Here is a 110,939-nt window from a genome sequence, read left to right on the forward strand (position 1 = left end):
CGCGCAGCCCGCGCCACCGCCTGCGCCACTTCGTGCTCCACGCGCCACCTCGGGTGGCGCAACGACACCGAACTGGCGCAGACGCGCGCTCCCGGGCGAGCTCGACTCCTACTCGGTACCAGCTCCACCGCCGGGACCGCGCCCTTCGCCGACCGCCTCGAAGGCGAGCACGTCAACCGCCAGGGTGATGGCATCAGGGAGAGCCTGAACGTCCGCTGCACGCTCGGTGCTCCGATGATGGGCCGACGGGCCCATCCCGATGATCGCGGCCGCGAGCGCGTCGTCAGCTGCGGCATCCTGGTCGAGGGCGAAGCGTGCGTCGACGAACCGCTCGGTGCGGAGCCCGAAGTCCGGCTCGAGCTCCTCGACGAGGGCGGCCGCCTTCCCCTCGGGGATCTGCAGCACGCGACCATCGGCGCGGAGCTCAAGCAGGTGCTCAGGTCGAGGCACGACGACGAGCAGCATCCCACCCGGCCGCAGGATGCGACGGAACTCGCTCGCGTTGCGCGGCGCGAAGACGTCGAGCACGACGTCGATCGAGCCGTCGCGGATGGGCAGCGGCTGCCAAGTGTCGGCGACGAGGCCGTTGACGGCGGCCGGCCGGCGGCGGACGGTCCGCAGCACCGCCGCGGGGGAGAGGTCCATCGCGAGCACCCGCGCCGAGCGGACTTCGGTGTCCGATGCCTCGAACACCTCGAGGGCGAGCTCGGTGTAGTGCCCCGTGCCGCAGCCGGCGTCGAGCACCCGCGGAGCAGCGCGCAGTGGCGCCTCGCGCAGCACTGCCGCGAGTTCGCGTTTGAGGGGATCGAAGAATCCCGCCTCGTGCACGAGCGCGCGGGCATCGAGCATCGCGGCATCATCACCGCGTAGGCCGGATGAGGCGGGCCCCAGCGCAGTCAGGTAGCCGCGTTTGTTCGCGTCGAAGGCGTGGCCGTTCGGGCAGCTCAGCTGGAGCGGCGGGCGGGCCTCGAGCGGGGACGCGAAACAGCTCGGGCACCGCAGCCACTCAGACAGGGTCTGAATGGTCATACGGTGCCCGAGCTGATGCTGAGCGGGTCGGCTCAGTGGTGCTCGCCGTGACCGGCCTCGAGCTCGCCCTTCGTGACCGGAGCGATCCGGTCCTCGAAGAACCAGCGCGACATGCCGGCACGCAGACGCTGACCGAAGGTGATCTTGCCGCGCGAGTTCGGGCGCAGCATGAGCGGCTCGTAGGTCTCGAAGCTGACGAGGCGCCACCGCTCGTACTCGTCGAGCGGCTCGTGCACCTCGATGAACTCGCCACCGGGGAGCTTGACGATGCGACCCGACTCGAAGCCGTGCAGCACGATCTCGCGGTCCTTCTTCTGCAGGGCGATGCAGACGCGCTTCGTGATGAAGTACGCCACGAACGGCCCGAGGATGACCACGGCCTGGAGCGCGTGGATCACGCCCTCCATGGTCAGCGAGAAGTGCGTCGCGAGGAGGTCGGAGCTCGCCGCGGCCCAGAGGCCCGCGTAGAAGGTGACGCCGGCAGCGCCGATCGCGGTGCGGGTGGGGGCGTTGCGCGGACGGTCCGCGATGTGGTGCTCGCGCTTGTCGCCCTTCACCCAGGCCTCGATGAACGGGTACATCAGGGCGAGGACGATGAACACGCCGATCGCGATGATGGGCACCAGGATGTTGAAGGACCAGGTGCGGTCGAGCCAGACGAACTCCCAGCCCGGCGGGATGAGTCGCAGGGCGCCGTCGGCGAAGCCGATGTACCAGTCGGGCTGGGTACCGGCCGACACGGGCGACGGGTCGTACGGGCCGTAGTTCCAGATCGGGTTGATCGTGAACAGCGACGCGATGAGCGCGAGCACACCGAAGACGATGAAGAAGAAGCCGCCGGCCTTGGCCGCGTACACCGGGAGGATGGGCGGGCCGACCGCGTTGCCCGGGGTCTTGCCCGGTCCGGCGTACTGCGTGTGCTTGTGCACGACCACGAAGACGAGGTGGAGCGCCACGAAGGCGACCACGAGCGCGGGCAGCAGCAGGATGTGCAGCGTGTAGAGGCGGCCGACGATGTCGGTGCCGGGGAACTCGCCGCCGAACAGCAGGAACGACATCCACGTGCCGACCAACGGGAAGCCCTTGATCATGCCGTTGATGATCGCGAGGCCGTTGCCCGAGAGCAGGTCGTCGGGGAGCGAGTAGCCCGTGAAGCCCTCGGCCATCGCGAGGATGAAGAGCACGAAGCCGATCACCCAGTTCAGCTCGCGCGGCTTGCGGAACGCACCGGTGAAGAAGATGCGGAGCATGTGCAGGCCGATGGCGGCGACGAAGAGCAGCGCGGCCCAGTGGTGCATCTGCCGGACGAAGAGGCCACCGCGGATGTCGAAGGAGATGTCGAGCGTCGACGCCATGGCGACCGACATCTCGACGCCCTTCAGCGGCACGTAGGAGCCGTTGTAGTGCACCTCGGCCATCGAGGCCTGGAAGAAGAAGGTCAGGAACGTGCCCGAGATGAGCACGACCACGAAGGCGAAGAGCGCGACCTCACCGAGCAGGAACGACCAGTGGTCGGGGAAGGCCTTGCGGCCGAGCTCCTTGACGAAGCCCGCGACGCTCGTGCGTTCGTTGACATAGACGGACGCCGCCGCGGTGAACGACCGCTTCTGCGGGGCGTTGGTGGTTGCGGTGCTCAATGACGCTCCCAGAAGCTCGGGCCGACAGGTTCGGTGAAGTCGCTCTGCGCGATGAGGTAGCCCTCGTCGTCGACGGCGATCGGCAACTGCGGCAGCGGCCGCTTGGCCGGACCGAAGATGACCTCGCAGTGGTTCGCGACGTCGAACTGCGACTGGTGGCAGGGGCACAGCAGGTGGTGCGTGTGCTGCTCGTAGAGGGCCACCGGGCAGCCGACGTGCGTGCAGATCTTGGAGTACGCGACGATGCCGTCGTACGACCAGGTCTTGCGCTCGGGCAGCTCGTTGAGGTCCTTCGGATCGAGGCGCATGAGCAGGACGGCGGCCTTGGCCTTCTCGTCGAGCTTGCCGTGCTCGAGGTCCTGGAGGCCCTCGGGGATGACGTGGAAGGCGCTGCCCATGGTGACGTCGGACGCCTTGATCGGGGCGCCGGAGGGGTCGAGCGCGAGACGCGTGCCCTTCTTCCACATCGTGTGGCTGAGCAGCTCGATCGGGTTCTGGTCCTGCGGAGCGAGGCCGCGGAACAGCACGACGGCGGGCAGGGGGAAGACCAGCAGCGCCCCGATGAGGCTGTTGCGGATGACCGCGCGACGGGAGAAGCCCGACTCGCGGTCGGCGTCCTGGAAGACCTTGACCGCGGCGGCCTGCGTCTCGGGGGAGCCGCCGATCGGGTGGCGCTCGTCGACGAGCTCCACGTCGTACATGAGCGACTTCGCCCAGTGCACCGCGCCGAAGCCGATGCCGAGCAGGGCGAGCGTCGCACCGAGGCCGATGAAGAGGTTGTTCAGTCGGACGTCGCCGACGTTGTTCGACTCCATCGGGAAGAGCATGTACGCGGCGATCGCCCACACGCTGCCGAGGATCGACAGGTAGAAGAGCGTGTAGACCGTGCGCTGGGCACGCTTCTCGCGCTTCGGGTCCTCATCGGTGACGCGCGGGCGGTGGGGCGGGAAGCCCGGGTTCTCGAACGAGTCGGGGGCGATGAGCGCGGTGCCCGGCGAAGCGGCGGGCGCGGCGTGCGACGAGTCGGCAGCGGCGATCTCCGTGCCGCTGTGGTCGTCCTGAGCCATGGTTCTCCTTTGTGAAGCTTCTTCGATGCCGGGGGTGCGTCAGTTGGACTTCGCCGTGATCCACACGGTGATCGCGACCAGCGAGCCGAGACCGAAGATCCAGATGAACAGACCCTCCGCGACCGGGCCGATCGAGCCGAGCTCGAAGCCGCCGGGCGAGCGATTGTCCTGCACGTACTTCAGGTACGTGATGATGTCGCGCTTGTCCTCGGGCGAGATGTTCATGTCGTTGAACACCGGCATGTTCTGCGGGCCGGTGACCATGGCCTCGTAGATGTGCACGCCCGTGACATCCGTCAGCGCGGGAGCGAACTTGCCCTCGGTGAGCGCGCCGCCCGCGCCGGCCACGTTGTGGCACATGGCGCAGTTGATGCGGAAGAGCTCCGCACCGTTCGCGGCGTCGCCGCCGCCGTTGGTGAGGTGGTCGGCGGGGATATCCGGGCCCGGGCCGAGCGACGCCACGTAGTAGGCGAGCTGCTTCACCTGCTCATCGGTGAACTGCACCGGCTTCTTCTGGGCCTGCGGGCCCTGCATCTGCATCGGCATACGGCCGGTGCCGACCTGGAAGTCGACCGCCGCGGCGCCGACGCCGACGAGGCTCGGGCCGTCCGTGGTGCCCTGGGCGGCGAGCCCGTGGCAGGTCGCGCAGTTCGCCTGGAAGAGCTTCTTGCCCTCGTCGATCGTCTGCTGCGAGTTGGCGCTGGACTCGGCCTGGGCCGTGCCGGTGCTGAACGCCGCGTAGGCGCCGCCGGTGAAGACCAGTCCAAGTGCGAGAAGGGCGACGGTGGCGAGCGGGTGCCGGCGGCCGGTGCGTCGCTTCTGGCGGTTCATAGGGCTCTTTCTGTTCTCGGACATGCTGCGTCGACGTTTCGGGGTGATCACTTGAGCACGTAGATCACGAGGAAGAGGCCGATCCAGACGACATCGACGAAGTGCCAGTAGTACGAGACGACGATGGCGCTCGTCGCTTCCTTGTGGCCGAAGTTCTTGACCGCGAAGACGCGTCCGATGACGAGCAGGAACGCGATGAGACCGCCGGTGACGTGGAGACCGTGGAAGCCGGTCGTCAGGTAGAACGCCGAGCCGTAGGCGTTCGAGTCGATCGCGATGCCCTCGCTCACGAGCTGCGCGTACTCCCAGATCTGGCCGGCGACGAACACCGAGCCCATGGCGTAGGTGAGGAAGAACCACTCGACCATGCCCCACTTGACCGGGTTGTACCAGGCGCCGGTCATGTAGGGCTGCATGCGCTCAGCAGCGAAGACGCCGAACTGGCACGCGAAGCTCGACAGCACGAGGATGATCGTGTTGGTCAGCGCGAACGGGAAGTTCAGGCGACCTGCCTCGAACGTCCAGAGCTCGGGCGACGTCGACCGCAGCGTGAAGTAGATAGCGAAGAGGCCAGCGAAGAACATGACCTCGCTGCCGAGCCAGACGATCGTCCCCACCGCCACGGTGTTGGGCCGATTGATCACGGGCATGCTCGCCTGAGGAGTGATAGAGGTGCTCGTCACCCCTCCATTATGGCTGAAACCAGCGCTGAGTTTTCGTCAGGAGGGCAAGCCGTGTCAGACCATTGAAGTAAGGTCACCCTCAGTTGCGCTGCGCGATCCCCGGGAATTCACCGTGAATCCGCGCCAGTAGGATCGAAGCCATGACGGATCAACGCACCTGGCCCGCGATCATCAGCGCCCTTCTGGAGGGCGAAGACCTCAGCGTGTCGGACGCCGCCTGGTGCATGGAACAGGTGATGACCGGGCAAGCGGGGGAGGCGCAGCTCGCCGGATTCCTCGTGGCGCTCCGGGTGAAGGGTGAGACCGTCGACGAGATCGTCGGCTTCCGCGACGCGATCCTCGAACACGCCCTGCCGCTCGCGGTCGACCCGATGGCGCTCGACATCGTTGGCACCGGTGGCGATCGCTTCGGCACCGTGAACGTCTCGACGATGGCGTCAGTCATCGCCGCCTCCGCCGGGGTCCCCGTGATCAAGCACGGCAACCGGGCGGCGAGCAGCGCCTCAGGTTCCTCCGACGTCCTCGCGGCCCTCGGCATCGACCTCTCCCTCCCGGCTGAACGGGTCGCCGAAGTGCTCGGCGAGTCGGGCATCACCTTCGCCTTCGCCGGGGCATTCCACCCGGGCTTCCGCCACGCCGGACCGGTGCGCTCGCAGCTCGGGGTGCCGACGGTGTTCAACTTCCTCGGCCCGCTCTGCAACCCGGCGCGGCCCGAGGCATCCGCCGTCGGCGTCGCGCACCTCGACCGGGTGCCCCTCATCGTCGGCGTGTTCCAGACCCGGGGCGCCACCGCTCTCGTGTTCCGCGGCGACGATGGGCTCGACGAGCTCACGACGACCGGCCACTCGCACATCTGGGAGGTGTCCCTCGGCACCGTCAAGGAGCACGACCTCGACCCCAGGGACCTCGGCATCGCGCGCGCCGACATCAGTGCCCTCGTCGGCGGCGATGCGGCGCACAACGCCGAGATCGTGCATCGCGTCTTCGCGGGGGAGCGCGGTCCGATCCGCGACATCGTCGTGCTGAACGCGGCCGCCGGTCTCGTGGCCTTCGAACTGGCGAAGGACCCGTCGCAGGTGCAGCGGGCGATCATCGACCGCTTCCGCGACAAGATGGCCGTCGCCGAAGAGGCGATCGATTCGGGCGCCGCCGAGCGCAAGCTCGGCGAGTGGGTCGCGGCGACGCAGCGCTGACGCACGACCCTCGCAGACCGGCAGGCGGATGCCCCGCACGAGCGTGCGGGGCATCCTCGTCGTTGCCGGGTGGCCGTGTGGCGACGGCTCGTCAGCGCACGTCCTCGTCGACCCAGTCGAGGGTCTTGGTGACGGCCTTCTTCCAGAGCCGCAGCTCGCGCTCGCGCTCCTCGGCATCCATCTTCGGCTCCCAGCGCCGATCCTCCTGCCAGTTGGCGCGAAGGTCGTCGAGTCCCGACCAGAAGCCGACGGCGAGGCCGGCGGCGTAGGCCGCGCCGAGCGCCGTGGTCTCGGCGACGACCGGCCGTACCACCGGGACGCCCAGGATGTCGGCCTGGAACTGCATGAGCGTGTTGTTCGCGATCATGCCGCCGTCGACCTTCAGCTCGCTGAGCTCGACGCCGGAGTCCGCGTTCACCGCGTCCAGCACCTCGCGTGTCTGGAACGCGGTCGCCTCGAGCGCGGCGCGGGCGATGTGGCCCTTGTTCACGTAGCGGGTGAGGCCGACGAGCGCGCCGCGGGCATCGGGCCGCCAGTATGGCGCGAATAGACCTGAGAACGCCGGCACGAAGTACGCACCGCCGTTGTCCTCGACGCTCTTCGCGAGCTCCTCGACCTCCGGCGCGCTCGAGATGAGCCCGAGGTTGTCGCGCAGCCACTGGATGAGCGAACCAGTGACGGCGATCGATCCCTCGAGGGCGTAGTGCGGCTCTGCGTCGCCGAGCTGGTAGCCGAGCGTGGTGAGCAAGCCGTTCTTCGAGTGCACGATCTCGGTGCCGGTGTTGAAGATCAGGAAGTTGCCGGTGCCGTAGGTGTTCTTCGACTCGCCCGGGTCGAAGGCCGCCTGGCCGAACGTCGCGGCCTGTTGGTCGCCGAGGATGCCGGCCACCGGCACCTCGCGCAGCAGGCTCGACGGTTCGACGGTTCCGTAGACCTCGGAGGAGCTCTTGATCTCCGGGAGCATCGAGCGGGGTACCCCGAAGGCTTCGAGGATGTCGTCGCGCCAGCTCAACGTCTCGAGATCCATGAAGAGGGTGCGGCTCGCGTTGGTGACGTCGGTGGCGTGCACGCCGCCGTCGGCGCCGCCGGTGAGGTTCCAGAGCACCCAGCAGTCGGTGGTGCCGAACAGCAGATCGCCCGCCTCGGCCTTCTCGCGGGCACCCTCGACGTTCTCGAGGATCCAGACGATCTTGGTGCCCGAGAAGTAGGTGGCCAGGGGGAGTCCCACGTCCTGCTTGAACCGCTCGACGCCGCCGTCCGCGGCGAGACGGTCGACGATGGACTGCGTACGCGTGTCCTGCCAGACGATCGCGTTGTAGACGGGCCGTCCGGTGTGCCTGTCCCAGACCACGGCGGTCTCACGCTGATTCGTGATGCCGACCGCGGCGATGTCGTGGCGGGTGAGATCGGCCTTGCCGAGGGCCTGGCCGATGACCTCGCGGGTGTTGTTCCAGATCTCCATGGGGTCGTGCTCGACCCAACCCGCGCGCGGGAAGATCTGCTCGTGCTCGAGCTGCCCGGTCGAAACGATCGAGCCGGACTTGTCGAAGATGATCGCACGGGTGCTCGTGGTGCCCTGATCGATCGACAGGATGTAGTCGGCCATGGAAATGGCTCCTCTCGCGACCGCCGCCCGGCGGCCGCCGTCGTGTTCGTGCTGAGGTACAGGTGGCGGAACGACTCGGGGCCGCCCTCGGCGAGGACGGCCCCGAACGTTCAGCCGAGGAGCGGCAGGGCGAAGATCGCGGCCCAGCCGGCGAGGACTCCGCCGATGATCGGGCCCACGATCGGCACCCAGGAGTAGCTCCAGTCGCTCGACCCCTTGCCCTTGATCGGCAGGATGGCGTGCGCGATGCGCGGGCCGAGGTCACGGGCCGGGTTGATCGCGTAGCCGGTCGGGCCACCGAGGGAGGCGCCGATTCCGATCACGAGGAGCGCGACAGGGAGGGCGCCGAGGGCCGCGAGGCCGGAGGCGTCGCCGTTGCGGCCGAAGCCGATCACGACGAAGACCAGCACGAAGGTGCCGATGATCTCGGTGACGAGGTTCCAGCCGTAGGAGCGGATCGCCGGCCCGGTCGAGAACACGCCGAGCTTGTTCGCCGGCTCGGGCTCCTCGTCGAAGTGCTGCTTGTACGCGAGCCAGCAGAGCACGGCGCCGATGATGGCACCGATCAGCTGCGCACCGATGTAGGTGATGACGCTCAGGAACGAGACCGCCACCGTCGTTCCCATCGCGGCGTTGCCGAACTCGGTCGCGCCGTTCGCGACGAGGCCGAGCGTGACCGCCGGGTTGATGTGCGCGCCGGAGGCGTACGACACGACCACACCGGCGAAGACCGCGAGGCCCCAGCCGAAGTTGACCATGAGGAACCCGCCGTTGAATCCCTTGGTGCGCACGAGTGCGACGTTGGCGACCACGCCACAGCCGAGCAGTACGAGCATCGCCGTGCCGACGAGCTCCGCGAGGAACAAGACCCCGAGATTGTCCACGTTGACTACCCATCCTTTCGCTGAGCCCGCGGGCCGCGCCCAAGGGCGGTGATAGTGCTCACCCTAGTCACAGAGTCGGGCGCGGGGGAAGAGCGCTCCCTCCCGCGCGTTCCGGACGATTCACCGGAGACCCCTTACCGGAACTGCTCGGTGGGGCGTAGGTTGGCGGTACTGCCGTTGCGGCGTCGGTGCCCTCTGCGCGACGCCGCGCGGCCCTGCGGGGAAGGGATTTGCGGTGAAGAAGATCATCAACGACCCGAAGCGCGTGGTCGACGAGTCCGTGGCGGGCTTCGCGGCCGCCCACGCCGATCTGGTGCGTGTGGAGTACGACCCGATCTTCGTCGTGCGAGCCGATGCGCCGGTCGCCGGCAAAGTCGGACTCGTCAGCGGCGGCGGCAGCGGCCACGAGCCGCTGCACGCGGGCTACGTGGGCTACGGCATGCTCGACGCCGCCGTCCCCGGCGCCGTCTTCACCTCGCCGACGCCCGACCCGATCCTCGCCGCGACGAAAGCGGTCGACGGGGGAGCCGGCGTGCTCCACATCGTGAAGAACTACACGGGCGACGTGCTGAACTTCGAGACCGCCGCCGATCTGGCCGCGGCCGAGGGCATCGAGGTCCGCGCCGTCGTCACGAACGACGACGTCGCGGTGAAGGACTCGCTGTACACCGCCGGTCGGCGGGGGGTCGCGGGCACCGTGCTGGTCGAGAAGATCGCCGGCGCTGCCGCGCAGCGGGGCGACTCGCTCGAGCAGGTCGCCGAAATGGCGGAGCGGGTGAACGCGAACGCCCGCTCGATGGGCCTCGCACTCACGCCCTGCACTGTCCCGCACGCGGGCGAGCCGAGCTTCACGCTCGCCGAGGACGAGATCGAGATCGGTATCGGCATCCACGGTGAGCCGGGACGCGAGCGCATCAAACTCGAGCCGGCCGATCGGCTCGTGGATCGGCTGCTCGCCCCCATCCTCGAGGACCTCCCGTACGCGTCGGGTGAGCGGACGCTCCTCTTCGTCAACGGGATGGGCGGCACGCCGCAGGTGGAGCTCTATCTCGCCTATCGACGGGCAGCCGAGGCGCTCCGAGAGCGCGGCATCGAGGTCACCCGCTCACTCGTCGGCAACTACATCACCTCGCTCGAGATGCAGGGCATGTCGATCACGCTGCTGAAGCTCGACGACGAGATGGTCGAGCTCTGGGACGCGCCCGTGCAGACGGCTGCGCTCCGCTGGGGCCGGTAGAGAGGGGCTGGACGTGGGGTTGGACATCACCTGGGCGGTCGACTGGGTGCGCCGGAGCGCGGACACCGTCGCCGAGCATCGCACGAGGCTCATCGCGCTCGATCGGGAGATCGGCGACGGGGACCACGGCGAGAACCTCGATCGCGGCTTTGAGGCCGTGCTTCCGAAGCTCGACGATCTCGCCGCCGGATCGACACCGGGCGACGTACTGAAACTCGTCGCCACGACGCTGATCTCGACGGTCGGCGGCGCGGCGGGGCCGCTGTACGGCACGGCCTACCTCAAGGGCGCGATGGCGGCGGGATCGGCGACGTCGCTCGACGGCCCGGCGATCGCGGCGGTGCTCACCGCCGCGCGTGACGGGATCGTCGCGCGCGGCAAGGCCGAGTCCGGCGACAAGACGATGGTGGACGCCTGGACCCCGGCGGTCGAGGCCGCTGATGCCGCCGCGGACTCCGGGGCCGATGCCCGCACCGTCCTCGAAGCTGCGGCGAGCGCGGCCGAGGCCGGTGCTGAGGCGACTGAGCCGCTCGTGGCGAGGAAGGGACGAGCGAGCTATCTCGGGGAACGCTCCGCGGGGCATCGCGATCCCGGGGCGGAGTCGACGGCACTGCTGCTGCGCGCTGCGGCGGACGCCGCGGACGCGGCGGCGGGGGACTGAAGGGTGGGCTCCGAGGGTCGAGTGGGCCTCGTCTTCGTCTCGCACTCCGCGAAGATCGCAGAGGGGCTCGTGGAGTTGGCCGGCCAGATGGCTCCGGAGACGGCGCTCGTCGCCGCCGGCGGAACGGACGACGGGCGGATCGGCACGAGCTTCGACCGTGTGAGCGCGGCGATCGCCGAGGCGGATGCCGGGCGCGGCGTCGTCGTGCTCTGCGACCTCGGCTCGGCGATCCTCACCGCGGAGACGGCGCTCGACTTCCTCGACGATGCCGTACGCGAACGCGTACACATCGTGGATGCGCCGATCGTCGAGGGCGGCGTGGCGGCGGCGGTGGCGGCGCAGGCGGGAGACGGCCTCGACGCGGTGGCCGCCGCAGCGCGCAGCGCCGGCGGCGGCGTGCCGGAGCGCGACGAGGCATCCGCTGGTCCTGGGCCGGGACCGGCATCGGAGGCGGGTGTGTCCGGGCCGCGGCGCACGGTGCGCCTCCGCAATGCGGACGGGCTGCACGCGCGCCCCGCCGCCGAGCTGGTGAAGCTCGCGAGCACCTTCGCTCAACCGGTGACGGTGAACGGCACCGATGCGAAGAGCCTGCTCGCGATCATGGCGATGGGGCTGACGAAGGGGGCCGAGGTCGTGATCGCGAGCGCGGATCCCGAGGGCGGGCCCGCCGTCGAAGCCCTCGCCGAGCTCATCGAGTCCGGGTTCGGGGAGGCGTGACCGGCGGCGTACGCGCCGCGCGGTGTCAGTTGCCGCCGCTGATGCGGATGTCCGTGCCCGTCGTGTAGCTCGAGTCGTCGGACAGCAAGTAGTCGACGGCGCCGGCGATCTCGTGCGGCTCGCCGGCGCGACCCATCGGGATGGATGCCGCGCGCTCCTCCGGCGCGTTCGGCCGGCCGGCATCCGCGTGGATCTCGGTGCGCGTGGTGCCGGGGGAGACGGTGTTCACGCGCACCCCGGCGCGCGCGAACTCCTTGGCGGTGCCGAGCGTCAGCACATTCAGGGCGGCCTTGCTCATCGAGTACGGCACGTAGCGGTTCGGGGAGCCGCTCGTCGCGGCGCCGGAGGAGATGTTCACGATCGAGCCGCCTCGGCCGCCCAGCTCGGTCGACATGTGCCGGATCGCCTGCTGCGTGATGACGAGCGGCGCGAGCACGTTCACGCGGAAGACGAGCTCGCTCTCCTCGAGCGGCACGTCGAGGAACCCGCCGATCCGTCCCGTGATCCCCGCGTTGTTGACGAGCCCGGTCACGGTGCCGAACTGTTCGATCGCGGTCGGCACGATCTGTGCGGCCTCGTCGAGGTCGGCCAGGTCGACCTGGAGGAGTTCGACCCGGGCGCCGGTGTCGCGGAGGCGTGAAGCGAGCTCCTGCGCCTCGGTCGCGCGCGTGCGATAGGTGAGCAGAAGCGCGTGACCCTTCCCCGCGAGCCGCTCAGCGATGGCCCGGCCGATCCCGCGGCTGCCGCCGGTGATGATGGTCGCAGGGGTCGTGGTGGCGTCGGACGTCATGCGTCCAGCCTAGGCAGCGCGGCGGGGTGGCGGCGCGCGGCGTCGAGGCGTAGCATCCGGCCATGGCACGCGACGCAGCGAGCCGCCCAGGCGACGGCAACGCTTTCACCAGGTTCTTCGATCGAGTGGATTCCGCGCTCGAGCCGATCTTCGGCGCCCCGCTCGCGACCGGCGGCCTCGAGCAGGAAGATGCCGCCGAGCTCCGGACCCGACCGTGTCCGGTCTGCGGTCATGCGATCTTCGAGCACACCTTCGACGATCTCTCGGGCAACATCGTCATGACGTGCCCTACGTCTGAGCGTCTGCCCGAGCGGGCGACGACCGGGCCGCTGAACGAGCTGGGGATGCCGGCGCACGGTCGCCGGCTGGAGCGCTACGAGCAGCGCGCCTCGGCGGGATGAACGGTCGCGCGCTGCGCGGACGCCATGGGTTGCGGATTCGAACCTCCGTTTCGCACGTCGACGTGTCCGTGGCCGGTGCTTCACTGGCGACATGACTGAGGTGCGACTCCAACGCTGGTCGGATGGCGATCTCGCCACGCTGCAGCGCAGCAACACGACCGAGATGACCGCCCACCTGGGCGGACCTGAGGCGCCCGAGGCTGTTGAGCGACGTCATGCGCGGTACCTGGGGGAGTGGCGCGACGGCACCGCCCGCATGTTCCGCATCGTCGTCGCCGGGCACCCGGAGGGGGTCGGGTCCATCGGCTATTGGCCGCACGATCACCACGGGGAGGCGGCCGTCGAGGCAGGTTGGGCCGTCGAGTCGGCGCATCAGGGGCGCGGTATCGCGACGGCTGCGCTCCGCGCGCTCATCGCCGAGGTGCGACGGCACCATCCTGCGATCGCGATCTATGCGTACCCGCGGCTGACGAACGAGGCATCCGGTGCGATCTGCCGCAAGGCGGGGTTCGAGCTCGCCGGAGTGGAAGCGTTCGAGTACCCCCGTGGGCACGTCGAAGATTCGGCGGTCTGGGTGTTCCGGAGCCCAGCTGTGTGACGATGAGGCGATGAGCGCGGTGACAGTGCGGGCGATGACGCCCGAGGAGTACGAGGCCTGGCAGTCGACGATCGCAGGCGAGTACGCGGCCGAGCAGGTGGCCAGTGGCGCCTGGTCTGCAGACGGTTCGGTCGAGCGTGCCCGTGCGGAGAATAGCGTCCGATTGCCGGAGGGCTCTGAGACACCTCGCATGCTGCTCCTGCGCGGTGTGGACGAACTCGGCGAGCCGGTGGGGCGCGCCTGGGTCGGTCTCGACCACCCGCGGGGCGCGCCTGGCGTCGCCTTCCTGTACGACTTCGAGATCGTGGAGGGGCGACGTGGCTCTGGCCTCGGACGCGCGCTGCTCGCGGCGGTCGAGGAGGCGGCGCTCGCGGCCGGGGCCGAAGCGCTCGAGCTCAACGTCTTCGGCAGCAATACTGCGGCGATCGGGCTGTACTCGTCGAGCGGGTACGCGGTGACCACCCAGCAGATGCGGAAGCCGCTCGGGGAGCGGGGACCGCGCGGGATCAGCGGGCAGCCGACGGTCTGAGAATGAACCGCTGAGACGGCGCGCCAGGCGCGCCGTCGCGATCAGCCGCAGTGAGCCAGGCGGCTTGGGGGAAGCACTCCGAGGTCGGTTCATGTGCGGCGAGGCGCCGAGGCGCCTCGCCGCACAGGAGAGCTACTTCCGCACGGACGACGCCCTGCGCCGGTGGCGCGCCAGGACCATCGCGGTGCCGCCGACCACCAGCAGCAGGACTGCTGGGACCACGAACGCCGCGACGAGCGTGCCGGTCTCCGCGAGATCGCTGGTGGGGGCTCCGGAGTGGCCGCCCGCTGAAGAAGTCGGCGGCGGGGGAGTGCTGGCCGGCTGGGAACTGGTCGGGTTCTCGAGGGCGACCTCGACCGTCGTGCTCCCAGCGATGGTGATGGTCGCCCCAGCCTCCGAGGGAGTGACCCCCGCCCCGCTGAACCGTGCACCGAGGTATTCGACGCCATCGATCGGGCTGGGCGTTTCCTCCGTGAGCGTGACCACCGTGCCGGCGGGGATGCCGTCGACGTGCTCGGTGGCGCCGTCCTGCAGGCGGAGCGTGCCGACGGTGGGGGTGCCGTTCAGTTCGTAGACGTAGTCGACGCGGTACTCGGTGTCCGCGGGAATCAGTGGTGCTCCATCGCCGGTGACGTGCTTCGTGATGGCGAATCCACCGAGCTCGGCCGTTGCAGTGTTCGCCACCTCGATGGTCACATCGCGGTCGCCCGGGACCTCGACCGCGCGGGGTGTTCCGTCGAGGAGGTAGCCGTTCGGGGCGGTGATCTCGATGAGCTGGTACGAGCCGGGGGAGAGGTCCGTGGCGATCGCATCGCCCGATGCGTCCGTGGTCAGCGTAGCGACCGTCACCCCTTCGGCATCATGGAGTTCGAACACGGCGCCGGCGAGGGACTTGGCCGCATCGTCGGCATCCCGCTTGTGCACGCGGAGGGAGCCCGTCGTGGTTTGCGCGATCCTCGCGGTGGCGCTGGAGCGCTTATCGCCGATCTGGATGAGTCCCTGACATGCGGGATCGCCCGAGTAGAGGGCGGCGTCGCCGTCCGCCAGGTAGGCGATGCTGATCCCGAGCATGGCGGTGGTGTCGGCAGCCTGGCCCTCGAGGCACACGTTCGCGGTGTTCACCGCTGCGGGGTTCGGGAAGTAGAGGAAGCGCCCGTCGATGATGGCGCCGCTCGTGTCGTCCGCGCAGAGCGACGCGCTTTGGCCGGCGGGGACATCGAGGTTGACCTGATCGGTGGAGATCGTGATCGTGAACGGGATCCGCTGGCCATCGGCGACGGGACCGCTCGGCCCGCTGATCTCGATGGAGGGCAGCTCCGCCGCGGCGTCGACGGACACGGCCGCCCAGTTGTTGTTCGTCGGGCTTGCTGCGTCGCCGTCCGCTGCGAGTCGCTTCCAGGCCGGCGAGAGCACGCGGTCTCCGCCGTCGTTCGTGTACACATTCGTCGGGGTCTTGGTGCGCGAGAGGTCGATGGGACAGTGGTCCCACGTCGTCTTCGCGCCCCCGGTCGTCGGCACATACGCTCCGTTGTACGGCTCGAAGCCGGGGGTCGCGCCGTCCGGGATCTGGTTCGCCACGCACCAGATGGCCCAGGCCAGCGACTGCCGATCGGCCGACCCACCGGTGCCGGCGTGGGTTGCGAGCCAGTTGATCTGCGCGTAGCGCACCGCAGTCAGGGGTGTCGTGTCGTTCGTGAACGCCGGAGTCACCGCACCGGTCTGGGAGTTCACCGGAACGCTCGCGACCCGCTGATACACCGATGTGCTGCAGACCTTGAGATTGTGATTCAGGCAGTACGACCACTCCGGGGACGTGATCGTCCCGTTGGACTTCACGCCGGTGCATTGCGGTGCACCGATCGTCGAGCCGTCGATCGGCCGTCCAGTCCAGGTCGAGGTCGCGGCATCGTAGAAGTTGAGCTGGTCCGGTTCGGAGCCGTGCAGCGTGACGACGGCGCCTTCGGGTACCGAGGCGAGCCACGTCGGATCCACGTACACGGTCGGCGAAGCGCCGTCGCCGAGTTCGCATCCGGTGACCTCGAGAAAGCTCGCGGGTGGCGGCGCCGCGGTGGCGGAGGACGCCACCCCGATCGCGGGGATCAACGCCGCGACGAGCGCGGCGATGCAGAGGGCCCATCGTGGGCGCCCACGTACCGCGGGCGGGCGGGCAGGGGTGGTGTGAGAGTTCTTGGGCATGGCTGCGGAGCTCCTCGGGATGGATCGGGTCCTTCCAAGACACCACTTCAGGAGCCACCGCTCTTGCACCGGGGTGCGCGCTCAGTGGGCCGATGGTCCGATGTGCGCTCGCCGGCCGAGGACTTAAGTACCGTCGGCCGATGACTCGACGTCCGCGATCGGGCACTCAGTATCGAAGACAACGCCGCCTCGGTCGGGTGAGGTCAGTCGTTCGACGAGTTCCGAGCGCCGATGATGCCCATCCAGGACCCGATCCTGGATGGGCATCGGTGCCGGCGGAGCGGCACTGGTCGCAGCAGGCGACAGCCGGCGTCCCAGAGCGGGACTGGAGCCGGCGGCTGCTCGAGAAACCCGAATCTCGGTCAGCCGCACACCAAGCTACGAGCGACATCGCCCGGGGGTGGACCAAGGTCGACAGCTCTACGTACCCGGCGGGCTGGTTTGCGTGGAGTTCGCGGTGCGCTTGAGAACGTGGCACACCGCCCGGATGCGTACTGCACCTTGTCGGCCGGATACTGAGGTCCTGAGTGAGGGGCGGGTGGGGGAGCGGGCGCCCCGTAGCCTTCGACGTCAGATCGCCGTTTTCATGGCGACGTTGATGAAAGGACGCTCCTCGATGTCGGACCAGTTGCGTGTGAAAGACGGACGGCACGATCGCTCTCCCTTTGCTGTGCGGCTCGTCAAGTGACCGCGTCCGATACCGCAGTCCAGCTCGGCGAGATCCTGCATCTCGTCGTGGCGAACCCTCTCGGGGTGATCGCCACGACCAGCGCAGAGGGCCCCGAGGCGGCGCTGGTGAGCGTCGCACCGACGCCCGCGGGCGAGTTGATCGTGAAGACCCGCGCTGATTCGCGCAAGGTGGCGAATCTCGAACGCGATCCGCGCGTCGCTGTCGTCATCGGATGCAGCGGCGGATCGTCGCTCCAGATCGAGGGCACGGCAGCCGTCGTGACCGACGCGGAAACGGATGAGGAGTACCATCGGCGATTCTCCAGGGGAGTGCGAGGAGGGGAGCAGGTCTACCTCAGGATCCGACCTGATTGGGTTCGCACCTGCGATCTGGCGACCGCACCGCCGACCGTCCGGGAGGGGCCGTTCCCCATCCCGGACTAGGGCCGCGTACCCGGCGCGAGCCGAGTCATCCGCGCGACGAACCGATGAACGCGAGCGCAAGACTCATCAGCGGAAGCAGCGCGGACATCGCCGAAAGCACCACCGCCGCGACGCCGAGCACCGCGACGAGCACCAGCGTCGCCGCCCAGTCAGCGGCGCGATGCCACGATCGGCGCTCGTACGGTGCGGAAGCGAGTGACTTCATCGTGCTCCTTCGATCTGGACGTACGCACGCTCCCACGTGCTCCCGCACAGCTGCGTACTGATCGACGAAGCACCAGTGGATGAGGCGTGCCAGTTCGGTATCCAGCCGGATGATCCGTTCTTCCGGATTTCACGCTTGTCAGCGCAGGTTTGCGGTCTGGCCCGCTTTAATGTAAGTATCTGCGTATGAATGCAGATAACAGGTGCGGGTTGTCGCCGGATAGTCAGTACGTTGAGTTGGCCGTTGAGGTCTTCTCGATGCTTGCTGATGCCACACGCATTCGGATCATCCTCGCGTTGCGCGATGAGGAGCTGTCGGTGAACCATCTCGCGGACATCGTCGACAAGTCGCCGGCGGCTGTTTCGCAGCATCTCGCGAAGCTGCGGCTGGCGCGGATCGTGGCGACTCGGCAGGAAGGCACGCGGGTGTTCTATCGGCTCGCGAACGAGCACGCCCGCCAGCTCGTTGCCGACGCCATCTTCCAGGCCGAGCACGCGCTCGACCAGAACCCGGCGCACCACCGCGCCGCGATGCCGAGCATTGCGCCGGTAGGGAGCATCACGGGTGCTTGAGATTCTCGGCAACCGGTCGTACGCGAAGCGAGAGGCTCGGGGCGGGTGAGTGGTGGTGCCCATTCCTTGCATGTGTTGAATTACTGATGGTGAAGTCAGTTACTCGTTCTTCCAGAACTCTCTGACTTGTCCGCCTGGATTGGCGGTTTGGCGTCGTTAATGCAACTATCTGCGTATGAATGCAGATAACAAGTGTGGGCTGTCGCCGGATAGTCAGTACGTTGAGCTCGCCGTCGAGGTGTTCTCGATGCTCGCGGATGCCACTCGCATTCGGATCATCCTCGCGTTGCGCGATGAGGAGCTGTCGGTCAACCATCTCGCGGACATCGTCGACAAGTCTCCGGCGGCCGTTTCGCAGCACCTCGCGAAGCTGCGCCTGGCTCGGATCGTGGCGACTCGGCAGGAGGGCACTCGGGTGTTCTATCGGCTCGCGAATGAGCACGCTCGTCAGCTGGTCGCCGACGCCATCTTCCAGGCCGAGCACGCGCTCGATCAGAACCCGGCGCACCATCGCGCTGCGATGCCGGCCGCTGCGCCGGTGAGGAGCATCACTGGTGCTTGAGGTTCTCCGGAGCCCGTCGTACGCGAAGCTCTTCTGCGCTCAGGTCGTCGCTCTCCTTGGCACGGGGCTACTGACGATTGCGCTCGGGTTGCTCGCGTTCGACATCGCCGGTGGTGACGCCGGCGTCGTTCTCGGCACAGCGCTCACGATCAAGATGCTGGCGTACGTCGGCGTCGCCCCGGTCGTCGCTGCGCTCACTGGTCACCTGCCGCGCAAGCTCGTCCTCATCGCAGCTGATGTGCTTCGTGCTGCGGTCGCGATCAGTCTCCCGTTCGTTACCGAAGCGTGGCAGATCTTCATCCTCATCTTCGTCTTGCAGGCCGCGTCAGCGACGTTCACGCCCGCCTTCCAGGCGGTGATTCCGGAAGTGCTCCCTGACGAGGGGCAGTACACGCGGGCCTTGTCCCTGTCACGTCTCGCGTACGACCTCGAAGCGTTGGTGAGTCCGATGCTCGCTGCGGCGCTGCTGACGGTCATCACCTACAACAACCTTTTCGTCGGCACCTTCCTCGGCTTCATCGGGTCCGCGGCGCTCGTGATCGCGACCAAGTTCCCGAAGATCGCCCCTGCCGAACCGGCTCCCTTCTTCGAACGGCTGACCAGCGGGGTGCGCGTGTTCTGGCGGACGCCGGAGTTGCGGAGCCTGCTCGCGATGAACCTCGTCGTGGCGACCTCGACGGCGATGGTCATCGTGAACACCGTGGTGCTCGTGCAGGGGCTCCTCGGGCGGCCCCAGACCGATGTCGCGCTCCTCTTGGCCGCCTACGGCGCCGGGTCCATGGTCGTGGCGCTCGGGCTGCCGAAAGTGCTCGACCGGATCCGTGATCTCAAGGTCATGCTCGCCGGCGCTATTGCGCTTCCGGTTGGGTTGGTCGCGGCGGCCATCTTCATCGGGATGCCTGCGTCGACTGGAACGTGGGGCGCGCTCATCGCGACGTGGTTCTACCTCGGCGCGGCGACCTCGTTGCTGCTCACACCGTCGGCTCGACTGCTTCGGCGGGCATCCGACGTGGGGACTCGCCCGGCGGTGTTCGCTGCGCAGTTCTCGCTGTCGCATGCGTGCTTCATCATCACGTACCCCTTGGCGGGCACGCTCGGTGCTCTGCTCGGTCTCCCGGCTGTGGCCCTCGTCCTCGCCGCAATCGGCACCGCTGCCGCGGCCCTTGCCTGGCTTGGTGCTCGCCGGGCCTCCTCACCGGCAGGCAGCGAGCTCGCTCAGTCGGGCGCCTAGGTCTCAGCTGGGGTCAAGGTCGATGGGCGTGCTGTTTCGCGTCGACGTACCGCGCCATGTGGGATCCGGATCGCTCGGCATGCTGAGCGAGGGTCTTCGGCGAATACCCGAGCAAATCGGAAAGCGACGCTACGTCGATGAGTGCGGTGAGCTGTTTCAAGGTCGTGTTCCGGGTGCGCTGCGGGTCGATACCCAGCGTGTTGAGCCGCTGCTGCAGGGTGGGAACTGACAGGTGCCGGCCGGCACGGTAACCCGGGAACAGCCAGTCGGTGCCGGTGTTCGTGGTCATTCCGTCGCGGTCCTCGAGCTGTCGCCAGAACATGGGCGCGAGAGGTTCGGGGATCTCGCTCACGTTCACACCGAGCCGGATGAACATGCCGTCCGGGCGTAGCTCGAGCTGATCCGCTGTGAGTCTGACGATGCGGGTGAGCGGTGTCGCCCAAAGGAGGTGGATGAGTGCGGCGACTCTGGTGCTGAGCGCGACTTGTTCGAACTCGACCGCGTTGCGGATCGCTTGGATGCGCTGCGCCTGCGTGAGTGTGGGCAGGGTGATCGCCTTGCGCGGCGGGACGTAGAGCTTCCGTGATCCGCCACGACCGCGCGCGAACCAGCCGATGAAGTGCTTGATTTGGAAACGTGTCGTGACCGCACCATCCAGGTAGGCGTCGATGTCTTCCTGGTGGAATGTGGCGACGGTTCGCTCCCGGGCCTGTTCGACCCAGATGAGGAACTTGCCAGCCTCAGTGATCTGCTGTCGTGCGTTCCGGCAGGCGATGTCCATGTTCGCGACGCCGACGCGCTCACGTAGCCGGTTCAGGTGATGCCACCGGGCGTACTGCTCGATGATCGACGCCACGTCAGGATCGGGCTGCAGCTCACGTAGGCGGGCGTCGACCCAGCCTTCGAAGATCGCCAGGTGCCGATCCGCGGGGGCGACCATGAGGCGGTTGTGGATGAGGATTTCACGAAGGTGCTCCACCGAATGCCCGCGCGGCAATGCGTTGAACGCCTCCGGGGTGAGGTCGAGTTCTCTGTCGCCGATCTTCCTGAGCAACTCGTGGGCCTTCTCGCCTCGCATCCAGGTGTAGATGCTCTCAGGCCGTGTTGACTCGACGAACACTTGGATCAGTCGTTTGATGCGTAGATCTGGGGGAGTGGTGGGCTTGAGGAGCTCGGTCAGGTCGGCCTCGATGACGCAGCGGGCACATTGGCCGTTGCGGAACCGCTCGGCTTCGACGCCGCACCTGTCGCAGGTCATGTTGGTCGTGATGCCGGCGCAGTCTCGGCAGATCGGCTTGGCGTGCTCGTCGCGGCCCGGGAGCAGGCGGTCGTCGCCGCAGCCCGCGCACACCCCGTACGTGTGGGCCGCTTCCCTGAAGCAGATGCCGCAGATCGCTCCATCCGGCCAGCGGACGCGAATCTTGGCGCTCATGCGCCCGCACCGGTCGCAGTGCTTCTCGCCCTCGGATCGTGGTCGCCCGCGTGGCTCCGGCGGTGTGAGCGAGTTCAACGTAGCCGGCCGGACGCGGCCGTACTCGCGGGGTCTAGCCATCGTCTCGGGTGACGCGGGCGCGGACGGGCCGGTAGTTACGCAGATCGGGAACGCCTGGATCTCCGTTCGCGACGCGCTTCTGGCGGATGGTGCGGGCGTCTGCCGCGGTGAAGGTCACCAGATCATTCACCTCGCAATGCAGGATGTCGCACAGCGCCACGAGAACCTTGAACGCGATCCGTTCCGGGTCCTGTGCCACCAAGCGGTAGACCTGCGAGGCCGACAATGTGATTCCTCGCTCGCGAAGCGGTTCGACCAACTGGGTGCTGCTGGTGATGTGCTGCCTAGCCATCAGCTCGCGGATTCGCCACTGGTACTCGATCTCGCGTCTCATGATGCGCCCCGATTCTTCTTGCGGTTGGGTGGGAGCGGCGGCCGCGGCGGAAGCCTGAGCTTTCGCTTCGGCAAGGCGACCGCGGTGCCGGTCGCCTCAAGCATCTCCCGGTGCACTCGGGCGAGCTCAGCGATCTGGAAATCGGCCGCCGGGAGGGTGTAGATCGACGTTGTCGCAGCGTGCTCGTGTCCGAGCTGCATCTGGATGAACTTGATGTCATACCGATAGGACGTGAGCAGATGCGTCGCATACGAACGGCGCAGCGAGTGGAAATCGAGTCCCGGAGGAAAGCCGAGTTCATCGACGCAATCGCTGATCCGTTGCCAGAGGTGGTTCGCCGACACCACGCTGCCCGTGTTGGTCGGAAACAGATCCGTGAGCGGTTCGCCGTAGCGGGGGAGGACGTTGTTCGTCCAGTCCTCGGCGACCTCGGCGGCCCACTGCCACACCGTCAGCACGTTTCGCGGCTTGAACACCTGGCCGGCCTTCGCCTTCCCGAATCGCACGTGCAGGTTGCCGAAGTCGCCGAAGTAGGGTGTGCGAGCGTTCGCGGAGAAGTCAACGATCTGCAGCCGCCGAACCTCGGTGACGCGGAGCCCCCACCCGTACGCGATCTTGCAGGCCGCGGCGTCTCTGAGCACCGTCAGGGCGCCGCTGCGCCCGGACTCGAGCACGCGCACATACTCCACGTCGAGGAGATCGAAGAGCTGCTGGAGCTCGTCCTCAGTGAATGCCCGCTTCTCGGGCCTGGCCTCGTTGGTCTGTGAGTGCGTGATCCGGTTGAATTCGTTGACGACCTGCGAGAAAACCTGGCCGAACATCTGAGCCGAGCGCACGCTCCAGTCGTACGCCGGGCTCGTCGCGAAGTCGCAGAATGCCTCGATCATGCCCTGATACGCGCGCAGCGTGGACTGTGCCAACCCTCGAACCGAACGAAGATGATCGAACCAGTCGGTCGCGTCGCCCACGTTCCACTCCCAGGGGAACTTGCCCGCCGAGTCACACAGGCGGAACACCACCGAACGACTCGTGCGCACGTAGCCTGCCTTGATGCCGCGCGAGCGCAACGACGCCGCCCACGCGTCAAGAACCTCTTCGAGGAAGACGTCAGGGTCTGGAGCAGCCCCGGGAACAGGCAGGAATGAAAGCGTCCCGCCGCCATCAGAACCCACCATCGGACACCACCGCCTCGCCTGCAAATATTGCAGGATTCCTGCAGAAATCGCAATGGGTGGATCCGGAAAACCAGATCAGAGGGTAAATCCAAAGGGATCGTCAGCAGTTGAATTCCGACCGGCGTTGCTGGATGCGTGAGGCGCCCGAGAACGGAGTAATTCCTGGTCAAGCGCGATTAATGCAAGCGGGGAAGGGGATCAGCCGGTTCTCAAGATCCTGCAATTCCTGCAAGTTCTGGATTTACGTTCGGACATAATGTGCATTATCGGCGTACTGTAACTCGCAGGAACAGACGGCGCGCCACGCTACATTCGTCAAATGGCAGCGCTGCACGTCACGGGTTCGGATGTCGTGCATCTCGATCGTCTGACGTTCATGTGGGTGCAGTTGGTTCGGTTCGATCTCGACGTGTCGAAGTCGGACAGTGAGCTGCTCGAGCTGCTGATCTCGAGCCCTGGGTACGGTCACCGGCTCAGGAATCCCGACGAATTCCGGCACGAGTATAGCTGGGTCACCGGAGCGCTCGGGTTCCACGAATTCGTCGCAATCGATCGACGATCAGGAGTGCTCCATCTTGTCGTCGCGTGCGACGACTGAGGCGAGTTCCGCTCAATGGTCGATGTGGATGACTCCGCCGAGTGCGGCCCACTCCCCTAGGAACTCGCTCGTGAGCGCGTAGGCGAGCTGCTCGTGGGCATCGGAAATGAAGCTGATCCGCAGCACGAGCTCGACGCCGTCGCGTCCGCCTGGGATCTCGAGGGCGGCGGCTGCCCGGGCGGCATCGCCGAGCACGTGGTCCAGTCGGCGCTGCCGTTCGCGCCAATCTCCGCCCGGAATTCGCTCCAGGTCGATGAGATGGTGTGCTCGGCCGTCGAGGCCGAGTTCTCGCGCGCGTTCAGCGGTCTCGACGAAGTAGCTCGCCGAGACGAGCAAGTACCCGGGCTCGGTCAATGCGGGCCGAGCGCTTCGCCGGCGGTGTGCGCGGCCGCGATGGCGTCGCTGTGCGAACGCTCCCCCGAGATTGCCGCATCCGCATCGCCGCCATGGTGGCGAGTGCGCCTGACTCGGACCGTCAGTACTGTGGCGCCGACGAGCAGAAGAAGTGCGAACCCGCCGAGCCAGAAGATGAGTTCCATGCCGCTCCCCCCGCTCCCGTGAGCGAGAGCATACGCGCGATGCGCGAAGAATGGAAGAGCAGCCTCCGATTCGCGCTGCGGTCGCGGTAGCGTCGAAGCATGGCCTTCACGATTCGCGCCGCGACCAGCTCCGACTTCGCTGCGACCGAGGAGATCGAGCGGGACGCGGATCAGCGCTTCGTCGAACGTTTCGAAGCGCGTGACTGGCCGCCGGCGAGCTCCGCGGAGGCGCGCGCTGCGGCGCCCGGATTCACCCTCGTCGCCGAGGCGAGTTCGCCTCAGGCGGAGGGGGCGGAGATCCTGGGCTTCGTGCAGGTGCTCGAGGTCGCGGGGCAGGCCCATCTCGAACAGCTGTCGGTGCGCCCGTCCATGGGCCGGCGCGGGATCGGCGGGCAGCTGGTCGAAGCGGCTGCCGCCGAGGCGATGGCCCGCGGCTACGCGATGCTGACCCTCCGCACCTACGTGGACGTGCCCTGGAACGGCCCGTTCTACCTGCGCCACGGTTTCGTCGAGAGCGAGCCGGCGACGGAGTTCGAACGGAGCCTGCTGCCGATCGAAGCGGCGCTCGGACTGAACGCGTACGGCCGCCGCGTGCAGATGACCCGGGGGCGTTGACACGGATCGGCCCAGATCAGTCCCGCTCCCCCAGCCGCCTGCGAATGGCCGCAGCATCCGACCGGTACATCGCCGCATGCTCGAGCAGGTCCGAGCGTCCCGTCTCCGCCGCACGCTCGCGGGTGAACGTCTCGAGCTGGTCGAGGCGATCGGCCGCAACCGCGAGCACCTGTTGCGGCGAGGCATCCGATCCGTAGGCGTCGAGCAGAGCCCGGAGGCGCGCGTCTCTGTCAAGCTCGTCGGACTCCGGCGCGTCCGCCGCGTAGGGGACGATGCGGTACGCGAGGTATGCAAGATCCCAGAGCCGGGGACCCGGCGAAGCGAGGTCGAAGTCGATCGCGCCGACGAGTTCACTGTCGCGCACGATGAGGTTGTACGTCGCGAAGTCGTTGTGGCAGATCACCTCGACGGGCTCCCGCGCCGTCGAACGCCAGAGCAGTCCCGCGTCGACGAGCGGCACGCTCGCGTCATGGAGCCGCCGGAGCAGCTCGCCCGCTCCGATCAGGACCCGATCCGACCAGAGCAGCTCCGGATCCGCTGCGGCGAGGTTGTCGCCCTCGACGAACGAGAGCACCTCGCGGCCGCGTTCATCGAGACCGAGCGGTCTGGGGATGCCGGACACACCGGCGTCGCCCAACACCTCCAAGAGTCGCTGCACGGCCGGAGTCCACTCCCCAGCCGGGCGGCGAACGGTCACGCCGACGCGCACGACCTCGCCCATGTTGCCGCCCGCGAGTACCTCTTCGGTCTCGTCCGGCGTCGAGGCGTGCGCGTCGTTGCTCATCCAGCGAGCCTATCGAGGCGGCTACGCCCTGACGTACTCGGCCAGGTGCTGCCCGGTCAGCGTCGACTTGGCTGCGACCAGCTCGGCCGGCGTGCCCTCGAACACGACCAGCCCGCCGTCGTGCCCGGCGCCGGGACCGAGGTCGATGATCCAGTCGGCGTGCGCCATCACGGCCTGGTGGTGCTCGATGACGATGACGGATTTGCCCGAGTCGACCAGGCGGTCGAGCAGGCCGAGCAGGTTCTCGACGTCGGCCAGGTGGAGGCCGGTCGTGGGCTCGTCGAGGACGTAGACCTCGCCGGTCTCCCCCATCGCGATCGCCAGCTTGACGCGCTGACGCTCGCCGCCGGAGAGCGTGGAGAGCGGCTGGCCCAGGGTGAGGTAGCCGAGCCCGACATCCGCGAGGCGGCCGAGGATGGCCACCGCCGCCGGGATCTTGGCCTCGCCCTCGGCGAAGAACTCGCGCGCCCGCGACACCGGCAGGTCGAGCACCTCGGTGATGTCGAGGCCGCCGAGCTTGTACTCGAGCACGGCCGCTTGGAAGCGCTTGCCGCCGCAGTCCTCGCACGGCGTCTCGATGGTGTCCATGAACCCGAGTTCGGTGACGATGACGCCGGAGCCCTTGCACGTCGGGCAGGCGCCCTCCGAGTTCGCACTGAAGAGGGCGGGCTTCACCCCGTTGGCCTTCGCGAACGCCTTGCGGATGGGTTCGAGCATGCCCGTGTACGTCGCTGGGTTGCTCCGGCGGGAGCCCTTGATCGCGCCCTGGTCGATCGAGACGACGCCCGGGCGTTTCACGACGGAGTTGTGGATGAGCGAGCTCTTGCCGGACCCGGCCACGCCGGTCACCACCGTGAGCATGCCGAGCGGCAGATCGACGTCGACGTCACGGAGGTTGTGCTCGTTTGCGCCGCGCACCTCGATCGCCCCGGAGGCGGTGCGCACCTGCGCCTTGATCGACGCCCGATCGTCGAGGTGGCGGCCGGTGAGCGTGCCGCTCTGCTTGAGGCCTTCGACGTCGCCCTCGAAGCAGATCTCGCCACCGTTGCTGCCGGCTCCCGGCCCGAGGTCGACGACGTGGTCGGCGATGGCGATGGTCTCGGGCTTGTGCTCGACGACGAGCACGGTGTTGCCCTTGTCGCGCAGCTGCTCGAGCAGGCGGTTCATGCGCTGGATGTCATGCGGGTGCAGGCCGATGGTCGGCTCGTCGAACACGTACGTGATGTCGGTGAGCGAGGAGCCCAGGTGTCGGAGCATCTTGATGCGCTGCGCCTCGCCGCCCGACAGGGTGCCGGACGGCCGCTCGAGACTCAGGTAGCCGAGGCCGAGGGTGACGAAGGCGTCGAGGTTGGCGCTGAGCGCGCCGAGCAGCGGTCCCGCCTCGGGCAGCTTCAGCCCGCGTACCCAGTCGGCGAGGTCGGTCACCTGCATGCGACAGGCGTCGGCGATGCTGACGCCCGCGATCTTCGAGGACCTAGCGCCCTCGGTGAGTCGGGTGCCGTCGCACTCGGGGCAGGTCGCGAACGAGGCGACCCGCTCGACGAAGGCGCGGATGTGCGGTTGGAGTGCGTCGAGGTCCTTCGAGAGCATCGACTTCGTGAGCTTGGGGATGAGGCCCTCGTACGTCATGTTGATGCCGCTGATCTTCACCTTCGTCACCTCGCCGTAGAGGAAGAGGTGGCGCTGCTTCTCGGTGAACTGGGCGACCGGCTTGTCGGCGGGATAGAAGCCCGACTCCGAGAAGCCCTTCACCATCCAGCCGTCGGCCGTGTACCCGGGCACCGTGATCGCGCCCTCGTTCAGCGACTTCGACTCGTCGACGATCTGCGACAGGTCGAGATCGGAGACCTGCCCGCGGCCCTCGCAGCGCGGGCACATGCCGCCGAGATAGATCGCGTCCTTCACGATCTTCTTCTCGCCGCCGGGCCCCGTCATCACGCCGCTCGCCCGCTGCGTCGGGATGTTGAAGGAGAACGCCGTCGGTCCGCCGATGTACGGCTGACCGAGCTTGCTGAACAGGATGCGCAGCATCGCATTCGCGTCGGTGACGGTGCCGACGGTCGATCGGGGGTTCGCGCCGAGCCGCTCCTGATCGACGATGATGGCGGTCGTGAGGCCCTCGAGCACGTCGACGTCGGGCCGTGGCACCGAGGGCATGAAGCCCTGCACGAAGGCGCTGTAGGTCTCGTCGATCATGCGCCGGGACTCGGCGGCGATCGTGTCGAAGACGAGCGAGCTCTTACCTGACCCGGACACGCCGGTGAAGACCGTCAGCCGGCGCTTCGGGAGTTCGACGCTCACGTCCTTCAGGTTGTTCTCGCGCGCGCCGCGGACCCGGATGCGCTCGTGATGGTCGGCGGGGTGCTCGGTCGCGGCGGTCGTCGGGGCGTCGGTCATTCGTGCTCCATCACTCGGCGGGTCGGGGATCGTTCTGGCGTGCTCAGTTCGGCTGCTGGATGCGCACCATGTTGCCGGCCGGATCGCGGAAGGCGCAGTCGCGAACGCCGTACGGCTGGTCGATGGGCTCCTGAGCCACCTCGGCGCCGCTGGCCTGTACCCGGTCGAAGGCCGCGTCGACGTCGGCGGTGGCGAGCACGATGCTGGCGAAGGTGCCCTTGGCCATCATCTCGGCGATGGTGCGCTGCTCGTCGTCGGTGATGCCGGGATCCGCGTTCGGCGGGTAGAGCACGACCGAGTTGCCCTGCTCGGCTGCTCCCAGAGTCAGCCAGCGCATGCCGTCGTAGCCGACATCGTTGCGCAGCTCGAAGCCGAGGACGTCGCGGTAGAACGCGAGGGATGCCTCGGCATCCGTGTGCGGGAGGAAGGTGTACTGAATCGAGAGGTCCATGCGCGTCACGCTAGTCGTTGCGGATTCGGGCGCGCTTCTCGATTCCTGATCGGTCTCGTGGCGCGTTTGGCGAGGACGGACGGCACGCCCTCGAGCGGACCGGCCGCCTGACTGCGGAACTCGCTCGGCGGCACCCCGACGAGCTCGGTGAAGCGCGTGCTGAACGTGCCGAGCGAGGAGCATCCCACCTCGAAGCAGACCTCGGTGACGCTGAGGTCGCCGCGCCGGAGCAGCGCCATCGCCCGCTCGATGCGTCGGGTCATGAGATAGCTGTAGACCGACTCGCCGTAGGCCGCCTTGAACTCGCGGCTCAGGTGGCCGGCCGACATGCTCGCCCCGCGGGCGAGCTCATCCACGTTCAGTGGGAGGGCGTATTCGCGGTCGATGCGATCACGGACCCGGCGCAGGCGCGCGAGGTCGGCGAGACGCTGCCGTTCGCGCTCGGCGTCGACCTGCGGCATGCGCTCCCCCTCGTCTGGAACCTGCGGCGCCTGGAACCTGCGGCGCGGGGATGGCGCCTGCCCTCCCCCGGCCCGAAGCGACGGTAGCGCACCCGGCCGACATCCGGTTGCTGGCCGCGAGCGAATAGCCTCCGTCGCGCACCGTCGCATTGCGACGCGCGGGTTCACATCCGACACTCAGCTTGCCTGGCGGCCTAGCCTGGCCCCGTATCGCCAGCCGTGAGAAAGGAACTGCTCATGTCAACGCCCCAGTCGGACGGCGTCTTCGCTGCGTTCTCGCTCGATGCGAGGGACCTGACGAAGTCCGCCATCAACACGGTGCGCGCCACCCTGGGCATCTCCGGTGCCGTCGCGCTCATCTTCGGTCTGCTGATCACGTTCTGGCCGAAGAACTCCGCCGTGGTCATCACGATCCTCTTCGGGATCTACTTCATCATCGCGGGCCTCGCCTACCTTGGCCTCGGCATCTTCTCCAAGGGGATCTCGGGCGGAGCCAGGGCGCTCGACATCATCCTCGGCGTCCTCTTCGTCATTGCCGGCTTTATCGTGGTACTGAGCCCCAGCGAGTCGGCGGTCATCCTCGGCCTGTTCCTCGGGCTCTTCGTCGGCATCCTGTGGATCGTCGAGGGCATCGTCGCGCTCGTCCAGTCGGGCGACTCGTCGTCGAAGGGCTGGGCGATCTTCTTCGGCATCCTGAGCGTCGTGGCCGGTGTGGTGCTGCTCTTCTCGCCGCTCTGGGGCGCCGTGGTGCTGTTCATCTTCGCGGGGATCGCGCTCATCGTGCTCGGCATCGTGCAGATCGTGCGCGCGTTCACCTTCGGCAAGGGCGTCGCCGCCGCCTGACCCGGACCGTAACGACGACGGCCGGCCGTCGGAAGTGCTCGCTTCCGTCGGCCGGCCGTCTTCGTGCGCGGGCGGGGGCCGGTCAGGCCTCGGGCACGAAGCCCGAGACGTCCCCGACGAGGCGCGTGTGCTCAGCCGGGATCGGGTCCACGGCGGCCTGCGCGACCTCGGCTGCGAACTCGGACACGTTGTACAGCCGACCGGCGTCCTCGCGACGCGCCGCGATGGCGCCCGGGTTGGCGCGCTCGAGCAGGGTCGCAGTGATGGTGCCCTCGATCATGTCGCCGGAGACGACCACGAACTCGATGCCCGCCGCGTCGAACTCGGGCAGCTTCGCACGGAGGGCGTCCTCGCCGGCGCGCTTGGAGAGCGCGACCGGCTCGTACTCCGGCATCGTCGGCGTGGTGCGGATGAAGTGGGCCTGGTGGCTCGTGACGAACACGATGCGCGCGCCCTCGGCGAGGAACGGCAGCGCCTGCTCGACGACGTTCAGCTGTGCGTCGCGGTTCAGCCGCATCGCGTAGTCCTCGCCCAGACCGGTCTCCATGCCGCCCGAGGCGTTCAGGACGAGCAGGTCGACGCGGCCGAGTTCGGTCACGACGCGCTCGAACATCGCCGTGACGGAGGCGGCGTCGGTCAGGTCGGCGCCGACGGCGATGGCACGGCCGCCGGCCTCGGTGATCTCGGCGACGACCTTGTCGGCGCGCGGCGCCTTGCTCCGATAGTTCACGACGACCGAGGCGCCGGCGGCGGCGAGATACCGCACCGTGTCGGCGCCGATGCCCCGGGACGAACCGGTCACGAGCGCGACCTTGCCGTCGAGCGATGCGGGGGCGAGCGGGCTGGTCACTGGCGGACTCCTCGGGGGTCGGTTCGGGCGGCCGAACGGACGCCGAACCCGAGGATATCAATCCCCGTATGCCGAGGCCGGGCTGCTAGTTTCGAGTGGGGCGTTCGAAGGAGAAGGAATTGGATGTACTGACCCAGTACGCCTGGATCGCGTGGATCGTGCTGATCCTCGCGTTCGCGACGATCGAGGTCTTCACCCTCGAGATGACGTTCCTGATGCTCGCCCTCGGCAGCGTCGCGGGGCTCGTCTCCGGCGCCTTCGGCATCCCCTGGTGGGCGCAGTTCCTCGTCGCGGCGATCGTCGCGGTCGTCCTGATCTTCACGCTCCGCCCGCCGCTCCTGCGCCGACTGAGACGCGGCGGCGATCCGGCCAGGAGCAACATCGACGCCCTGATCGGGACGGACGGCGCCGTCGTGAGCACCGTCACGCAGGCGGGCGGTCAGGTGCGTCTGCAGAACGGGGAGACCTGGACCGCCAGGCTCTCCCCCATCACCGAACAGCGCGATGTCGCGGTGGGCGAGAAAGTCCTCGTCACCGGCATCGACGGTGCGACGGCGGTCGTCGTGCCGGTAGAGAGGAGCGCCGCGTCGTGATCGACGTCCCCACCATCATCCTGACGGTCGTCGTGGTGGCGATCACGATCTTCGTGATCGTGATCCTCGCCCGCTCGATCCGAATCATCCCTCAGGCCTACTCGGGCGTGGTCGAGCGGCTCGGCCGCTACCACAAGACGCTCGCACCGGGCCTGAACGTGCTGGTGCCGTTCATCGATCGCCTGCGCCCGCTCGTCGACATGCGCGAGCAGGTGGTGTCCTTCCCGCCGCAGCCGGTGATCACCGAGGACAACCTCGTCGTGTCGATCGACACGGTGGTCTACTTCCAGGTCACCGACGCTCGCGCCGCGACGTACGAGATCGCGAACTACCTCGGCGCCGTGGAGCAGCTCACGACCACCACGCTCCGGAACGTCGTCGGTGGGCTGAACCTCGAAGAGGCGCTCACCAGCCGTGACAACATCAACGGGCAGTTGCGGATCGTGCTCGACGAAGCCACGGGCAAGTGGGGCATCCGCGTCTCCCGCGTCGAGCTGAAGGCGATCGACCCGCCCGTGTCCATCCAGGACTCGATGGAGAAGCAGATGCGTGCCGAGCGTGACCGCCGCGCCGCGATCCTCACCGCCGAGGGAACGAAGCAGTCCGCGATCCTCGAGGCGGAGGGCGCCAGGCAGGCGGCGATCCTCAGTGCCGAGGGTGACGCCAAGGCCGCCGTGCTGCGTGCGCAGGGCGAGGCCGAGGCGATCCAGACGGTCTTCCGCGCCATCCACGAGGGCGACCCGGACCCGAAGCTCCTCGCCTACCAGTACCTGCAGACGCTGCCGCAGCTCGCGCAGGGCCAGGCCAACAAGCTCTGGATCGTGCCGAGCGAGCTCACCGAGGCCCTGAAGGGCATCGGCAAGGCGTTCGCCCCCGGCGGAGCGCCCGGCGCCCGTGCGGAGGGCCAGCCCCCGCAGTGAGCGACGACGTCACGACGGCGTTCTTCGAGGGCGAGCCCCCGCGCGTGCTGGCGCACCGGGGGCTCGCCCTCGAGGCTCCGGAGAACACGCTGCTGGCCTTCGCCAAGGCCGTGGCGATCGGGATCACCCACGTCGAGACGGATGTGCACGTCTCGCACGACGGGGTCGCGGTCATCGCGCACGACCCCACGCTCGAGCGGGTCGCGGCGCGTCCGGTCCGCGTCGATCAGCTCACGATGCCCGAGCTCCGACGGGTCGAGCTCGGCGACGGGCAGGGCTTCGCGAGCCTGGTCGAGGCGCTCGACGGCTTCGCCGAGACACGGTTCAACATCGACGTGAAGGCCGAGGCGGCGGTGGCTCCGACGATCGAGGCGGTGCGCCGGACCCGGTCGGAGGACCGGGTGCTCCTCACGAGCTTCTCGGAGCGGCGACGACTGCGGCTCGCCCGGGCGATCCCCGGCGTCGCGACCTCGGCGGGCGGGAGCGGCGTGCTCGCAGCCCGCGCCGCGGCCCTGAGCGGCAATCGGACGCTCCTCCGGCGCGCGCTCCGGGGGGCGCGCGCCCTGCAGATCCCGGAGCGCGCGAGCGGCATCACGCTCGTCACGCCGGGCTTCCTCCGCGCCCTCCACGACGTCGGCGTCGAAGTGCACGTCTGGACGGTGAACGATCCGCTCGACATGCGACGGCTCCTCGCACTCGGCGTCGACGGGCTCGTGACGGACCGGGCGGACATCGCCCGCGAACTCATCGACGAACACTGATCGCCGAACACTGAGAATTCCCCGACAATTCGGCGGCCGCTGGCAAGGGAACGCCCAGCTTGATCGTTTAGAACTGTAAGCGATCGAGAGGAGCCCACCATGGCCGACCGGAGCCTTCGAGGCATGCGAATCGGTTCGCAGAGTCTGCAGAGTGAAGACGGTGTGGTGTTCGCCGACCGCGCCGAATACACCTACCGCTGTGCGACGTGCGAGCGTGAGACCGTCATGGTCTTCTCGACCGAAGCCGAACTCCCCGAGACGTGGGAATGCCGCTTCTGCGGCGCCGAAGCCACGCTGCTCGTCGACTCGAAGCCCGTCGAGGTGGACCGCTCCGGCGAGAAGGTCGCCCGCACGCACTGGGACATGCTGCTCGAGCGTCGCACCATCCCCGAGCTCGAGGAACTCCTCGCCGAACGCCTGAACTACCTGCGCGCGCGTCGCGGACAGCAGAAGATCGGCGCCTGACGGCCGCACCGGCTCACGAACGACGAAACGCCCCGCGTCGAGCGGGGCGTTCGTCGTTCCCGGGGCCGGGTCGAGCGAGTGGATTCAGTCGGATGCCGCAGCGCGCGCCTGCTCAGCTGCGCCGACGTCGGGCGGCGAACCCCGCGGCGATGAGCCCGGCGAAGGCGAGCACGCCGATCGTGCCCGGTACCCAGGGCCCGAGGGCGACCGCGGGCGTGAGCCCGGTGCGCAGCTCGACGTCGGTCAGCATCGCGCCGGGCACATCCGCTTTCAACCCGTCGATCGTGCGGCCGGCGGGGTCCATCACCTGGCTGGTCCCGACCGTCGAGAGGTTCACGACCGAGCGCCCGGTCTCGATCGCCCGGAGCCGCGCGATCGCCAGTTGCTGCAGGTTCTCGTCGGTGCCGCGGAAGTCGGCGTTGTTCGTCTGGAGGAGGTAGAGCTCGGCGCCGTCGCGCGCGCCCTCCCACATCAGGTTGTCGTAGATGACGTCGAAGCAGATGGCGAGGCCGGCCAGCGTGCCGTCGAGATCGAAGACCGGCGGGTTCGTGCCGGGCGAGTAGCCGCGCTGGACGAGCGAGATGAGGTCGGGCGCGAAGAGCATGTAGAAGTCCCGGTCCGGGATGTACTCGCCGAACGGCACCGGGTTCCGCTTGTCGTAGAACGCTGTGGCGCCCTCACCGGCGCGCCACAGCATCGAGGTGTTGTAGTACTTCTCGTCGCGGTAGCTGACGGCGTTCATGATGAACGGCGCGTCCAGCTCCTCGGCGATCCGGTCGAGTGCGGCCGCGGCACTCGGATTGCCGAGCGGATCGAGATCGACCGAGCCCTCGGGCCAGAGCAGCACGTCGACGTCGTCGGCGCCGAACAACGGCTCGGTGGCCTCGAGCTGGCTGCGGAACACCTCCCCCGGCTCCCGCTCGTCGAAGTAGCCGGCCGGGCCGTTTCCCTGCACGCTCGCGACGCGGAGCTCGCCGTTCGGTGTGGTGGGCCAGGCGGGCAGGAGGAGCGCCACCACGAGCGTGGCGGCGACGGGCAGCGCGCCGCGCCAATCGTTCCAGGAGCGGGCGCGGACCCACTCGATGGTCGCGGCCACGAGGAAGACCATGACGAAGCCGAGCCCGGAGGAACCGCCCCAGGAGACGAGCTGGGCGAAGGGGCTCTCGGACTGGCTGAGTGCCGCCCGCGCCCACGGGAAGCCGCCGTACGGCACCGAGCCCACGACGTTCTCGCGGAGCACCCAGAGGCCTGCGACGAGCGCGGGGAGGACGAGGAGCCGGCCGACGCGACCGGGGGCGGCTCGAGGCATCCACCGGTAGGCCAGCGCGATCGCGAGCGCGCCGACCGCGACGAACACCGCCTCGAAGAGCGAGAGCGCGAGCCACGGGATGGGGCCGAGGTAGCGCCCGGTCCAGGAGACGTCGACGAGGTAGAAGGTGGCGCCGAAGACGTACCCCATGAGCAGCGCTCCGCCGATGGTGCGCCCGATGAGGGTCAGGAGTGCGAGCGCGATGCCGACGAAGGCGAGCGGCCAGATGCTCGCACCGGGGAAGCCGAGGTCGTAGACGAAGGCGGCGCCGACGGCGACGGGCAGTGCCGCCCACCAGGGCAGCAGCGGGCGAGGGCGTTCTGGCACGGGGGAAATCCTAGGCGCACGAGGCTGAGGGTCGGCGGCGCTGGCGGTCGGCGTCTCGCTCACGCGACGACCGTGTCGATGACGACGCCGCGGCGCACTCCGTCGATGGCGTCGCGCGCGCGGATGGCGAGCTCGGAGTCCGCGACGATCGAGATCTGGTCGAGGAGGTCGATGACCTGCTTCGTCAGGCGCACGAAGTCGCCGGCGGCGAGCTCGATGTCCTCCAGGACGACGCCGAGGGGCACCCCCCTCGCCCAGGCGTGCATCGCCTGCGCGAGGGCGGGAGACGGCTGCTCAGGGCCGCTCAGGCGGTGATCACGCTCGAGGTCGTCGAGCTCCGACCACACGTCGGTCGTCCGCGCGAAGGCCTCGCGGAACCCGCCGCGCGGCAGACGGAAGTCCACCCCGCGGTCGTCGCGCCGCGGCTCGTAGACGAGCGCGGCCGCCATCGCGGCGAGACCGGGGGCGTCGAGCTCGGTCCAGAGGCCCTGACGCAGGCATTCGGCGACGAGCAGGTCGCGTTCACCGTAGATGCGCTTCAGGATGCGCCCGTCGGCGGTGGAGACGAGCGCGCCATGGCGGTCCCGCTCCAGGTAGCCGAGCCGTTCGAGCACCTCCGTGACGCGATCGAAGCGCTTCGCGACCTGGCCCGTCCGCGTTCGGATCTGCGACTGGAGCTGATCGTGCTCCTTCCGGAGGCGCCACCAGCGTTCGGCCCATCGTGCGTGCGCCTCGCGCTCCGCGCAGCCGTGGCACGGGTGCGCGCGGAGGGCCTTGCGCAGGCCGGTGATCTCCCGCTGCATCCGTTCGCGCTGGGCATGCGTCGGGTTGCCCTTCGCCTGGCTGCGCTCGAGCTCGGCGATCTTCCGGCGGATCCCCGCGTACTCGGCGAAGTCGCCGAGGTGGCAGCGCATCGCCTGCTCGTAGCCGGACAGCGACTCCTCCTGCTTGCGCAGGGTTCGGGCCAGGTCGACGACGGCCCGGTCGGCCTGGAACTGCGCGAAGGAGAGCTCCAGGATCTGGCGGGTGCGCTCGCGACCGAACTGGTCGATGAGGTTCACCGCCATGTTGTACGTCGGCTTGAAGCTCGAGTTCATCGGGTAGCTGCGGCGGGAGGCGAGCGCGGCGACGGCTTCCGGGTCGAGCCCTTCGACCCATTGGATGACCGAGTGCCCCTCCACGTCGATGCCTCGGCGACCCGCCCGACCGGTGAGCTGGGTGTACTCCCCCGGCGTGATCGGCACGCGCGCTTCGCCGTTGAACTTCTCCAGCTTCTCGAGCACGACCGAGCGGGCCGGCATGTTCACGCCGAGCGCGAGCGTCTCCGTCGCGAACACGACCTTCAGGAGCTTCTGCTGGAACAGCTCCTCGACGATCTCCTTGAACGCCGGCAGCATGCCGGCGTGGTGCGCCGCGACGCCGCGCTGCAGCCCCTCGAGCCACTCCCAGTACCCGAGCACGGCGAGGTCCTCGTCGCGGAAGGTGCGGACGCGCGCCTCGACGATCTTGCGGATCTCCTCCCGCTCGTGCGCCTCGGTGAGGCGGAGGCCGCTCCGGAGCAGCTGACGGACCGCCTGATCGCATCCGGCCCGGGAGAAGATGAAGACGATCGCCGGCAGCAGATGCTTCTGCTGCAGCATCGCGACGAGCTCCGGGCGATCCATCCGCCCGCTGCCCTGGCCGCCCTGCTGACCGCGATGGTACCTGCCCCGGTCGCTCCCCCGCTGCCCGCGCTGCGAGCGGCCGCCAAGTGAGCGACTCGCCCGCGCCAGCTGCTTCAGCTCGGGGTTGACGCGATGCGTGGCCGCTTGCCCCGAGGAGTCGAAGAGATCGAGCAGCTTCTGGCGCACGAGCACATGCTGCTCGAGCGGCACGGGCCGCTCCTCGGAGACGATCACGTCGGTGTCGCCGCGGACGGCCTGGAGCCAGTCGCCGAACTCCTCGGCGTTCGACACCGTCGCGCTCAGCGAGACGAGGCGCACCGCCTCCGGGAGGTGGATGATGACCTCCTCCCAGACCGCGCCGCGGAAGCGGTCGGCGAGGTAGTGCACCTCGTCCATGACCACGTACGCGAGGCGGTCGAGGAGCGGTGAATCGGCGTACAGCATGTTGCGCAGCACCTCGGTCGTCATGACGACGATACGGGCGCCCGAGTTCACGTTGGTGTCCCCCGTCAGCAGGCCGACCTGATCCGCACCCCAGGCGTCGACGAACTCCTGGTACTTCTGGTTGGAGAGCGCCTTGATGGGCGTCGTGTAGAACACCTTGTCGCCCGGCTCCTGCATCGCGAGGAACACCGCGAACTCCGCCACGATCGTCTTGCCGGCGCCGGTCGGCGCCGCGACGAGCACGCTGCGGCCCTCGTCGAGCGCGGCGCAGGCGGCGCGCTGGAACGGATCGAGGTCGAATCGGATGGTCGCCTGGAACTCCGCGACCCGCGGCTGCCTGCGTTGCTGCCGCGAGCGGGCGTACCGCTCCGACGGGGAGGAGGTCGTCACCCGTCCAGCCTAGACAGCCGCTCCGAACTCGGCGGCATTCCGCTTCGCGACACGGCGATCGTGCAGGAACGCGAGGAACCACGCGACGAAGTAGAGCAGGATCATCGGGATCGCGAGGAGGAACATCGACACGACGTCGGCCGACGGCGTCGCGATCGCCGTGAAGAGGATGATGACGAGGATCGCCACGCGCCACGCCTTCAGGATCGCGGCCGCGCTGAAGATGCCCGCGTAGTTCAGCAGCACGATGAACACCGGGACGACGAAGGCGACCCCGATCGCGAGCACGAGCTTCAAGACGAAGTCGACGTACTCCTTCGCGGTGAGCCAGGCCGGCGAGGTGTCGGGCACGAAGCTCGTCATCACCTTCACGATGTTCGGCAGCACGAACCAGCCGGCGGCGCAGCCGAGCAGGAAGAGCGGGATGGCCGAGGCGAAGAACGCGAGCGTGAACTTGCGCTCCCGCGTGTTCAGCCCGGGCACCAGGAACGCGAAGATCTGGTAGAGCCACACCGGGCTGGAGAGGACGATGCCGATGGTGAAGGCGATCTGCAGGCGCAGATCGAAGGCGCTGCCGATCGTCGGGAAGACGATCTCGGCCTGCTTGCCCGTCGCCTCGGCGACGCGGTGCACCGGCTCCTGGATGGCGTCCCAGACGAAGAGGTCGGTGAGGACCCATCCTCCGACGGCGCCGACGACGATGGCGATGGCGGAGATGAAGAGCCGTTTGCGCAGCTCGATCAGATGCGCGCCGAGCGACATCCGCTTCTCGCGGTTCTTCTCACCGCGCTCTCTCACCGCGGTCACGGGAGGTCAGGCGTTCTTGCCGGAGTCCGTGCTGCCGGCCTTGGGCTGCTCCTCGGTCGACTTCGCCGTTCCGTCTGCGGCGTCGTCGCCGGACTGGTCGGAACGGACCTCGCTCTTCAGGATCTTCATCGACTGGCCGAGGCTGCGAGCGAGGGCGGGCAGCTTGGGCGCGCCGAACAGCAGCAGGATGACCACAAGGATGATCAGCGCGTGCCAACCGGTGAAACCTTGAAACATGGGTGCTCGTCCAATGTTCGGAAACTCGTGGTGAACAGTCTAGCCGGTCGGACCTTTGCCCGAGCCGCCAGTCGGGACGTCCGGCGACTCGTAGCCCGCGAGCCCCGCGCGGGCCCATTCGGCGACCGCGGCACGAGCCTCAGCCGGCGCGACGACCGTGACGAGCCCCGGCAGCCCCGCGATCAGCCGCTTGAGCCCGTGATAGTGCGCCACCCGCAAGGTCACCCGCAGCCGGTCGCCCGCCGGCTCGCTGTGGGAGTCGGCCAGGTAGTCCGCGAGCAGCGGCAGCGTCTCCTCCGCGACGTCGACCACGACGTCGAGGTCGCTGTCGGAGCCGTGGAAGAGCGTGTCAGGCACCTCGCGCCCGCTGTGGTCGGCGATCGGACGTTCGCTCACGAGCAGTTCGGTCATGCGGTCGACCCGGAAGTTCCGCATGTCCTCACGGCCGTGGTCGTACGCCTGGAGGTACCAGTCGGCCCCGAGCGACGCGATGCGGAGCGGGTCGACGCGGCGCCTGGCGCGCTCCCCCAGCGCGTTGCGGTAGTCGAACTCGAGCTGGCGCCCGGCGGTGACGGCCTCCCGGATGCGCGCGAGCGAGGCATCCGCCTCCGTCTCGGCGACGGCGAGTTGGGTCGGGGCGCCGGTGGTGCCGAGCCGGAGCTTCTCGAGCAGCGCGGCGAGGCGGGCGCTGCCGGCGTTCTCGGGTGAGGCCGAGAGGTACTGCAGTCCGGCGATGAGCGCGCTCGCCTCACGGGCCGACAGCCGCGGGGCGTCGTCGATCGCCACGTGATGCACGATGACGATGACGTCGTCGTCCTCGAAGGAGTCCCAGTCGATGTCGAACAGGTCGTTCGGCTGATAGGTGCCGGTCTCGCCAGGAAGGCCCGAGGTGGCGATCAGCCGGACGGCGTCGCGGATCTCGCCCTCGCTGAGCCCGAAGTACTCGGCCGCCTCGGAGACATCGACCACCCGGCGCTCGAGCAGGTACGGCACGAAGGCGAGCAGGAACACGAGCTTGTCGGAGGCGCGCAGCGGCTTGCGTGCGACCATCAGCGGACCTCCTCCTCGTCGTGGGCGGCGGCGACGATCGCGAGCCGGGCCGTCACCGCATCGCGGAGCTCGGCCGGCGCGATCACGCGCACCTCGGGGCCGTACGCGGCGAGCTCGTCCGCGAAGACGGCGGCGTCGGTGTAGTGCAGGGCGATCACGCCCCGGTCGTCGTCACGGAGCACGGCGCGCTTGCCGAGACGGACCTCCGCGTCGCTGCCGGCGGCGACCGCCAGGTCGGCGGAGTTCTGCAGCCGGAGGGCCTCGAGCTCGCCGAGGATGCGGTCCTGCACGTCGGCCGGTGGTGCGTCGAAGGTCACGCCGGACAGCACCTGCACCGGGCCGACGATGCGCGAGAGGAGGTAGGTGCGCAGGCCGTCGGCGTCGCGGTCGCGACCGTGCAGATGCCAGCGGCCCTCGTGCAGCACGACGGCGTAGGGCTCGACACGGCGAAGTCGCGGCGCAGGCTCGCCGGGCTTGAAGTACCGGAACGACACGGCCTGCCGCCGGTCGAGCGCCTGGCGCAGCGGCTCGAAGGCGGCATCGCGCACCCGGAGACGCGGGGCGTAGCCGATCACGGGCTCCCGCGGCTCGATGCCGAGGGCGCGGAGCTTCGTGAGCGCCCGCTGCGAGTCGGACGACAGCGAGGCCTCGCGCCACACCTCGGCGGCGAGGCCGAGCAGGGCGAGCTCATCGGGGGTGAAGGTGACCTCGTCGGGCAGGTCGTAGCGTCCCTTCGGGATGCGGTACCGCAGCGACTGGTTGTCGCCCGGGCGGTCGGGCGACTCGATCGTCTCGAGCGGGATGCCGAGCTCGCGCACCTCGTCCTTGTCGCGCTCGAACTGCCGCTCGAGGCTCGCGTTCGCACCGGCGGGGTCGTAGCGCTCGGCGTAGCCGCGCACGGTCGACAGGATCTCCGACTTCAGCAGCCCGGTCTCGGTCGCGAGCAGCGCGAGCACGAGGCTGAAGAGGCGGTCCTCGACCTGGATGCGGGGCGTTCCCCGAGACTTCTCCGCCACAGCAGCGATCATACTGAACCGGCCGAGGCCGGTCGCCGCCGCGCGCGAATCAGAGGACGCCCAGGATGTCGACGACGAAGAAGAGGGTGGCGTTCGGAGCGATGACGCCGTTGCCGGCCCCCTGCTCGCCGTAGGCCTCGCTCGCCGGGATGATCAGCCCGAGCTGGGAGCCGACCTGCTGGCCGATGAGCGCCGTGGTCATGCCGACCGGCAGGCCCATCTGCATCGCGGTGTTCGCATCGCTCGTCGCGCCGACGCGGGCGGGTGTGCCCTGACCCCACGTGGACAGCTGCTCGATGACCTGGTTGTCGTCCCAGTTCACGGCGGTGAACTGCACGACGACGGTATCGCCGTCCTTCACGACCGGGCCGTTGCCGCCCTTCAGCACCTCGACTGCGGTGGTCTTCTCCGCGTCGGCGGGCGGGTCGGCCTTCGGCACGGTGATGCCCGGTCGCCCGTCGGGCGCGAGCACGACCGCGGGGAAGCCGTCGCGCGTGAGCTGCGGGGCGCCCTCGGCCTTCGTCGGGAAGGCGCGGAGCACATCGAGCACGAACACGACGCCGTTCTTGGGGTCGGCGTCGGGTGCGGGCTCCCCCGTGCCGCTCGCGTCGTAGTCCGCGGCGACGAACATCACCCGCGAGCCCTCGCGCGCGCAGCTCAGGCCCTTGTCGAAGGCCGGGATCGAATCCGCCCCGCCGCGCGCCAGGAACTGGCCGCCCGCGTCGCCGAAGCCGCCGCCGCCGATGCGCTTGCCCGTCCCGCCGTCGTACACGACGTAGGCCACCTCCACGAGCTGGCCGTCGGCGATGCGGTCGCCGGTGCCGTCACTCAGCACCTCGCACTGGGTCTTCGTCGGGGTTAGCGGGGTGGGGAACTCCACTTTGGGCTCCGTGCCGAAATCGCCCGTCACCGTGACCGCCTCGGTGGAGGCCCCGGGAGCGGCCTCCGGCGCAGGGCCGGTCGAGCAGGCTGAGAGGGCGACGGCGACGCCGACGGCGGCGATGAGCGCGAGAGACGAGCGCACGGATCCTCGATTCTGGGAGACGGTCACGGATTCCGCCGGCGAGGCGGTGAGCGTTGAAAGCCTACCCGGCATCGCCGGGGGCCTCGTCGACGGGCGGCTCCTCGATGGGCGCTCTGGCGTGCCCGGCCGCCGTGTCGGCAGCGCGGACGCGCTTGCGAAGGGCCTTGTCGCTGACGGTCCGCTCGCCGAGCGCACCCGGGGTCCAGGCCTCGACGTCCTCGTCGCTGAACTCGGTCTTCGACGGGCGCCGCTTGAGCTCGGGGAGCACGGTGTCCGGCGCCAGCCGTCGCGCGGTGATCAGGAAGCCGGTGTGGGCGATCATCCGGTGGTCGGGGCGCACGGCGAGCCCCTGCACGTGCCATCCGCGCACCATCGTCTCGTTCGCGGCCGGGTCGGTGTACTCCCCGGTCGCTCGGATCGCCTCGGCCACGCGGGAGAGCTGGGTGACCGTGGCGACGTAGCAGAGCACGACGCCGCCGGGCTTCAGTGCCCGCGAGACCGCGCCGATGCACTCCCACGGCGCGAGCATGTCGAGCACCACGCGGTCGACGGAGCCGTCGGCGACGGTCTCCGGCAGCGCCTCGGCGAGGTCGCCGAGGGTGATCGACCAGTTCTCCGGGTCGCGGCCGTGGAACGTGGCGACGTTGCCGCGGGCCACCTCGGCGAACTCGTCGCGCCGCTCGAACGAGTGCAGCCGGCCCGCCGGTCCGATCGCCCGCAGCAGCCACAGCGAGAGGGCGCCCGACCCGACTCCCGCCTCGACGACGGTCGCGCCGGGGAACACGTCGGCCTGGGCGAGGATCTGGGCGGCGTCCTTCGGGTAGACGATCGCCGCGCCGCGCGGCATCGACATCACGAAGTCGCTGAGCAGCGGTCGGAGCGCCAGGTACTCGACGCCCACCTCGTTCGCGACGACCGAGCCGTCGGGCAGCCCGATGACGGCGTCGTGCGCGATGCCGCCCTTGTGGGAGTGGAAGAGCTTGCCGGGCTCCAGGGTGATGGTGTGCATCCGCCCCTTCGGGCCGGTGAGCTGGACGCGGTCGCCGACCCGGAAGGGGCCGCTCCGCTCGCCGCGGCTCTCGTTCACGCGTTGGCCTCCTCGGGCTCGTCGGCGCGGCGCCGAGCGGTCAGGTGGGTGCTCGCGGCCTCGAACAGCTGGGTGCTCGTGCGTCCCTCGAGCGTCGGCCACAGCAGGTGGGCGTCGCTGTCGTCGAGCGAGGCGATGTGCGGGATGCCGAGGGCGAAGGCCCCGGAGGCCGCCGCGGAGGCGACCCCGGGCGGGGAATCCTCGAGCGCGATGCAGGCGGCGATGTCGACGCCGAGCTGCTCGGCGGCGCGGAGGTAGGGCTCCGGGTGCGGCTTCGGGTGGTCGACCATGTCGCCGGCGACGAGCACGTCGAACGCCTCGAAGCCGGTCGCGGCGACGATGTCCTCGGCCATCGAGCGCAGGGACATCGTGACGAGGCCGGTCGGCACGCCCGCCTCGCGGATCTCGCGCAGGAGCTCGCGCGCCCCGGGGCGCCAGGGCGCGCCGTGGGCGACGATCTGCTCGCGCACGCGCGCAGTCAGGTGCTGCACGATCTCGTCGGCGGAGAGCTCAACCCCCGCCCGCTGGAAGACGGCCGCCGAGTCCCAGAGGCCGGACCCGACGAGCTGCAGTCCGTCCTCCTCGGTCCAGACGCCGCCGAACGAGCGGACGAGCTCCGCCTCGGCGCGGATCCAATACGGTTCGGTGTCGACGAGCGTGCCGTCCATGTCCCAGAGGACGGCGGCGGGAAGGCGAGTGGTCACAACGGGCAAGTCTACGGGCACGGCCTATTGTGGAACCGAACCCGGACCGTCCGGGCGCAGGAAGCGGGGCGACGCCAGTGGACCATCCGGTCGGATTCGACGGCGGACGACTCCTCGTCGTGGCCTTCGAGGGGTGGAACGACGCGGGCGAGGCGGCGACGGGTGCGGCGAAGCTGCTCGTGCGCCGACTGGGGCTCGTCGAGATCGCCGCGGTCGACCCCGAGCTGTACTTCGATTTCCAGTTCTCGCGCCCGTCGATCGTCGCCGGCGACGATGGCGTGCGTCGCATCGAATGGCCCGGCGCCGCGATCCTCGGCCCGGGCGGCGAGCCCGAGCCGGACGACGACTCGGAGGAGCAGCTCTCCGGACCCGGTGTCGAGGCGCTGCACGTGCTGCTCGGCGCGGAGCCGGCTCGCAGCTGGAAGGCCTTCACCGCCGAACTCATCGACGCCGCGCTGGCCGCGGACATCGAGGGCATCGTGCTCCTCGGCGCCATGCTCGCCGACGCCCCGCACACCCGCCCGCTCGCGGTCTTCGCCTCGAGCGAGAATGCCGAGGTGCGCTCCTCGCTCGGCGTCGAGCGCTCGAGCTACGAGGGCCCGGTCGGCATCCTCAGTGTCATCGCCGACCAGGCCGAGCGCGCCGGCATCCCGACCGTCTCGCTGTGGGCCTCGGTGCCGCACTACGTGCACAACGCTCCCTCTCCGAAGGCCGTGCTGGCCCTCCTCGGCAAGCTCGAGGAGCTGACGGGCCTCTCGATCCCCCGCGGCACGCTCGAGATCGAGTCGAAGGCCTGGGAGGCCGGGGTCGACGCGCTCGCGGCGGAGGACGACGAGATGGCCGCCTACATCGCCCAGCTCGAGGAGGCGCGCGACGCGGTCGACGCGCCCGAGGCGAGCGGCGAGGCCATCGCGAAGGAGTTCGAGCGCTATCTGCGCCGGCGCGGCGACGGTCCCGCCGGCGACGAGCCCTGGCGGCCCCGGGAGAGCTGAGCTCAGGCGCTCAGCACGCCCGTGCCCAGCAGCACGAAGAGCAGTCCGCCGAGCAGGATCCGGTAGATCACGAAGGGCAGGAAGCTGCGCTTCGAGATGTAGTTCATGAAGAACGCGATCACGAGCAGCCCCACCACGAAGGCGACGAGCGTCGCCGCGCCCGTCTCGACCAGCCCGTAGACGCTCGGCTCGCCGAAGCTCTTGAAGAGCTGGTAGAAGCCCGAGCCGAAGACCGCGGGGATCGCCAGCAGGAACGCGTAGCGCGCGGCGGCGGCACGCTCGTACCCGAGGAAGAGGCCCATCGAGATCGTGCCGCCCGAGCGTGAGACGCCCGGGATGAGCGCGAGGGCCTGGGCGAGGCCAAACAGGATGCCGTGCGGCACGTTCAGCTGCTTCAGGGTGCGGGTCTTCCGACCGGCCCAGTCGGCGAGGCCGAGGATGACGCCGAAGACGACGAGCATCGTCGCGACGATCCAGAGCGAGCGGAAGGTCGTCTCGATCTCGTCCTGGAACAGGACGCCGAGGGCCACGATCGGGATCGAGCCGACGATGATCAGCCAGCCCATCCGGGCGTCGGGGTCGTTCCTCGGCACTCGGCCGGTGAACGAGCCGAACCAGTGCGAGATGATCCGCACGATGTCGCGCCAGAAGAACACGACGACCGCCGCTTCGGTGCCGATCTGGGTGATGGCGGTGAACGCCGCCCCCGGGTCCTGCGCTCCCGGCAGGAGTTCGCCGAGGATGCGCAGGTGCGCGCTCGAAGAGATGGGAAGGAACTCGGTGAGTCCCTGGACGAACCCGAGGATGAGGGCTTCGATCACGTGTCGTGTGTCCGTTCGGTCGATGGCGTGCGGCGACGGAGACGATCGTAAGCCCCCTCCGTGGGAGGGCTCAGTATTCGAGCAGCAGGTCGCGAAGCACGCGGTGCCCGAAGGAGAGCGCGTCGAGCGGCACGCGCTCGTCGACGCCGTGGAACATCGCCGGGAAATCGATGCCCTCCGGGAGCCGCAGGGGGGCGAAGCCGTAGCCGGCGATGCCGAGCCGGGAGAGCGCCTTGTTGTCGGTGCCGCCCGAGAGGAGGTACGGGAAGACCGGGGCGCCGGGGTCGTGCCGGCCGATCGCCCCGGCGACGGCGTCGACGAGCGGGCCGGTCGTGGAGGCCTCGAGGCCGACGTCGCGGTGCACGATCTCGACCTCGACCTCGTCGCCGGCGAGCTCGCGGATCGCGGCGAGCACCTCGTCCTCCTCGCCCGGCAGGGTGCGGATGTCGACGAGCGCCTCCGCCCGGTCGGGGATGACGTTGTGCTTGTACCCGGCCTCGAGCAGCGTCGGGTTGGTCGTCGTGCGGAGCGTCGCGGTGATGAACCCGGAAGCTGAGCCGGTGGCGAGGGCGAGCTCGTCGGGCGAGAGCTGCTGCGGGTCGACGCCGAGGACCCCCGCGATGGCCGCCAGGAGCTCCGTGGTGGTGCCGGTGAGCCGCAGCGGCCACTCGGTGCGGCCGATCCGTGCCACCGCCTCGGCGAGCTTCGTGACGGCGTTGTCGTGGATGAGCCGGGAGCCGTGCGCGGCGGTGCCCGTGGCGACGAGGCGTACCCAGAGCAGGGACTTCTCCCCCGTCTGCAGCAGGTAGGCCCGAGTGCCGCCGACGGTGATGGAGTAGCCGCCGACCTCGCTGATCGCCTCGGTGGCGCCGGCGAACAGCTCGGGGTGATGCTCGACCATCCAGTGCGCGCCGTAGTCGCCGCCCGCCTCCTCGTCGGCGAAGAACGCGACGACGAGCTCGCGTTCCGGCTGGCGGCCGCTGCGCAGGATGTCGCCGAGCGCCGTCAGCATCATGGCGTCCATGTCCTTCATGTCCACCGCGCCGCGGCCCCAGAGCATGCCGTCGCGCACCTCACCCGCGAAGGGGTCGACGCTCCAGTTGCGCGGGTCGGCGGGGACCACGTCGAGGTGGCCGTGCAGTACGAGCGCCGGCTTGTCGGGGTTGCGGCCCGGGACGCGGGCGACGACGCTCGCCCGACGCGGGGCGGACTCGAAGAGCTGCGGGGCGAGCCCGAGGGCGGCGAGCTTCGCCTCGACGTACTCGGCGGCCTCACGCTCGCCGTTCGCGCGGCCCTCACCGTAGTTCGTGGTGTCGAAGCGGATCAGCTCCTGCGCGATGCTCGCCGTCTCGTCGAGTTCGTCGGTGATCGCGGGGGTCGTCGCTGCCTCGGCCATGCGCTCCACGCTATCGTGCCCGCCTCGTTCTCCCCCGCACTCCCCCGTTTCTGCGGCTTTCCGGTCTCGGAAAGCGATTTTCAGCAGCGTGATCTGCGCTTTCGGAGGGGTGGATGCCGCGGCCGCCCGCGGTGGTCGAACGGCTCTCTGAAACCGTGCTAATGTCTTCTACGGCCCGCTGAGTGATCAGCGGGAAACCACGCGCGGGTGGCGGAAATGGCAGACGCGCTAGCTTGAGGTGCTAGTGCCCGTTAGGGCGTGGGGGTTCAAGTCCCCCCTCGCGCACGTGGTCGAAAGGGCCGGATCGAAAGATCCGGCCCTTTCGCGTTTTCCGGGTTCGAACTCCATCCGGAGAGTCGAATACCTGTTCGATGGTGGACTTGCCGTTTTCGAATCTCTGTTCGAAACTGGACGGGTGACCTCGACCCTTCCCCAACGCACCCGCCTCGAGCGGGTCGCCGAGCTGCAGAGCCGCATCCAGGGGATGCAGGCGACGAAGCTCGAGGGGCGGGCGCTGCCGACGCATCCGGCGCTCGCGGGGCTCCTCCCCGGTGGCGCGTTGCGCGAGGGCACCGTCACGGAGGTCCACGGCTCGGGCTCGCTCCTGATGGCCCTGCTCGCCGAGGCGAGTGACGCCGGGCGCTGGTGCGCGGTCGTCGGCATCCCCGAGTTCGGGGTGGAGGCGGCCGAGCGCTTCGGGCTCGATCTCGACCGGCTCGCGCTCGTGCCCCGGCCGGGCCGGCACTGGTTCACCGTCGTCGCGACGCTCGCCGAGGCCATCCCGCTCGTCGCGGTCCGCCCCGGCGGCCGGGTGCAGCCCGCCGAGGCGTCCAGGCTCGCGGCCAGGCTCCGCGAGCGCGGCTCGGCACTGCTCGTGGCTGGCGGTTGGCCCGGCAGCGAGGCGAGCCTCGGCGTCGAGGGGAGCAGCTGGAGCGGGCTCGAGCGCGGGCACGGCCTGCTCGCCGACCACGAGCTGTCCGTACGCGCCTCCGGGCGGGGCGGCTTCGCGAGCGGGCGACGGGCGCGGCTCCGGCTCACAGAGGAGGCTCGGGGCTTCGCCGAGGTCCAGCCGCTGGCCGAGGTCCGCCGGCTCGGCGGAGAACGGCGGGTGGGATGATCCGGCACACCCGCACCATCGTGCTCTGGTGCCCAGACTGGCCGGTCCTTGCGGCGGGCCGTGAGGCGGGGATCGACCCGGCGCGGCCGATCGCGCTCGTCGAAGGCGGCGCCGTGCACTCCTGCTCGGCCGCGGCCCGCCGCGACGGAGTCGCCAGGGGGCTCCGGCTGCGCGAGGCGCAGTACCGCTCCCCGGAGCTCCTCGTGCTCCCCTACGACCCGGTGCTCGACCATCGCGCCTTCGAGCCCGTGGTGCGCGGGGTGGAGCAGGCGGTGCCCGCCGTGCAGCTCGTGCGGCCCGGCACGCTCGCGATGCGGGCGCGCGGCCCGGTCCGCTACTACGGTGGCGAGGCGCAGGCGGCGGGTGCCCTGCTCGACACTGTCGCCGCGCTCGGGGTGCCCGGGGCGAAGATCGGCATCGCCGACGGGCCGTTCGCGGCCGAGCAGGCGGCCCGCACTGCGCTGCGCTCCCCCGTCGGTGTCGTCCCCGAGGGCGGCTCGGCCGAGTTCCTCGCGCCGCTGCCCGTCTCCCTCGTCGTCGATCAGCGCACCCGTACGCTGCTCCTGCGCCTCGGCGTGCGCACACTCGGCGAGCTCGCGGCGCTGCCGGCCGATGATGTGCGCCGTCGCTTCGGCCCGGCCGGAGCGTTCGCGCACGAACGGGCCGCCGGACGGGAGCAGTCCGAGGTCGCGGCTCGCACGCCTCCCCCGGAGTTCGAGGTGGAGCAGCGCTTCGAACCGCCGATCGACCGGATCGACCAGCTCGCCTTCGCGTTCCGGGTGCCGGCTGAACGCTTCATCGACCGCATCCGCGAGTCCCGTCTCGTGTGCACGGCGCTCCGGGTCGAGCTGGAGGACGAGCGCGGCGGTCAGTCCGGACGGAGCTGGCTGCACCCGCGTTGGTTCACCGCTCCGGAAGTGCTCGACCGGGTCCGCTGGCAGCTGCAGGGGGCGGGCAGCGCCGAGGCCGGGCTCGCCGCGGCGGTGACGCGGGTGCGCATCGTCCCCGAACGGCTCGACTCGACCGGAGATCACGAGCCCGGCCTCTGGGGCGGTGGCCCCGACGAACGGGTCCACCACGCCCTCACGAGGGTGCAGGGACTCCTCGGGCATGAAGGGGTCGCCACCGCGACCGTCGGGGGTGGGCGGCTCCTCGGCGACCGGCAGGTGCTCGTGCCCTGGGGGGACCGTGCCCCGGCGGTCCGGCCCGGGCCGTGGCCGGGCACCTTGCCCGCCCGAGCGCCCGCGAGCGTCTTCGACGAGCCGGTGGCGGTGCTCCTCCGCGATGCTGCGGGCGGCTCCGTCACGATCGACGAGCGCGGGGCGATCGCTTCGCCGCCGGTCGGCTTCGCCCTCGCCGGGCAGCAGCCCGCCGAGGTACGCGCCTGGGCCGGCCCCTGGCCCGTCGTCGAACGCTGGTGGGACCCGGAGCGGGCGAGGCGGGTGCACCGCTTCCAGCTCGTCGACCACGACGGCTGCGCCTGGCTGCTGCTCCGCGACGCCGAGGGCTGGTGGGCCGAGGCGAGGTACGACTGATGGGCCGACGACTGATGGGGCCGACGACTGATGAGCTGGCGCTGATGGGCTCGCGCTGATGGGCTGGAACAACCCGGAGATCCCATGGTCGGAACTCGAGCGCAAACTGTCCGACCGGCGCAGGCCGACGCCCTCGAAGCTCATCGCCGACGGCGGCGACGGCCCGGCCTTCAGCCGCAAACGGGCCCCGTACCGACCGAGCGAGGGACTCGCCGCCCCGAGCGGTCCGGTCGTGCCCTACGCCGAGCTGCACGTGCACTCCAATTACAGCTTCCTCGACGGGGCCTCCCAGCCCGAGCAGCTCGTCGAGGAGGCCAGGCGCCTCGGGCTCTCGGGACTCGCGATCACCGATCACGACGGCTTCTACGGCATCGTCCGCTTCGCCGAGGCCGCCGAGAGCTTCCCCGAGCTCCGCACCGTCTACGGGGCCGAGCTCTCACTGGGGCTCTCCGCGCCGCAGCTCGGTGCCGCCGACCCGGAAGGCGAGCACCTGCTCGTGCTCGCTCGGGGCGAAGCCGGGTACCACCGGCTCGCCGCGGCGATCACCGCAGCCCAGCTCGCCGGTGGCGAGAAGGGGCGTCCCGTCTACGAGCTCGAACGGCTGGCCGAGCAGGCGGGGGGCGACTGGGTCGTGCCGACCGGATGCCGCAAGGGCGCGGTTCGCCGGGCGCTCACCGTCGAGGGCGAAGCCGGAGCCCGACGCGAGCTCGACCGGCTGATCGCGCTGTTCGGGCGGGGGCAGGTGGTGGTCGAGCTCTTCGACCACGGCCACCCCGGCGACCAGCGCGCGAACGACCAGCTCGCCGCGCTCGCCGACCGGGCCGGGGTGCCCCTCCTCGCCACCAACGCCGTGCACTACGCGACGCCCGCCGAGCACCGCCTCGCGAACGCCCTGTCCGCGGTACGGGCCAGGCGCAGCCTCGACGAGCTCGACGGCTGGCTGCCGGCCTCGAACGAGCAGCACCTGCGCAGCGGTGCCGAGATGCTCGCCCGCTTCGCCCGCTACCCGGGGGCGGTCGAACGCTCCGTCGTGCTCGCCGAGGAGCTCGGTTTCACGCTTCGCAGTGCCCGACCCCGGCTGCCGAGGCAGGAGGTGCCGGAGGGGCACACCCCGATGAGCTGGCTGCGCGAGCTCGTCCGGCAGGGGGCGGAGGAGCTCTACCCCGGCGTGCCGGAGCACGTGCGGCGACGGCTCGATCACGAACTCGCGGTCATCGAGCAGAAGGACTTCCCCGGCTACTTCCTGATCGTGCACGATCTCGTCGCCGAGGCGCGCCGCCGAGGCATCCTCTGCCAGGGCCGCGGCTCCGCCGCGAACTCGGCCGTCTGCTACGCGCTGCGGATCACCGCCGTGGACTCGATCAAGTTCGATCTGCCGTTCGAGCGCTTCCTCTCCGCGCTGCGCGACGAGGAGCCCGACATCGACGTGGACTTCGACTCCGACCGGCGCGAGGAGATCATCCAGTACGTGTATGCGAAGTACGGCCGGCAGAACGCCGCCCAGGTCGCGAACGTGATCAGTTACCGGCCGAAGGTGGCCGTGCGCGACATGGCGAAGGCGCTCGGCTACAGCACCGGCCAGCAGGACGCCTGGTCGCGGCAGGTGGAGCGCTGGGGCGCCGTCGTCGAGACCGACGACCACGACATCCCCGGCCCCGTGGTGGAGCTCGCCGAACAGCTGCTCACCTTCCCGAGGCATCTCGGCATCCACTCCGGGGGCATGGTGCTCACCGACCGGCCCGTCGGCGAGGTCTGCCCGATCGAGCACGCCCGTATGCCGGGGCGAACGGTGCTGCAATGGGACAAGGACGACTGCGCCTGGATGGGGCTCGTGAAGTTCGACCTGCTCGGGCTCGGCATGCTCGCCGCCCTGCAGTACGCCTTCGACCTGATCGAGGCCCGCACCGGCGAGCACTGGGAGCTGCACTCCATCCCGAAGGAGGAGCCGGCCGTCTACGACATGCTCTGCCGCGCCGACTCGGTCGGCGTGTTCCAGGTGGAGAGCCGGGCGCAGATGGGCACCCTCCCCCGGCTGAAGCCTCGCTGCTTCTACGACCTCGTCGTCGAGATCGCGCTGATCCGGCCCGGCCCGGTGCAGGGCGGCGCGGTGCACCCCTACATCCGTCGGCGCACCGGAGAAGAGGAGGTGAGCTACCTGCACCCGAAGCTCGAGCCGGTGCTGAAGCGCACCCTCGGGGTGCCGCTCTTCCAGGAGCAGCTCATGCAGATGGCCGTCGCCGTCGGCGACTGCACGGCGGCCGACGCCGACCTGCTGCGCCGGGCGATGGGGTCGAAGCGGGGCGTGCAGAAGATCTCGGAGCTGAAGGAGAAGCTCTACGCGGGGATGGCCCGCAACGGGCTGTCCGCGGGCGACGCCGACGCGATCTACAACAAGATCGAGGCCTTCGCGAACTTCGGCTTCGCCGAGAGCCATGCCCTGGCGTTCGCGCTGCTCGTCTACGTGAGTTCCTGGCTGAAGCTGCACTATCCGGCGGCGTTCCTCGCGGCGCTGCTGCGGGCGCAGCCGATGGGCTTCTACTCACCGCACACGCTCACCGCCGACGCCAGGCGGCACGGAGTGCGCATGCTCCGGCCCGACATCCTCCGTTCCGAGGTGCACGCGGGACTCGAGCCGCTCGACCGGGCCGACACCCCCGGCCCGCTCGGCGATCCGGCGCGGCCGCCGAGCGGTCTCGAAGGATGCCTCGACGCGGAGCAGCCCGAGATCGGCGGCTTCGATCGGACGGCCCCGGATCGTTCGTCCGAGCACCGCCGCGACGGCGGCTTCGCGGTGCGCCTGGGCCTCGCCGACGTCGCCTCGATCGGCACGGCGGTGGCCGAGCGCATCGTCGCCGAACGGGAATCGGGCGGGCCCTACCGCGACATGCCCGACGTGGCGCGTCGGGCGGGGCTCGATACCGAGCAGCTCGAGGCCCTCGCCGCAGCCGGCGCCTTCGAGTCGCTGGGGCTGGCGCCGCGCGAGGCGCTCTGGCTCGCCGGTGAGGCCGCCCAGGACCGGGCGGAGTTCCTGCCCGGATCGGTCGTCGTCGTGCAGCCGCCGCTGCTGCCCATCCTGAGCGAGGCCGAGCAGGTGGTGTACGACCTCTGGGCGACCGGCATCTCGCCCGACGACCACCCGATCCGGCACGCCCGCGAGGAGCTCGATGCCCGGGGTGCGGTGCGCATCGACCGCCTGCAGGCCGTCGAGTCCGGGCGGCGCGTCGAGGTCGGCGGGGTCGTCACCCACCGGCAGCGTCCGGCGACCGCCTCGGGCATCACCTTCCTGAACCTGGAAGACGAGTCCGGCACCCTGAACGTGATCGCCGGGGTGGGCGTCTGGAACCGGTACCGCCGGGTCGCGAGAGAGGCGCCGGCGATGGTGGTCCGAGGCATCCTGGAGCGCTCGCCGGAGGGGGTGACGAACCTCGTGGTCGACCGGTTCGAGCGACTCACCGTCTCGGCGCCGCACCGCTCGCGGGACTTCCGCTGAGCGCTGCGATCCGGGTGCGGCAGCACGCCCGGTGCGAGCTGCGGGCGCCGCCGCCGTGTCTGCGCCCGCAGCCGCGTCGGGTCGGTTAGCCTCGATCGGTGCCCGCCACCCCGCCCTTCGACCACGACCCCCACGACCGCTACGGCAGCGACGTGCTCGCCGGCGATTGGAAGGCCAGGGGGCGCACGACGATCCCCGAGGTCGCCGCCGAACGAGAGCTCGTCGTCGAGCTTGCGGAGTCCGGATTCTGCGGCGCGATCCTCGGCGTCGAGCAGGGCAACGTGGTGCTCGAAGACCGCTTCGGCGGGCGCCGGCTGTTCCCGCTCGGGCACGGCTTCCTGATCGACGGCCGCGCGGTCAGGCTCGTCGCGCCGAAACCGAAGGCTCCTGCGGGGCGGCTGCGCACCGCGTCGGGCTCGTTCGTCGCCGACTCCGCGCCCGCGAAGGTGGCGCTGCCGAGCCGGATCTTCGTCGAGGGGCGCCACGACGCCGAGCTCGTGGAGAAGATCTGGGGTGCCGACCTCCGGGTCGAGGGCGTCGTCGTGGAGTACCTCGAGGGCGTCGACGTGCTCGCCGAGACGCTCGCCGACTTCCGGCCCGGCCCGAAGCGCAAGGTCGGCGTGCTCGTCGACCACCTCGTGCCCGGCTCCAAGGAGCAGCGGATCGCCGACGCGGTCGCCCGCGGGCCGCACGGCGCGCACGTGCTCGTCGTGGGCCATCCCTACATCGATATCTGGCAGGCGGTGAAGCCGCAGCGGCTCGGCGTCGAGGCGTGGCCGGTCATTCCCCGCGGTACCGAGTGGAAGCACGGCATCTGCGCCGCGTTCGGCTGGCCGCACGCCGAGCAGGCCGACATCGCGAGGGCTTGGCAGCACATCCTCGGCCGGGTGCGCGGCTACGGCGACCTGGAGCCGGCGCTCCTCGGCCGGGTGGAGGAGCTGATCGACTTCGTGACCACGCCCTGAACGCCGCCGGCCCGAGCGGGGGTCAGCGACGCCATCGCGTCAGACCGAGAAGCCGCCGTCGCTGTGGATCAGCTGCCCGGTGACCCAGCGGCCCTCGTCGGACGCCAGGAAGCGCACGAGCCGCGCCGCATCGTCCGGCGTGCCGAGGCGGCCGCTGGGTTGGGCGGCGGTGAGCGCGGTCCGCGTCTCGTCGTCCATCCAGCCGGTGTCGACGGGGCCGGGGTTCACGAGGTTGCAGCGGATGCCGAGGCTGCCGAGCTCGCGCGCCGCGGCGATCACGATGCGGTCGAGCGCGCCCTTGCTCGCCCCATATGGCAGATTCCCGACCGTGTGATCGCTCGTGAGGGCGACGACGCTGCCACCGCCGGCCGGGATCTGCGCGGCGAAGGCCCGGATCAGCAGCCAGGCGGCACGCGTGTTCACCGCGAAGTGCCGGTCGAAGCTCTCGATCGAGGTGTCGAGCAGTCCGGAGTCGACGCTGTAGGCGTGCGACAGCACGAGCGCCGAGACGGGACCGAGCTCCGCGTCGACCGCGGCGATGAGCTCCCCCGGCGCGTCCGGGTCGGCGAGGTCGGCGTCGATGCGGACGGTACGGGCGCCGTGGGCGAGGAGCTCGCGCTCGAGCACCGCCGGGTCGCGGTCGGGATCGCCCCCGTATGGCATCTCCCGATCGCGCTCGGCCGAGCTCGTCACGGCCAGATCCCACCCGGCTTCGGCGAGGGCGACCGCGATGGCGTGGGCGATGCCGTTGCGGCGGCCGGCTCCGGTGACGAGAGCGACGGGCATGCGGCCTCCTTCTCCGCGCGGGCGCTGCGCGGCTGGGTGGTCTCGTGACGCCCGGGCGGCGGCACGAGTCGCCACGCTAGCCGATCGTGGTGCCGAAGGCGAGGCCGAGCACGTACGTGACCGCTGCGGCGCCCAGGCCGATCGCGAGTTGGCGCAGCGCTCGCTTCATGGGCGACGCACCCGACAGCAGACCGACGGTCGCCCCAGTCGCGAGCAGCGCGATGCCGACCAGCGCGGTGGCGAGCAGCACCGCGGGCAGCCCGCTCATGCCGAAGAGGTACGGCAGCACCGGGATGAGCGCTCCGGAGGCGAAGAAGCAGAAGCTCGACAGCGCGGCCGAGAGTCCGGTGCCGATGGCTTCATCGTCATGCTCGGCGACGCCGAGCGCGTCGGTCGGGGCCGGGTGCTGCTCGACGGCGTGCACGCGCGCCACGACGAGGGCGGCGTGCTCCTCGGCCTCATCGGGTTCCATGCCGCGGGCCCGGTACACGAGGGCGAGCTCGTTCGCGTCGATGTCGAGGTCGGGCAGCGCTTCGCGGGCGCTGGGGTCGGGAGCGGATGCCTCCAGCAGTTCCCGTTGCGAGCGGACCGAGACGTACTCGCCCGCCCCCATCGAGAGTGCGCCGGCGAGCAGCCCGGCGATGCCGGTGAAGAGCACGACGGGAGCCGGGACTCCGGTGGCGCCGATGCCGAGCACGAGTGCGAGGTTGGAGACGAGTCCGTCGTTCGCCCCGAACACGGCCGCGCGGAAGGTGCCCGCGAGGCGGCGCCGGCCGCGTGAGGCGAGCCCGCGGACGACCTCGCCGTGGATCCGTTCGTCGGCGGCCATCGCCGCGGTCGCGTCGGGATCGCTCGCGTACGGTGAGCGGGCCTCTGCACGCTGCGCGAGCGCGAGCACGAAGATCGAGCCGAAGCGGCGGGCGAGTGCGCCGAGCAGGCGGGTGCGGATGTCGGCACGCGGCACGCTCCGTTCGTCGCCCCCGAGCAGGCGAAGCCAGTGCGCCTCGTGCCGGCCCTCCGCGGCGGCCAAGGCGAGCAGGATCTCCCGCTCCTCTCCCGTTCGGCGGGCGGCGAGCTCGCGGTAGACGGCGGCCTCGGCACGCTCGTCGGCGAGGTAGCGGCGCCACCTGGCTCGATCTGCTGCGGTGCCCTGCGGCGTGCTCATGCTGCTCCTTCTCGTGGGCGCGCGTCGAACGCGTCGGCCCGCGCCATCGCGTGGGCCGCGCTCGCGGCCTCCGTCAAGCTACCGGTGCGGCCGGTCGAATCGGTCCGAAACGGCGGGATTCGCAGCATTTCGGATTCCCGAACGTCCTTCGGGTCACCGAAGCTTCCTGGCGCCGAAGCTTCGGGGCGCGGCGGCACGGCCCCGCCCGTGCCCTGCGTCAGCCGACCAGGTGCTGCCAGCCGTCGCCTGCGGCGTACTCGAAGATGAGGTTCGTCTCGGTGTGGGCGACCGCAGGGTGTCCCGTGAGATGCGCGAGGACGAACTCCCGCAGCTCCTCGGCGTCGCGGGCGGCGACGTGCAGCAGGTAGTCCTCCGCCCCGGCCATGTGGAAGACGGCGAGGACGCCGGGCAGGTGCGGCACGGTCTGCCGGAAGGCGTCGATCTCGCTGCGGTCGTGCTTCACGAGGCGGACGGCGATGAGCGCCTGCAGGGAGACGCCGACGGCGGCGAGGTCGACGTCGACCCGGAAGCTGCGGATGATGCCGAGGCTCTGCAGGCGGCGGAGCCGGAGCGACACGGTGGACTCGGCGACGCCGACCTCCGCGGCCAGCGCGGCGCCGGACGCGCGCGCGTTCGACGACAGTGCGGCGATGAGGGCCCGATCGACCCGATCGAGTTCGGCTTTCTGCGCCATCGCACTCTCCTTCAGGAACTGGATCGATGAATCTGCGAGAAACTGTATCAGTACGCGGGAATCTTCGATCTATCTTGCCGAAATCTGCAGATCCTGCTTCATTGGCGGGATGCAGACCCCAACGTCACACTTCGAGACGCGCGCCGTCCACGCCGGTATGGGCGGAGTGCGCGAGCTCGGCTCCCATGTTCCTCCCATCGACCTGTCCACGACGAATCCGCTGCCCTCGGTCGAGCTCGGCGGGCGCTCCTACGAGGAGCTGGCGGGCGGGCAGGATCTCGGCGACGACCGATCCGCCGTGTACCAGCGGCTCTGGCAGCCCGGGGTGGCGCGCTTCGAGACCGCCCTCGCCGATCTCGAGGGCGCCGAGGGCGCCGTGGCGTTCGCGAGCGGCATGGCTGCGCTCTCGGCGCTGCTCATCGCGAGTGCGAGTGCCGGTCGTCCTCATGTCGTGGCGGTCCGGCCGCTCTACGGCGGCACCGATCACGTGCTCGACACCGGTCTGCTCGGCACCGAGGTGAGCTGGGCGGCCGCCGAGGGCGTCGCCGACGCGATCCGCGCCGATACCGGGCTCGTCATCGTCGAGTCGCCGGCGAACCCGACCCTCGAGCTGGTCGATCTCGCCGCCCTCGCCCGGGCAGCCGGCGAGGTGCCGCTCCTCGTGGACAACACGTTCGCGACGCCGGTGCTGCAGCGTCCGCTGGAACATGGCGCCGGCCTCGTGCTGCACAGCGCCACGAAGTACCTCGGCGGGCACGGCGACGTCATGGGCGGCATCGTGGCAGGCGACCGCAGCTGGGTCGAACGGCTCCGGCAGGTGCGTGCGCTCACGGGCGGACTGCTGCACCCGTTCGCCGCCTATCTCCTTCATCGCGGGCTCCGCACCCTGCCGGTGCGGGTGCGGGCGCAGCAGGCCAGCGCGGGCGAGCTCGCGCAGCGTCTCGCGGCGCACCCCGCCGTCGCCCGCGTGCACTATCCGGGGCTCGCCGGCCAGGATCCTCAGGGGCTCATCGGCCGACAGCAGGCCGGGGCGGGCTCGATCATCGCGCTCGACCTCAGGGGTGGCTACGACGCGGCGCAGCGTTTCGTCGAAGCGTGCGAGCTCGTCACGCACGCCGTGTCGCTCGGCGGTGTCGACTCGCTCGTGCAGCATCCGGCCTCGCTCACGCATCGGCCGGTTGCCGGCGAGGCGAAGCCGGCCGCGGGGGTGGTCCGTCTCTCGATCGGGCTCGAGCACGTCGACGACCTCGCCGACGATCTCCTGCAGGCGCTCGACGCGGCGACACTGGCCGAGGGCGACGATCGCGTCGAAGCCCTCGAAGCGGTCGAGCTCGCAACAGCCGCCGACCGAGCCGCAGACTGAGCCGCGGGCGTCAGCGCGCGCCGAGCCGCTTCCGCAGGAACTCGATGCGCGCCTGCAACTGCGTCACGGTCGCCTGCGCCACGGCGGGCCCGCCGCAGATGCGCCGCAGTTCGGAGTGCACCTGCGAGTGCGGCTCGCCGGTCTGCCGCGCCCAGAGCCCCACGAGGCTGTTGAGCAACGCTCGTTGCTCCTTCAAGGTGCGGTAGAGCGCCACGGGCTCGGCGTGCTGCTCGTCAGCGACCGTCTGCTTCCGGCGGTCGCCGGCCCGACGCGCCTGCCTGGCCTGCCGGTGCCGCAGGAGCTCGGACACCTGCTCGGGTTCGAGCAGGCCCGGGATGCCGATGAAGTCGAACTCCTCGTCGCTCCCGGGTTCGGCCAGCGTGCCGAACTCGGTGCCGTCGTAGACGACGCGGTCGAAGGTCGCGTCGGAGGCGATCGCTTGCCAGGTGAACTCGGCCGCGAGCTCGTCGGACGCCTTCTCCTCACGGTTCGCGGCCTCGAGCAGGCCGTCTTCGAGGCCGGGGTCGTCGCCCCCGTCGCCGTCGCGTCGATCGAGTGCGTGATCGCGCTGGCGCTCGAGTTCGCTCGCGAGCGCCATGAGCACCGGGACGTTCGGCAGGAACACCGAGGCCGTCTCGCCGCGGCGCCTCGCCCGCACGAACCGGCCGATGGCCTGCGCGAAGAAGAGCGGGGTCGAGGAGCTCGTCGCGTAGACGCCGACCGCCAGTCGCGGCACGTCGACCCCCTCGGACACCATGCGGACCGCGACCATCCACCGGCTGGTCGAGGCGGCGAACGCCTCGATGTTGGCCGAAGCCTCCTTGTCGTCGGAGAGCACGACGGTCACCCGCTCGCCGCAGATCTGCTCGAGCTGCTGCGCATAGGCGCGCGCCACGGTCTGGTCGGTCGCGAGCACCAGCCCGCCCGCGTCGGGGATCGACTGGCGCACCTCGCTCAATCGGCGGTCGGCAGCCTTCAGGACAGCCGGGATCCACTCGCCGCTGGGCTCGAGCGCGGTGCGCCAGGCGGCCGAGGTGATGTCCTTCGTGTTGTCCTCGCCGAGACGGGCCTCCATCTCGTCGCCGGCCTTCGTGCGCCAGCGCATGTGACCCGCATAGACCATGAAGATGACCGGCCGGACGACGCCGTCGGCGAGCGCCCGGTCGTAGCCGTAGGCGTAATCGGTCTTCGAGACGCGGACGCCCTTCGCGTCGGGAACGTACTCGACGAACGGGATCGGCGCGGTGTCGCTGCGGAACGGGGTGCCCGTGAGCGAGAGCCGCTTCGTCGCGGGCTCGAAGGCCTCACGGATGGCGTCGCCCCAGGAGAGGGTGTCGCCGCCGTGGTGCACCTCGTCGAGGATGATGAGGCTGCGGCCGGACAGGGTGAGCTCGCGATGCAGGGCGGGGCGCATCGCGACCTGCGCATAGGTCACCGCGACGCCGTGGTAGTGCCGGGCCGAGCGGCCGTGCGCGTTGCGGAAGCCCGGGTCGAGGCGGATGCCGACGCGGTCGGCGGCGTCGGCCCACTGCCGCTTCAGGTGGTCGGTGGGCGCGACGACGGTGATGCGGTCGACGATGCGGCGGGAGCGCAGCTCGGCGGCGAGCCGGAGCGCGAAGGTCGTCTTGCCGGCGCCCGGGGTCGCCGCCGCGAGGAAGTCGCGGGGTAGCTCGTCGAGGTAGTGGTCGAGGGCTTCGGCCTGCCAAGCGCGGAGCTTGGAGGCGGTGCCCCACGCGGCGCGCTCAGGATAGGACGGCGAGAGGTGCTCGGCGGCCGAAGTGCCCGGGTGGGCGCCGTTCGGAATCACTGAGCTCATGAGGATACGAGGCTACCCGAGGCATCCGACACGGGCGAAGCCGGATCGCCGACCGGGCGTGGCGCGCCGTCGGCCAGGCACACGCCGACGGACGGCTTGTGCAGAATGGAGGAATGCCAGTCGGAGCAACGTCCAACGAGTCCGCGGAGCCCGCGCCCCTCGAGCAGCGCCACCCCTGGTCGCGCTACGTCGCCCTCGGCGACTCCTTCACCGAGGGAATCGGCGACCCGGAGCCGACCGTCCCGGGCGGACACCGCGGCTGGGCCGATCGCGTCGCCGAGGTGCTCGCCCAGGGCGACGACGACTTCGCCTACGCGAACCTCGCCATCCGCGGCCGGCTCATCCAGCAGATCATCGACGAGCAGATCGAGCCCGCGCTCGCGCTCCGCCCCGACCTCATCACGATCTCCGCCGGGGGCAACGACGTCATCCGCCCGGGCACCGACCCCGACGAGATCTCGGCGCGCTTCGAGTACGCCGTCGAACGGCTCTCCCGCGACCGCGCCACGATCGTGCTGTTCACCGGCGTCGACGTCGGTTTCTCCCCCGTGTTCCGCGGCATCCGCGGCAAGGTCGCGATCTACAACGAGAACCTGCGCGCGATCGCGGCGAAGCACGACCTGCTCGTCGCCGACCAGTGGGCGCTCACCGAGATCCAGGACCAGCGCATGTGGGCGCCCGACCGGCTGCACCTGAACGCGCTTGGGCACCACACGGTCGCCCGCATGGTGCTCGCGACCCTGAACGTCGAGAACGATCTCCTGCCCTCGACGCCGGAACCGCTCCCGGCGCGCAGCTGGCGCCAGGCCCGGGTCGGCGATCTCGCCTGGGCGCGGGAGTACCTCGTGCCGTGGGTGGTGCGACGCATCCGTCACCAGTCCTCGGGCGACTTCGTCACGGCGAAGCGACCGGATGCCGGTCCGTACGCGGTGCCCGGCGGTCCCCTCGACGGCTGACGCCCGCCCGGCTCGGCTCAGCCGCGGCCGGCGCTCACGGGCGCGTCGAGCCCGCCGGGGTTGCCGAGCCGCCACCACGGACCGGGATCCTCGAGCGAACCGTCGAGCCGCAGCGGGACGACGACCGTGCGCGCGCCCGCGGTCACGGTGGCGTTGCCGACCTCGGCGCCGTCGTCCGCCGTGGTGATCGAGGCGGCGTCCACCGCGACGTCGACCGGGGTGTCGCTCCAGACGACCAGTCGGGCGGCCTCGCTCGCCTCGGCGGTGGCGGTCTGCCCCCACGGCGTGGCGTAGCTCGCGAGCTCGGCGCCCTCGTCGAACACCGTCACCTCGCGGAAGCCGGGCGCGACGCTGTCGAGGAGCGCGGCGACCGCTTCGCGCAGGCTCGCGTGGTCCGGCGCGCCGAGCAGCACGCCGACGATCGTGACCGACTCCTCGCCGACCTGGACGTCGGCGGAGAAGAGCAGGTTCGCGGCGTCGTCGGTGGTGCCCGTCTTGATGCCGTCGACGCCGTGCGTGCCGAGCAGCTTGTTCGAGTTCTCGATCTCGCCGAGGGCGGGCAGCTCGACGTCCTGCGTGGCGACGATCGATGCGACGACGGGATTCTCGAGCGCGAGCTCACCGAGTCGCACGAGTTCGGCGGGGGTGCTCGTGTTGTCCAGCGAGAGCCCGCTGGAGTCGGCGATGACCGTGTGTTGGAAGCCGTGGTCGGCGAGCCAGGTCCTGGCACGCTCGAGGAACGCCTCCTGCGAGCCGAACGCCCAGTTCGAGATCGAGATCGCGTAGTTGTTCCCCGACGGCAGGAGCATCGCCTCGAGGCTCTGCACGAGGGTCAGCGAGATGCCGGGTTCGACCGGGGCGACCGAACCGTTCTGGGCGATCATGTCCCAGTAGAGCTCGACGTCGGCCTCCGTGTAGGCGAGGTCGGGGCCGCCCTCCCCCGCCGCGACGGGGTGCTCGTCGAGCACGACGAGGGCGGTGATGATCTTCGTGATGCTCGCCGTCGGCAGGGAGGCCTCGGCGGAACCCGCCACGAGGAGGCCGTCGAAGCCCACCGCGCCGACGGCGTAGCCGCCGAAGCCCGGCAGTGCGAGCGGTTGCGGCGCCTGGGCCACGGGCTGCGGCGCGGTCACGACGGGCGCGGCGGCGGGGATCGCCGCACCGAGCGCACGCCCCACGTACACGCCGCCCGAGACGAGCAGCGCGAGCACGATCGCGAGGGCGCCGAACACCATGATCCGGCGTCGGCGGTACACGTTCGCCTTGGCGCGACGCTCGTCGGCGGGGTCGACGGGAACAGCGGCGGAGTCGCCGGCGGCGCGGCGCTGGCGCGCGCCGTCGGGCTCGGCCTCGCGGCCGGGGGCGTGGGTCGTCATCGACTGCGAGCCTAGCCGCCGGAACCGTGCTCGGGCTGGAGATCGGTCAGCGCGTACAGCACCACGGCCGCCGCAGCTGCGACGTTCAGCGAGTCCACCTCGTGGAGCATCGGAATGGTGACGATGCGATCGGCCGCGGCCAGAGCGCGCCGGCTGAGTCCGTCGCCCTCGGCTCCGAAGACGAGCGCGAGCCGTTCCGGCGGCGCCTTCGCGAGCGCGCGCAGGGAGACGGCGTCGTCGGCGAGGGCGAGCGCGGCGATCTCGAATCCGTGCTCGTGCAGGAGCGGGGCAGCGTCGTCCCAGTCCGGAAGGCGGGTCCACGGCACCTGGAACACGGTGCCCATGCTCACCCGCACGCTGCGGCGGTAGAGCGGGTCGGCGCAGCGCGGGCTCACGAGCACCGCGTCCGCGCCGAGGCCGGCGACGGAGCGGAAGATCGCCCCGACGTTCGTGTGGTCGACGATGTCCTCGAGCACGACGACGCGTCGCGCGTCGCGGAGCAGATCGGCCGGGGCCGGCAGCGCGGGCCGTTCGAATGCGGCGAGGGCGCCGCGGTGCACGCGGTAGCCCGTGATCTCCTCGAGCTGGGCGGCATCGGCGAGGTGCACCGGGACGTCGTAGCCGGCGAGCAGCGGCTCGAGTCCGGGCAGCCACTTCTCCTCCATCAGCACGGAACGAGGCCGGTGCCCGGCTGCGAGCGCGCGGGCGATCACCTTGGCGGACTCGGCCAGGTAGATGCCGCGCTCCGGTTCGGTCGCGCTGCGCAGCGCGACGTCCGTGAGGTTGGCGTAGTCGGCGACGGCGTCGGATGCCGCGTCGCGCACTCGTTCGACGTGCAATGGTCCTCCCGGCCCCCAAGCCTGCCATCCCAGGAAACAATCTGGAAAAGCGCGGTGTTTACCATCGTGGTACCCGTCTCGTGGGATTCGTCGATTGGAGCCGTGTGAGCACCAGCACTGCAGAGCCCGTTGTGGCCGGCCTGGACCAGGCGATCGAGGTGCTCGGCGCGGGCACGTTCGCGGTCCTCACCGGGGCCGGCGTCAGCACCGATTCGGGCATCCCCGACTATCGCGGCGAGGGTGCCCCGCGGCGCACGCCGATGACCTTCCAGACCTTCGTCGGCTCCGAGCCGGCGCGCAAGCGCTACTGGGCCGGGAGCCACCTCGGCTGGCGCTCCTTCGGATCGGCGCAGCCGAACGGCGGCCATCTCGCGCTCGCCCGGCTCGAGGCATCCGGTGCCGCGACCGGCGTGGTGACCCAGAACGTCGACGGCCTGCACCGGCGAGCCGGGAGCCGCCGCGTCGTGGAGCTCCACGGCGGCATGGACCGGGTCGTCTGCCTCGCCTGCGGCCAGCTCTTCGCGCGGGCGGCGATCGCCGATCGCCTGACGGAACTGAATCCCGGGCTCGAGTCCGAGCTCGAACGTTCCCTCCGCACGAACCCCGACGGTGACGTCGAGGTCGAGGACGTCGCCGGCATGCGCATCCCCGAGTGCTCCGTCTGCGGCGGCATGCTGAAGCCCGACGTCGTCTTCTTCGGCGAGTTCGTGCCGGTCGAGACCTTCCGCTCCGCAGCCGGCGTCGTCGAGGCGGCCGACTCCCTGCTCGTCGCCGGCAGCTCCCTGGTCGTGAACTCCGGTATCCGCCTCATCGAGCTCGCGCGACGCCGGCGGCTGCCGATCGTCGTCGTGAACCGCGGCGAGACGAAGGGCGACACCAGGGCCGCGGTGAAGCTCGACGCCGGCACCACCGAGACCCTGACCGCGATCGCGGAGGCGCTCGGTGCGTGAGTTCCCCGGCGCATCTGCGAGCATGGTCGGATGACCGAGCTCAGCAGGATGCCGCTTGCGCCCGTCACGATCGCGCTCGTGCGGCACGGTGAGACCGATTGGAACCGCGAGCGCCGCATCCAGGGCCTCACCGACATCCCGTTGAACGACACCGGCCGTCGGCAGGCCGCCGAGACGGCCGAGGCGCTCAGCGCAGACCGCTGGGACGCGATCTACGCGAGCCCGCTCTCGCGCGCCGCGGAGACGGCGTCGATCATGGCGGACCGGCTCGGGCTCTCCGCCCCGGTGCACGTTCCCGAGCTCGTGGAGCGTCGGCACGGCGCGCTCGAAGGCCTCGACGCTGACGGCCGCGCCGCACTCGAGGCCTCCGCCGCGACGATCGAGGGCCTGGAGACGCGCTCCGCGGTGATCGAGCGCAGCTCGGCGGCGCTCCTCGCGCTCGCGGAACGGCATCCGGGCGGGCGTGTGCTCGCGGTGGTGCACGGCGGCGTCATCCACTCGCTCATCCTGCATCTCAGCGATTGGAGCCTGCCCGCCCCCGGCTTCCGCATCGACAACGGCTCGGTGCACCTCGTGCGTGTCGTCGACGGCGCGCTCGAGCTCGTCGAGCCCGAGCGGCTCACCGGAACGGGCGACTGATCCGCCGGCACGCCGCTAGGCGCGGCGTCGACGCGTGCGGCGACCGCCCTGCTCGGCGACCGTCCGCTGCATGAGCTCGAGCAGTCGCTCCGCCGAGGCCGCCCAGGTGTAGCCGGCGGCCCGCTGCGCAGCGAGCTCGGAGCGGCGCTGCCACTCCTCGTCGGAGTCGAGTCGGCGCACCGCACGGACGAGGTCGTCGGGATCCGCGGGATCGAAGTATTCGGCGGCATCGCCGCCGATCTCCCGGAAGATCGGGATGTCGCTCACCACGATCGGCGTGCCGAGCCGCATCGCCTCCACGAGCGGGATTCCGAACCCCTCCGCGCGCGAGGCGTGCACGAGCGCGGTCGCGGACGAGAGCAGCTCCGCGTACTCCTCGTCGCTCGCCCCGTCGTGGAAGACGAGCCGCGCGTCGGGCGCGAGCCGGGTGAGCCGCCGGCGCTCCTCGTCGCCGATGCGGCTCATGAGGTGCAGCTCGTGGTCTGGAAGCTTCGCGGCTGCGCGCACGAGCGTGTCGACACCCTTGTACGGCATGAACGAGCCCATGTAGACGAGTCGACCCCTGGCCGGGCGCCGCCGTGGCAGCTCGGGCCGGCCGAGCTCGTCGGAGGCGTTCGGCACGACGGCGACCTCGCGCTTGGTGAGCCGGTGCTCGGCGATAAGACCGGCCGTGGTCTCGGAGACCGTGACGACCCGGTCGGCACGGTTCAGGAGCACGCGCTGCGGCCACCAGGCCAGGTGGTAGAGCCGCCAGAGCAGCCGCACCGGCCCCGGCAGGTTGCGCGGCGGTGTGCGGTTCTCGTAGTAGATGAGGTCGTGCAGGGTGAGCAGCAGCCGGTAGTCGCGGCCGAGGGAGCCCATCGTCTGCATCGGCGAGAAGACGAGGTCGGGCTTCAATCGCTTCACCTGGAGGGCGACGAACGGCTCGAGCGGGCTCGTCGGGCTGCTGACGAGCTGCCAGGGCAGATCGGGCAGCAGTTCGAGCTGGCGGTGGTCGTTGATCAGCATCGTGACGGGATGCCGCTTGCCGAGCTCGCCGACGAGGCCGGCCGTGAACCGGCTGATGCCGTCGTGCTGCCCGATTCTGGTGTACCTGCAGTCGAAGACGATCCTCACGCGGCCGCTCCGTGCGGCACGAACCCGAGGATGCGCCGGGCGGCGTCGCCCGGCGCCTCGTAGTGGATGAGATGCCCGACCTCGGGGATCACCTCGAGGCGTGCGTCCGGGAATCGTTCGACGAGCACGTGCTGCGCCGACAGCGGCGTGATGTCGTCGCGCTCGGCCGCCACAAGGAGGACCGGCAGGTCGATCCGCGGGGCGAACTCGCGCACGTCGTGGCTGACGGAGGCGCGGAAGGCCTCCAGCAGGCTGTCACGGTCGCTGAACACCGAGAAGTACCGGTCGTGCTGATCGTGGATGAAGCGGCGCAACTCGCGCGAGCGCGTCTTCGCCATGGTGACGCTCATCACCCGCACGATCGCGCGATTCTTCAGCACCGCGAAGCCGGCCCGTTCGGGCAGCGCGGCCGCGGCGCGGTAGTAGGCCACCGCCAGCCGCGTCATGATGCCGCGGGGACCCTCGAGTGCGGGGGCGCCGATCGGGTTGACGAGCACCAAGCGATCGGGGCGGAGCCCGCCCGCCACGGCCGCCGACGCCACGATCGAGCCGAAGGAGTGCCCGAGCAGCGTGTAGGCACCGTCGAGCTCCAGCGAGGCGACGAAGGCGTCGAGCCACGCGGCGTAGCCCGCGATGTCGTGCGGGCCGTCGAGTGGTGCGGACTCGCCGAAGCCGGGAAGGTCGGGCGAGATGATGCGGAATCCGGGAAGGTTCGCGACGATCGGTTCGAGTCCGTGGTGGTCGCCGCGGAAACCGTGCACGAGCACGATCGCCGGGGCGCCCGGCTCCCCGTACTCCCACCACGCCGTCGTCGACCCGAGCACCGTGCTGCGGTGTTCGCGCACGGGAATGCGGTCGAGCTGGGCGGCGTAGGGCGAGGGGGTCATCCGCTCCAGTCTACGGCGCGGCAGCCTGGAGCTGTCGGACGCCGCACGTAGGGTGACGGCATGATCGATGCCACCGCCGACTGGGCCGACACCCTCGCCGTCTTCGACCTCGAGACCACGGGCATCGACATCGACACCTGTCGCATCGTCACCGCCTACGTCGGCGTGCTCGATCGCGACGGACGCGTCGTCGAGCAGCGCAGCTGGCTCGCCGATCCCGGGGTCGAGATCCCGACCGCGGCGAGCCTCATCCACGGCGTGTCGACCGAGCGTGCGCGCGCCGAGGGGATGCCGGCGGCCCGCGCGGTGACCGAGATCATCGCCGCGCTCGCCGATGCGGCGGGCCGGGGCCTGCCGATCGTCGCCTACAACGCCGCGTACGACCTCTCGGTGTTGTCGCGCGAGGCCGAGCGCTACGGGGTCACTCCCCTGCCGGGCCCCGGCCCCGTGGTCGACCCGCTCGTCATCGACAAGGCCGTCGACCGCTACCGCCGCGGCAAGCGCACGCTCACCGCCGCCGCAGCGCACTACGGCGTCGAGCTCGTCGACGCGCACGACGCGGGCGCCGATGCCACGGCGGCCGGTCGGGTCGCGCAGGCCATCGCCCGCGCGTACCCCGAGGTCGCACTGCTCGCCGCAGCCGAGCTGCACGAGCGGCAGGTCGAGTGGGCGCGCCTGCAGGCCGAGAGCTACCAGGACTGGCGTCGGCGCAACGGCGAGCCCCAGTTCGTCGCCGTGGGCGCCTGGCCGCTGCGCTGATCCGCGCCGGCCGGGTGCGCGCCGAGCTCGGGGGTCGGCCTCGGGACCGAGTTCGGCCACGGGGCATCCCGTCCGTGGAAACACGGGGCATCCCGTCGGTGGAAACACGAACGGGCGGACGACCCGAAGGTCGCCCGCCCGTGTCGCGGTGGTCTTACTTGGAGCCGCCGAAGCCCTTGAAGCGCTGGTTGAACTTCTCGACACGGCCGGCCGAGTCCATGATGCGCTGCTTGCCCGTGTAGAAGGGGTGCGACTCGCTCGAGATCTCGACGTCGATCACCGGGTAGGTGGCACCGTCGAGCTCGATCGTCTTGTCGCTCGTCGCGGTCGAACGCGTGAGGAACGTGGCGCCCGACGCCAGGTCGCGGAAGACGATGGCGTTGTACTCGGGGTGGATGTCGGTCTTCATGAAGACTTCCTTGATCAGTAATCGAGATGGATGGGGATTCCGCCGCCGTGGCCGACCGCCCGGTTGGCGCAGTACGGCGGCAGGGAAGCTCAGTGGCCCGCGGGCCAGCTCACGAGTTTAGCAGACGCAGCGGGATGCTGCCCTCAGGCGGTGGCACGCGCGGCGAAGCGGCCGTCGTTCTCGCTGAGCTCGATCGGCAGGCCGAAGGTCTCGCTCAGCGTTTCGGCGGTCAGCGCCTCCGCGAAGGGGCCGGACGCCACGACCTCGCCCTGCTTGAGCAGCAGCGCGTGCGTGAAGCCCTGCGGGATCTCCTCGACGTGGTGGGTGACCATCACGATGGCCGGCGAGGCCGTCGAGGAGGCGTACCCGCCGAGCAGCCCGACGAGTTCCTCGCGTGCGCCGAGGTCGAGGCTCGCGGCGGGCTCGTCGAGCAGGAGCAGCTCGGGGTCGGTCATGACCGCACGGGCGATCTGCACGCGCTTCTGCTCGCCGTCGGAGAGGCTGCCGAAACGGCGGTCGGCGAAGCGCTCGAGGCCCCATTCGGAGAGCACCCGCTGCGCGCGGCGGAGGTCGATCTCCTCGTACTCCTCGTTCCAGCGGCCGGCGACCGAATAGGCGGCGGTGAGCACGACGTCGAGGACGGTCTCGGATTTCGGCAGCTTGCGGGCCATCGCCGAGGAGGCGAAGCCGATCATCGGCCGGAGCTCGAAGACGTCGACCTTGCCGAGCGACTCGAGCAGCACCTCGGCCTCGCCGGAGCTCGGGTGCATGGCCGCGGCGGCGATCTGCAGCAGCGTGGTCTTGCCGGCGCCGTTCGGGCCGAGCACCACCCAACGCTCGTCTGCCCTGACCGTCCAGTCGATCCCGTCGAGGATGGTGTTCCCATCGCGGACCACCGACACATCGCTGAACTTCAGAACCGTGCTCGCCATGCGATCCATGCTATCGGCAGCCGGGGGCCCCGATGGCCCACCCGCATCGGCCCTTCATCGGGCGAGTGCAGCCCGGTAGACCTCGCGGGTTCGCTCGGCGATGGCGGTCCAGCCGAAGTGCGCTTCGGCCCGCGCTCGGCCGGCCGCCCCGAGCCGTCGCGCCGCATCGGGGTCGTCGAGCACCCGTTCGAGCGCTGCGGCGAGATCGGCGACGTACCGCTCCGGGTCGAGCGGCGTACCGGTGCCATCTTCGGCCTGTTCGATGGGTACGAGAACGCCGGTGACGCCGTCCTCGACGACCTCGGGGATGCCGCCGGTCGCCGTGCCGACGACGGCAGCGCCGCACGCCATCGCCTCGAGGTTGACGATGCCGAGGGGCTCGTAGATCGACGGGCACACGAACGCGGTCGCCGAGGTGAGGAGGGCGGTGAGCTCTGCCCGCGGCAGGTGGCGGTCGATCCAGACGACGCCGTCCCGCTCGCGCCGGAGCTCGTCCACGAGCCCGGTGACCTCGGCCATGATCTCGGGGGTGTCGGGGGCGCCGGCGCAGAGCACCAGCTGGGCGTCGGACGGCAGGTGGCGCGCGGCGCGGAGGAGGTATGGCAGCCCCTTCTGCCGGGTGATCCGACCGACGAACACGACCGAGGGGCGATCAGGATCGACGCCGAGCGACCGGACGAGCGCGCGGTCGTCGTTCGGCGCCCAGTCGACGAGGTCGATGCCGTTGTAGACGACTTCGACGCGGGCCGGGTCGATCTCCGGGTAGGCGCGCAGGATGTCGCGACGCATCCCCTCGCTCACCGCGATCACGGCGTCGGCGTCCTCGAACGCGGTGCGCTCGACCCAGGACGACAGGGCGTATCCCCCGCCGAGCTGCTCGGCCTTCCATGGCCGCAGGGGCTCGAGGCTGTGCGCGGTCACCACGTGCGGCACGCCGTGCAACCGCTTCGCGGTGAAGCCGGCGAAGTTCGCGTACCAGGTGTGCGAGTGCACGAGGTCGGCGCCGGCGACGTCGGCCGCCATCAGCAGGTCGACGCCCATCGTGCCGAGCGCGGCGTTCCGGCCGTCGAACTCGACCGGCGGCGCGTATGCGAAGGTGCCCGCCTCGTCGCGGGCGGCGCCGAAGCAGCGGACCCGGACGTCGAGGTCGCGGCGGAGCGCGCGCACGAGCTCGGCGACGTGCACGCCGGCGCCTCCGTAGACCTCCGGCGGGTACTCCCTGGTGAGCAGATCGACCAGCATGCGGCCACGCTAGCGCAGCGTGACCGGGCCGCGCTGGACTCGGATCGACTCGGAGGGGACGAATCCGGCCGGCGCTGGCTACGCTGGGGACCATGGTTGCGCGCAAGGTCTTCGCGATCGTCCTCGCCGGTGGCGAGGGCAAGCGATTGATGCCCCTGACCGAGGACCGCGCGAAGCCGGCCGTGCCGTTCGGCGGGCAGTACCGGCTCATCGACTTCGCGCTCTCGAACCTGTTGAACTCGGGTCTGCGGCAGATCGTGGTGCTCACCCAGTACAAGTCGCACAGCCTCGACCGGCACGTCTCGCAGACCTGGCGCCTGAGCGGCCTGCTGAACTCCTACGTCGCGTCGGTGCCGGCGCAGCAGCGGCTCGGCAAGCGCTGGTTCTCGGGTTCCGCCGACGCCATCCTGCAGAGCCTGAACCTGATCCACGACGAACGGCCCGACCTCATCGTCGTCGTCGGTGCCGATCACGTGTACCGCATGGACTTCGCGCAGATGGTGGACGCCCACGTCGAGTCGGGCGCCGCCGCCACGGTCGCCGCCATCCGCCAGCCGATCTCGCTCGCCGACCAGTTCGGGGTGATCGAGGTCGACCCGGAGCATCCCGATCGCATCTCCCGGTTCCTCGAGAAGCCGACCCACCCCGTCGGGCTGCCCGACGCGCCCGGCTCGGTGCTCGCCTCCATGGGCAATTACGTCTTCGACGCCGACGCGCTGATCGAGGCCGTCAAGCGCGATGGCGATCGTGCGGATTCCGGCCACGACATGGGCGGCGACATCATCCCGGCCTTCGTCGACGAGGGGCGCGCGGGCGTCTACGATCTCCAGCGCAACGACGTACCCGGGGCCACCGACCGCGACCGCTACTACTGGCGCGACGTCGGAACGATCGACTCGTACTTCGAGGCGCACCAAGACCTCATCTCCGTGCTGCCCGTCTTCAACCTCTACAACCGGGAGTGGCCGATCTTCAGCCAGCAGCTCAACTCGCCTCCGGCGAAGTTCACGAGGGACGCCCGCGGCGCCCTCGGCACCGTCATCGACTCGATCGTCTCGCTCGGTTCGGTGATCTCGGGCGCGCATCTGGAGCGCAGCGTGATCGGGCCGTGGGCCATGGTCGGCTCCGGCGCGCACGTGGCGGACTCGATCCTCTTCGACCGGGCTCGCATCGAGGGCGGGGCCACCGTGCGCCGCGCCATCCTCGACAAGGAGGTCGTCGTCGAAGAAGGCGCGCAGGTCGGCATCGACCGGCAGCAGGACCTCGCGCGCGGCTTCATCGTCACGGAGAGTGGCATCACCGTCGTGGGCAAGGGCTCGCGCATCCGGGCTCGCGCGTGAGCGCCGCTGCGCCCGCCGCCGTGGGCGGCCCGCTCATCGTGCTCGATGCGGACTCGACGCTCATCCGCGAGGAGGCGATCGAACTGCTCGCCGAGGAGGCGGGAACGCTCGCGCACGTCGCAGCCGTCACCGAGCGCGCGATGCGCGGTGAACTGGACTTCGCGGAGAGCCTCCGCGAACGGGTGGCGACGCTCGCCGGGCTGGATGCTTCGATCCTCCCCCGAGTGCGCGAACGGATGACCCCGACTCCCGGGCTCGATCGACTGATCGCGGGGGTGCACGCCGCCGGCGGGCGCATCGGCGTCGTGTCCGGCGGCTTCCACGAACTCCTCGACCCACTCGCGAAACGGCTCGGGCTCGATCATTGCCGGGCGAACCGGCTGGAGATCGATGGCGGATGGTTCACCGGGCGTGTGCTCGGCCCGATCATCGACGCGGAGGCGAAAGCCGTGGCGCTGTCCGAATGGGCGGCGGCCGGGGGCATTCCGCTGGCGCGAACCATTGCGGCCGGTGACGGCGCGAACGATCTACGCATGCTCGAGGCCGCTGCGCTCGGGGTCGCGTTCTGTGCGAAGCCCGTCGTGCGGAGCCGTGCCGATGTCGTCATCGACCGGCCTGACCTGTCGCAGCTCCTCCCGCTCGCCGGGCTCACGGCCACGGGGTAGGTCCGGCTCCCTCCGGCGTAGCCCGGCCTGCCAGCGCCGGGAGCGGTGGGTCGGAGTAAGAGTGGTGCGGAGTACCCCGCCGCGCGGCCTCGCCATCAATTGTGCTGCGGCGTGCTTCCAGAGCGGTCAACGGGCTTTTCGAGAGTCCGGTTCGCCTGTACCTCGCCAGACCCGATCCGTGACGCGCCGACTGCGCCGCACGAGCGCTCGCGGCGCGCACGAACCGTCGACCCGTGCCGCAGCGCTGGAACGCGAAGAGTAGTCCGGTGCGTTGGTCGGGTGCGGGGTTAGAAGGGTGCGGGTTCGGGGTATGGGTGGGGTTCGGGGTGGGGTGTCGGGTCGTTGCTTGGGTGGTCTGGTGTGTTGCTCGGGTGTGGGGGTGGGTTGTGTGGTGGTGGGGTGTGGTGTTGGGGGTGGGTGGTTGCGGTGTGTCCGGTGGGGGTGTGCCAGGTGATGGTGCCGTTGGGGGTGCGGGTGACGCGGAATTTGGTGTGGTGTTTGAGGGTGTGGTCGGTGCGGCAGGTGGGGGCGAGGTTGGTGGTGTTGGTGGGGCCGCCGTGGGTCCAGGGGGTGAGGTGGTCGAGGTCGCTGGTGTGGGCGGGGCGGGTGCAGCCGGGTCGGGTGCAGGTGCCGTAGTGGTGGGTGAGCCAGCGGCGTTGTGCGGTGGTGACGCGGTAGCGGGTGCGGTCTAGGGCGAGTGGGGCGGTGGTGATGGGGTCGGTGATCATGCGGAGGAAGGTGGGGGCGTGGGCGAAGAGGTGGCGGGCGGTGGCGTCGTCGATGGGGCCGTGTCCGTCGAGTTCGGCGGGGACATAGCTGCTGGTGGTGGTGGTGGTGGTGGTGGTGGTGAGGGTGAGGGCGGGGATGGTGATGAGGATCTCGGTGCGCACGGCGGTGGGGGTGTCGTGGCCGGTGAGCCAGGCGGTGGCGGTGTCGGCGCGGAGTTGGTCGAGGGTGCGGGTCTCGTCGGGGTGGCCTGACTGGTGGGTTGCGGTGGCGTCGACGCGGGCGCGGATCGCGGCGGCGTCGATGGCGGTGACGTAGAGGCTGATCCAGGCCATGCCGTCGGGGGCGGGTTCGAGGACCAGGCGCCGTGCGGTGTGCGCGCGTTCGTGGCGGGCTGACGCGGTCGGTGGGGGTTCGAGGCGGGTGCGGAGCCGGCGGGCGCGGGAGCGGAACCTGGTCAGTGGGATGGTGCCGGCCAAGCCCGCGAGGGTGTCGTCGAACTCGGCCAGTGCGGCGGCATGCCGGGCCGCGTCAGGGCCGGTGCGGTTCGGGTCGGTCAGGGTGAGGCCGTCGAGGGTGTCGAGCGCGGCACGCACCTCGGGGTACGCGGCGATGCCGACACGGAAGCGGGCCCAGAGCCTGGGCAGGTGGCGGTGCGCGGTGGCTGCTTCGTGGGCGCGGTTTCGGATCGTCGCGGCGGGCAGCTGGAGCCGCATGGATAGTTCCGCGGCGACTGAGCGGGCGGCGAGTTCCGCGACGGGGATGCCGCCCCGGGACTCCGCATGGTGGGTTTCGGTGTGGACGTACAGCTCGGGGTGCGCGTCGGCGAGGGCGAAGGCCTGCCGGTACGCGTCGAGCTGTGCGGCGTGCATGCGGTTGGATTCCAATAGCGCGTCCTCGGCGGCATCGAGGGTGGCCTGCAGCTCGGCGAACACCGCCCGCGACCCGCCCGCTGCCGACGCCGCCCGCCACCCATCCAACGACGGCCAGTCCGGGTCAGCCCACTCCCCGGGCACACCGCTCACAGCCAGGTCGGCCGGGCCAGCCGGGTCGGCCGGGCCAGCCGGGTCGACGGGATGCTGCGCGCTCATGCACCCAGACTATCGAACACACCTTCGAAACTCGACACCGAAGTGGCGCTGACGCTCCCCCACGCACAGAACCGGGACCCCGGCGCCCGGGTCGGAAGCGTGCTCCGATCGCTGCCGCGCTAGTGCCCCATGCCGAGGCCGCCGTCGACCGGGATGACGGCTCCCGAGATGTATGCGGCATCGTCGGACGCGACCCAGGCGACGACCTTCGCGACCTCGCTCGGCACGGCGAAGCGTCCGGCTGGGATGTTCTTCTTGTACTCGGCCTGCTGCGCCTCGGGGAGCGCATCGGTCATGTCGGTCTCGATGAAGCCCGGTGCGACGACGTTCGCGGTGATGCCGCGCGCGCCGAGCTCACGGGTGAGCGAGCGAGCGATGCCGACGAGGCCGGCCTTCGAAGCCGAGTAGTTGACCTGACCGGCCGAGCCGTAGAGGCCGACGACGCTGGAGATGAGCACGACGCGGCCGAACCGGGCCTTGAGCATCCCCTTCGAGGCGCGCTTCACGACCCGGAATGCCCCGCCGAGGTTCGTGTCGACGACCTGCTCGAAGTCCTCGTCACTCATCCGCATGAGCAGGGTGTCGCGGGTGATCCCCGCGTTCGCGACGACGACCTCGACCGGGCCGAGCTCGGCCTCGATCTCGGTGAAGGCGCGGTCCACTGAGTCGGAGTCCGTGACATCCGCCCGAACCGTGAGCGAACCCGCGGGGCCCTCGCCCGAGCGCGCCGTGACCGCGACCCGATGGCCCTGAGCGAGGAACTCCTCGGCGATCGCGTACCCGATGCCCCGGTTGCCCCCGGTCACCAGCACGGTGCGGCTCGTCGTCATGTCGGCTCCATTTCGAGTCGGAAAAGATGGCGGGCCTCGCTGGAGGCCCGTCCCAGCATAGAACGTCGTCCATTCCCGGCATCCGCTCGGTCGAGACGGACGTAGGCTTGACGGGAGGAGCGCCGTCAGAGCCCGGCGACCACCATGAAGCAGCAGTCGATCACCTCGCTGCCGCCCTCCCCCGATCAGGAGCGGCGCGCGCGCATGCTCAAGTACACGATCGCGATGACGATCCGAGTCGGGTGCATCTTCGCCATGCTCTTCGTGCAGGGCTGGTGGCTCGCCGTCTTCGCCGCGGGGGCGATCTTCCTGCCGTACGTCGCCGTCGTGCTCGCGAACGCGCAGGGCAGCGGTCGGGCTGGGATGATCGTGTCGCCCGGGCGCGCGCTGCCCGCCGCGCCCACCCGACCCGACACGGACGACCAGGGTTCCGACGCGCCCCGGGGAGGCGCCGAATGATCGGCGGACTCGGTGGACTCGGCGGCAGCCCCGCCGGGGCGATCTGCTCGCGAGCCGGCTGCAACGCGGCGGCGGAGTGGCGCGTCGAGTGGAGCAATCCCCGCATCCACACCGACGGACGCACCAAGACCTGGCTCGCCTGCGACGACCACGTCGAGTACTTGCGCGGGTTCGTCGAGGCGCGGAGCTTCCCCGTCGCCGTGAGCCGCTTCGTCGCCCCGGCGGCCGACCTCGGAGGAGAGGAATGAGCCGCTGGCGCTTCCTGATCGCCCCGCGCTGGGCGGGATATCTCGCCCTCGTCATCGTGTTCGCGATCGCCTGCTCAGCCCTCGGCACCTGGCAGCTGAACCGCCGCGCCGAGGCGCTCGCGGAGGTCGCCCGGATCGACGCGAACTACGATGCCGAGCCCGTGCCGCTCACCGAGGCGCTGCCCGAGCTCGACGCGTTCGACGTCGACCAGCGCTGGCAGGTCGTCGAACTCCGCGGCGAGTACCTGGCCGACGACGAGGTGGTGGTGCGCAACCGGCCGTTCTCCGGCACCACCGGCTTCGAGGTCGTGACCCCGTTCCAGCTCGACAACGGCGACGTCTTCATGATCGACCGAGGCTGGGTCGCCCAGAACTCCGACGGCCGCCCGAGCGACGTCCCGGCCCCGCCGAGCGGTGAGGTCGACGTGACCGCCAGGTTGAAAGCCGGCGAGGGCCGGATCGCCGGCCGGACCTCCACCGGGCGCGAGTTCGCGACGATCGATCTCGACGAGCTCGCCGAGCGCGTCGGCGCGCCGAGCTACACGGGCGCGTACGGCATCCTCGTGCAGGACGGGGCGGACGCGGCGGAGCCGCCGCTCGCCGCCCCCCGTCCCGAGCGCGACGAAGGACCCCACCTGTCGTACGCGCTGCAGTGGTACGTCTTCGCGCTCCTCGCCTTCATCGGGCTCGGCTGGGCGGCGAACCAGGAGCGCAAGGCACGCGAAGAGGCCGGTCTCGGCGACATCGAGACGGATGCCTCGCCAGGTGCGGCCCGCACGCAGCACCGCGCGCCCCGGCGGACGCAGCCGGCGAAGCGCGACCACGACGCGGACACCGAGGACGAGATCCTCGACCGCCGTTGACGGGCGGCCTCGCCGGCGCCCGATGCACCGGGCGCCGGGTTCGTGCTCAGGCCAGCTCGATGAGCTCCTGATACTCGGCACTCCAGTGGTCCTCGACGCCGTCGGGCAGGATCAGCACCCGCTCGGGGTTCAGCGCCTCGACCGCGCCCGGATCGTGGGAGACGAGCACGACCGCGCCCTCGAAGTGCGCGAGCGCGTCGAGGATCTCCTCGCGGCTCGCCGGGTCGAGGTTGTTCGTCGGCTCGTCGAGGAGCAGCACGTTGGCACCGGAGACGACGATCATTGCGAGCGCGAGTCGGGTCTTCTCGCCACCGGAGAGCACGCCGGCCGGCTTGTGCACGTCGTCACCGGTGAAGAGGAACGAGCCGAGCACCTTGCGCGCCTCGGTCTCGGTGAGCGCGGGCGAGGAGGACACCATGTTCTCGAGCACGGAGCGCTTCACGTCGATGGTCTCGTGCTCCTGCGCGAAGTAGCCGACCCGCAGGCCGTGGCCCGGCTCCAGCTGCCCGGTGTCGGGCTGATCGACGCCCGCCAGGATGCGCAGCAGCGTGGTCTTGCCGGCACCGTTCAACCCGATGATGACGACCTTCGAGCCCCGGTCGATGGCGAGATCGACGGCGGTGAAGATCTCGAGTGAGCCGTAGCTCTTCGAGAGGTCCGAGGCCTGGAGCGGCGTGCGGCCGCACGCGGCCGGGGTCGGGAAGCGCAGCTTCGCCACGCGATCGACGGCGCGCACCTCCTCGAGCCCAGCGAGCAGCTTGTCCGCACGGGCGACCATCTGGTGGGCTGCGGCCGCCTTGGAGGCCTTCGCGCCGAACCTCGCCGCCTGCAGACGCAGCGCGTCGGACTTCTTCTCGGCGTTCGCGCGTTCCTTCTTACGACGTTCCTCGTCGGCGGCGCGCTGGCGCAGGTAGTGCTTCCAGCCCATGTTGTACACGTCGATGACCGACCGGTTCGCGTCGAGGTAGAACACGCGGTTCACGACCTCGCCGACAAGTTCGACGTCGTGGCTGATCACGATCACGCCGCCGCGGTAGTTCTTCAGGAACTCGCGGAGCCAGACGACGGAATCGGCGTCGAGGTGGTTGGTCGGCTCGTCGAGGATCATCGTCTCGGCGTCGGAGAAGAGGATGCGTGCGAGCTCGATGCGTCGGCGCTGACCGCCGGAGAGGGTCTTCAGCGGCTGGTCGAGGATTCGGTCGGGCAGATTGAGGTTCGACGCGATCGAGGCCGCCTCCGCTTCGGCCGCATACCCGCCGAGCGCGGTGAAGCGGTCGGTCAGCGTGCCGTAGCGCTTCATCGCCTTCTCGGCGACGGCGGGCTCGTCGGAGCCCATCTGCTCGGAGGCCTCGCGCATGCCGAGCACGAGCGTGCCGAGCCCGCGGGCATCGAGGATGCGGGTGCGGGCGAGCATCTCGGGGTCGCCCGAACGCGGGTCCTGCGGGAGGTAGCCGATCTCACCGGAGCGGTCGATGCGGCCGCCGGTCGGCAGGGTCTCCCCCGCGAGCGTCTTCGTGAGGGTGGTCTTGCCGGCGCCGTTGCGGCCGACGAGGCCGATCTTGTCGCCCGGGCTCACCCGGAACGAGACGTTCTCCATGAGCAGCCGGGCGCCGACGCGGATCTCGAGATCGGTGACGGCGAGCACGGCGGGGCCTCCTGGAGGGCTGGGGATCGTGTACCGAGTGGCACAGCCTCCCAGTCTATCGCGGTTGCGGACGGTGCGTCGTCGCGCGGCGTCGGTGGGCTCGGGCAGACTCTCGGCATGACGACTTCCCCGGCGGCGGATGCCGCCACCGCCGCCGTTCGTGCGACGAGGCTCGCCGCCCAGGGACTCGACGATGGGTTCGGAACCCCGGCCGAAGCGCTCGAGCGGCTCGTCTGTGTGCAGGCGCAAGACCTCGCCGCGGCGAAGTGGGCGCTCGGGGCGCGCATCCCGGGCAGCGACGAGGCGATGATCGACGGAGCCATCGACCGCGCCGAGCTGCTCCGATCCTGGCCGATGCGCGGCACCCTGCACTTCGTCGCGCCGGAGCTGTACCGACCGATCCTCCGCCTGACGGCGGAGCGCGTGCTCCAGCGTGCGACGACGATCCACCGGCGAGAGGGGCTCGACGACGACGTCGCAGTGCGGGCGCGGGCCGTGGCGGTTGCCGAGCTGGAGGGCGGGCGGTCTGCCACGCGCGAGCAGTTGCAGGCGGCGTGGGAGCGCGCCGGCATCCCGATCGAAGGGCAGCGCGGCTACCACCTGCTGTGGCGGCTCGCGAACGAAGGGCTGCTCTGCTGCGGGCCGATCGAGACGCGCGCGCGACAGCGCTTCGCGCTGCTCGACGAGTGGTCGCCGGCCGCGCCCGGCCCGGCCGTCGACGACGAGGAGGCGCTCGCCCGGTTCTTCGTGGGCTACGCGCGCGGCCATGGTCCGGTTTCGGTGCGCGACTTCGCCTGGTGGGGCGGACTCACGATGGCGCAGGCACGGACCGGGCTCGCCGCGGCAGGCGACGAGGTGGCCGCGTTCGATGCGGAACGCTACGTGGCAGCGGATGCCGCACCGGCACCCGCTGCGCCGACGGGACGCCTGGTGCTCGCGCCGTTCGATGAGTACTTCCTCGGCTACGGCGATCGTTCGGCGTTCTGCTCGGAGGCCGATGCGCTGCGGGTCGTCCCCGGCAAGAACGGCCTGTTCCTGCCGCTTCTGGTGGCAGACGGCGAGGTCGTCGGCACCTGGAAGCGCCGCCCGCCGCGACGCGGCGGAGTCGGCATCGACGTCACGGCGTTCGATGCGATGCCGCCGCTCGACGAGTTCCGCCCCGCATTCGAGCGGTGGGCGGCGTTCTGGTCGCTGACGCTCAACGAGGTCGCTCCGGTCTGAGGCGGGCGACGGGCCGGCGGACGCCGCTCCCCCGACGCGACGAAGGGCCGGGCGCTCGCAGCGCCCAGCCCCTCGGCTTCGCGTCGGGGACTACTGCGCGAGCTGCGCCTGCAGCTCCAGGGTGATCGTCACCTGGTCGCCGAGGAGCACGCCGCCGGTCTCGAGCGCCGCGTTGTAGTGCAGGCCGAAGTCCTCGCGGTTGATCACGGCCTTGGCGGTCGCGCCGGCCTTGTAGTTGCCGTACGGGTCGCCGCCGAAGCCGCCGAAGTCGAAGTCGAAGGTGACGGGCTTCGTGATGCCGCGGATGGTGAGGTCGCCGTCGACCTTGAAGTCGCCGCCTTCGACGCGGACGCCGGTGGAGACGAAGTCGATCGTCGGGTAGGTCTCGGCCTCGAAGAAGTCGCCGGTGCGCAGGTGCGCGTCGCGGTTCGGCTCGTTCGTCGACACGGAGGCGACCTCGGCCGAGGCGGTGACGCTCGAGTCGAGCGGGTTCTCGGCGGTCACGAAGGTGGCGTCGAAGCGCTCGAACTTACCCTTCACCTTGCTGATCATGAGGTGGCGGATCTGGAAGCCGACCTCGCTGTGCGCGGGGTCGATGGTCCAGGAACCGGCGCGGTAGCCGGGGATGTCGATGGTCGGTGCGGTCGTCGTCATGTGGGTGGTCTCCGATGTCGATTCGTCGGGGCCGGTCGGCCCGCTTCGATGACAACGCATGGAATCCCGAGATGTATTCCGATGCATAGGAAAATTTTCGGAGAACGCGTGACGACCGGACGGATGGCTGCCCTCAGCCCGCCGCGAGCTCGCGGCGCAGCGTGAGCACCCGGAGCGCCGCGTCGTCGAGGCGCGCCTCCGGGATGCGGCCGTCGCGCACCGCGGCGGTGATCGACTCGGTCAGGCCATCGACCGAGATGCCGAACTCCGACGGATCCTCGGGCAGCACGTAGAGCAGCAGGTCCGCGCCGGAGGCGACCGCGCGCACCGCGTTCTCCCCCGGGTCCTGGTACTCCGGGAGCCCGTTGTGCTGCAGCATGAGCAGGTCGTCGGTCACGATGACGCCGTCGAATCCGAGCTCCTCCCGCAGGACCCGGTGCCATTCCGCCGACAGCGACGCGGGCGCGGCATCGACCGCGGGGAAGACGAGATGGCCCGTCATCACGAGTTCGGCGCCGGCGTCGATGCCGGCCTGGAACGGCGGCGCGGCGATCTCCCGCCACCGGGCGAGATCGAGGGGGCTCGTCGGCAGGCTCTCGTGCGAGTCGCCCGGGGCCTGGCCGTGACCGGGGAAGTGCTTGAGCGTCGAGGCCACCAGGCCCTGCTCCCCCTGCACCGCCCCGGCGACGAGCGGAGCGGCAGTCGCGGCATCCGTGCCGAGCACTCGGCTGAAGATGAACGAGTCGGGGTCGTCGGTGACGTCCGCGACGATGCCGAAGTTGACGTCGACGCCCGCGGCGGCGAGCATCTCGGCCCGAGAGCGGAACGCGGCGGTCGCGTCGGTGGCCGGACCGCCGCGCAATGCGTCGGCACCCGGCGCCGGGTCCCACGGCACGCGTTGCACGTCGCCGCCCTCCTCGTCGATGCCGATGAGGGTGCGCGCTTCGGGGTCGGACTGCGCCGCGGCCGTGAGGGCGGCGAGGGCTGCCGCATCGTCGGGGATATTGTCGCCCATCAGGATGAGGCCGCCGATGCCCTGGTCGGCGAACGCGCGGAGCGGCGCGGGGTCGGTGCCCGGGGCATGGAGCATGAGGAGCGACGTGGCCTTCTGCTCGAGCGTCAGGGTCTCGAGGCGCTCCTGCGCCCACTCGGCCGCGGTCGGCGGCGAGGGCACGGCGGATGTCGCGGGGGGCGAAGATGCCGAGGGAGGCGCGGAGGGTGCCGGAGCCGCGCTGCAGGCGGAGACGGCCAGCACGCCGATGGCGAGCGCGGCGACCAGCCCGACGCGAGAGCTCTGCATGGCCATCCAGTCTACGGGGCGTGTCCCGAGCGGCGGGGCGGAGGGCCGCGGGTAGACTCGCCGCGCCGACGACCGCGGAGGTGGAGTTTCTGATGCGTTCTCGCCGCACCCTCCTTCGCGGCGCCGCCGCCGCTGGCGCCCTGGCGCTGAGCGCCGTCTTCGCCGTCGCGGGCCCGAGCGCGGCGTCGGCCGCCGAGTACCCGAGCTGGGACGAGGTCGAGGCGGCGAAGTCGGATGTCGCGACCCGCACCGCCGAGGCGGAGCGCATCGACGCCCTCGTCGCCTCCTTGCAGGCCGAGTCCGGTCGGCTCGGCGATGCAGCCGTCGCCGCAGCCGCCGCTTCCGCCGCGGCGGACACCGCACTCCAGGAGGCCACCGACCGCGCCGCCGAGCTGGCGACGTCGGCCGGCGCAGCGACCCGCACGGCGGACGAGACGGCGGCGCAGTTCGGCCGCGCCGCTGTGCTGCTCTCCCGGTCGGGCTCGACGAACAGCCTGCTCGCCCTGCTGGGCGAGAGCGCCAACCCCGGCGCGAGCGACGATCCGAGCCGCACGCTGATGGCGCTCTCGCGCACCGAACGACTCGCCGACCTCTCCTCCGGGATCGCCGCGGCCGCGTCCTCGGCGAAAGCGAGCGCCGAGGCGCTCAGCGCTCAGGCCGCCGTCGCCGAGGAGGAACGCGTGCGCCGGGCGGACGCCGCCCGCAGCACGGCGGAGGCGGCCGAGGAGGCGCACGCCCAAGCCGAAGCGGATGTCGCCGCGCAGCAGGCGACGCTCGACACGATGTACGCGCAGCTCGCGAGCCTCCGCGATCGCTCCGTCGAGTTGGAGCGCCGGTATCAGATCGGCGTCGACGCCCAGCGCGAGGCCGATGCGCGGGCCGCTGCCGAAGCCGAGGCGAACGGCGGGATGACCCCCGCTCCCCCGCCCGGCGTCGTCGTCGACCCCGACGGTGCGAAGGCGTACGCGCGGCAGGCCGTCGCGCGGTACGGCTGGGGCGACGGGGAGTATCAGTGCCTGGTGCGGCTCTGGACACGGGAGTCCAGTTGGCGCGCCGACGCGTACAACGCGTCCAGCGGTGCCTACGGCATCCCGCAATCGCTCCCCGGCAGCAAGATGGCCTCGGCGGGCGCGGACTGGCGCACCAACCCGGCGACGCAGATCGAGTGGGGTCTGGCGTACATCTCCGGGCGCTACGGCGCCCCATGCGGGGCCTGGGCGCACTCCGAAGCGGTGAACTGGTACTGATCGACCCGGCTCGCGCCCCGTGCGGTGGGCCGGCACTCAGGCGGCGAGCGCCACACTGGTGGGGTGACGACGAGCGAGCAGGCGATCTTCCGGAGGCGGGCGGGCGACGCCTCCCTCCTCGCCGGTGGGGCTGCGGCGATCCTGCTCCAACTCGCTGATCCGCGCGTCGCAGCGGGGGTGGCCGCGCACAACGACTTCGTCAACCGACCGTTCGACCGATTGCTCGGCACGCTCGATTATCTCTACGCCGTCGGGTTCGGCCCGCCCGAGCTGGCGGAGCGGATGGCCCGCCTCGTCGACGCGCGCCATCGCCCGGTGCACGGTCGCGCCGCCCCTGACGGTGCACGGTACAGCGCCTTCGACCCGGACGCCCAGCGCTGGGTGGCCGCGACGATCACCGCGGTCACGCTCCAGCTGCACGAACGCCTGGTCGGGCCCCTCCCGGCCGCCGACGGCGACCTCATCGTCCGCCGGCTCGGCGCGCTCGGCGGTCGGCTGCAGGCGACGAACGCCGGCTGGCCCGACGGACGCGCCGAGTTCGACGAGTGGTGGGCCGAACGGTGCGCCCGCCTCGAAGTGGGCGACGATGCGCGACTGATCGCCCGCGCGCTCCTCGACGGCGCCGCGCTGCCGCGCGCGCTCCGCGTGCTGATGCCGCCGATCCGGCTGATGACGGCGGCGCTCCTTCCCGAGGAGCTGCGGCGGGGCTACGGCCTGTCGTCGGCGCCGCGGGTGCTGCGCGCGGGCGCGGCATGGCTCGGCGCCGTGGCGGTCGCGAGGCGTCTGCTCCCCCGCGTCGTGCGGGAGCTCCCGCTCCGGTGCGCACTCCGGCGAGCCGCACGGGCCACCGAGTACGCTGGCCCTCAAGGACGATGAAGACCCTGCAGGAGCCATGACCACCCACCAGCCGCACCGCGAACCGCTCGACGATATCGATCGGCGGATCGTCGCCGAGCTCAGTCAGGACGGCCGGCTGTCGGTGCGCACGCTCGCCGAGCGGGTGCACGTGTCGCGCACGGCCGCGCACAATCGGCTGCAGGCGCTGCAGCGGCGCGGCGTCATCAGCGGGTTCGGTGCTCAGATCGACCGGAAGGCGATCGGGCTCGAGATCTCCGCACTCGTCGTGGTCCGCATCGGCGACGTCCCCTGGGAGCAGATCGTCGAGCAGCTCGCCACCCTCCCGTTCGTCGAGAAGGTGCAGGCGGTGTCCGGAGACATCGACATCATCCTCACGGTCAGTGCCCCCGACCACGAGCAGCTCAGCCAGGCCATCCTCCGGGACATCCACGACATGCCCGGGGTCGTCTCGACGCGCTCGCATCTGATCCTCGCCGAGATCGAGGGCCGACCGCCCGCGCAGTCCCTGGACATTTGGCGCAGCTGACCCACATTCTGAGGGACGCGTGTCATCCGTTCCGGCTGCCGAGAGCCGTTCGTTCCTCCTTCGCCGACACGAGCGCTCAGGCCGGGAAAGCTGCTCCACGATGGCGTCATGAGCCTCAACGTCGAGCTACCGCCCACGCGCACCCTCCCGCCCGAGAAGCCCCTCCGGTTGCTCGACAATGCCGGACACGCGGTCACGGGTCGCGACACGGGCGGGTTCGCGCTCCCGGAGCTCGACACGCTCGTCGAGCTCTATCGGCGGATGGTCGTCGCCCGCCGCTTCGACGTGCAGGTCACCGCGCTCACCCGTCAAGGCCGCCTGGCGACCTACCCCTCGGCACTCGGTCAAGAGGCGTGCGAGATCGGCGCCGTCTCCGCGCTCGACGCCGAGGACTGGCTCTTCCCCACGTACCGCGAGAGCATCGCGCTGCTCACCCGGGGCATCGACCCCGCTGAGATCCTCGTCGCCTTCCGTGGCGACTGGCACAACGGCTACGACCAGCGCGCGCACCGCACCGCGGCGCAGGCGACCCCGCTCGCGACGCAGGCTCTGCACGCGGTGGGACTCGCCCACGCCGCCCGCCTCCGGCACGACCCCATCGCGACGCTGACCTTCCTCGGCGACGGTGCGACGAGCGAGGGCGACGCGCACGAGGCGTTCAACTTCGCCGCCGTGTGGCAGACCCCCACCGTCTTCTTCGTGCAGAACAACCAGTACGCCATCAGCGTGCCCCTCGCCCGCCAGACGCGCGCACGTACCCTCGCCGACAAGGCCGTCGGCTACGGCATGCCCGGATATCACGTCGACGGCAACGACGTCGCCGCGGTCTACGCCGTGACGCGCGCCGCCGTCGAACGTGCCCGAGCGGGCCACGGGCCGACGTTCATCGAGGGCGTGACCTACCGCGTCGAGTCGCACACGAACTCGGACGACCCGACGAGATACCGTCAGGCACGCGAGGTCGAGCACTGGAAACGGCGCGATCCGATCGAGCGGCTCGAGAAGTACCTGGTGTCCGAAGGTGCACTGGGCGACGAACTGCGCGCGGAGATCGCCGAGGCCGCCGACGGCCTGGCAGCACGCACTCGCGAGGCCATGTCGGCCGAGCCGCACGTGTCGCCGCTCGAACTCTTCGACCACGTCTACGCGGCGCCGCGACGACAGCTCGCCGAACAGCGCGAGCGACTCGCGGCCGAGCTCGAGGCGAGCGGAGGCGTGCGATGAGCGCGCTCGCCGAAGCGGCCCCCGCACCGGAGCCCCTCGCGGCCCCCAAGCCGGTCACCATGGCGGCGGCGCTCAATCGGGCGCTCCGCGACGCGATGGCCGAAGACGACCGCGTCGTCGTCTACGGCGAGGACGTCGGCCCGCTCGGCGGGGTGTTCCGGGTGACCGACGGCCTGCAGGCCGACTTCGGCGAGGAACGAATCTGGGACTCGCCCCTCGCGGAGGCCGGCATCGTCGGCACCGCGGTGGGAATGGCGATGTACGGCCTGCGGCCGGTCGTCGAGATGCAGTTCGACGCCTTCAGCTACCCCGCGTTCGAGCAGATCGTCTCCCACGTCGCGAAGATGCGGAACCGCACCAAGGGGCGCCTCCCGCTGCCCATGGTCATCCGCATCCCCTGTGCCGGGGCGATCGGCGGCGTCGAGCACCACTCCGACTCCTCGGAGGCGTACTGGACCGCGACGCCCGGCCTCACCGTCGTGACTCCGTCGAATCCCGCGGACGCGTACTCCATGCTGCGCGAGGCGATCGCGAGCGACGACCCGGTGGTCTTCATGGAGCCGAAGAGCCGCTACTGGGCCAAGGCGGAGCTGGCGCTGCCGGTCGAGACCGCCCCGATGGACCGTGCGCTGGTCCTGCGGGAAGGGACCGACGTCACCCTGCTCGCCTACGGTCCGACGGTGACGACCGCGCTGGATGCCGCGACCGCGGCCGCCGAGGAGGGGCTCTCGATCGAGGTCGTCGACCTGCGAAGCCTCTCGCCCTTCGACGACGAGACGGTGGGGCGCTCCGTGCGGAAGACCTCGCGTGCCGCCGTCATCCACGAAGCGGCGCAGTTCGGCGGCTACGGCGCCGAGGTCGCGGCCCGGGTCACCGAGCGGAACTTCCACTGGCTTGCGGAGCCGGTGCTGCGGATCGCGGGGTTCGACATCCCGTACCCCTCACCGAAGCTCGAGGCGTTCCACCTGCCGACCGCCGACCGCGTGCTGCAGGCGCTCGCCGCGTGGGACTGGGACCTCGCATGAGCCGGGAGTTCCTGCTGCCCGACCTCGGCGAGGGCCTGAGCGAGGCGGAGATCGTCGCCTGGCTCGTCGCGCCGGGCGACACGGTCGCGATCGACCAACCCGTGGTCGAACTCGAGTCGGCGAAGTCGGTCGTGCAGCTGCCGTGCCCGTTCGCGGGCGTCGTCAGCCGCCTCGGCGGCGAGGTCGGCGAGGTGCTCCACGAGGGTGCGGTGCTGCTCGCGCTCGAGCCGGTCGGCGCCTCGGCGGACTCGCCCGCCGAGGAGCTCCCGACGCGCACCGACGGGGCGTCGTCTGCCGCCGGCGCCGGCGCCACGCCCGCGGGCGACCGCTCGTCGGATGGTGCGTCGGGCGCCGTCCTGGTCGGCTACGGCACGACCTCCACCGCGGCGTCGGCCCGGCCGGCTGGAGCCCCGGCACGGTTCGGCCGCCGTGGCGCCGAACGGCCGGCCGGGGCTCCGAGGCCGCGACTCGACCCGACGCGCCGCTCGCCCGTGATCTCGCCGATCGTGCGCCGGATCGCACGCCAGAACGGGTTCGACGCGAGCCGGCTCGAGGGGACGGGCCCCGACCATCTCGTGCTCCGCCGGGACGTGGAGGCGTACCTGGCGCTGGAGACCGGCCACTCCACCGCTGCCGCTGCCGGGGCCGAGTCCACGGCCGCTGCCGTCCGACCATCCGAGGATGAGCGCATCCCGCTCGACCGGATGCGGCGTGCCGCGGCGGCCCAGTTCACGCGGTCCCGCCGCGAGATCCCCGAGGCCACCGTCTGGATGGACGTGGACGCGACACGGCTCGTCGAGGCTCGCCACGAGCTGCGCGACGCGACGGGAGAACGCTTCGGCCTGACCGCGCTGATCGCCCGTTTCGCGATCGCGGGGCTCGCGCGCCATCCCATCCTGAACTCGAGCTTCGACGCGGAGCGCGAGGAGATCGTGCGCCACCGCGCCGTGCACCTCGGCGTCGCGACCCAGAGCGCTCGCGGCCTCGTCGTGCCGGTGATCGCCGACGCGGGCGCGCTGCCGCTGCGCGCCCTCCGCGACACGATCGCCGCCGTTCCCGAGGAGCTCGACGCCGGGCGGGCGCGCCTGCGGGGCGGGACCTTCACGCTGAACAACTACGGGGCCCTCGGCGTCGACGGCTCAGCCGCGATCATCAATCATCCGGAGGCCGCCATGCTCGGTGTCGGCCGATTCCTCGAACGGGCGTGGGTGATCGACGGTGCGATCGTTCCGCGAACGGTGACCGAGCTGACGCTCAGCTTCGACCACCGGGTCTGCGACGGGGCGGAGGCCGCCGCGTTCCTGACGTTCGTGGCGGAGTGCATCGAACGGCCGATGCGGCTGCTCGCCGAGCTCTGAGACGCGCGGCTCGCCCGCCGGGTCAGAAGAACCGGGTCAGAAGAACCGGGTCAGAAGAACTCGTCGGGCGTGCCCGCGGCGCGTTCGACGTCGCTCGTGTCGCGGCCGGCGTCGCGGAGCTTCGCGACGGCGACGCGGAGGCCGGACTCCATCTGAGCGGCCCAGGCATCGGATTCTCGGGCGCTCGTCTCAGCTGCGCGTGCGCGCGCTTCGGCGGCCTCGGCGGCGTCACGCGCGTCAGCGACCTGCTTCAGGGCGAGCGAGATGCCGTAGTACGCGGCGACCATCGTCGCGATCGGCGCGGCGATGATCGCCAGCGCGCTGATCGCGGCGCCGTTCGGGGCGAAGGCGACGAGGAGGGCGAAGGCGAGGAAGAGCGCGACGATCGCGGCGAGCACCACGAACATGAATCGGAGATCGCGGCCCCACGGACCGCGAGCGGCCGGGCGGGCCGACTCCGTGCGGTCGAGCGGGGCGGCCGGAACGCCGGGGGCGACGGGATCGATCGTGGACGAGGCGGGTGTGTGCTCGGACATCGTTTCCTCCTGGCCGACGGGCGATACGTCCCCCATTCTGGGGTGGGCTGCCGACGTCGGTCAAGGCGGTGGGGGGTCCGTGCCCCCTGAACTGGCTACGTTTCGCGCTTTCGCCGGCCCTGCTCCATCCGACAGAATCGGAGACAGATGGGAACTCGTTCGGGGGCGAGAGGCTGAGAGTACCCGCTCGAAGCTGACGTCGTACCGCGCATGCCTGAGGCGCGGACGCCCGTGTTCATCGACCGTTCGGTCGGCGAATGCAGGCGTCCAACCCTCGGATCAGTCACCGTTCGCCTCACGGCGACCGCTGTGAGGCTGTGCATGCACGGAAGGACACGCGGTATGAAACCCACTGTCGTCGCCCTGTTCATCCTCGCCGGCGCACTCGTGCCCGGCATCGCGGCCCAGGCCGCCCAGCCCGCGGCCGCGCCAGCGGTCGCGGTGCACGCGGCGGGCTTCGGCGACAACCCGGTGACGAACGTCTCCGGGTACCGTGCGAGCGCACAAGCCGATCACGACGCCCGTCTCGAAGCGGCCCGCGCCGCTGCGGCGGCGAAGGCTGCAGCCGATGCTGCGGCGGCGCAGGCTGCGGCCGACGCTGCTGCGGCTGAAGCCGCGGCCGCCGCCGTCTTCGAGGAGGCTGACGACGCCTCCTGGTCAGACGAGGGTTCGTGGTCGGGTGGCTCCACCGAGGAGGCCGCACCCGCGGCCGCCCCGGCGCCTGCTGAGGCTGCACCCCAGCCGACGTCGCCACGTCCGGACAACAACGCCTGCGGACCCTGCTCCGCGGAGACGTTGGAATGGATCGTGTACGACGGCGTCGGCTACTGGGCGTGCCCCTGAGCGAGCGACCCGAACCGCTCCACACCGTGGGCCCGGCGACCTCGGTCGCCGGGCCCACGGCTTTTCCGGCCGTTCATCCGCGACCGAAGAGCTTGGCGAAGAACCCGCCGCCGGACTCCGCCGGCTCGTGCGCGCCGTCGCACCACTGGCCGGCGGGAACCCGGCGCTTCACGTCGGCGATGTGCTGGCCGCATCCGGACCAGGTCGTCTTGCCGCACCGTCGGCAGGTGGTCGGTGAACACATGGCAGTTCCTCTCGTTCGTCCCGGATACCCCCGGGGTATGGCCTACACTGTACACAGTGGAACTGCGGTGCAGGTGCGTCGCAGGAGAGGAGCGGGAACGTGCGAGTGATCGTGATCGGTGGCGTGGCGGGCGGGATGTCCGCGGCGACGAGGCTCAGGCGGCTCGACGAGTCGGCCGAGATCACCGTGCTCGAGCGAGGCGGGTATGTCTCCTACGCCAACTGCGGACTGCCCTACTACATCGGCGGGGAGATCGAGGATCGCGGCGAGCTGCTCCTGCACACCCCGGAGTCGCTGCGTGCTCGGTTCCGCCTCGACGTCCGCACCCGGCACGAGGCGAGGTCGATCGATCTCGCCGCACGACGCGTCGAGGTGATCGACCACCGCACCGATGCGCTGATCGAGTTGGAGTACGACGTTCTGGTCCTCGCTGCGGGCGCGGCGGCCAACCCGATCCACGCGGACGGCATCCCCGTGCACACGCTTCGCACGATCGACGACATCGACGCCATCGATGCGATCCTCGGCTCCGACGATGACGGTCCGGCGCTCGTCGTGGGCGGGGGCTACATCGGCGTCGAGGCCGCCGAGAACCTCACGCGACGCGGCGTGTCCACGACGCTGGTGCATCGCGGCCCGCACCTGCTCGCCACGCTCGATCCAGAACTCGCCGTGCTCGTCGAGCACGAGCTGCGCGCGCACGGGGTCGACCTCCGGACCTCGACCGAGATCCAGTCGGCGACGGGCGGCGAGGTGCAGCTGAGCGATGGTGGCGCCGTGCGCCCGCGACTCATCGTCAACGCGAGCGGCGCGACGCCCAACACGGCCCTCGCCCGTGCTGCCGGCCTCCGACTCGGCGCGAGCGGCGGCATCGCCGTCGACGGACAGAATCGCACGAGCGATCGGCACGTCTACGCCGTCGGCGACGGTGTGGAGAAGATCGGGCCCGACGGCGCGCACGCCATCGTCGCGATGGCGGGGCTCGCGAACCGGCACGGGCGCACCACGGCCGATGTGATCGCCGGCCGCGAGGATGAGAACTCCCCCGCGCTCGGTACGGCGGTCGTGCGCGCCTTCGGGCTCACGGCCGCCTCGGTCGGCTGGTCCGAACAGCGACTGCGACGCGCCGGGCGCCCGTACCGTGCCGTGCACACGCATCCGATGTCTCACGCCGGGTACTTCCCGGGTGCCGACCGGATGGCGCTGAAGCTGCTCATCGACCCGGTCGACGATGCCATCCTCGGCGCCCAGGCCGTGGGTGGCGCAGGGGTCGACAAGCGCATCGACGTGCTCTCCGTCGCGATGGCCGGCGGCATCACGGCCTCGGGGCTCGCCCGCCTCGAGCTCGCGTACGCGCCGCAGTACGGCCAGGCGAAGGACCCGATCAATCAGCTCGGGTACGTCGCCGACAACGTCCGAACGGGCGCGACGGCCACGGTGCAATGGCACGAGCTCGAGGCGCTGCAGCGCGACGGTGCCACGGTCGTCGATGTCCGCAGCGATGTTGAGCGCGCCGCCGGCGCGATCCCGGGCGCGCTCGGCATCCCGCTCGACGAACTCCGTGAGCGGCTCGACGAGCTGTCCAGCGCGCCGGTGGTGGTCTACTGCCAGGTGGGTCAGCGCGGCCACACCGCCGCGCGCCTCCTGGTCCAGCGCGGCATCGACGCGCGGAACCTCGACGGCGGCTACCGCACCTGGTCGGCCGGACGCGAAGCGTCGGTCGCCGCACCCGAGATGATGGAGGCACGATGACGATGACGAAGACGCACGAATCGACGCAGCCGGCCGACCGCCTGGTCGCCAACCGGCTGAAGCGCGCGCAGGGGCAGCTCGCCGGGGTGATCGAAGCGGTCGAGTCCGGTGCCGACTGCCGCGAGGTCGTGCAGCGGCTCTCCGCGGTCGTCGGCGCGCTCGATCGCGCCGGCTTCCTGATCATCTCGCACGCCATGCAGGACTGCCTGAGCGAAGACGACGCGAGCACGGGAGTGCCCGCCGGCGACGGTGATGACGGCCGGAAGCTGAGCCTCGACGAGGTCGAGAAGCTCTTCCTCTCGCTCGCCTGAGGGCAAGCGGCCGGCCCGGTCTAGTCTGCGGGCCGGCCGGCCGCGAGCCACCCGGCGAGTCCACGCAGCCCAGTGCTCCACCGCCCGAGATCGGTGACCTCCGGATGCGCCGTGATCACCTCGAGCAGCTCGGCCACGGCGCCGTCCGCGTCGGCGGCCTCCAACCGCGTGAGTGCGGAGAACACCCGCACCGAATCCGACGCTGGGAACTCCCGGCGCGCGCGGTCGAGCACCTCCCGCGAGGCGTCGAGCTCCCCGAGCCAGCGCAGGGTGCTGCCGTACTGGCAGAGGCAGCGGCGCAGCGGCTCCCCCTCGAGGCCGAGCGCGAGCGCCCGCTCGTAGTGTTCGCGGGCGACGGCCTCCTCGCCCGCAGTGTCGTAGGCGCCGCCGAGCTCGTAGACGAGCACCGGGTGGTCCGGATGCGCGGCGAGCAGCTCGGCGAAGTATCGGATCGTCGGGGCCATGTCGTTGCGATCTCGACGTTCGTAGCCGAGATGGACCGCCGCCTCGAGTTCCGGGGTGAGCTCGGTCGACATCTCGTCTCCTTCGGGTGCGCCGGGTGCCGCCCGTGCGGCGACTGCCGGCGGCCATCCTACGGCGCGGAGGCGGCCTGAGCCGCCGAGCGCTACGCGCTGGAGGGATCCGTGTCAACCGCCGGATCGCGCGAGCTCCCTCGTGCGAGAGTGACTGATCGGCCCGCCCCGGGACGGCCGACGACGGGAGCGAGCAGATGACCACCACGCCATCCACCGCAGCGGGCGCTGGGACGCACGATGCCGCCCGGCAGGCCGTCGTGCTCGTCAGCTCGGTGCTCGCCATCGTCGCAGCGTTCCTCGGCTCCGGGGTGATCGTCGGCACTCCGATCCAGGACGCGGCCGGCGGATACCTGGACGCCGACTCGACCCTGGTCGCTCCGGGAACCGGGGCGTTCCGGATCTGGAGCCTCATCTACTTCGGCATGCTCGCCTACGCGATCTGGCAGGCATTGCCCGCCCAGCGGCACGACGCCCGCCAGCGACGCCTCGGCTGGTGGGTCACCGGCTCGCTGCTGCTGAACGCCGTCTGGATCTTCAGCGTCCAGCTCGATCTGCTGTGGCTCAGCCTGCCGGTGATCGCCGTGCTGCTCGCCGTGCTCTCTCGGGTCTTCGTGCTGCTGCGCGAGCGCCCGCCGAAGGACCGCGTCGAGGCCGTGGTCGCGGATGGCTCGCTCGGGCTGTACCTCGGCTGGGTGGTCGTCGCCACCCCGGCGAACGCGGCGGCCGTGCTCACCGCCACCGGATTCGACGGCTTCGGGCTCGCTCCCGAGATCTGGGCGGCGGTCGTCCTTTCGCTGGCCGCCGTGGTCGGGGTCGCCTTGGCCCTCTGGGGCGGCGGCCGCATCGCTCCGACGCTGTCGCTGTGCTGGGGCCTCTGCTGGGTGGCGGTCGCCCGGATGACGGACGAGCCCCGGTCCGAGTCCACGGCGGTCGTGGCGCTGCTCGCCGCGGCAGCGGTGCTCGCGGTCACCGCCTTCGCGCGGATCCGCAGCGGACGGCGCGCGGTGGTCTGAACGCGGCGCCCGCCTGCCAGGATGGAGCCACGGGCCCTCGCCCGAGCCAGCCGCCCCACCGGAAGGATCCGACCCGTGAGCTCGAATCGCCCGGAGCATGCCGAGCCGTTGGACCTCGCACCGCTGACCGACCCGGCCGCACGTTCGACGGCGGCCACTCACGCGCGTCGACAGGAACAGGACCACGATCCCACCGCGGGTGCCTCCTGGTTCGGCGTCGGCTGCGCGCTGGCGGTCGTGGCCGTCCTCGGTGTTCCGACTGCCGCCCTGTTCGGCATCCTGGCGTTCGAGCACGGCTTCGGCTGGGCGATCGCCGCGATCGTCGTCGCGCTCGCCACCGTCGGGATCTTCGTGCGGGTGCTTCGTTCGGCGTCTCGCGAGCGCCGATCAGCGCCGGTGCGGCGCTCCCGACTCGAGCGATTCGCCGCAGCCAACGGCCTCGACTACGAGCCGAACGTCGAGGACCCGGCGCACGCGGGTCAGCTCTTCACCCTCGGGCGGGATCGGGTCGCGCACGACGTGATCAGGTGGCCGGAGGGCCGGCTCGAGGTCGCGAACCTCCAGTACGTGACGGAGGGGTATCGCGGCATCCGCTCCGTCTCGGAGTGGGGTTACGTCACGGCGCCCCTCGGCGGCACCGGTCCGGAGCTGCTGCTCGTCGGCCGCACGACGGCGGGCGCGTTCGGTGCGGGCCTCACCTCCGCGTTCGACGCCAGAACGCCGACCCGGCTCGACGCACCGGACGGCGATCGATTCGAGCTCTGGGCGTGGCCGCGAGACCTCGACTCCGCGCGCCGGGTCGTCGACGGTGCGCTGCTCTCCGCGCTCGCTGTGCACGCAGCGGGTCTCGAGATCGTCGGCGGTCGGATCCTCCTGTTCGCGCACCGCCCGCTGAGCACGGTCGATCCGACCACCTGGAGGTGGATTCTCATGACGATCGCCATGATCCAGGAGCGGGTCGCCGCGCTCGGACCCCGCGGGCACGCTGACGCGCCGGGGGCGGGCGAATGATGGAGTCGTCGATCGCTCGGTTCACCTGGACCATCTGGCCGTGGATGAACTGGCTCGTTCCGGCGTTCGTCTGCCTGCACGGGCTGTTCGGCAACGGCGGCTGGGAAAGCCTAGTGCTGATTCCGGCTTCCGTGGTCCTCGTCCCCGGGACGGCACTGCTGGGCGCCCTCCCCCGCTTCCTCCTCCGGAGGCAGGGGGTTCGGCAAGTCCCGCTCTCGATCGTTCCACTCCTCTTCCTCGTCTGGTGGGGATGGTTCTGCGTCGGCGCCGCGATGCCGGGGGCCACGGACAGCGCGCCGTTGCCGTCGATCCTCAACGCGATGACGGGTGAGCGCCTGCCGTCCGTCATCGAGACCGCGCTCATGTTCGGGGGCGCAGCGGTGGCGGTGGCCTCCTGGCTCGCCATCCTCACCATCGTGCTGATGCGCACGCCGCGGCCGCGAACCGATGATCCGGCGCCCGAGCGGGGGCAGCGCGCGGGCGTGGTCGTCGCCTGGGCCGCCGCCTTCGTCATCCCGGCCGTGCTCGCGGCGAGCTGCGTGGCCGGAGTCCAGCTCCAGTCCTCCGCCGTGGACGCGGACGGAGACACCGCCGCGGTGGTCGAAGCGCGGGACCGCGCCACCCGCGACGAGCTCGACCGTCAACGATACGAGACGACGCAGCGCGCGCTGTCCGAGGTTCGCACGCTCATCGCGCCGAGCGATTGGACCGGTGCGGAGGCCCGCGCTACCTCGTCCCGTCAGTGCCCGTGGATGACGGCCGCGACGGCCTGCTACGCGCTCGACGTGCGTTTCGTCCATGAGGTCTCCGGCCCACCCGACTTCAGCGCACTCGCCCGCTCGCTCACCAGCGCCGGCTGGGAGACGGGCGAGCCCGTCGTCGACGAGTGGGGCGCCACCGAGCTCGAGGTGCGAAGCCCGGACGGCGTAGCGGTCACCGTTCGGCACTCGCGGGTGCGAACCGGGGAGCAGTTCGTCAACGTGTCGGCGACGAGTCCGAGCTGGTGGGGAGCGAGCTTCGAGGTGGTGCTGCAGACCTCGGACACCGATCCCGACGTCCGCTACGCGGCCTCGGACTACCCGGCGGTCTGAGCGCGCCTGCGCGGTCGGTCGGAGACGAGAAAACCCCGACACGAGAAAGCCCCGACACGAGAAAACCCCCGGACTTCAGCAGAAGTCCGGGGGTGATGGTGGATCTGAGGGGACTCGAACCCCTGACCCCCTGCATGCCATGCAGGTGCGCTACCAGCTGCGCCACAGACCCGTTGGGACTCTCGCCCCTCGGTGCTCCCGCTCTCGCGGCAACAGATTCAGATTACACCACCTTCGGCGCGCTCGCGAATCCGAGCGGGCCTCACTCCCCCGCTGCGGGGGCGCCGGGCGCGTGCGGCACGAGATCGGCCACGGGGATGGCCGGGCAGTCGAGCCAGAGCCGCTCGAGGCCGTAGTACATCCGCTCCTCACCGTGGAAGACGTGCACGACGAGGTCGCCGAAATCGATGAGCACCCAGCGTCCACCGTCACGGCCCTCGCGGCGGAGCGTGCGGGAACCGGCCTCGAGCAGGGCGTCCTCGATGCCCTCGGAGATCGCGACCACGTTGCGCTCGGAGGATCCGGTGACGAGCAGGAAGACATCGGTGAAGGGCGACTGCTCCGACACGTCGAGTGCGACGAAGTCCTCACCGCCCTTGGCGTCCGCCGCACGGACGGCGACGGCCAGAAGATCGTGGGCGTGTTGAGAAGCGGTCATGCGCTCGCTTTCGAAGCAGTGATGGGACGGATGGACATGGTCGGCTCAGAACAGCCTGAAGACCGCGCCGATGACCAGAGTGGCGACGACGCCGAGCGCGAGGACGCCCGCGGTGATGGCGAGCACGAGCGGCACGCTCGCGCCGTCCTTCTTGGGCGGAGCCATCATCTGCTTGGAGGTCGTCTGCGTGCTGATCGCCTTGGTCGCGGAGACCGGGGCGACGCCCGCGGTCGCGGCGTCCTCGACGTGATCGAGGAGCCGGTCGATGTCGGACGAGTCGACCTGGCTCGGGTGCACGCCGGTCGCGCCGTAGCTGCGGGGCAGGTCGATCGAGCCGGTGACGATGACGTCGTCACCCGCGGCGGCCGGCGGCATGATCGTCGCGCCGTCGGGCAGCGACGGCAGGATGAGCGCGTTCGTCGTGGTGGGGACGCCCCTGGAGACGCCACCACGGCTCAGCAACTGATCGAACGGTTCCGCCTGATCTTCGTCATCGGCGGCCATCTGGAGGCTCCAATGGCCCGTATTGGCCGCCGGCTCGACGGGCGCGTCGTCCTGGCGCGGGGTCGGCACGGGATCGGCCTTCGGTGCCTTCGTCGGCGCAGGCGCCTTCGTCGGCGCAGGCGTGTTCGTCGGCGCGGCGGCGGGGCGTGCGGGCGCCGGGTCGTCGATCGCCTCCGCGTCGTCGACCTCGTCGAGCTGATGGGTGTCGAGCATGGCCCGGAGTTCACGGCGGGTCAGGGTGCGTTCCGGGGTCTTGCGGGCCGACTCCGGCCCGCCGGCGGGCCGCGGTGCGGCCGGGCTCGCCCCGCCCGCGGCATCCCGGCTCGGCGGCGGGGCGAATGCGCTCGGCGCGGTCTGCACCACCCGCTGCGGCGGAGCGGGCACGGCCGCCTGCGTCGGAGCGGGGCGTTCCTGCGGCGCATCCGACGCGATCGGTCCGGATGCCGCGGCGGCGGGCTCCGCATCGGCGGCGCGCTCGGCGCCCCCGGCGGCCTGCTCCTGCAGCCGTCGCTCGCGCTCGCGCGCCTCGCGCCGGGTCAGCGGCGGTTCCTGCGACGTCATTCGACACTCCGATACAGATGGTGCTTCGAGATGTACTGCACGACACCGTCGGGCACCAGATACCACACCGGGAATCCCCGGTTGACTCGGTCTCGGCAGTCGGTCGAGGAGATCGACAGGGCCGGAACCTCCAACAAGCTTACGTCCTGCGCCGGGAGGTCGCTCACGGAGAGCACATGCCCGGGTCGCGTGACCGCGACGAAATGAGCGAGCTCCCAGAGCTCCGAGACGTCCTTCCACGAGAGGATCTGCGCGATCGCGTCGGCCCCGGAGATGAAGAACAGATCGGCGTCGGGGCGTTGCGCCCGGATGTCCCGGAGGGTGTCGATCGTGTAGGTCGGCTTGCCCCGGTCGAGGTCGACCCGGCTCACGGTGAACCGCGGATTCGAGGCGGTCGCGACCACCGTCATGAGATAGCGGTGCTCGGCCGGCGTGACCACGGTCTTGTAGGTCGGCTCCCCCGTCGGGACGAACACGACCTCGTCGAGATCGAACGACTGGGCGACCTCGCTCGCCGCCACCAGGTGTCCGTGGTGGATCGGGTCGAAGGTTCCGCCCATGACCCCCACTCTGGGGCGGCGATCACCGCTCATCGGTGCGCCCCTCAGTGGCCGCCGTGCTCGCTCCCGCCGTGGCGCTTCGCATACGCCTCGGCCTTCGAACGGTGGCGGTTCGCCACATCGCGGTACGAGTAGGTCACGATGCCGAGCGCGAAGAACACGATGAGCGCGATGAGCCCGTACACGTAGGTCTCGACGGGGAGCTCCCGCGCGTGCACCGTCTCGGCGAAAACAACGGCCATCAGGCTCATTCGTGGATTCCTTTCGTAGCCCGCGCGAGGTTCGCACGGAGCGCTCCGGTCAGTCTACCGAGTGCGAGGGACGATCGAGGGTTCAGGCGCGCACGTGCCCCGCGCCCCGGACCAGCCACTTCGTGCTCGTCAGCTGCGGGAGTCCCATCGGCCCGCGCGCGTGCAGCTTCTGCGTGGAGATGCCGACCTCCGCGCCGAAGCCGAACTCCGCACCGTCCGTGAAGCGGGTCGAGGCGTTCACCATGACCGCCGCGGCATCCACCTCGTCGAGGAACCGCTCCGCGTTCGCGAGGTCGTTGGTGACGATCGACTCGGTGTGCTTCGTCGAGTACCGGCGGATGTGGTCGAGCGCATCGTCGAGGGAGTCGACGACGCCGATCGAGAGCTCGAGGCTCATATGCTCGGTCGCCCAGTCCTCCTCGGTGACCGGTGCGAGATCGGGGCGCAGCGCGCGAACCCGGTCGTCGCCGTGGACCGTGACGCCCGCGGCCTCCAGCCGGGCCAGCACGGGCGGCAGCAGGCGCTCCGCCGCCGCACGGTGCACGAGCAGGGTCTCGAGGGCGTTGCAGACGCTCGGGCGCTGGACCTTCGCGTTGTGCACGAGCTCGACCGACCAGTCCTCGCGGGCGCTTTCGTCGAGGAACATGTGCACGACGCCGGCGCCCGTCTCGATGACCGGGACCTTCGCCTGCTCGACGACGGCGCGGATGAGGCCGGCGCTCCCCCGCGGGATCAGCACATCGACGTACTCCCGCGCCTGCATGAGGTGGTTCGCGCCGGCGCGACCGAAATCGTCGACGGTCTGCACGGCGTCGGCGGGCAGCCCCGCGGCCTCGAGCCCGTCCCGCAGCAGCTGTACGAGCACGGCGTTGGTGCGTTCGGCCGCGCTGCCGCCGCGGAGCACGACGGCATTGCCGCTCTTCAGCGCGAGCACCGCGATGTCGATCGTCACGTTCGGCCGGGCCTCGTAGATGGCTCCGACGACCCCGAGGGGGACGCGCACCTGGTCGACGCGGACCCCGTTCGGCAGCGAGCGACCGCTCACCGACTCGCCGACGGGGTCGTCGAGCGCGATCACCTCGAGGACGGCGTCGGCGATGGCGCCGATGCGCCGCGCGTCGAGGGTGAGCCGGTCGAGCAGCCCCGAGGACAGGCCCTGCTCGCGGCCGGCATCGAGGTCGCCCGCGTTCGCCGCCACGATCTCGTCGGCCCGGTCGCGGAGCAGGCGGGAGACCTGTTCGAGCGCGCCGTCCTTCGTGCTGGTGGTGGCGCGGCCGAGCGCGCGCGAGGCCGCGTTCGCCGCAGCGAAACGTCGGTCGAGCACCGAGAGATCGAGATCGGACATGCCCCAAGCCTAGGCGAGGGCGTGCCCCTCGGGGGCCGTATGACGGGTCGGGGCCGGGTCGAACCAGGTGCCGACGTCGTCGCCGGCGAGCGCACGGTCGACGAGCGGCGTCGCCGTGATCAGCACCGAGGTTCCGGACTCCGCGGCGATGCGTGCGGCCGAGACCTTCGTCTCGGCGCCGCCCGTGCCGACACCCGCGCGGCCCACGGAGCCGATCTCGACCCCGTCGAGCACGTCCCCGAAGGCGACGCGGGCGATCCGCTCGGCGCCGGGGAGGTGCGGGGGCTTGGTGTAGAGCGCATCCACGTCGGAGAGCAGCACCAGGAGCTCCGCGCCGATCAACTGCGCGACGAGCGCCGCGAGCCGGTCGTTGTCGCCGAAGCGGATCTCGTGGGTGGCGACGGTGTCGTTCTCGTTCACGATGGGCAGGATGCGGAGCCCGAGGAGCCGCTCCATGGCCCGCTGCGCGTTCGAGCGGTGGGTCGGGTTCTCGAGGTCTCCCGCGGTGAGCAGCACCTGGCCGGCGATGATGCCGTAGCGGTCGAGGGACTGCTGGTACCGGAAGACGAGCAGGTTCTGGCCGACGGATGCCGCGGCCTGCTGCGTGGCGAGGTCGTCGGGGCGTGCGTCCAGCTTCAGGTACGGCATCCCCGTCGCGATGGCGCCGGAGGAGACGAGCACGACCTCGGCGCCGCGCCCGTATGCTGCGGCCAGTGCATCGACGAGCGGGGCGATCTGCCCGGCGTTCGCGCCGCTGATCGACGAGGAGCCGACTTTGACGACGATGCGCCCGGCGCTCGGCACGTCGCCGCGCTCACGCGGCGTCATTCCTGCTCCTCGTCGGACCAGATGCCCGCCTCCCGCTCGCGCTCGAGCTCGGCGCGGGCTTCGGCCTTCGCGTCCATGCGGTCGTGGTAGTCGCTGCGACGCTCGGCGCGGGTCGCGCGGCGGCTGTCTTCGAAGCGCGTGTCGGTGCCACGAGGCGAGGTGATGAGCTCGGCGGTCGAGGTGAGCGTCGGCTCCCAGTCGAAGACGATGCCCGAGCCCGGGCCGATCACGACGGTGGATCCCGCGGTGGCCCCCGCCCGCACGAGCTGGTCCTCCACCCCGAGCCGGGCGAGCCGGTCGGCGAGGTAGCCGACCGCCTCGTCGTTGGCGAAGTCGGTCTGCGCGACCCAGCGCTCCGGCTTGGTGCCGATGACCCGGTAGATCGTGCCGTAGCTGCCGCCCTCGGGGCGCACGACGAACTCGGGCGCGTTGACGGCCTTCGGTCGGATGACGATCCGCTCGGGCTCCGGCTTCGCGGCCTGGCGGGCGCGCTCCTCGTCGACGACCTCGCCGAGGGCGAAACCGAGTGCGCGAAGGCCCTCGTGGCTCACCGTCGAGATCTCGAAGACCCGGTAGCCACGGGCCTCCAGCTCGGGCTTCACGAACTCGGCGAGCTCCTTCGCCTCGGGCACGTCGACCTTGTTCAGGGCGATGAGCTGCGGGCGCTCGAGCAGCGGGACCTGGCCCTCGGGGACCGGGTAGGCCGCGAGCTCGGCGAGGATGACGTCGAGGTCGCTGATCGGGTCGCGCCCGGGCTCGAGCGTGGCGCAATCGAGGACGTGCAGCAGCGCCGAGCACCGCTCGACGTGGCGCAGGAACTCGAGCCCGAGGCCCTTGCCTTCGCTCGCTCCCTCGATGAGACCCGGCACGTCGGCCACGGTGAACCGGTGGTCGCCCGCCTCGACGACGCCGAGGTTCGGATGGAGCGTCGTGAACGGGTAGTCGGCGATCTTCGGCCGTGCGGCGGACATCGCCGCGATGAGGCTGGACTTGCCGGCCGACGGGTAGCCGACGAGCGCGACGTCGGCGATCGTCTTCAGCTCGAGCACGATCTCGCCCTCGAATCCGGGCGTGCCGAGCAGGGCGAAACCGGGCGCCTTGCGCTTCGTCGTGGCGAGCGAGGCGTTGCCGAGGCCGCCCTGGCCGCCCTGCGCCGCGACGAAGCGCATTCCGGGCTCCGCCAGGTCGGCGAGCTCCTCGCCCGCCTCGTCCTTCACGACGGTGCCGACGGGCACGGGGAGGATGACGTCCTCCCCGGTGACGCCCGAGCGGTTGTCGCCCATGCCGGGCTGACCGTTCGGCGAGGTGCGGTGCGGTCGCCCGTGGTACGTCAGGAGGGTCGTCACCTGCGGGTCGGCGACGAGCACGATGTCGCCGCCGTCGCCGCCGTTGCCGCCGTCGGGGCCGGCGAGTGGCTTGAACTTCTCGCGGCGGACCGAGACGCAGCCGTTGCCGCCGTGGCCGGCGCGCAGGAACAGGCGCACCTCATCGACGAAGCTGACCATGCTGCGCCATCCTCCCTCCGAGCTCTCGCTCGGAAACACGTGAGGGCGAGCCGAAGCCCGCCCTCACGAGATAGTTCGATCGACTATTCGCCGACCGCCACGATGTTGACGACCTTGCGGCCGCCCTTCGCGCCGAACTCGACGGCGCCCGCCTCGAGGGCAAACAGGGTGTCGTCGCCGCCACGACCGACGTTCGCGCCGGGGTGGAAGTGGGTGCCGCGCTGGCGGACGATGATCTCGCCGGCCTTCACGACCTGGCCGCCGAAGCGCTTCACGCCGAGGCGCTGGGCGTTCGAGTCACGACCGTTGCGAGTGGAGCTCGCTCCCTTTTTGTGTGCCATGTCAGTCTCTCCTTGCGAGCCTGGTCGTTACTTGATGCCGGTGACCTTGACGCGCGTGAGCTCCTGACGGTGGCCCTGGCGCTTCTTGTAGCCGGTCTTGTTCTTGAACTTCTGGATCACGATCTTCGGGCCGCGCAGGTCCTCGAGGACCTCGGCGGTGACCGTGACCTTCGCGAGCGACTTGGCGTCGGAGGTGATCTTGTCGCCGTCGACGAGGAGGACCGGGACGAGCTGGACCTTGCCGTCCTCGCCCGCCTTGACGCGGTCCATCGTCACGATGGTGCCGACTTCGACCTTCTCCTGCCGACCGCCGGCGCGCACTACTGCGTAAACCACTACTCGTACCTAACTCCGGGGAGCCTCGGGGGCTCCGTCTGTCTCATGGGATGTCACTGCGCGGTCGCCCCAGCGGGAAAAGAAGGGTGATGACTGCCAGAAAACTGTCGGGCACGCCGGGATAAGCGGCGGCACCAACGGTCGAGTTTACCGGATGCCGCAATGCCTCGCAAACACGTGGCCCCGGCGGGTCGCGCACCGCCGAACGGCGACCCCGGCAGCGAGCGGGCATAGGATCGGCCGCATGACCGTCCTCATCGACACGCCGCTGTGGCCGAAGCACGGCACGGTGTGGGCGCATCTCGTGAGCGACGCCTCGATCGCCGAGCTGCAGGCCTTCGCGGAGCGCGCCGGGCTTCCCCCGCGGGCATTCGACCTCGACCACTACGACGTCCCGGCCGACCGCTATGACGAGCTCGTCGCCGCCGGCGCGATGCCCGTCGAGCCGCGGGAGCTCGTGCGCCGACTCCGAGCGAGCGGGCTGCGGGTCACGCCGAGGGAGCGCCGGGAGCGCCGCGCCTCGGCGTGAGCCGGCTCAGTCCTCCTGCGGGCGGGTGATCACCGGGGCTTCGCCCCCGGCGCTCGACGCCGTGCTCACCCGACGGCTGCGCCCCCGGCCCTCGCCCGCCTTCTTCGGCGCGGGCAGCGCGTCGAGGACGGAGTCGAGGAGATGCTCGGTGTCGACCGGTGGGTTCGGTCGCGTGCGGACCGGCGCCTCCGGGAGATCGATGACCGGCACGACCGGTGCAGCGGCCTCGGCCGGGGCCGACGGTGCATCGGCGGTGCGCTCGCGTGACGGACGTTCCTGCCGCGCCTCCTCGGCAGTGCCCGCCGGCTCGGTCAACTCGCCGCCCGGCTGAGCGCTGCTCGCACGGCGCCGCCCTCGGCGACGAGACGACCGGGGCTCGGCGGCGGTGGAGTCGGTCTGCTCCTGCCCCGGCTCGCGCGGCTCGCCGCCGGCGAGCGTGGAGGCCGCGATCTGGGCGAGGGCGTGCTTCGCGTCCTCGGTGATGCCGTGGGTGCCACCGGAGGGCGCCTTCGCTTCCGGCTGCTGCTGCTGCGACTGCTGCTCTCGCTCGCGACCGCCGGAGTTGCCGCCGCCGTTGCCGCCGCGCCCGCGCCGGCGCTCCACCTGCTGCTGCGGGGCGCGGTGCCGGAACACCGGCTCGTGGTGCACGATGATGCCGCGGCCCGCGCAGACCTCGCAGGGCTCGGAGAACGACTCGAGGAGTCCCAGTCCGAGCTTCTTGCGGGTCATCTGGACGAGGCCGAGCGAGGTGACCTCGGCGACCTGGTGCTTGGTGCGGTCGCGCGACAGGCACTCGACGAGCCGGCGCAGCACGAGGTCGCGGTTCGACTCCAGGACCATGTCGATGAAGTCGACGACGATGATGCCGCCGATGTCGCGGAGCCGAAGCTGCCGGACGATCTCCTCGGCCGCCTCGAGGTTGTTCTTCGTCACCGTCTCCTCGAGGTTTCCGCCGGAGCCGACGAACTTGCCCGTGTTGACGTCGACGACGGTCATCGCCTCGGTGCGGTCGATGACGAGCGAGCCGCCGGAGGGCAGCCAGACCTTGCGATCGAGCGCCTTCTCGATCTGCTCGGTGATGCGGAACTCGTCGAACGCGTCCTTCTCGCCGGCATAGGCCTCGACGCGCTCGAGCAGATCGGGCGCGACCTGCCGCAGGTAGCGCTCGATGGTCTCGCGGGCCTCGTCGCCCGAGATCACCATCTTCTGGAAGTCCTCGTTGAAGACGTCGCGGACGATCTTGATGAGCAGGTCGGGCTCGGAATGGAGCAGCGCCGGGGCCTGCACCTTCTCGAGCGTCGACGAGATGTCCGCCCACTGCGAGATCAGGCGGTTCACGTCGAGCGTCAGCTGCTCCTCGGTGGCCCCCTCTGCGGCGGTGCGCACGATCACGCCCTGGTTCTCGGGCAGCACCTCCTTGAGGATCTTCTTCAGCCGGGCGCGTTCGGTGTCGGGAAGCTTGCGGCTGATGCCGTTCATCGAGCCGTTCGGCACGTAGACGAGGTACCGGCCGGGCAGTGAGATCTGGCTCGTGAGGCGCGCACCCTTGTGCCCGACCGGGTCCTTCGTGACCTGCACGAGGACGCGGTCCCCCGGCTTCAACGCGAGCTCGATGCGACGGGGCTGGTTCTTCTCGCCGTTCTCGGCGGCGGCCTCCCAGTCGACTTCGCCCGAGTAGAGCACCGCGTTGCGCCCGCGGCCGATGTCGACGAACGCAGCCTCCATGCTGGGCAGCACGTTCTGCACCCGACCGAGGTAGACGTTGCCGATGAGCGAGGCGTCCTGATTGCGGGCCACGTAGTGCTCGACCAGCACGTCGTCCTCGAGCACGCCGATCTGGATGCGACCGCCCTTCTGGCGGACGACCATCTGCCGATCGACGGCCTCGCGGCGGGCGAGGAACTCGGACTCGGTGATCACCGCGCGCCGACGGCCGGCGTCACGACCGTCGCGGCGGCGCTGCTTCTTCGCCTCGAGCCGGGTCGATCCCTTGACCTTCTGCGGCTCGGTGATGAGTTCCGGCTCACGGGGCTTGCGCACCTTGACGACGTTGTTCGCCGGAGTGTCGCCGGTCGAGCGCGGGTCTTCGCCGCTGCGGCGACGGGTGCGTCGACGCACGCTCGACGACTCGTCGGGCCCGGCGTCGGGCTCCGGTCGCTCCGGCACGACGAGCACGGGCGGTGCCCGGAAGATCAGCGACGTCGTCGAGATCGGCCCGGTGATCGGGCGGAGCTCCTCGGCGACCTCGACCTCGTTCGCGTGGCCGGCCTCGGGCGACTCGTCGGCGCGCGAATCGTCGGCGGGCGACTCGTCGGCCGCGGTCGGCGTCGCCGTCTCGGCGGCCGCTCCGCTCGCCCCGGTCGTGGCCTCGACGGGCTCCGCCGCGTCGCTCGCTGCATCCGTTGTCGGCGTGCCATCCGACGCGTGGGGCGCGGGGCGCTCCTTCGTGCGATCCGAGGGCGCCGCAGCAGGCTCCGCCGCATTCACCTCGACGGCTTCAGCCGCCTCGACCTCGCCGGTCCCGAGCGACGGTGCCTGCGCGGCCTCGTCGTCGCGGGGCACGAGCGTCGCGCGCCGGCCTCCGCGTCGGGAGCCGAAGAGTCCGCCGAGTCGCTTGGCGCCGCGGCCGGATTCGTTCGTGGGGTTCTCGTTGTTGCCTTCCACCATCTCTGGTGCACTCCTACACCGGTGGCCCGACCTCGTCGGCCGGCCTCCGTACTCCTCGGAGCGGCCCCCGTGCGGGAGACCGCCAATTCTTCTCTGCAACCGTGCGGCAGGCGCCTCGGTCGCGACATCTCCGCGGCGGGTTCGCCGCGTCTCGGATGCCTGGGCATCCTCAAAGCCTTCGCCGGCGCTGGACCAGGCTGGTCCGAACCGACTTCCCTCCGATTATCGCACGGTCGCCGCCGCGGAGGTGGAATCCTCGCAGCTCGGCGCCCTGCGGGCGTGTCAGAATACGTCCATGCCCGACTCCGCTCGCCGCACGCGCCCGTTCGGCCTCGCCGTCTTCCTGCTCATCGCCGGCGCCCTCGGGCTCCTCGCCGCCTGGGAGCTCTCGGTCGAGAAGGTGCTCACCCTCATCGACCCGGCGCACGTGCCGAACTGCAATGTCGGCGTGCTGGTCGGCTGCGCGACGAACCTCGAATCCTGGCAGGGCTCCGTGTTCGGGTTCCCGAACCCCTTCATCGGGGTAGCCGCGTGGCCGGTCGTCATCACGATCGCCGTCGGCATCCTTGCCGGGGCCCGCTTCGCGCGCTGGTTCTGGGTCGGGCTCAACGTCGGCGTCGCCGGCGCGCTCGTCTTCGTCGGCTGGCTCATCTTCCAGAGCATCTACGTGCTCGACGTGCTCTGCCCGTGGTGCATGCTCACCTGGGCGGTGACGATCCCGACCTTCTGGGTGGTGACGCTGCACAACCTCCGCGAGGGGAACCTCCCGGGCTCGGCCCGGGTGAAGCGCCTCGCCGCCGCGTGGTTCGGCTGGATCCCGCTCATCACGGTCGTCTGCTACGCGATCGTCATCTTCCTCGCGCAGGTGCAGATGGACGCCATCCCGCGCGTCCTCCTCGACCTGCAGAACTTCTTCCGCTGAGCCGGGCCCACCCGCGAGCGCCGAACGGCGGGGCGACGATCATCGTCGCCCCGCCGTTCGCGTCGGCCTGAACGCTCAGCCGAACCAGAGGGCGAGCTCGCGCTCCGCCGACTCGACCGAGTCGGAGCCGTGCACGAGGTTCTGCTGCACCTTCAGGCCCCAGTCGCGGCCGAAGTCGCCCCGGATGGTGCCGGGCGCGGCCGTCGTCGGGTCGGTGGTGCCGGCGAGCGAGCGGAAGCCTTCGATCACGCGGTTCCCGGCGATGCGGAACGCGACGGTCGGGCCCGACTGCATGAACTCGATGAGCGGCTCGTAGAACGGCTTGCCCTCGTGCTCCTCGTAGTGCTTCGCGAGGAGTTCGCGGTCGGCCTGGACGAGGCGGAGGTCGACGAGCGAGTACCCCTTGGCCTCGATGCGACGGAGGATCTCGCCCGTGAGGTTGCGGGCGACCCCGTCCGGCTTCACCAGCACGAGGGTCTCTTCGACGACGGTGGTCATTCTTGTTCCTTCCCGGCGGCGTAGGCCGCACGTTCCCGGTCGATCCGTGCCCCGGTGACCATGCAGTACCACCACATGCCGCCGAAGAGCGCACCGACGAAGTACATCGCCGGGTTCACGAGCCCGGCGAGGACGATGAGGACCTGGATGGCCCAGCCGAGTCCGTAGCCCCAGCCGAAGCGGAGGCCGCCGATCGCGGCGACGAGACCGACGAGGATGACCCCGCCGGTGACGAGGGCGGCCCAGGCGGGCAGCCCGAAGGGACCGCCCTCCGGCGGCGTGAGGCCCCAGAGCACGAGGGCGGCGAGGAACACGACGATCGTCTCGAATCCGAGCACGATCGAGCCGAGACTTCTGCGCACCGAGTTCACGCCGCCCACCCCCGGTCCTCGGCGATCGCCATGGCCTGGCCGACGAGCACGATCGAGCCGGCGACGAGCACAGCGCGGCGCTCGTCCTCGGCCGCCCACTCGCGGGCGAGATCGAGTGCGTCGTCGAGCCGGGGCGCGAGCTGCACGCGCTCGGGGCCGACGGCGCCGGCCACGACGGCAGCGAGCTCTTCGGCGGGCTGCGCCCGGTCGGAGTCCGGCTGGGTCACGATGAACCCGGCGCCGCTCGCACCCAGCTCCCGCGCGATGCCCGCGGCGTCCTTGTCGCCGAGGACCCCGAAGACCACGACCAGTTCGTCGAAGTCGAAGGATTCGGTGAGGGCCGAGACGAGGGCGTTCGCACCGTGCGGATTGTGCGCGGCGTCGACGAGGATCGTCGGCTGCTGGCCGATGCGCTGCAGCCGGCCCGGAGACGTGGCCGCGGCGAGTCCGTCGCGGAGCGCCTCCTCGGAGAGCCCCGTCGAACCCCCGCCGAGGAACGCCTCGACGGCGGCGATGGCCACCGCCGCGTTCTGAGCCTGGTGCGCCCCGAAGAGCGGCAGGACGAGATCGCGGTACTCCCCCGCGAGCCCGCGCACCGAGACGAGCTGTCCGCCGACGGCCGGCCGGCGCTCGAGCACGGCGAAGGCCTCGCCTTCCACGGCGAGGCTCGACTCGGTGAGCTCCGCGGCACGGCGGAGCTCGGCGAGCGCCTCCGGCTGCTGCGCGGCCGACACGACGGAGGCGGCAGGCTTGATGATGCCCGCCTTCGTCCGCGCGATCTCGGCCACGGTCCCACCGAGCTTCGACTGGTGGTCGAGGTCGATCGGGGTGATCACGGCGACCTGGCCGTCGGCGACGTTCGTGGAGTCCCACTCGCCGCCCATGCCGACCTCGAGGACCACGACATCCACCGGGGCATCCGCGAAGCAGGCGAACGCCAGCACCGTCATCGTCTCGAAGAAGGTCAGTGGCGGCTCGCCGGCGCCCTCGAGTTCGGCGTCGACGATCGCGAGGTAGGGCTCGATCTCGCTCCAGTTGCGTGCGATCGCCTCGTCGGCGATCGGTTCACCGTCGATCAGGATGCGTTCGGTGAAGCGCTCCAGGTGCGGGCTCGTGAGCATGCCGGTGCGGAGCCCGTAGGCGCCCAGGATGCTCGCGATCATGCGGCTCGTGGAGGTCTTGCCGTTCGTGCCCGTGAGGTGGATGACCGGTGCCGCGCGGTGCGGGTCGCCGAGGAGCTCGACGGCGCGGCGGGTCGCCCCGAGCCGGCGCTCGGGCGCCGCCTCGCCGACGCGTTCGAGCAGCGCCGCGTACACGGCGTCGGCCGCGTCCCGCGCCTCCTCGTCGAAGTCGCCCTCGTATCCCTCGCTCATGCGCGCTCCACTCCGAACTCGACGACGGTGCCGCCGGCGAGCGGCTTGGCTTCGCTGCCGGCGGGCAGCGGGCGAAGCTCGACCGTCGTCGCGAGCGTCTCGCCGGCGATGAGCTCGAGGTGACGTTCGGCCGCGGCGGTGCCGGCCTCGTCGAGGCGGAGCTCCAGCCGGATGCGGTCGCCGACGTCGAGGCCGGCGGCCTTCCTGGCGTCCTGCACGGCGCGGACGAGGTCTCGGGCGGCGCCCTCCGCCTCGAGCTCGGGCGTGACGGCGGTGTCGAGCATCACGAAGCCGCCGTCGCCGACGAGCCCGAGGGCCGTCTCGCCGTCTGCGCTGCCGCCGGCTTCGAGCACGAGCTCGTACTCCCCCGGCTCGAGCGCGATGCCGCCGGCGACGACGCCCTCGGCCGTGACCGACCAGTCGCCGCCGCGGGCGGCCTGGATCGCCTGCTGCACCTGCTTGCCGAGGCGCGGACCGGCGGCGCGCGCGTTCACGGTGAGCCGCTTCTCGATGCCGAAGGACTCGGCGCTCTCAGGCGCGAGCGCGACGATCTCGACGGCCTTGACGTTCAGCTCGTCGCGCAGGATCGCTTCGAACGGCGCGAGCGCCGCGGCATCCGCCGTGACCACGGTGAGCTTCGCGAGCGGCAGCCGCACCCGGCGGCCGGCCTGCTTGCGCAGCGCGAGCGCGACGCCCGTGACCTCGCGGACCGCGTCCATCGCGGCGACGAGGTCGGGATCGGCCGGGAACTCCTCGGCCTCGGGCCAGTCGGCCAGGTGCACGCTGCGGCCGCCGGTGAGGTCCTTCCAGATCCGCTCGCTGACGAGCGGGAGGAGGGGCGCAGTGAGTCGGGTGAGCGTCTCCAGCACGGTCGACAGCGTGTCGAACGCCTCGGCGCCCCCGCCGTCCGCGTCGACGCCGGACCAGAACCGGTCGCGCGAGCGGCGCACGTACCAGTTCGTGAGCACGTCGCCGAAGTCGCGCAGCTTCTGCGCCGCGAGCGGCGAGTCGAAGGCCTCGAGGTCGGCCGTGACCGCCTCGACGAGGTCGCGCAGCTTCGCGAGGAGGTAGCGGTCGAGCACATCGCTCGACGCGGTCGAGCGGGATGCCTCGTAGCCGCCCTCACGCGCAGTGTTGGCGTACAGCGAGAAGAAGTACCAGGTGCTCCAGAGCGGCAGCATCAGCTGGCGGACGCCCTCGCGGATGCCCTCCTCCGTGACGACGAGGTTCCCGCCGCGCAGCACGGAGCTCGACATCAGGAACCAGCGCATCGCGTCGGAGCCGTCGCGGTCGAAGACCTCGTTCACGTCGGGGTAGTTGCGCAGCGACTTCGACATCTTCTGCCCGTCGCTGCCGAGCACGATCCCGTGGCTCACTACGTTGCGGTACGCGGGACGGTCGAAGAGCGCGGTCGAGAGCACGTGCATGACGTAGAACCAGCCGCGGGTCTGCCCGATGTACTCGACGATGAAGTCGGCCGGGTGGTGCGTGTCGAACCACTCGCGGTTCTCGAACGGGTAGTGCACCTGGGCGAAGGGCATCGAGCCGGAGTCGAACCAGACGTCGAGCACGTCGGGGATGCGCCGCATCGTGCTCCGCCCCGTCGGGTCGTCGGGGTTCGGCCGGGTGAGCTCGTCGATGTACGGCCGGTGCAGATCGGGCTCGCCCGCCGCGTTCGTCGGCAGGCGGCCGAAGTCGCGCTCCATCTCCTCCAGCGAGCCGTACACGTCGGTGCGTGGGTACGCGGGGTCGTCGCTCTTCCACACGGGGATCGGCGAACCGAAGTACCGGTTGCGGCTGACCGACCAGTCGCGCGCGCCGGCGACCCACTTGCCGAACTGCCCGTCCTTCACGTTCTCGGGCACCCAGGTGATCTCCTGGTTGAGCTCGCCCATGCGGTCGCGGAACTCGGGCACGCGGATGAACCAGCTCGAGACGGCCTTGTAGATGAGCGGGTTCCGGCAGCGCCAGCAGTGCGGGTACGAGTGCTCGTAGCTCGCCTGGCGGAGCAGCCGCCCCTCGGCCTTCAGGAGCTGCGTGAGCGGCTTGTTCGCGTCGCTCCAGAGCTGCCCGGCGACGTCGCTCACTTCCGGAAGGAAGCGCCCGGCGTCGTCGAGGGAGATGACCACCGGGATGCCGGCGGCCTCGCAGACCTTCTGGTCCTCCTCGCCGTACGCGGGCGCCTGGTGGACGATGCCCGTGCCGTCCTCGGTCGTGACGTAGTCGGCGACGAGGATCTGCCACGCGTGTTCCAGCCCCCAGGCCTCGACGTCGGCGTAGTAGTCGAAGAGCCGGTCGTAGCTGATGCCCTCGAGCTCGGCACCGCGCACGGTGCGGCTCACTGCGGCCCTGGCCTCCTCCGCACTCTCGTAGCCGAGCTCCTTCGCGTAGTTGCCGACGAGGTCGACCGCGATCAGGTACTCGCCGCCGAGCACCTCGGGCGCCGGGGCGGCACCCTCGGCGGCCTCGCGCAGCACGGTGGCGTCGGGCGTGCCGGCGGGGCCGGCGGGCACCACGGCGTACTCGATGTCGGGGCCGACCGCGAGCGCGAAGTTCGTCGGCAGCGTCCACGGCGTGGTGGTCCAGGCGAGGGCGCGCACGGCGGTGAGCCCGAGCGCCTCGGCCTTCGCGCCCGTGAGCGGGAAGGTGACCGTCACGGTCTGGTCCTGGCGCATCTTGTAGACGTCGTCGTCCATGCGCAGCTCGTGGTTGGAGAGCGGCGTCTGGTCGCGCCAGCAGTACGGCAGCACGCGGTAGCCCTCGTAGGCGAGCCCCTTGTCGTGCAGCGTTTTGAACGCCCACACCACGGACTCCATGAAGCCGGTGTCGAGGGTCTTGTAGTCGTGCTCGAAGTCGACCCAACGGGCCTGCCGGGTGACGTACTCCTCCCACTCCTTCGTGTAGCGGAGCACCGAGGAGCGCGCGGCCTCGTTGAAGGCCGCGATGCCCATCTCCTCGATCTGGCTCTTGTCGGTGATGCCGAGCTGACGCTCGGCCTCGAGCTCGGCGGGCAGGCCGTGCGTGTCCCAGCCGAAGCGGCGGTGCACTTGCTTGCCGCGCATCGTCTGGAAGCGCGGGAACACGTCCTTCGCGTAGCCGGTGAGGAGGTGGCCGTAGTGCGGCAGGCCGTTCGCGAACGGCGGGCCGTCGTAGAAGACCCACTCGGGGGCGCCCTCACGCTCGTCGATCGAGGCCTGGAAGGTGCGGTCGGCCTTCCAGAAGGCGAGCACCTCCTGCTCGACCGCCGGGAACGACGGCGACGGCGTGACGGATGACTCGGGGTCCTGACCCTTGGGGTACAACGCTCGCTCCTGCAGTGATCTCCTGGTCACGAGGACGGCGCGTTCCTCGAACGCCACCGCGGTACCACCCCGCTTGCCGCACCCGCCGTGGGTGCGACCGCTCGCTCTTCAGCTGTGACGGGCTGGTCCCGTCCGGTTCTACTGACCGTGGGCGGGCCCGCGGCGTTCTTCCGGAGACTCCCCGGTGATGGCCGGATCGCAGTCGTTGCGTCGAGTCTACCGGGTCGCGGGCGGGGCCGCGTCGAGGACGGGGGCGTACCCCCGGGACACGGGTTCGACCGCCGTGCGGACGGCGTCGACGAGCGCGCCGCGCTCGACGCCGGCGAGCGCCCACCCCGACGCGCCGCTCACGAGCGCGGCGACGGTCGCGCCGGCTGCGGCGCGCAC

General features: G+C 70.7%; 113 protein-coding genes and 2 tRNA genes (1 of these 115 running past the window's edge). 49 read left to right on the forward strand and 66 right to left on the reverse strand.

Annotation, left to right across the window (positions count from 1 at the left end; genetic code table 11):
- Positions 1-108: 108 nt before the first annotated feature.
- The 5 genes from M3147_RS06190 to ctaE form a co-directional block, all read right to left on the reverse strand.
- Positions 109-849, reverse strand: coding sequence for a methyltransferase domain-containing protein (locus tag M3147_RS06190; protein ID WP_251202610.1), 741 nt, complete (start codon positions 847-849; stop codon positions 109-111).
- Between the two features lie 212 nt (positions 850-1,061).
- Positions 1,062-2,666, reverse strand: coding sequence for a cytochrome bc1 complex cytochrome b subunit (gene qcrB, locus M3147_RS06195; protein WP_251202611.1), 1,605 nt, complete (start codon positions 2,664-2,666; stop codon positions 1,062-1,064).
- Positions 2,663-3,733, reverse strand: coding sequence for a cytochrome bc1 complex Rieske iron-sulfur subunit (gene qcrA, locus M3147_RS06200; protein ID WP_251202612.1), 1,071 nt, complete (start codon positions 3,731-3,733; stop codon positions 2,663-2,665). The genes qcrB and qcrA overlap by 4 nt, the downstream gene beginning before the upstream one ends.
- A 39-nt stretch (positions 3,734-3,772) precedes the next feature.
- Entirely contained in the window at positions 3,773-4,564 is a 792-nt protein-coding gene (qcrC, locus tag M3147_RS06205) for a cytochrome bc1 complex diheme cytochrome c subunit (protein WP_251202613.1), read from the reverse strand.
- A gap of 47 nt (positions 4,565-4,611) precedes the next feature.
- A complete protein-coding gene (gene ctaE / locus M3147_RS06210; protein ID WP_251202951.1) occupies positions 4,612-5,214 on the reverse strand; it encodes an aa3-type cytochrome oxidase subunit III in 603 nt (200 codons plus the stop codon).
- 173 nt (positions 5,215-5,387) lie between these two features.
- Here ctaE and trpD point away from each other — a divergent pair, with 173 nt between their 5' ends.
- Positions 5,388-6,440, forward strand: a complete 1,053-nt coding sequence (trpD, locus tag M3147_RS06215; RefSeq protein WP_251202614.1) for an anthranilate phosphoribosyltransferase — start codon at positions 5,388-5,390, stop codon at positions 6,438-6,440.
- 91 nt (positions 6,441-6,531) lie between these two features.
- On the opposite strand, the gene glpK is transcribed toward trpD, so the two are convergent.
- Both glpK and M3147_RS06225 read right to left on the reverse strand, forming a co-directional pair.
- Positions 6,532-8,046 (reverse strand): glycerol kinase GlpK, encoded by a 1,515-nt coding sequence (glpK, locus tag M3147_RS06220; protein ID WP_251202615.1) that lies wholly within the window; start codon positions 8,044-8,046, stop codon positions 6,532-6,534.
- A gap of 110 nt (positions 8,047-8,156) precedes the next feature.
- Positions 8,157-8,930 carry an MIP/aquaporin family protein gene (locus M3147_RS06225; protein ID WP_308201049.1) on the reverse strand — a complete coding sequence of 258 codons (774 nt, stop codon included), beginning with the start codon at positions 8,928-8,930 and terminating at the stop codon, positions 8,157-8,159.
- Between the two features lie 235 nt (positions 8,931-9,165).
- Here M3147_RS06225 and dhaK point away from each other — a divergent pair, with 235 nt between their 5' ends.
- The 3 genes from dhaK to dhaM are packed head-to-tail and all read left to right on the forward strand — an operon-like array spanning position 9,166 to position 11,545.
- On the forward strand, positions 9,166-10,167 hold the full coding sequence (gene dhaK, locus M3147_RS06230; RefSeq protein WP_251202616.1) for a dihydroxyacetone kinase subunit DhaK: 1,002 nt from the start codon (positions 9,166-9,168) through the stop codon (positions 10,165-10,167).
- Between the two features lie 13 nt (positions 10,168-10,180).
- A complete protein-coding gene (dhaL, locus tag M3147_RS06235; RefSeq protein WP_251202617.1) occupies positions 10,181-10,828 on the forward strand; it encodes a dihydroxyacetone kinase subunit DhaL in 648 nt (215 codons plus the stop codon).
- 3 nt (positions 10,829-10,831) lie between these two features.
- Positions 10,832-11,545, forward strand: coding sequence for a dihydroxyacetone kinase phosphoryl donor subunit DhaM (gene dhaM, locus M3147_RS06240; protein WP_251202618.1), 714 nt, complete (start codon positions 10,832-10,834; stop codon positions 11,543-11,545).
- Positions 11,546-11,570: 25 nt separating this feature from the next.
- Here the strand turns inward: dhaM and M3147_RS06245 are convergent, their stop codons facing one another.
- Positions 11,571-12,335 carry an SDR family NAD(P)-dependent oxidoreductase gene (locus M3147_RS06245; protein ID WP_251202619.1) on the reverse strand — a complete coding sequence of 255 codons (765 nt, stop codon included), beginning with the start codon at positions 12,333-12,335 and terminating at the stop codon, positions 11,571-11,573.
- Positions 12,336-12,397: 62 nt separating this feature from the next.
- Here M3147_RS06245 and M3147_RS06250 point away from each other — a divergent pair, with 62 nt between their 5' ends.
- From M3147_RS06250 to M3147_RS06260, 3 genes are all read left to right on the forward strand, one after another.
- Entirely contained in the window at positions 12,398-12,736 is a 339-nt protein-coding gene (locus M3147_RS06250; RefSeq protein WP_251202620.1) for a hypothetical protein, read from the forward strand.
- 91 nt (positions 12,737-12,827) lie between these two features.
- The gene (locus M3147_RS06255; RefSeq protein ID WP_251202621.1) at positions 12,828-13,334 is read left to right on the forward strand and encodes a GNAT family N-acetyltransferase; all 507 of its coding nucleotides are present in this window, start codon (positions 12,828-12,830) and stop codon (positions 13,332-13,334) included.
- Positions 13,335-13,344: 10 nt separating this feature from the next.
- Positions 13,345-13,863, forward strand: coding sequence for a GNAT family N-acetyltransferase (locus M3147_RS06260; protein WP_251202622.1), 519 nt, complete (start codon positions 13,345-13,347; stop codon positions 13,861-13,863).
- Positions 13,864-13,995: 132 nt separating this feature from the next.
- Here the strand turns inward: M3147_RS06260 and M3147_RS06265 are convergent, their stop codons facing one another.
- Positions 13,996-16,059 carry an MSCRAMM family protein gene (locus M3147_RS06265; RefSeq protein WP_251202623.1) on the reverse strand — a complete coding sequence of 688 codons (2,064 nt, stop codon included), beginning with the start codon at positions 16,057-16,059 and terminating at the stop codon, positions 13,996-13,998.
- A 684-nt stretch (positions 16,060-16,743) separates the two neighbouring features.
- On the opposite strand from M3147_RS06265, the gene M3147_RS06270 reads away from it, so the two are divergent.
- The gene (locus tag M3147_RS06270; RefSeq protein ID WP_251202624.1) at positions 16,744-17,172 is read left to right on the forward strand and encodes a pyridoxamine 5'-phosphate oxidase family protein; all 429 of its coding nucleotides are present in this window, start codon (positions 16,744-16,746) and stop codon (positions 17,170-17,172) included.
- 25 nt (positions 17,173-17,197) lie between these two features.
- On the opposite strand, the gene M3147_RS06275 is transcribed toward M3147_RS06270, so the two are convergent.
- Entirely contained in the window at positions 17,198-17,377 is a 180-nt protein-coding gene (locus M3147_RS06275; protein WP_251202625.1) for a hypothetical protein, read from the reverse strand.
- Between the two features lie 185 nt (positions 17,378-17,562).
- On the opposite strand from M3147_RS06275, the gene M3147_RS06280 reads away from it, so the two are divergent.
- The 3 genes from M3147_RS06280 (at position 17,563) to M3147_RS06290 (ending at position 19,742) form a co-directional block, all read left to right on the forward strand.
- A complete protein-coding gene (locus M3147_RS06280; protein WP_251202626.1) occupies positions 17,563-17,949 on the forward strand; it encodes an ArsR/SmtB family transcription factor in 387 nt (128 codons plus the stop codon).
- 175 nt (positions 17,950-18,124) lie between these two features.
- Entirely contained in the window at positions 18,125-18,511 is a 387-nt protein-coding gene (locus tag M3147_RS06285) for an ArsR/SmtB family transcription factor (RefSeq protein ID WP_076690901.1), read from the forward strand.
- Positions 18,504-19,742, forward strand: coding sequence for an MFS transporter (locus tag M3147_RS06290; protein ID WP_251202627.1), 1,239 nt, complete (start codon positions 18,504-18,506; stop codon positions 19,740-19,742). Before M3147_RS06285 ends, M3147_RS06290 begins: the two co-directional genes overlap by 8 nt.
- A gap of 13 nt (positions 19,743-19,755) precedes the next feature.
- Here M3147_RS06290 and M3147_RS06295 read toward each other — a convergent pair whose 3' ends face one another.
- The 3 genes from M3147_RS06295 to M3147_RS06305 all read right to left on the reverse strand — a co-directional run bounded on the left by M3147_RS06295 (position 19,756) and on the right by M3147_RS06305 (position 22,803).
- Positions 19,756-21,174 carry a hypothetical protein gene (locus tag M3147_RS06295; protein WP_251202628.1) on the reverse strand — a complete coding sequence of 473 codons (1,419 nt, stop codon included), beginning with the start codon at positions 21,172-21,174 and terminating at the stop codon, positions 19,756-19,758.
- A 112-nt stretch (positions 21,175-21,286) separates the two neighbouring features.
- Positions 21,287-21,628, reverse strand: coding sequence for a helix-turn-helix domain-containing protein (locus M3147_RS06300; RefSeq protein ID WP_076690905.1), 342 nt, complete (start codon positions 21,626-21,628; stop codon positions 21,287-21,289).
- Positions 21,625-22,803, reverse strand: coding sequence for a tyrosine-type recombinase/integrase (locus M3147_RS06305; protein ID WP_251202629.1), 1,179 nt, complete (start codon positions 22,801-22,803; stop codon positions 21,625-21,627). The genes M3147_RS06300 and M3147_RS06305 overlap by 4 nt, the downstream gene beginning before the upstream one ends.
- A gap of 319 nt (positions 22,804-23,122) precedes the next feature.
- Between M3147_RS06305 and M3147_RS06310 the strand changes: the two genes are divergently transcribed.
- Positions 23,123-23,401, forward strand: a complete 279-nt coding sequence (locus tag M3147_RS06310) for a hypothetical protein (RefSeq protein ID WP_251202630.1) — start codon at positions 23,123-23,125, stop codon at positions 23,399-23,401.
- 12 nt (positions 23,402-23,413) lie between these two features.
- Here M3147_RS06310 and M3147_RS06315 read toward each other — a convergent pair whose 3' ends face one another.
- Positions 23,414-23,755, reverse strand: a complete 342-nt coding sequence (locus tag M3147_RS06315) for a hypothetical protein (RefSeq protein ID WP_251202631.1) — start codon at positions 23,753-23,755, stop codon at positions 23,414-23,416.
- Entirely contained in the window at positions 23,752-23,940 is a 189-nt protein-coding gene (locus M3147_RS06320) for a hypothetical protein (RefSeq protein WP_251202632.1), read from the reverse strand. The genes M3147_RS06315 and M3147_RS06320 overlap by 4 nt, the downstream gene beginning before the upstream one ends.
- A 99-nt stretch (positions 23,941-24,039) precedes the next feature.
- Between M3147_RS06320 and M3147_RS06325 the strand changes: the two genes are divergently transcribed.
- The gene (locus M3147_RS06325; RefSeq protein WP_251202633.1) at positions 24,040-24,555 is read left to right on the forward strand and encodes a GNAT family N-acetyltransferase; all 516 of its coding nucleotides are present in this window, start codon (positions 24,040-24,042) and stop codon (positions 24,553-24,555) included.
- A 16-nt stretch (positions 24,556-24,571) separates the two neighbouring features.
- Here M3147_RS06325 and M3147_RS06330 read toward each other — a convergent pair whose 3' ends face one another.
- Genes M3147_RS06330 through M3147_RS06345 form a run of 4 tightly spaced genes read right to left on the reverse strand, consistent with a single transcriptional unit; the run spans position 24,572 to position 28,648 of the window.
- Positions 24,572-25,339, reverse strand: a complete 768-nt coding sequence (locus M3147_RS06330; protein ID WP_251202634.1) for a phosphotransferase — start codon at positions 25,337-25,339, stop codon at positions 24,572-24,574.
- 21 nt (positions 25,340-25,360) lie between these two features.
- A complete protein-coding gene (locus M3147_RS06335) occupies positions 25,361-27,736 on the reverse strand; it encodes an ATP-binding cassette domain-containing protein (protein ID WP_251202635.1) in 2,376 nt (791 codons plus the stop codon).
- Between the two features lie 43 nt (positions 27,737-27,779).
- Positions 27,780-28,187, reverse strand: a complete 408-nt coding sequence (locus tag M3147_RS06340) for a VOC family protein (protein WP_251202636.1) — start codon at positions 28,185-28,187, stop codon at positions 27,780-27,782.
- 5 nt (positions 28,188-28,192) lie between these two features.
- On the reverse strand, positions 28,193-28,648 hold the full coding sequence (locus M3147_RS06345) for a helix-turn-helix transcriptional regulator (protein WP_251202637.1): 456 nt from the start codon (positions 28,646-28,648) through the stop codon (positions 28,193-28,195).
- A 237-nt stretch (positions 28,649-28,885) separates the two neighbouring features.
- On the opposite strand from M3147_RS06345, the gene M3147_RS06350 reads away from it, so the two are divergent.
- Positions 28,886-29,491: an HdeD family acid-resistance protein gene (locus M3147_RS06350; protein WP_251202638.1), complete on the forward strand. Its 606-nt coding sequence runs from the start codon at positions 28,886-28,888 to the stop codon at positions 29,489-29,491.
- Positions 29,492-29,573: 82 nt separating this feature from the next.
- Here M3147_RS06350 and M3147_RS06355 read toward each other — a convergent pair whose 3' ends face one another.
- Entirely contained in the window at positions 29,574-30,341 is a 768-nt protein-coding gene (locus tag M3147_RS06355) for an SDR family oxidoreductase (protein ID WP_251202639.1), read from the reverse strand.
- A gap of 119 nt (positions 30,342-30,460) precedes the next feature.
- Here M3147_RS06355 and M3147_RS06360 point away from each other — a divergent pair, with 119 nt between their 5' ends.
- The 4 genes from M3147_RS06360 (at position 30,461) to M3147_RS06375 (ending at position 33,080) form a co-directional block, all read left to right on the forward strand.
- Positions 30,461-30,934: an NfeD family protein gene (locus M3147_RS06360; protein WP_251202640.1), complete on the forward strand. Its 474-nt coding sequence runs from the start codon at positions 30,461-30,463 to the stop codon at positions 30,932-30,934.
- The gene (locus M3147_RS06365) at positions 30,931-31,854 is read left to right on the forward strand and encodes an SPFH domain-containing protein (protein ID WP_251202641.1); all 924 of its coding nucleotides are present in this window, start codon (positions 30,931-30,933) and stop codon (positions 31,852-31,854) included. Before M3147_RS06360 ends, M3147_RS06365 begins: the two co-directional genes overlap by 4 nt.
- Positions 31,851-32,615 carry a glycerophosphodiester phosphodiesterase family protein gene (locus M3147_RS06370; RefSeq protein ID WP_251202642.1) on the forward strand — a complete coding sequence of 255 codons (765 nt, stop codon included), beginning with the start codon at positions 31,851-31,853 and terminating at the stop codon, positions 32,613-32,615. The genes M3147_RS06365 and M3147_RS06370 overlap by 4 nt, the downstream gene beginning before the upstream one ends.
- A 99-nt stretch (positions 32,616-32,714) precedes the next feature.
- Positions 32,715-33,080, forward strand: coding sequence for an RNA polymerase-binding protein RbpA (locus M3147_RS06375; protein ID WP_251202643.1), 366 nt, complete (start codon positions 32,715-32,717; stop codon positions 33,078-33,080).
- 112 nt (positions 33,081-33,192) lie between these two features.
- Here M3147_RS06375 and lnt read toward each other — a convergent pair whose 3' ends face one another.
- From lnt to M3147_RS06420, 9 genes are all read right to left on the reverse strand, one after another.
- Complete coding sequence (lnt, locus tag M3147_RS06380; protein ID WP_251202644.1) at positions 33,193-34,716, reverse strand: apolipoprotein N-acyltransferase; 1,524 nt, start codon at positions 34,714-34,716, stop codon at positions 33,193-33,195.
- A gap of 59 nt (positions 34,717-34,775) precedes the next feature.
- Positions 34,776-37,214, reverse strand: a complete 2,439-nt coding sequence (locus tag M3147_RS06385; RefSeq protein ID WP_251202645.1) for a DEAD/DEAH box helicase — start codon at positions 37,212-37,214, stop codon at positions 34,776-34,778.
- 9 nt (positions 37,215-37,223) lie between these two features.
- On the reverse strand, positions 37,224-38,021 hold the full coding sequence (gene tatC, locus M3147_RS06390) for a twin-arginine translocase subunit TatC (protein ID WP_439954186.1): 798 nt from the start codon (positions 38,019-38,021) through the stop codon (positions 37,224-37,226).
- Between the two features lie 6 nt (positions 38,022-38,027).
- A complete protein-coding gene (gene tatA / locus M3147_RS06395; protein WP_251202646.1) occupies positions 38,028-38,258 on the reverse strand; it encodes a twin-arginine translocase TatA/TatE family subunit in 231 nt (76 codons plus the stop codon).
- A gap of 39 nt (positions 38,259-38,297) precedes the next feature.
- Positions 38,298-39,308 carry a helix-turn-helix transcriptional regulator gene (locus M3147_RS06400; protein ID WP_251202647.1) on the reverse strand — a complete coding sequence of 337 codons (1,011 nt, stop codon included), beginning with the start codon at positions 39,306-39,308 and terminating at the stop codon, positions 38,298-38,300.
- Positions 39,308-40,324 carry a helix-turn-helix transcriptional regulator gene (locus M3147_RS06405; RefSeq protein ID WP_251202648.1) on the reverse strand — a complete coding sequence of 339 codons (1,017 nt, stop codon included), beginning with the start codon at positions 40,322-40,324 and terminating at the stop codon, positions 39,308-39,310. Before M3147_RS06405 ends, M3147_RS06400 begins: the two co-directional genes overlap by 1 nt.
- Positions 40,325-40,373: 49 nt before the next feature.
- On the reverse strand, positions 40,374-41,348 hold the full coding sequence (locus tag M3147_RS19490) for an FKBP-type peptidyl-prolyl cis-trans isomerase (protein WP_251202649.1): 975 nt from the start codon (positions 41,346-41,348) through the stop codon (positions 40,374-40,376).
- Between the two features lie 61 nt (positions 41,349-41,409).
- The gene (locus M3147_RS06415) at positions 41,410-42,435 is read right to left on the reverse strand and encodes a tRNA (adenine-N1)-methyltransferase (protein WP_251202650.1); all 1,026 of its coding nucleotides are present in this window, start codon (positions 42,433-42,435) and stop codon (positions 41,410-41,412) included.
- Entirely contained in the window at positions 42,432-43,139 is a 708-nt protein-coding gene (locus tag M3147_RS06420; RefSeq protein ID WP_251202651.1) for an HAD family hydrolase, read from the reverse strand. Before M3147_RS06420 ends, M3147_RS06415 begins: the two co-directional genes overlap by 4 nt.
- 77 nt (positions 43,140-43,216) lie before the next feature.
- Between M3147_RS06420 and M3147_RS06425 the strand changes: the two genes are divergently transcribed.
- Positions 43,217-44,131, forward strand: a complete 915-nt coding sequence (locus tag M3147_RS06425; RefSeq protein WP_251202652.1) for a PAC2 family protein — start codon at positions 43,217-43,219, stop codon at positions 44,129-44,131.
- Between the two features lie 2 nt (positions 44,132-44,133).
- Here the strand turns inward: M3147_RS06425 and M3147_RS06430 are convergent, their stop codons facing one another.
- Both M3147_RS06430 and M3147_RS06435 read right to left on the reverse strand, forming a co-directional pair.
- On the reverse strand, positions 44,134-44,952 hold the full coding sequence (locus tag M3147_RS06430) for an undecaprenyl-diphosphate phosphatase (RefSeq protein WP_251202653.1): 819 nt from the start codon (positions 44,950-44,952) through the stop codon (positions 44,134-44,136).
- A gap of 70 nt (positions 44,953-45,022) precedes the next feature.
- Positions 45,023-46,348 carry a M20/M25/M40 family metallo-hydrolase gene (locus M3147_RS06435; RefSeq protein WP_251202654.1) on the reverse strand — a complete coding sequence of 442 codons (1,326 nt, stop codon included), beginning with the start codon at positions 46,346-46,348 and terminating at the stop codon, positions 45,023-45,025.
- A gap of 201 nt (positions 46,349-46,549) precedes the next feature.
- On the opposite strand from M3147_RS06435, the gene M3147_RS06440 reads away from it, so the two are divergent.
- The 5 genes from M3147_RS06440 (at position 46,550) to M3147_RS06460 (ending at position 53,455) form a co-directional block, all read left to right on the forward strand.
- Positions 46,550-46,633 (forward strand) — tRNA-Leu (locus M3147_RS06440).
- 130 nt (positions 46,634-46,763) lie between these two features.
- A complete protein-coding gene (locus M3147_RS06445; protein WP_251202655.1) occupies positions 46,764-47,465 on the forward strand; it encodes a hypothetical protein in 702 nt (233 codons plus the stop codon).
- On the forward strand, positions 47,462-49,000 hold the full coding sequence (locus tag M3147_RS06450) for a DNA polymerase Y family protein (protein WP_251202656.1): 1,539 nt from the start codon (positions 47,462-47,464) through the stop codon (positions 48,998-49,000). The genes M3147_RS06445 and M3147_RS06450 overlap by 4 nt, the downstream gene beginning before the upstream one ends.
- Before the next feature lie 58 nt (positions 49,001-49,058).
- Positions 49,059-52,490, forward strand: a complete 3,432-nt coding sequence (locus tag M3147_RS06455) for an error-prone DNA polymerase (protein WP_251202657.1) — start codon at positions 49,059-49,061, stop codon at positions 52,488-52,490.
- Between the two features lie 98 nt (positions 52,491-52,588).
- Positions 52,589-53,455, forward strand: coding sequence for a DUF3097 domain-containing protein (locus M3147_RS06460; protein WP_251202658.1), 867 nt, complete (start codon positions 52,589-52,591; stop codon positions 53,453-53,455).
- Positions 53,456-53,494: 39 nt separating this feature from the next.
- Here the strand turns inward: M3147_RS06460 and M3147_RS06465 are convergent, their stop codons facing one another.
- From M3147_RS06465 to M3147_RS06475, 3 genes are all read right to left on the reverse strand, one after another.
- A complete protein-coding gene (locus M3147_RS06465; protein ID WP_251202659.1) occupies positions 53,495-54,241 on the reverse strand; it encodes an SDR family oxidoreductase in 747 nt (248 codons plus the stop codon).
- Positions 54,242-54,317: 76 nt separating this feature from the next.
- The gene (locus M3147_RS06470; protein ID WP_251202660.1) at positions 54,318-55,406 is read right to left on the reverse strand and encodes a VIT1/CCC1 transporter family protein; all 1,089 of its coding nucleotides are present in this window, start codon (positions 55,404-55,406) and stop codon (positions 54,318-54,320) included.
- Positions 55,407-55,623: 217 nt separating this feature from the next.
- Positions 55,624-56,100 (reverse strand): Lrp/AsnC family transcriptional regulator, encoded by a 477-nt coding sequence (locus M3147_RS06475; RefSeq protein WP_251202661.1) that lies wholly within the window; start codon positions 56,098-56,100, stop codon positions 55,624-55,626.
- A gap of 109 nt (positions 56,101-56,209) precedes the next feature.
- Here M3147_RS06475 and M3147_RS06480 point away from each other — a divergent pair, with 109 nt between their 5' ends.
- Positions 56,210-57,463, forward strand: a complete 1,254-nt coding sequence (locus M3147_RS06480) for a trans-sulfuration enzyme family protein (protein WP_251202662.1) — start codon at positions 56,210-56,212, stop codon at positions 57,461-57,463.
- Between the two features lie 10 nt (positions 57,464-57,473).
- Here M3147_RS06480 and M3147_RS06485 read toward each other — a convergent pair whose 3' ends face one another.
- Positions 57,474-59,279, reverse strand: a complete 1,806-nt coding sequence (locus M3147_RS06485; protein ID WP_251202663.1) for a DEAD/DEAH box helicase — start codon at positions 59,277-59,279, stop codon at positions 57,474-57,476.
- A 113-nt stretch (positions 59,280-59,392) separates the two neighbouring features.
- Here M3147_RS06485 and M3147_RS06490 point away from each other — a divergent pair, with 113 nt between their 5' ends.
- The gene (locus M3147_RS06490; protein WP_251202664.1) at positions 59,393-60,235 is read left to right on the forward strand and encodes an SGNH/GDSL hydrolase family protein; all 843 of its coding nucleotides are present in this window, start codon (positions 59,393-59,395) and stop codon (positions 60,233-60,235) included.
- Positions 60,236-60,252: 17 nt separating this feature from the next.
- Here the strand turns inward: M3147_RS06490 and M3147_RS06495 are convergent, their stop codons facing one another.
- Entirely contained in the window at positions 60,253-61,611 is a 1,359-nt protein-coding gene (locus tag M3147_RS06495; RefSeq protein WP_251202665.1) for a D-alanyl-D-alanine carboxypeptidase family protein, read from the reverse strand.
- Between the two features lie 11 nt (positions 61,612-61,622).
- Entirely contained in the window at positions 61,623-62,450 is an 828-nt protein-coding gene (locus M3147_RS06500; RefSeq protein WP_251202666.1) for a TrmH family RNA methyltransferase, read from the reverse strand.
- Between the two features lie 104 nt (positions 62,451-62,554).
- Between M3147_RS06500 and M3147_RS06505 the strand changes: the two genes are divergently transcribed.
- Both M3147_RS06505 and M3147_RS06510 read left to right on the forward strand, forming a co-directional pair.
- Entirely contained in the window at positions 62,555-63,400 is an 846-nt protein-coding gene (locus M3147_RS06505) for a Sir2 family NAD-dependent protein deacetylase (protein WP_251202667.1), read from the forward strand.
- Between the two features lie 30 nt (positions 63,401-63,430).
- Positions 63,431-64,039, forward strand: coding sequence for a histidine phosphatase family protein (locus M3147_RS06510; RefSeq protein WP_251202668.1), 609 nt, complete (start codon positions 63,431-63,433; stop codon positions 64,037-64,039).
- 15 nt (positions 64,040-64,054) lie between these two features.
- Here the strand turns inward: M3147_RS06510 and M3147_RS06515 are convergent, their stop codons facing one another.
- Both M3147_RS06515 and M3147_RS06520 read right to left on the reverse strand, forming a co-directional pair.
- Positions 64,055-65,155 carry a glycosyltransferase family 4 protein gene (locus M3147_RS06515; protein WP_251202669.1) on the reverse strand — a complete coding sequence of 367 codons (1,101 nt, stop codon included), beginning with the start codon at positions 65,153-65,155 and terminating at the stop codon, positions 64,055-64,057.
- Positions 65,152-66,042, reverse strand: coding sequence for an alpha/beta fold hydrolase (locus M3147_RS06520; RefSeq protein ID WP_251202670.1), 891 nt, complete (start codon positions 66,040-66,042; stop codon positions 65,152-65,154). The genes M3147_RS06515 and M3147_RS06520 overlap by 4 nt, the downstream gene beginning before the upstream one ends.
- A 60-nt stretch (positions 66,043-66,102) precedes the next feature.
- Between M3147_RS06520 and M3147_RS06525 the strand changes: the two genes are divergently transcribed.
- The gene (locus M3147_RS06525; protein WP_251202671.1) at positions 66,103-66,801 is read left to right on the forward strand and encodes an exonuclease domain-containing protein; all 699 of its coding nucleotides are present in this window, start codon (positions 66,103-66,105) and stop codon (positions 66,799-66,801) included.
- 154 nt (positions 66,802-66,955) lie between these two features.
- On the opposite strand, the gene M3147_RS06530 is transcribed toward M3147_RS06525, so the two are convergent.
- From M3147_RS06530 to glgA, 3 genes are all read right to left on the reverse strand, one after another.
- Positions 66,956-67,210: a type B 50S ribosomal protein L31 gene (locus M3147_RS06530; RefSeq protein ID WP_243568340.1), complete on the reverse strand. Its 255-nt coding sequence runs from the start codon at positions 67,208-67,210 to the stop codon at positions 66,956-66,958.
- 143 nt (positions 67,211-67,353) lie between these two features.
- Positions 67,354-68,142 carry an ABC transporter ATP-binding protein gene (locus M3147_RS06535; RefSeq protein ID WP_251202672.1) on the reverse strand — a complete coding sequence of 263 codons (789 nt, stop codon included), beginning with the start codon at positions 68,140-68,142 and terminating at the stop codon, positions 67,354-67,356.
- A gap of 54 nt (positions 68,143-68,196) precedes the next feature.
- Positions 68,197-69,384 carry a glycogen synthase gene (gene glgA / locus M3147_RS06540; RefSeq protein WP_251202673.1) on the reverse strand — a complete coding sequence of 396 codons (1,188 nt, stop codon included), beginning with the start codon at positions 69,382-69,384 and terminating at the stop codon, positions 68,197-68,199.
- A 92-nt stretch (positions 69,385-69,476) separates the two neighbouring features.
- On the opposite strand from glgA, the gene M3147_RS06545 reads away from it, so the two are divergent.
- Positions 69,477-70,724, forward strand: a complete 1,248-nt coding sequence (locus M3147_RS06545; RefSeq protein WP_251202674.1) for a glucose-1-phosphate adenylyltransferase — start codon at positions 69,477-69,479, stop codon at positions 70,722-70,724.
- Complete coding sequence (gene serB, locus M3147_RS06550) at positions 70,721-71,389, forward strand: phosphoserine phosphatase SerB (RefSeq protein ID WP_251202675.1); 669 nt, start codon at positions 70,721-70,723, stop codon at positions 71,387-71,389. Before M3147_RS06545 ends, serB begins: the two co-directional genes overlap by 4 nt.
- A 287-nt stretch (positions 71,390-71,676) precedes the next feature.
- On the opposite strand, the gene M3147_RS06555 is transcribed toward serB, so the two are convergent.
- Both M3147_RS06555 and M3147_RS06560 read right to left on the reverse strand, forming a co-directional pair.
- Positions 71,677-73,206, reverse strand: coding sequence for an HNH endonuclease signature motif containing protein (locus M3147_RS06555; protein ID WP_251202676.1), 1,530 nt, complete (start codon positions 73,204-73,206; stop codon positions 71,677-71,679).
- Positions 73,207-73,325: 119 nt separating this feature from the next.
- Positions 73,326-74,036 carry a beta-ketoacyl-ACP reductase gene (locus tag M3147_RS06560; protein ID WP_251202677.1) on the reverse strand — a complete coding sequence of 237 codons (711 nt, stop codon included), beginning with the start codon at positions 74,034-74,036 and terminating at the stop codon, positions 73,326-73,328.
- A 144-nt stretch (positions 74,037-74,180) separates the two neighbouring features.
- Here M3147_RS06560 and M3147_RS06565 point away from each other — a divergent pair, with 144 nt between their 5' ends.
- The 3 genes from M3147_RS06565 to M3147_RS06575 are packed head-to-tail and all read left to right on the forward strand — an operon-like array spanning position 74,181 to position 75,606.
- Positions 74,181-74,495 carry a DUF3099 domain-containing protein gene (locus M3147_RS06565; RefSeq protein WP_251202678.1) on the forward strand — a complete coding sequence of 105 codons (315 nt, stop codon included), beginning with the start codon at positions 74,181-74,183 and terminating at the stop codon, positions 74,493-74,495.
- Positions 74,492-74,743, forward strand: a complete 252-nt coding sequence (locus tag M3147_RS06570) for a hypothetical protein (RefSeq protein ID WP_251202679.1) — start codon at positions 74,492-74,494, stop codon at positions 74,741-74,743. Before M3147_RS06565 ends, M3147_RS06570 begins: the two co-directional genes overlap by 4 nt.
- Positions 74,740-75,606, forward strand: a complete 867-nt coding sequence (locus M3147_RS06575; RefSeq protein ID WP_251202680.1) for an SURF1 family cytochrome oxidase biogenesis protein — start codon at positions 74,740-74,742, stop codon at positions 75,604-75,606. Before M3147_RS06570 ends, M3147_RS06575 begins: the two co-directional genes overlap by 4 nt.
- A gap of 46 nt (positions 75,607-75,652) precedes the next feature.
- On the opposite strand, the gene M3147_RS06580 is transcribed toward M3147_RS06575, so the two are convergent.
- Positions 75,653-77,251 (reverse strand): ABC-F family ATP-binding cassette domain-containing protein, encoded by a 1,599-nt coding sequence (locus M3147_RS06580; RefSeq protein ID WP_251202681.1) that lies wholly within the window; start codon positions 77,249-77,251, stop codon positions 75,653-75,655.
- 117 nt (positions 77,252-77,368) lie between these two features.
- Here M3147_RS06580 and M3147_RS06585 point away from each other — a divergent pair, with 117 nt between their 5' ends.
- Positions 77,369-78,472: a winged helix DNA-binding domain-containing protein gene (locus tag M3147_RS06585; protein ID WP_251202682.1), complete on the forward strand. Its 1,104-nt coding sequence runs from the start codon at positions 77,369-77,371 to the stop codon at positions 78,470-78,472.
- A gap of 90 nt (positions 78,473-78,562) precedes the next feature.
- Here M3147_RS06585 and M3147_RS06590 read toward each other — a convergent pair whose 3' ends face one another.
- Together M3147_RS06590 and M3147_RS06595 are read right to left on the reverse strand one after the other, a co-directional pair.
- Positions 78,563-79,126: a YceI family protein gene (locus tag M3147_RS06590; protein WP_189084997.1), complete on the reverse strand. Its 564-nt coding sequence runs from the start codon at positions 79,124-79,126 to the stop codon at positions 78,563-78,565.
- 133 nt (positions 79,127-79,259) lie between these two features.
- Positions 79,260-80,426 (reverse strand): glycoside hydrolase family 3 N-terminal domain-containing protein, encoded by a 1,167-nt coding sequence (locus M3147_RS06595; protein WP_251202683.1) that lies wholly within the window; start codon positions 80,424-80,426, stop codon positions 79,260-79,262.
- A 92-nt stretch (positions 80,427-80,518) separates the two neighbouring features.
- Between M3147_RS06595 and M3147_RS06600 the strand changes: the two genes are divergently transcribed.
- The 6 genes from M3147_RS06600 (at position 80,519) to M3147_RS06625 (ending at position 86,664) form a co-directional block, all read left to right on the forward strand.
- Entirely contained in the window at positions 80,519-81,673 is a 1,155-nt protein-coding gene (locus tag M3147_RS06600) for a hypothetical protein (protein WP_251202684.1), read from the forward strand.
- Positions 81,674-81,736: 63 nt separating this feature from the next.
- Positions 81,737-82,549, forward strand: coding sequence for an oxygenase MpaB family protein (locus M3147_RS06605; protein ID WP_251202685.1), 813 nt, complete (start codon positions 81,737-81,739; stop codon positions 82,547-82,549).
- A gap of 16 nt (positions 82,550-82,565) precedes the next feature.
- On the forward strand, positions 82,566-83,057 hold the full coding sequence (locus tag M3147_RS06610; protein ID WP_251202686.1) for an Lrp/AsnC family transcriptional regulator: 492 nt from the start codon (positions 82,566-82,568) through the stop codon (positions 83,055-83,057).
- A gap of 108 nt (positions 83,058-83,165) precedes the next feature.
- Positions 83,166-84,281, forward strand: a complete 1,116-nt coding sequence (gene pdhA / locus M3147_RS06615) for a pyruvate dehydrogenase (acetyl-transferring) E1 component subunit alpha (protein WP_251202687.1) — start codon at positions 83,166-83,168, stop codon at positions 84,279-84,281.
- Positions 84,278-85,306 (forward strand): alpha-ketoacid dehydrogenase subunit beta, encoded by a 1,029-nt coding sequence (locus M3147_RS06620; RefSeq protein ID WP_251202688.1) that lies wholly within the window; start codon positions 84,278-84,280, stop codon positions 85,304-85,306. The genes pdhA and M3147_RS06620 overlap by 4 nt, the downstream gene beginning before the upstream one ends.
- Positions 85,303-86,664, forward strand: coding sequence for a dihydrolipoamide acetyltransferase family protein (locus tag M3147_RS06625; protein ID WP_251202689.1), 1,362 nt, complete (start codon positions 85,303-85,305; stop codon positions 86,662-86,664). The genes M3147_RS06620 and M3147_RS06625 overlap by 4 nt, the downstream gene beginning before the upstream one ends.
- A 50-nt stretch (positions 86,665-86,714) precedes the next feature.
- Here M3147_RS06625 and M3147_RS06630 read toward each other — a convergent pair whose 3' ends face one another.
- Positions 86,715-87,200, reverse strand: coding sequence for a hypothetical protein (locus M3147_RS06630; protein ID WP_251202690.1), 486 nt, complete (start codon positions 87,198-87,200; stop codon positions 86,715-86,717).
- A gap of 342 nt (positions 87,201-87,542) precedes the next feature.
- On the opposite strand from M3147_RS06630, the gene M3147_RS06635 reads away from it, so the two are divergent.
- Entirely contained in the window at positions 87,543-88,043 is a 501-nt protein-coding gene (locus M3147_RS06635; protein ID WP_251202691.1) for a hypothetical protein, read from the forward strand.
- 73 nt (positions 88,044-88,116) lie between these two features.
- Here M3147_RS06635 and M3147_RS06640 read toward each other — a convergent pair whose 3' ends face one another.
- Entirely contained in the window at positions 88,117-88,287 is a 171-nt protein-coding gene (locus tag M3147_RS06640; protein ID WP_251202692.1) for a hypothetical protein, read from the reverse strand.
- 99 nt (positions 88,288-88,386) lie between these two features.
- On the opposite strand from M3147_RS06640, the gene M3147_RS06645 reads away from it, so the two are divergent.
- Both M3147_RS06645 and M3147_RS06650 read left to right on the forward strand, forming a co-directional pair.
- A complete protein-coding gene (locus tag M3147_RS06645) occupies positions 88,387-90,039 on the forward strand; it encodes an FAD-dependent oxidoreductase (RefSeq protein WP_251202693.1) in 1,653 nt (550 codons plus the stop codon).
- Entirely contained in the window at positions 90,036-90,350 is a 315-nt protein-coding gene (locus M3147_RS06650; RefSeq protein WP_251202694.1) for a metal-sensitive transcriptional regulator, read from the forward strand. Before M3147_RS06645 ends, M3147_RS06650 begins: the two co-directional genes overlap by 4 nt.
- A gap of 20 nt (positions 90,351-90,370) precedes the next feature.
- Here the strand turns inward: M3147_RS06650 and M3147_RS06655 are convergent, their stop codons facing one another.
- Positions 90,371-90,886, reverse strand: coding sequence for a tetratricopeptide repeat protein (locus M3147_RS06655; protein WP_251202695.1), 516 nt, complete (start codon positions 90,884-90,886; stop codon positions 90,371-90,373).
- 194 nt (positions 90,887-91,080) lie between these two features.
- On the opposite strand from M3147_RS06655, the gene M3147_RS06660 reads away from it, so the two are divergent.
- From M3147_RS06660 to M3147_RS06670, 3 genes are all read left to right on the forward strand, one after another.
- Positions 91,081-91,899, forward strand: coding sequence for a TspO/MBR family protein (locus M3147_RS06660; RefSeq protein WP_251202696.1), 819 nt, complete (start codon positions 91,081-91,083; stop codon positions 91,897-91,899).
- A gap of 75 nt (positions 91,900-91,974) precedes the next feature.
- Positions 91,975-92,910: a hypothetical protein gene (locus M3147_RS06665; protein ID WP_251202697.1), complete on the forward strand. Its 936-nt coding sequence runs from the start codon at positions 91,975-91,977 to the stop codon at positions 92,908-92,910.
- Positions 92,911-92,954: 44 nt separating this feature from the next.
- The gene (locus M3147_RS06670; RefSeq protein ID WP_251202698.1) at positions 92,955-94,001 is read left to right on the forward strand and encodes a hypothetical protein; all 1,047 of its coding nucleotides are present in this window, start codon (positions 92,955-92,957) and stop codon (positions 93,999-94,001) included.
- 96 nt (positions 94,002-94,097) lie between these two features.
- Here M3147_RS06670 and M3147_RS06675 read toward each other — a convergent pair.
- The 10 genes from M3147_RS06675 to rplU form a co-directional block, all read right to left on the reverse strand.
- Positions 94,098-94,173, reverse strand: a tRNA-Ala gene (locus M3147_RS06675).
- A 90-nt stretch (positions 94,174-94,263) separates the two neighbouring features.
- On the reverse strand, positions 94,264-94,659 hold the full coding sequence (gene rsfS / locus M3147_RS06680) for a ribosome silencing factor (RefSeq protein ID WP_251202699.1): 396 nt from the start codon (positions 94,657-94,659) through the stop codon (positions 94,264-94,266).
- 45 nt (positions 94,660-94,704) lie between these two features.
- Positions 94,705-95,724 carry a hypothetical protein gene (locus tag M3147_RS06685; RefSeq protein WP_251202700.1) on the reverse strand — a complete coding sequence of 340 codons (1,020 nt, stop codon included), beginning with the start codon at positions 95,722-95,724 and terminating at the stop codon, positions 94,705-94,707.
- The gene (gene nadD / locus M3147_RS06690) at positions 95,721-96,317 is read right to left on the reverse strand and encodes a nicotinate-nucleotide adenylyltransferase (protein ID WP_251202701.1); all 597 of its coding nucleotides are present in this window, start codon (positions 96,315-96,317) and stop codon (positions 95,721-95,723) included. Before nadD ends, M3147_RS06685 begins: the two co-directional genes overlap by 4 nt.
- 11 nt (positions 96,318-96,328) lie before the next feature.
- Positions 96,329-96,535: a hypothetical protein gene (locus M3147_RS06695; protein WP_251202702.1), complete on the reverse strand. Its 207-nt coding sequence runs from the start codon at positions 96,533-96,535 to the stop codon at positions 96,329-96,331.
- Between the two features lie 82 nt (positions 96,536-96,617).
- Positions 96,618-97,880 (reverse strand): glutamate-5-semialdehyde dehydrogenase, encoded by a 1,263-nt coding sequence (locus tag M3147_RS06700; protein ID WP_251202703.1) that lies wholly within the window; start codon positions 97,878-97,880, stop codon positions 96,618-96,620.
- Positions 97,881-97,889: 9 nt separating this feature from the next.
- On the reverse strand, positions 97,890-98,708 hold the full coding sequence (gene proB / locus M3147_RS06705; RefSeq protein WP_251202704.1) for a glutamate 5-kinase: 819 nt from the start codon (positions 98,706-98,708) through the stop codon (positions 97,890-97,892).
- On the reverse strand, positions 98,705-100,213 hold the full coding sequence (obgE, locus tag M3147_RS06710; protein WP_251202705.1) for a GTPase ObgE: 1,509 nt from the start codon (positions 100,211-100,213) through the stop codon (positions 98,705-98,707). Before obgE ends, proB begins: the two co-directional genes overlap by 4 nt.
- Before the next feature lie 83 nt (positions 100,214-100,296).
- Entirely contained in the window at positions 100,297-100,554 is a 258-nt protein-coding gene (rpmA, locus tag M3147_RS06715; RefSeq protein ID WP_189084976.1) for a 50S ribosomal protein L27, read from the reverse strand.
- A 27-nt stretch (positions 100,555-100,581) separates the two neighbouring features.
- On the reverse strand, positions 100,582-100,890 hold the full coding sequence (rplU, locus tag M3147_RS06720; RefSeq protein ID WP_189084975.1) for a 50S ribosomal protein L21: 309 nt from the start codon (positions 100,888-100,890) through the stop codon (positions 100,582-100,584).
- A gap of 244 nt (positions 100,891-101,134) precedes the next feature.
- On the opposite strand from rplU, the gene M3147_RS06725 reads away from it, so the two are divergent.
- Positions 101,135-101,419 carry a DUF4031 domain-containing protein gene (locus M3147_RS06725; protein ID WP_251202706.1) on the forward strand — a complete coding sequence of 95 codons (285 nt, stop codon included), beginning with the start codon at positions 101,135-101,137 and terminating at the stop codon, positions 101,417-101,419.
- A 6-nt stretch (positions 101,420-101,425) separates the two neighbouring features.
- On the opposite strand, the gene M3147_RS06730 is transcribed toward M3147_RS06725, so the two are convergent.
- Positions 101,426-104,086, reverse strand: a complete 2,661-nt coding sequence (locus M3147_RS06730) for an Rne/Rng family ribonuclease (protein ID WP_251202707.1) — start codon at positions 104,084-104,086, stop codon at positions 101,426-101,428.
- 295 nt (positions 104,087-104,381) lie between these two features.
- Here M3147_RS06730 and M3147_RS06735 point away from each other — a divergent pair, with 295 nt between their 5' ends.
- The gene (locus M3147_RS06735) at positions 104,382-105,008 is read left to right on the forward strand and encodes a vitamin K epoxide reductase family protein (protein WP_251202708.1); all 627 of its coding nucleotides are present in this window, start codon (positions 104,382-104,384) and stop codon (positions 105,006-105,008) included.
- Between the two features lie 75 nt (positions 105,009-105,083).
- Here M3147_RS06735 and ndk read toward each other — a convergent pair whose 3' ends face one another.
- The 5 genes from ndk to M3147_RS06760 form a co-directional block, all read right to left on the reverse strand.
- A complete protein-coding gene (gene ndk, locus M3147_RS06740) occupies positions 105,084-105,506 on the reverse strand; it encodes a nucleoside-diphosphate kinase (RefSeq protein WP_251202709.1) in 423 nt (140 codons plus the stop codon).
- On the reverse strand, positions 105,503-105,886 hold the full coding sequence (locus M3147_RS06745; protein ID WP_251202710.1) for a DUF4233 domain-containing protein: 384 nt from the start codon (positions 105,884-105,886) through the stop codon (positions 105,503-105,505). Before M3147_RS06745 ends, ndk begins: the two co-directional genes overlap by 4 nt.
- On the reverse strand, positions 105,874-107,250 hold the full coding sequence (locus tag M3147_RS06750) for a bifunctional folylpolyglutamate synthase/dihydrofolate synthase (RefSeq protein ID WP_251202711.1): 1,377 nt from the start codon (positions 107,248-107,250) through the stop codon (positions 105,874-105,876). The genes M3147_RS06745 and M3147_RS06750 overlap by 13 nt, the downstream gene beginning before the upstream one ends.
- Complete coding sequence (gene ileS, locus M3147_RS06755; protein WP_285873651.1) at positions 107,247-110,552, reverse strand: isoleucine--tRNA ligase; 3,306 nt, start codon at positions 110,550-110,552, stop codon at positions 107,247-107,249. Before ileS ends, M3147_RS06750 begins: the two co-directional genes overlap by 4 nt.
- 216 nt (positions 110,553-110,768) lie before the next feature.
- Positions 110,769-110,939: the final stretch of a TetR/AcrR family transcriptional regulator gene (locus M3147_RS06760; protein ID WP_251202712.1), read on the reverse strand. 504 nt of this gene lie beyond the right edge of the window; only the last 171 of its 675 coding nucleotides appear in the window; the start codon falls outside the window, past its right edge; it ends in the stop codon at positions 110,769-110,771.

Origin of the sequence: Agromyces mediolanus, assembly GCF_023715325.1 — a bacterium.
Lineage (GTDB): Bacteria > Actinomycetota > Actinomycetes > Actinomycetales > Microbacteriaceae > Agromyces > Agromyces mediolanus_A.

Bases quoted from the DNA above. Each gene is read 5' to 3' on its own strand.
- M3147_RS06375 (WP_251202643.1), top strand. From the start codon at position 32,715: ATGGCCGACCGGAGCCTTCGAGGCATGCGAATCGGTTCGCAGAGTCTG.
- M3147_RS06520 (WP_251202670.1), bottom strand. From the start codon at position 66,042: ATGACCCCCTCGCCCTACGCCGCCCAGCTCGACCGCATTCCCGTGCGC.
- M3147_RS06730 (WP_251202707.1), bottom strand. From the start codon at position 104,086: ATGGTGGAAGGCAACAACGAGAACCCCACGAACGAATCCGGCCGCGGC.
- M3147_RS06265 (WP_251202623.1), bottom strand. From the start codon at position 16,059: ATGCCCAAGAACTCTCACACCACCCCTGCCCGCCCGCCCGCGGTACGT.
- M3147_RS06620 (WP_251202688.1), top strand. From the start codon at position 84,278: ATGAGCGCGCTCGCCGAAGCGGCCCCCGCACCGGAGCCCCTCGCGGCC.
- M3147_RS06630 (WP_251202690.1), bottom strand. From the start codon at position 87,200: ATGTCCGAGCACACACCCGCCTCGTCCACGATCGATCCCGTCGCCCCC.
- M3147_RS06485 (WP_251202663.1), bottom strand. From the start codon at position 59,279: ATGAGCTCAGTGATTCCGAACGGCGCCCACCCGGGCACTTCGGCCGCC.
- M3147_RS06590 (WP_189084997.1), bottom strand. From the start codon at position 79,126: ATGACGACGACCGCACCGACCATCGACATCCCCGGCTACCGCGCCGGT.
- M3147_RS06565 (WP_251202678.1), top strand. From the start codon at position 74,181: ATGAAGCAGCAGTCGATCACCTCGCTGCCGCCCTCCCCCGATCAGGAG.
- M3147_RS06435 (WP_251202654.1), bottom strand. From the start codon at position 46,348: ATGGCCGAGGCAGCGACGACCCCCGCGATCACCGACGAACTCGACGAG.
- M3147_RS06700 (WP_251202703.1), bottom strand. From the start codon at position 97,880: ATGTCCGATCTCGATCTCTCGGTGCTCGACCGACGTTTCGCTGCGGCG.
- M3147_RS06555 (WP_251202676.1), bottom strand. From the start codon at position 73,206: ATGAGCGCGCAGCATCCCGTCGACCCGGCTGGCCCGGCCGACCCGGCT.
- proB (WP_251202704.1), bottom strand. From the start codon at position 98,708: ATGACGCCGCGTGAGCGCGGCGACGTGCCGAGCGCCGGGCGCATCGTC.
- M3147_RS06490 (WP_251202664.1), top strand. From the start codon at position 59,393: ATGCCAGTCGGAGCAACGTCCAACGAGTCCGCGGAGCCCGCGCCCCTC.
- nadD (WP_251202701.1), bottom strand. From the start codon at position 96,317: ATGAGCGGTGATCGCCGCCCCAGAGTGGGGGTCATGGGCGGAACCTTC.
- M3147_RS06575 (WP_251202680.1), top strand. From the start codon at position 74,740: ATGAGCCGCTGGCGCTTCCTGATCGCCCCGCGCTGGGCGGGATATCTC.
- M3147_RS06275 (WP_251202625.1), bottom strand. From the start codon at position 17,377: ATGAAGTCACTCGCTTCCGCACCGTACGAGCGCCGATCGTGGCATCGC.
- M3147_RS06635 (WP_251202691.1), top strand. From the start codon at position 87,543: ATGAAACCCACTGTCGTCGCCCTGTTCATCCTCGCCGGCGCACTCGTG.
- M3147_RS06285 (WP_076690901.1), top strand. From the start codon at position 18,125: ATGAATGCAGATAACAAGTGTGGGCTGTCGCCGGATAGTCAGTACGTT.
- rpmA (WP_189084976.1), bottom strand. From the start codon at position 100,554: ATGGCACACAAAAAGGGAGCGAGCTCCACTCGCAACGGTCGTGACTCG.
- M3147_RS06250 (WP_251202620.1), top strand. From the start codon at position 12,398: ATGGCACGCGACGCAGCGAGCCGCCCAGGCGACGGCAACGCTTTCACC.
- M3147_RS06245 (WP_251202619.1), bottom strand. From the start codon at position 12,335: ATGACGTCCGACGCCACCACGACCCCTGCGACCATCATCACCGGCGGC.
- M3147_RS06735 (WP_251202708.1), top strand. From the start codon at position 104,382: ATGCCCGACTCCGCTCGCCGCACGCGCCCGTTCGGCCTCGCCGTCTTC.
- M3147_RS06300 (WP_076690905.1), bottom strand. From the start codon at position 21,628: ATGAGACGCGAGATCGAGTACCAGTGGCGAATCCGCGAGCTGATGGCT.
- M3147_RS06310 (WP_251202630.1), top strand. From the start codon at position 23,123: ATGGCAGCGCTGCACGTCACGGGTTCGGATGTCGTGCATCTCGATCGT.
- M3147_RS06295 (WP_251202628.1), bottom strand. From the start codon at position 21,174: ATGAGCGCCAAGATTCGCGTCCGCTGGCCGGATGGAGCGATCTGCGGC.
- M3147_RS06535 (WP_251202672.1), bottom strand. From the start codon at position 68,142: ATGGCGAGCACGGTTCTGAAGTTCAGCGATGTGTCGGTGGTCCGCGAT.
- M3147_RS06570 (WP_251202679.1), top strand. From the start codon at position 74,492: ATGATCGGCGGACTCGGTGGACTCGGCGGCAGCCCCGCCGGGGCGATC.
- M3147_RS06450 (WP_251202656.1), top strand. From the start codon at position 47,462: ATGATCCGGCACACCCGCACCATCGTGCTCTGGTGCCCAGACTGGCCG.
- M3147_RS06455 (WP_251202657.1), top strand. From the start codon at position 49,059: ATGGGCTGGAACAACCCGGAGATCCCATGGTCGGAACTCGAGCGCAAA.
- M3147_RS06750 (WP_251202711.1), bottom strand. From the start codon at position 107,250: ATGAGCGAGGGATACGAGGGCGACTTCGACGAGGAGGCGCGGGACGCG.
- M3147_RS06625 (WP_251202689.1), top strand. From the start codon at position 85,303: ATGAGCCGGGAGTTCCTGCTGCCCGACCTCGGCGAGGGCCTGAGCGAG.
- M3147_RS06335 (WP_251202635.1), bottom strand. From the start codon at position 27,736: ATGACCGACGCCCCGACGACCGCCGCGACCGAGCACCCCGCCGACCAT.
- M3147_RS06350 (WP_251202638.1), top strand. From the start codon at position 28,886: ATGTCAACGCCCCAGTCGGACGGCGTCTTCGCTGCGTTCTCGCTCGAT.
- M3147_RS06325 (WP_251202633.1), top strand. From the start codon at position 24,040: ATGGCCTTCACGATTCGCGCCGCGACCAGCTCCGACTTCGCTGCGACC.
- M3147_RS06260 (WP_251202622.1), top strand. From the start codon at position 13,345: ATGAGCGCGGTGACAGTGCGGGCGATGACGCCCGAGGAGTACGAGGCC.
- M3147_RS06585 (WP_251202682.1), top strand. From the start codon at position 77,369: ATGACGACTTCCCCGGCGGCGGATGCCGCCACCGCCGCCGTTCGTGCG.
- ctaE (WP_251202951.1), bottom strand. From the start codon at position 5,214: ATGCCCGTGATCAATCGGCCCAACACCGTGGCGGTGGGGACGATCGTC.
- M3147_RS06560 (WP_251202677.1), bottom strand. From the start codon at position 74,036: ATGACGACGAGCCGCACCGTGCTGGTGACCGGGGGCAACCGGGGCATC.
- M3147_RS06685 (WP_251202700.1), bottom strand. From the start codon at position 95,724: ATGACGTCGCAGGAACCGCCGCTGACCCGGCGCGAGGCGCGCGAGCGC.
- M3147_RS06640 (WP_251202692.1), bottom strand. From the start codon at position 88,287: ATGTGTTCACCGACCACCTGCCGACGGTGCGGCAAGACGACCTGGTCC.
- M3147_RS06475 (WP_251202661.1), bottom strand. From the start codon at position 56,100: ATGGCGCAGAAAGCCGAACTCGATCGGGTCGATCGGGCCCTCATCGCC.
- M3147_RS06305 (WP_251202629.1), bottom strand. From the start codon at position 22,803: ATGGTGGGTTCTGATGGCGGCGGGACGCTTTCATTCCTGCCTGTTCCC.
- M3147_RS06660 (WP_251202696.1), top strand. From the start codon at position 91,081: ATGACCACCACGCCATCCACCGCAGCGGGCGCTGGGACGCACGATGCC.
- qcrA (WP_251202612.1), bottom strand. From the start codon at position 3,733: ATGGCTCAGGACGACCACAGCGGCACGGAGATCGCCGCTGCCGACTCG.
- M3147_RS06320 (WP_251202632.1), bottom strand. From the start codon at position 23,940: ATGGAACTCATCTTCTGGCTCGGCGGGTTCGCACTTCTTCTGCTCGTC.
- ndk (WP_251202709.1), bottom strand. From the start codon at position 105,506: ATGACCACCGTCGTCGAAGAGACCCTCGTGCTGGTGAAGCCGGACGGG.
- M3147_RS06480 (WP_251202662.1), top strand. From the start codon at position 56,210: ATGCAGACCCCAACGTCACACTTCGAGACGCGCGCCGTCCACGCCGGT.
- M3147_RS06725 (WP_251202706.1), top strand. From the start codon at position 101,135: ATGACCGTCCTCATCGACACGCCGCTGTGGCCGAAGCACGGCACGGTG.
- M3147_RS06595 (WP_251202683.1), bottom strand. From the start codon at position 80,426: ATGCAGAGCTCTCGCGTCGGGCTGGTCGCCGCGCTCGCCATCGGCGTG.
- qcrC (WP_251202613.1), bottom strand. From the start codon at position 4,564: ATGAACCGCCAGAAGCGACGCACCGGCCGCCGGCACCCGCTCGCCACC.
- M3147_RS06330 (WP_251202634.1), bottom strand. From the start codon at position 25,339: ATGAGCAACGACGCGCACGCCTCGACGCCGGACGAGACCGAAGAGGTA.
- tatA (WP_251202646.1), bottom strand. From the start codon at position 38,258: ATGTTTCAAGGTTTCACCGGTTGGCACGCGCTGATCATCCTTGTGGTC.
- M3147_RS06600 (WP_251202684.1), top strand. From the start codon at position 80,519: ATGCGTTCTCGCCGCACCCTCCTTCGCGGCGCCGCCGCCGCTGGCGCC.
- M3147_RS06670 (WP_251202698.1), top strand. From the start codon at position 92,955: ATGAACTGGCTCGTTCCGGCGTTCGTCTGCCTGCACGGGCTGTTCGGC.
- pdhA (WP_251202687.1), top strand. From the start codon at position 83,166: ATGAGCCTCAACGTCGAGCTACCGCCCACGCGCACCCTCCCGCCCGAG.
- trpD (WP_251202614.1), top strand. From the start codon at position 5,388: ATGACGGATCAACGCACCTGGCCCGCGATCATCAGCGCCCTTCTGGAG.
- M3147_RS06190 (WP_251202610.1), bottom strand. From the start codon at position 849: ATGCTCGATGCCCGCGCGCTCGTGCACGAGGCGGGATTCTTCGATCCC.
- M3147_RS06510 (WP_251202668.1), top strand. From the start codon at position 63,431: ATGACCGAGCTCAGCAGGATGCCGCTTGCGCCCGTCACGATCGCGCTC.
- M3147_RS06345 (WP_251202637.1), bottom strand. From the start codon at position 28,648: ATGCCGCAGGTCGACGCCGAGCGCGAACGGCAGCGTCTCGCCGACCTC.
- M3147_RS06650 (WP_251202694.1), top strand. From the start codon at position 90,036: ATGACGATGACGAAGACGCACGAATCGACGCAGCCGGCCGACCGCCTG.
- rsfS (WP_251202699.1), bottom strand. From the start codon at position 94,659: ATGACCGCTTCTCAACACGCCCACGATCTTCTGGCCGTCGCCGTCCGT.
- M3147_RS06525 (WP_251202671.1), top strand. From the start codon at position 66,103: ATGATCGATGCCACCGCCGACTGGGCCGACACCCTCGCCGTCTTCGAC.
- M3147_RS06545 (WP_251202674.1), top strand. From the start codon at position 69,477: ATGGTTGCGCGCAAGGTCTTCGCGATCGTCCTCGCCGGTGGCGAGGGC.
- glpK (WP_251202615.1), bottom strand. From the start codon at position 8,046: ATGGCCGACTACATCCTGTCGATCGATCAGGGCACCACGAGCACCCGT.
- M3147_RS06655 (WP_251202695.1), bottom strand. From the start codon at position 90,886: ATGTCGACCGAGCTCACCCCGGAACTCGAGGCGGCGGTCCATCTCGGC.
- obgE (WP_251202705.1), bottom strand. From the start codon at position 100,213: ATGGTCAGCTTCGTCGATGAGGTGCGCCTGTTCCTGCGCGCCGGCCAC.
- M3147_RS06465 (WP_251202659.1), bottom strand. From the start codon at position 54,241: ATGCCCGTCGCTCTCGTCACCGGAGCCGGCCGCCGCAACGGCATCGCC.
- M3147_RS06610 (WP_251202686.1), top strand. From the start codon at position 82,566: ATGACCACCCACCAGCCGCACCGCGAACCGCTCGACGATATCGATCGG.
- M3147_RS06280 (WP_251202626.1), top strand. From the start codon at position 17,563: ATGAATGCAGATAACAGGTGCGGGTTGTCGCCGGATAGTCAGTACGTT.
- M3147_RS06470 (WP_251202660.1), bottom strand. From the start codon at position 55,406: ATGAGCACGCCGCAGGGCACCGCAGCAGATCGAGCCAGGTGGCGCCGC.
- M3147_RS06495 (WP_251202665.1), bottom strand. From the start codon at position 61,611: ATGACGACCCACGCCCCCGGCCGCGAGGCCGAGCCCGACGGCGCGCGC.
- glgA (WP_251202673.1), bottom strand. From the start codon at position 69,384: ATGCTGGTCGATCTGCTCACCAGGGAGTACCCGCCGGAGGTCTACGGA.
- M3147_RS06400 (WP_251202647.1), bottom strand. From the start codon at position 39,308: ATGGTCGCACGCAAGCCGCTGCGCGCCTCCGACAAGCTCGTGTTCCTG.
- M3147_RS06695 (WP_251202702.1), bottom strand. From the start codon at position 96,535: ATGAGCCTGATGGCCGTTGTTTTCGCCGAGACGGTGCACGCGCGGGAG.
- M3147_RS06340 (WP_251202636.1), bottom strand. From the start codon at position 28,187: ATGGACCTCTCGATTCAGTACACCTTCCTCCCGCACACGGATGCCGAG.
- M3147_RS06255 (WP_251202621.1), top strand. From the start codon at position 12,828: ATGACTGAGGTGCGACTCCAACGCTGGTCGGATGGCGATCTCGCCACG.
- M3147_RS06530 (WP_243568340.1), bottom strand. From the start codon at position 67,210: ATGAAGACCGACATCCACCCCGAGTACAACGCCATCGTCTTCCGCGAC.